Source organism: Streptomyces sp. 4N509B (assembly GCF_052245655.1).
Classification (GTDB): Bacteria; Actinomycetota; Actinomycetes; order Streptomycetales; family Streptomycetaceae; genus Streptomyces.
Genome location: NZ_JBQQBZ010000025.1, coordinates 1 through 115,343, shown reverse-complemented (window position 1 = coordinate 115,343; position 115,343 = coordinate 1). Strand labels below are relative to the sequence as shown.

Sequence of the window (115,343 nt, the reverse complement as noted above, 5' to 3'; positions counted from 1 at the left end):
ATCGCGTCGTTGACGCTGGCGCAGATGACGGCGGGGAAGGGGGTCGGGGCGAAGGACGGGTGGTAGCCGAGGAAGGCGGGCGTGGCGCCCGCGTCGCGGATGACGCGGGCGGCCACCTCGTCCAGCTCCCGCAGCGACACCCCGGGCCGCACCGCGGCGCGCACGGCGGCGAGGGCCCGGCCCACGACGCGGCCCGCCTCGCGCATCGCGGCGAGGGCCGCGTCGTTCTTGATCTCCACCATGGGGCGCTCCGTTCTTCCAATTCTTATACCGGTTTGGGTCGCGATTACTATACCGGTCGGGGAGCGTTACTAGAATCACGGTCATGGTGCGGCAACCTCTCACCCCCGTGGAACGCGAACGCGGCCGGCAGCTCGGCCTCCTGCTGCGGCGGGCCCGTGGGGCGCGCAGCATGGTGCAGGTCGCCGCCGCGGCCGGGATCTCCGCCGAGACGCTGCGCAAGATCGAGACCGGCCGGGCGCCGACACCCGCCTTCTTCACGGTCGCCGCCCTCGCGGCGGCCCTCGACCTGTCGCTGGACGAGGTGGCCACCGCGTGCGGCCCCCCGCCGGAGGCGGCGGGAACGGCGACGACGGCGACGGGGATGGCGACGGGGATGGCGACGGCGGAGGACCGGGCCGACGCCGCCTGAGCCCCACGGTCCCTCGTGGCCGGCGAGGCGGCGTCGGGCGGTCCCGCCGTCGTCGCGTGACTCAGCCGTCGAGGCGGCGGAAGAGCGCCAGCCACTGCTCCGGGCTGACCAGGCCGACCGGCGCCCCCTCCGGGACCCCCGCCGCCCGCAGCGCCGCCCGGACGCGAGACGCCCGCCGCGGCCCCCGGGCGAGCGTGGCGGCCAGACAGCCGCCGACGCCCGTGAAGCCCTCCTCGACGACCGCGCGGTACGCGGCGAGCCGCCCGCGCGGCAGCAGCGGCGTCGGGCGACGCGCGAGCCGCAGCACGGCCGAGTCGCAGCGCGGCACGGGCGTGAACAGCTCGCGCCGCACGCGCGGCCCGAGCCGCCACTCCCACTCCGGCCAGTGCCGCACGGTCTGGAGCGTCCAGCGCCCGTAGTCGCCGGTCTGCCGGCGCGCGTACTCCCACTGCGTCAGCAGCGTCGCCGAGGTCAGCCCCGGTGCGGTCAGACACCAGCGCACGATGGCGGAGGTGCGGGCGTAGGGGATGTTGCCGACGACGGCGAACGCCGCGCCGCCGCCCGGTGCCCGCGCCCGCAGGAAGTCGCCGGCGACGACGCGGACGTTGCGCGTCGGGCCCAGGCGGCGCGGCAGGCGGGCGGCGAGCGCCGGATCGAGCTCGTAGGCGACGACGTGGCGGGCGCTGCGCGCCAGCACCCGGGTCAGCGTGCCCTCGCCGGCGCCCGGCTCCAGCACCAGGTCGGCGGGGCCGACCCCGGAGGCGCGCACGAGGGCGCGCAGCGCGGCGGGGTCACGGAGGAAGTTCTGGGAGAGGGTCTTGCGGCGGCGTGCCACGGTGGGGTCCTCGACTCTCGTACGAGGACAGGCCGGCCAGCGGTAGGGGTGGTCCGGGCCCGTCCGGTCGGAAACGACACGGACCGGCCCCGGTACGCGGGGTCGCCGAGCGAGGGCCCCGGGCAGGCCGGCGAGGGACGCGCGGAGGAGTCCGTCGACGGCCGGGAAACGTCCGGCCACGGAGTACGCGGCCGGGGACGACCCGGGGAGAAGGGGCGCCTGGGCGGGTCCTAGCGGACCGGAGCCGGGCGCCGAACGCGCGGGCGGTACGTCTGGAGCGGAGCCCAGACGGCGACCGGCCGCGCGTCGACGCGCGCGCCCAGGTCAGTCATCGTCGCCGTGCATGCCACGGGTCGAGACCCTACGAACGGGGCCGGGGCGACCACAAGCCGTTTTCCGCGCGCCCCGCGCCCCGGCCCGCGCCCCTGCCCACGGCCGTGTCCCGGCCGGCGGCCCGCCGCCACCCGACGGGATGAAAACCGAAGGCCCGAGCGTTACGGACACGGCATGCTGAGAAGCGGCGCGAGCCCCCGCGCGGGAGCCGCACGGCAGCGGCTCGGGCACGGGCGCGGAGGTTCGGGCGTCGCAGCTCTCAGGGGACGCGGACGGCGGGAGGCACGTTGGTGGCGGCATCGGGCACCGGGACGGGGCGCGGGACGGGGACCGGTTCCGGCGACGGGACCGGGAGCGGGACCGAGAGCGGGACGACGGCCGGGACGGCGGCGGAGACACGGGCCGACGCCGGCTGGGTGCGGCGGCTCGCCGCGTACTGCTGGCGCTACCGCCGCGACGTCGTGCTCTCGCTCGGCGCCTCACTCCTCGGCATGGGCGTGATGGCCCTGATACCGCTGATCATCAAGGTCGTCATCGACGACGTGATCATCGGCGAGGAGGGCGGGCTCCCGCTGTGGATCGGCCTGCTCGTCGCCGCCGCGGTCGTCGTCTACGTCCTGACGTACATCCGCCGGTACTACGGCGGGCGCCTCGGCATCGACGTCCAACACGACCTGCGCACCGAGATGTTCCGCAGCATCACCCGGCTGGACGGCCGCCGCCAGGACCAGCTCTCCACGGGACAGGTCGTCGGCCGCGCCACCAGCGACCTCCAGTTCGTGCAGGGCCTGCTGTTCATGATGCCGATGACCATCGGCAACCTCATGCTCTTCGCGGTCTCCCTCGTCGTGATGGTGACCCTCTCCCCGCCGCTGACCCTCGTCGCGCTCGCCGTCGCGCCCGCCCTCTGGCTGATCGCCCGCCGCAGCCGCACCCGCCTCTTCCCCGCCACCTGGTACGCGCAGGGGCAGGCCGGCGCCGTCGCCGGGGTCGTCGACGGGGCCGTCAGCGGGGTGCGCGTCGTCAAGGGCTTCGGGCAGGAGGAGCAGGAGACGGCGAAGCTCCGCGCCGTCAGCCGCACCCTCTTCGGCGCCCGCATGCGGACCGTCCGCCTCAACGCGCTCTACACTCCGGCGCTCCAGGCCGTGCCCTCCCTCGGGCAGGTCGCGATGCTGGCGCTCGGCGGCTGGATGGCGACCCGGGGCGAGATCACGCTGGGCACCTTCGTGGCGTTCTCCACCTACCTCGCGCAGCTCGTGGGCCCGGTGCGGATGCTCACCATGATCCTCACGATGGGCCAGCAGGCGCGCGCCAGCGTCGAGCGGGTGCTGGAGCTGATCGACACCAGGCCGGAGATCAGCGAGGCGCCCGGCGCGTACGAGCTGCCGGCCGACGCCGCCGCGACCGTCGAGTTCGACCGCGTCAGCTTCGGCTACGGCGAGGGCAGGGCGCGCCACAGGGGCGGCGGAGCCGGGGACGGACTCGTGCTGCGGGAGCTGTCCCTGCGGATCGAACAGGGCGAGACCCTGGCCGTCGTCGGCCCCTCGGGCAGTGGCAAGTCCACGGTCTCGCTGCTGCTGCCGCGCTTCTACGACCCCGACGCCGGCACGATACGCGTCGGCGGCCACGACATCAGGGAGCTGAGCTACGGCTCGCTCCGCAGCGCCATCGGCCTCGTCCCCGAGGACAGCTTCCTCTTCTCCGACACCATCCGCGCCAACCTCGCCTACGGCCACCCCGAGGCCACGGACGAGCAGGTCAGGGCGGCGGCGCGAGCCGCGCAGGCGGATCGTTTCATCGAGGAGCTGCCCGACGGCTACGACACGGTCATCGGCGAACAGGGGCTGACGCTCTCCGGCGGCCAGCGGCAGCGCGTCGCCCTGGCCCGCGCGATCCTCACCAACCCCCGGCTGCTCGTGCTGGACGACGCCACCTCGGCCGTGGACGCCCGCGTCGAGCACGAGATCCACGGCGCGCTCCGCTCGGTGATGGCCGAGCGGACCACGCTGCTGATCGCCCACCGCCTCTCGACCCTCCAGCTGGCCGACCGCATCGCCGTGCTGGAGGCCGGGCGGCTGGTGGACACCGGCACCCACGAGGAGCTGGTGGCGCGCTGCCCGCTCTACCGCAGGCTGCTGGCGGACCCGGAGGAGCTCGGCGGCGTCGAGCGCGACCCGGCCGGGCTCGTGGTGGGGGAGGGCGGTGCCGGAGGCGAGGACCGGAACGGGAGCCGGGGTGAGGACCGGGGCGGGAGCCGGAACGGGAGCCGAGGCGAGGGCCGGGGTGGGGGCGCCCGAACGGACGCCCGAACGAACGCCCTCGGCGGCGGCCACGCCGTCGCCGGCCGTTCCGCCCGCCTTCCGGCCGACGGCCCCGCCCGCGTCGACGGCGTCACCCCCGAGCTGTGGGTGCGCGAGACGAGCGAGGAGGACGACCCGGCGACGGGCACGCCGCGCGTCCCCGCGGCCGCCGCCGTCGGGCCCACGTTCTCCGCCGTCGGCACCGCCGCCCCCACGCCCGAGCTGCTGGCCCAGGTCGCCGCCCTGCCGCCGGCCACCGACACCCCCGACATCGACGAGGAGGCCGCCGCCCGCCCGGAGCGCGAGTTCGGCCTGCGCCGCCTGCTGGCGGGCCTCGGTGTCCCTCTCGCGCTCGCGCTGCTGCTCGTCGTCGCCGACGCCGCCGCCTCCCTCCTCCTGCCGATCCTGATCCGGCACGGCATCGACGAGGGCGTGCAACAGGCCGCGCTCGGCGCCGTCCTCACGGCCGCCGGGCTCGCGCTGCTCGTGGTCCTCACCCAGTGGGTGGCGCAGTGGGGCGCCACCCGGGCCGTGGGCCGCACCGGCGAACGCGCCCTGTACACGCTGCGCGTGAAGATCTTCGCCCACCTCCAGCGGCTCGGCCTCGACTACTACGAACGCGAGCTCGCCGGCCGCGTCATGACCCGCATGACCACCGACGTGGACGCGCTCACCACCTTCCTCCAGACCGGCCTCGTGCAGGCCCTGGTGGCGCTGCTGACGTTCTTCGGGATCATGGTCGTGCTGCTGGTGATCGACCTGGCGATGGCCCTGGTGGTGCTCGCGACCCTGGTGCCGCTGGTCCTCGGCACGGTCGTCTTCCGCCGCCACAGCGTCCGCGCCTACGAGCTGGCGCGCGAGCGCGTCGGCGGCGTCAACGCCCACCTCCAGGAGTCGGTCGCCGGCCTGCGGATGGTGCAGGCCTTCCGGCGGGAGGCCGACGGCTACGAGCGCTTCGCCGCCCGCTCCGACGGCTACCGCCAGGCCCGTGTCCACGGCCAGTGGCTGATCTCGGTCTACTTCCCCTTCGTGCAGCTGCTGGCGAGCCTCGCCACGGCGGGCGTGCTGGTCCTCGGCGCCGGACGCGTCGGCGACGGCACCCTGACGGCGGGCGCGCTGGTGGCGTACCTGCTGTACATCGAGCTGTTCTTCGCGCCCGTGCAGCAGCTGTCGCAGGTCTTCGACGGCTACCAGCAGGCGGTGGTGTCGCTGCGCCGCGTGCAGGAGCTGCTGCGCGAGCCCACGACGACGCCGCCGGCCGCCGACCCGGTGCCGGTGAAGGGCCCGCTGCGCGGCGAGCTCACCTTCGACGAGGTCCACTTCTCCTACGGCGCGGACGGCGACAGCGTCAACGGCGACGGCGACAGCAAGGGCGACGGCGGCGGGAGGAGCGGTGGCGAGAAGGAGGCCGCGCTCGCGGGCGTGAGCCTCACCATCCCCGCCGGCCAGACCGTGGCGTTCGTCGGCGAGACCGGCGCGGGCAAGTCCACACTCGTCAAGCTCGTCGCCCGGTTCCACGACCCCACCTCGGGCGCGGTGCGGGTGGACGGCACCGACCTGCGCGCGCTCGACCTGGCCGGGTACCGGCACCGGCTCGGCGTCGTGCCGCAGGAGGCGTACCTCTTCCCCGGCACCGTCCGCGACGCCATCGCCTACGGCCGGCCGGACGCGAGCGACGCCGAGGTGGAGGCCGCCGCCCGAGCCGTCGGGGCGCACCCGATGATCGCCGCGCTGCCCGGCGGCTACCTCGCGCCCGTCGCGGAGCGGGGCCGGAACCTCTCGGCCGGACAGCGGCAGCTGATCGCGCTGGCGCGGGCGGAGCTGGTCCAGCCCGACATCCTGCTGCTGGACGAGGCGACCGCCGCCCTCGACCTGGCCACGGAGGCGCTGGTCAACCAGGCCACCGACCGCCTCGCCGTGCGCCGCACCACCCTCGTCGTCGCGCACCGCCTCACCACCGCGGCCCGCGCCGACCGCATCGTGGTCCTCGACCACGGCCGGGTCGTGGAGGACGGCACGCACGAGGAGCTGGTGGCGGCGGGCGGGACCTACGCGGAGCTGTGGCGGACCTACGCGGGCGAGCCCGTCGGGGTCTGAGCCAGCACCGCCCGGGGCTCGGGCGGTGCCGCGGGGGAGGGCCCGTGGGCGGGCCCGGGTGGGGCGCCGGGCCGCGGGCCGTCGGTGACGGCGCCCCGCTCGGTGCCACGGCCGGCGCCGTGCGCCCGCATGTCCCCCTGCCCGTCCCCGCGCCCGGCGCCGTGCTCCCGCAGGTGCGAGGGACGCGGGTGGGCCGCGAGGTCCCGCAGCCACGCCTCCGTGCTCAGCGCGCACTCCAGCTCCGTCACCCCGCCGCCGTAGAGCCCGGGGTTCTCCAGGGTGCGGCGGAACTCGTCCGCGTCGGCGATCCCGGCCGCCACCAGGTGGGAGTCCTCGGCCCACGCCGCGAGCCGCCGCCGCTGCGCCAGCAGGCCGCCGAGCCACTCCTCGCCGGGATGGTCGCGCGAGCGGCGGTGCAGGACCGTCGGGGGAACGACGCCGCGCAGGGCGGCGACCAGCAGCGGCTGGTGGGCGTCGGGCCTGGCCGCCTCGTGGGGGCGCGCCCGCAGCGCCGCGTCGATCACCGCGTCGTCGCAGAACGGCGCCTCGGCCCTCCGCGCGAGCAGCTCCCCGGCGGCCGTGCCGACCCGCCGGACCTGCTGGACCCAGGCCGGCGCGCGCTCGGCGGCGGAAGCGTCGCCGCCGGTGCCGCCGGTGCCGCCGGTGCCGCCGGTGCCGGTGGTGTCGCGGGTGTCGTGCGTGGGGGCGTCCGCCACCTCGCGCAGCAGCGCGGCGAGCAGCTCCTGCGCCTGGGCGCTGGCCCACGGCGGCAGCCACCGCCCCCGCCCGTCACCTCCGTCCCCGGCCGCCTCGAAGGACGCCGTCACGGGCGTCTCGCGCCCCAGCAGGGCGGCGGCCGTGACGCGCAACGGCCGCCGGTCGCGGCGTCCGACCGGAGCGCTGGGGCGTGGCCGCGGGCGCGGCTGGCGCAGCAACGACGCCGGGAGTCCGCTGGGCGGCGGCGTGGCCACCTGGTACCCGCCGTGGCCCGCGAGCCGGCGCCCTCCGGCGCCGTGGTGGCGCAGCTCCCGGTCGACCCGCGCCTGGAGCGCCCGGTCGCGCAGCGCGGTGGCGGGCTGGTCGCCCGGCTCCCGGCGCCGCTCGATGCCGGCGAAGTAGGAGGGAAGGGCGGCGGGCGGGAAGGTCAGGTGGACGAGGAACGCGCTGCCCGGCAGCAACTCGGCGGCCATCTCCGCGTAGTGGGCGTCCTCGTTGCCGGCGGCGGACCAGCTCAGGGTGGCCGCCACCAGCCGGGCGCCGGCCTCGGCGGCGAGGAAACACAGCGCGGTGGAGGCCAGGCCGCCGGAGAGGTCCGCGCCCCAGGTCTCGCCCGCGCTCACGCGCGCGGCGACCGCGCCGCGCAGCGCCCGACGCAGCGGGCCCGCCGCCGTCTCGACGGGCAGCTCGGCGGGCGGTGGCCGCCACCACGGCGTGACCAGGCCCTCGCCGTCGCGCCCGAGCCGCAGGGCGTGCCCCGGCGGCACGGCCGAGACCTCCCGCCACATCGCCGCGCCGCGCAGCGCGTGGGGGAGGGCGGGGCTCAGCCGGGCGGCGAGCCGGGCCGGGTCGGGGCGCGCGCCGGTCAGCCAGGCGAGGGTGCGGGCGCGGTCGGCCGCCACGGCGACGCCGTCGACGCGGGCGTGGTACAGGCGCCGGTCCCCGGCGTTGGTGCCACGGGCGTAGACCTCGCCGTCGACCGAGGCCAGCAGGTGGAAGCTGCCGGCCACGCCCTCGGCGACGGCCTCGACGTCGGTGGCCGACCGCACCGAGCGGGCGCGGAGCGCCAGCAGCGGGGAGGTCAGCGCGTGGTGCCCGACCAGCACGAGCCGGGGGCCGGGGGCCTCGTCCCGCGGGGCCGTCGCGGCCCGCTCGCCGCTCTCGCCGCCCGCCCAGCAGCCGAGCAGCCACGGGCGTCCCGAGAGGTGGCGGACGGTGTGGCAGGCGTAGGGCGCCAGGCGCTCCGCGAGGGCGGGCGCCGCCTCGTGGTCGGGCAGGACCACGAACCAACGCCCGCCACAGGGCAGGGAGGTCACCGGCTGATCACCGGAAGGAGGTGGGCGGGGTCCGACGGCGTCGCGTGCGTGTCGTGACCCATCCCGACCCCCTCAAGGGTGTGCTGATCAACGTGCACTGGCACGAGGACGCTACTCCTGGACCGGAAGGTTTTCGGGGCGATGAATCGTATCAACGCCCGTGGCGTGACGCGACGTTGACCGGAAATTCCTGAAAGCTTCAACGCCAGGGGGGTTGTGGGGCGCGCGGCGGCTCAACTGACCAGGACGCCACCGCCGTTGGCGGCATCGGCCCGCCCGGCCCACCAGCCCGCGACCGACGCATTCCGGTCGTCGTGCCGCCCCCGTCAGCGGCGCCTCACCGTGGGCGCGTCAGGCGGGCGAGATGGGTGTCGACCGTCTGGAGCCGGCCGCCCGGCGGGGACTCGTCCCCGTCCCACCAGTGGATCGCGGCGATCTCCTCGTTCGGCGCGAAGGGGCTGACCTCCGCCATCTCCACGTCGTACACCGCGCCGTGGAGGACGCGCCGGTTCGGCAGCGCCGTCAGCGCGTACCCGGCGAAGCCCAGCGCCTCCGGGCCGACGCGCTGCCCCGCCTCCTCCCACAACTCCCGCGCCGCCGCCTCGCGCGGCGTCTCCCCGGGCTCGATCCCGCCCCCCGGCAGCTCCCAGCAGTCCCGGCCCCGCACCCGCACGAGCAGCAGCCGCCCCGCTCGCCACGCCACCACCAGCGCGTAGCCCACGGGGGCGCCGGCGGGGCGCGTCCCCTCCGGCAGCCGCTCGAACGCCAGCAGCTCCATGCCCAACGGCCCGGTGGCCAGCGGGGGCCGCGCCTGCGCTTCCGTCATGCCCCCGAGGCTAACGGGACCAGCGCCGTGGCACCCGGCGGCCTGGCGGCCCTACGAGGCCCCGGCGGCGTCCGACGACGCCCGCCACCACAGCGCCGTGGCCAGCACGGCCACCACGCCGCAGGCCAGGAACGGCGCGTCGAGCCCGCCGCCGCGCGCCAGCAGCCCGCCGGCCAGCGCGCCCAGCGCCGTGGCGCCGAGCGTCAGGGTCCGCGCGGCGGCCGTCACCCGGCCCAACAGCGCGTCGGGCACGGCCCGCTGCCGCAGCGAGACGGCGCAGACGTTGAGCACGGCGAACGAGCCGCTGGTGACGACGGTGACCGCCACCGCCACCCCGAGGTGCGCGGCGGGCACCAGCAGCGCCGGGACGCCGGCCGTGATCCCGAGCGCCCACGCCAGCACCGCGCGGTGACGCCGCCCGGCGACCAGCCGGTCCGCCAGCAGTGAGCCGAGGACGCCGCCCACCGCGCCGCAGGCCAGCAGCGCGCCGAAGCCGCCCGCGCCGAGACCCAGCTCCTCCCGCGCGTAGAGCACGAAGATCGCGAACCACGCGGCGTCGGCCGCCGCCACGGCCGCGACCGAGGCCACCAGCGCCCGCAGCATCCGCTGCCCGCCGAGCCAGCGCAGACCCGCGCGGACCCCGTCGCCGACAGGCGAGGTCGCCGCGAGGGCCCCGGCCGGACGGGCCAGGCTCAGCGGCAGCGAGAGCACGAGCATCGCCGCGAGCGCCAGCGCGGCGCCGTTGGCGGCGAACGGGAGGGCGGCGCCCGCCGCGAACAGCGCCGCGCCGACGGGCGGGCCCACGAACTCGTTGCCCACCACCTCGCCCGCCACCAGCCGGCCGTTGGCCCGCTCCAGCCGCTCGGGCGTGCCCAGCAGGCGCGGCAGGGCGGCCTGCGCGGCGGTGTCGCGCACGGTCTCCGCGATCCCGAGGAGGAACGCGCAGCCGGCCACGACCCACACGCCCGAGCCGGCCCCAGGACCGCCGCTCGCGTCGAGCCAGCCGAGCGCCAGCGCCGCCACCAGCAGCCCCAGCACCACCGCCCGGCCCGCGTCGGCCCCGACGATCAACGCCCGCGCGCCGCGCCGGTCGGCGAGCGCGCCCGCCCACAGGCCCGTCACCAGCCACGGCAGCGTCTGCGCCGCCGCCACCGCCCCCACCGCCAGCGCGTCGTCCGTCAGCGCCGCCGCCAGCAGCGGGAACGCGGCGGCCCTGATGCCGTCGCCGACGTTCGCCAGCACCGCCGCGCCCCAGAACCGCCAGAAGGGGCCGCCGAGTCGTCGTTCCTCCGTCACGGGGTCAGCGTGCCACGCCCGCCACCTCGAAGGTGTGCAGGGACGTCGCCCCGAGCTGGGTCGTGAAGCGGCCCCCCGACAACTGGACGTCGGTGCGCGGGGCGTAGCGGGCGTCACCGGTGTCGGTGACCCGGTGCGCCACCCCGCTGCCGTCCGACGGCAGCGTGCCGAAGGCCGACAGGTCCACCGTCAGCTCCTGCGTGCCGCTGCCGAGGTTGGCCGCGACCACCACCAGTCGCCGCCCCGCCTCGTCGTGCGCCGCGACGACCCCGTCCACGCCGGTGTCGATCATCCGCATGCCCGGCCTGATGTGGCGGGTGAACTGTGCGAGGAAGGAGAACTTCCGCTGGACCTGGAGCAGCCGCCCGGCGCCCGGGTCGAAGGAGATCGCCGCCCAGCCGGGGCTCTCGTCGAGCACCTGCCAGAACTGCCAGGCGTCGGGCCGCAGCAGGCGCAGGTCGAGCAGGAGGTTGCGCACCATCGACACGCCGGTGCCGTCGCTGTCGCCGTACTCCGAGTTCCACAGGCCCTTGCCGGCCGCGCGGACCTCCTGGCGCAGCGTGTCGCGCGGGCCGCTGGAGCCCTGGTACCCGTGGACGTTGACGCGGTCGACGCGGTCGCGGCTGGCCTGGGAGTAGGCGCGCCAGGTGCTCAACGCCGCGTCGTAGCTGGTCTCGTCGGAGGCGGCGATCGCCGTGCCGGAAAGCCCCCGGCGGTCGAGTTCGGTGCGGAGGTGGGCGAGGACCTCCTCCTGCGTGGAGACGTCGAAGTGGCAGCCCTCCTGGCGGCCGGTCGCGCCCCAGTAGTCGGAGGTGCCCTCGTTGAACGCCTCGACGGAGACGAACGGCACGCCCCAGCGCTCGGGGGACTGGCGGGCCACCTCGGCGAGGTAGACGGCGAACTGGCGGTAGTTCCAGGGCTGGAGGTTGTCCTCGGCGGAGTTGTTCGCGCCGGCCGGGTTGTGGTTCAGGCACATCCACCACATCGGCGAGTTCGAGAACAGCTCGATCCTGGCGCCGCGTTCGTGGGCCATCGTCATCATCGCCCGCTGGCGCGCGTCGGCCGACCAGACCCAGGAGCTGGAGGTGGGGTCCTCGCTGGCCCAGTCCTGCCAGTAGCCCTCGATCTGCTTGAACGGCTGCATGTTCGGCGAGACCACCATCGACTCGCCGTTGTAGGTGTTCCAGCTGCACGCGCCCAGGTTGTAGCGGGCGAGGTTCATGCCGAGGCCGGGCAGTGGGGTGCCGAGGACGGTGACGGTGTCCGTGGTGAAGAACAGGTCGGCCAGGCTCTCGTCCTCACCCATCACGTTGGCCCACCAGGCCAGCGAGGTGCCCCAGCCCTCCCACGTCCCCCAGGCCGCGCCGGGCTGGACCGTCACGGTGGTGGCCCGCGCGGTGCCCGGCAGCAGCGGCACCAGGAGCCCGGAGGCGGCGGCGGTCCCGGTGGCGGCGAGCAGTGTCCTGCGTTTCATCAGGTCCTCCCAGGCCGGTCGTCCACCGGCTGTAGGCATCGACTTGAAACGTTCAAGCGCAGCAGTGCCGCCAAGCTCCCACTCCGCGCCGACACGGGTCAAGGCCGCCTCGGGACCCGCGTCGGTCACCAGCCGACACCGCTCGGAGGACCCGGGCGCCGAGACCGGGCCGCCCCCGGAGGAGTGCCCGGCTCGCGCACTGGCAGGGGGCCGTCAGCAGGCTGACGACCCCCTCGTGGTGAACGGGGCAGGTGAGGCGGACCTCAGGCCGGGGTCACCGCGGGTGCCGTGCGCGGGTCACCCGATGATGGGGAAGTTGTTGAGCTGCCTGAGGGACCAGCTCTGGTTCGCGGTGTTCCACTCGTCGTCCCGGGAGATGCAGGTCCACTGCTGCAGGACGCCCTGCTGGCCGGGTCTGCCGGACGGAGCGGCCACGTCCAGGCACATGCCGGTGTACCGGTTCCTGATGATCATGGTCGTGGGGAAGCACTGGGTGCAGTCCGGCCGTGCCCAGTCGATCGACCACTCGGCCGGCTCGTAGCCGGCGCCGCAGGCGGGGTACTGGATGATCTGCGTGCCGTTGTCGTAGTACCCCGCACGCCAGTCGAGCATGAGGCACTGGCCGGAGTGGCGAGCCTTGATACGGAAGAACCCGTTGCCGCTGTCGAGGAGTTCGTACTCCTGCGAGGTGCTGGTGTTGTCCGGCCACAGGAAGACACCGGTGTGGGCTTCGGTCGACGCCCACATGACGTCGGCGCGCAGCCCGGTGTGGGTGTTCACGAGCTCGAAGCGGGTGGGTTCGGCCGCCTGGGCGGGGGTGGGGGCGATCGTCGCGACGACGGCGAACGCCAGGGCCAGCGCCGTCGCCGCCGAGAGGAGTCGCGGACGTCTGCGCTTGGCCGGCATCGGCGGTGGGGCCGATGCCGTGGTCCTGTCGGGGCGCTTGCGCCGTGAGGTGAATGCTGGCCGCATGTTGTTTCCTCCGTGAGTTTCCCTGAATCGGCGTCCCGCCGTCGTCGGGTCACCGGCTCGATGGACCGTCGGTTCTGTTGGTTCGTCGGTTCTGTTGGTTCGTCGGTTCTGTTGGTTCGTCGGTTTCGTTGGTTCGTCGGTTTCGTTGGTTCGTCGGTTTCGTTGGTTCGTCGGTTTCGTTGGGTCGTCTGTTTCGTCTCCCGCCGGACGTTCCGTTTCCGTGAAACGCCGGCGGCGCCGACGCCGACGCGATCGTGCGAAGGCGAGCCACCTCTCACGAGGTCACCCGGTCGGTCCGCCCGGGTGTCGTCACCATGGCATCGCCGCCTGTTCAACGACCTTGCGGCGACCTTGCGGACCAGCCAGCATGAGGACTCGCGACGCGTTCACGCGCTGCCGATCGCTTGGAGGCGTAGGGAATGTCGTCCGTTGGGTGAGATGGAAGTGCGGTCGGCGGGCCGGTCGCTGGCCGCCGTGGCCGTGGTCGTCCTGCCCGTGGTGACGGGGTCGGTCCACCTCTCCCCGGCGCGACGGGGGCGACGGGGGCGACGTGTCACCGGAGACGTCGGTCGAACGGGCGCGGGAACTCCTCGCCGCCGCCGAGGAGTACGACCGGGAGGGGCGCGTCCGGGACGCGCGGGCGAGGGTCGTCGACGCGGTGCGCCTGTGGGGCGAGCTCATCGCGCTGGACCCGGAACGGAACGCTCCGCCGCTCGCCTTCGACGTCATCCGGGCACTGGGCAGAGCCGGCGTGGACTTCAGTGTCCCCGCGTGCCGCGTTACGCGGCTGGCTCGCCAATCCGGTCCCCACGCCCTACCCGGCGATATCCCAGGTGATTCCGCTGCGGGACCGGCAGTTCAGGGCGCCGGTCTTCCTCGACGTCGTCGTCTGGAACTACGAGCACACGCCGAACGTCACCTCTCCCCGTGACGTCGGGGACGCGAATCTCGAGGTGTTGCGGGAAGCCGTTCTCGAGAACACGAGAAAGCGTTACGGAACGGGGGAGACGAGTTTCGATCCGCTCCTCACGCCGTGATTCCTCTGAGCGCCGAGTTACCGAAGTCCCGGAAGTTTCCCGAGCCGCCGAGCGCCCGACCTCCGATTCCCGGGTGCGTGGCGCCGTCGAGGAGAAAACGCGTCATCGCCGCTCGCCGTCGCGTGGCCGCTCACGGCACCGGGCGGGCGTGCGTCTCACTCGCGCGTGAAGCTGTCCACCATGCCGCCCCACGCCTCCCCGTCCCAGGAGATCACCAGGTGTGAGCCGTCCTCGGACAGCTCGACGTCACCGGCCGAACGGGCCGGGTCCTCGGGGTCGCAGGCGAGCTCGACGCGGGTCGTGCCGCCCGCCTCGGAGAGCGTCCCCGGGCAGCTCAGCGGGCCGGTCGTGGAGACCTCCCCGCCCGTGACGGTGATCGTCTCGATGTCGTTCCCGTCCACGATCGACACCCAGCTGCCGTCCATGCCCGAGGCCGCCGCCTCCTGCTCCTCCCCGGCGCCGGTGTCCTCGCCGGCCCCGGCGGCCTCGTCCTCCTCCGGCTGGTCTCCGGCCGCGTCCCCGGCGGGATCCTCGTCCGCCGCCTCGGGCGACTGCCGCGCCGCCTCGCTCGTGCCGCCGTCGCCCCCCTCACCGCCGTCGCCGCCGTCGTCGCTCCCGCATCCGGTGAGCCCGGTCAACGCCACGGCGGCGACCGCCGCCACCCCCAGAACCCGAGCGGCCAGTGCCCTACGCATCGTGTGCGTTCCCCTCCTCGACGTGCCTTCCAAGATCAACGGCCGGAGGTTATCGCACGTGCCCGGACACCTCTCCGGGGGCCGCGTCCCAGGGGAGGCGCCCCACGGGTCCACCGAGGAGGAGTTCCACCGCGGCGTCCGGTCCGCACGGTCACACGCGGCGCACGCCGCGGGAGGAACTCGTCACCGGACCCCCCCGGACGGCTGGGCCCGTCCCGTGCCCACGCCGTCGCCCCGTGCCCGCGCTCGGTCAGCCCGCGGCCGGCGGCGGGGCCGTGGAGGCGCGGGCGATGAGGGAGCCGGTGCAGGTCGCGACGCCGCCGGACGGCGCCTCGTCGCGGCCGAGGGCCAGGCGCGCGGCCCGGGTGCCGGCCTCCGTCAGCGGCAGCCGCACCGTCGTCAACGCGGGGGCGGCGTCCGCCGCGAACGGCAGGTCGTCGAAGCCCGTCACCGAGACGTCCTGCGGAATGCGCACGCCCCGCTCCCGCAGCGCCGCGCAGACGCCGAGCGCCACCGTGTCGTTGGCGGCGACGATCGCGGTCAGGTCCGGCTCGCGGCGCAGCAGTTCCAGCGCGCCGTCGTACCCGGAGGCCCGGTCGTAGTGGCCGTGGACGGTGAGCCGTTCCGCGTCGCCGGCCAGGCCGGCCTCGGCGAGGGCGGCGCGGTGGCCCTCCAGGCGGTGGCGGGTGGTGGTGCGGGCGGCGGGCCCGCCCAGGTACCCCAGGCGGCGGTGGCCGAGGGTCAGCAGGTGCGCGGTGAGCTGTCGGGCGCCGCCGCGGTTGTCGAACGTGACGGCGACCGGGCCCGGTTCCGGCTCGCCCTGCTGCCGGTCGGCCGCCTGCTCGGGGCCCGTCTCCCGCAGCGGCGGCCTGCCGCACAGCACGACCCGCCCGCCGGCCGCCTCGAGGCGTCGGATGCGGGTGGCGAGGGCGGCGATGTGGTGGGGGTCCTCCGTGGTGCCGCCGGTGAGGACGACGGCGGCGGCGCGTTGGCGCTGGAGGAGCGTGAGATAGGTGAGCTCGCGCTCCGGGGAGCCTCCCGTGTTACAGACCACGGCGAGTTTCTGTTGGGCGCGGCCGCCCGGTGCGTCGGTGGGGCCGAGCTCGGTCTGGACGGCGGAGGCGATGATCCCGAAGAACGGGTCGGCCACGTCGTTGACCAGCACGCCCACGAGGTCGGAGGTGGCGGCGGCCAGGGCGCTGGCAGGGCCGTTGACCACGTACTCCAGCTCCTCGACGGCCTGTAGAACGCGGCGGCGGGTGGGCCCGGCCACGGGGTAGTTTCCGTTCAGTACACGCGACACGGTCGCCGCGGAGACCCCCGCTCGGGCCGCCACATCGGCAAGCGTTACTGACATGCTCAGCTCCCACACTTGTCCCAGCCAGTGGGGAGAGGTTAGCTTCTCTCTGTCTAGAAAGCGCTTACTACGGCTATGCCGAGCGCAGCCCGAGCCAGAAGGGGAACGCGCGCATGACGCACGCCCAGCGCAGAACCGTCCGTATCGCCATGAACGGCGTCACCGGTCGGATGGGTTACCGCCAGCACCTGGTCCGCTCCATCCTCGCCATCCGCGAGGAGGGCGGCCTCGACCTCGGCGACGGGACGGTCATCTGGCCGGAGCCCGTGCTGGTGGGGAGGCGCGAGCACGCCCTGAAGGCGATCGCCGACCAGCACGACCTCGACTCCACGGCCATCACCACCGACCTCGACGCCGTCCTCGCCGACGACAGCATCGACATCTACTTCGACTCCCAGGTCACCCTCGCCCGCGAGGAGGCCATCGCCAGGGCGATCGCCGCGGGCAAGCACATCTACACCGAGAAGCCGACCGCCACCGGCCTGGAGGGCGCGCTGCGCCTGGCCCGCCTCGCCAAGGACGCCGGCATCCGGCACGGCGTGGTGCAGGACAAGCTCTTCCTCCCCGGGCTGCTGAAGCTCAAGCGGCTCGTGGACGGCGGTTTCTTCGGCCGCGTCCTCTCCGTCCGCGGCGAGTTCGGCTACTGGGTCTTCGAGGGCGACTGGCAGCCGGCCCAGCGCCCCTCCTGGAACTACCGCAGCGAGGACGGCGGCGGCATCGTCGTCGACATGTTCCCGCACTGGGAGTACGTCCTGCACGAGCTCTTCGGCAGGGTGGAGAGCGTGCAGGCGCTTGCCACCACGCACATCCCGCAGCGCTGGGACGAGCAGGGCAAGCCCTACGAGGCAACGGCCGACGACGCCGCGTACGGCATCTTCGAGCTGGCCGGCGGCGTCGTCGCGCAGATCAACTCCTCCTGGGCGGTGCGGGTGGGCCGCGACGAGCTCGTGGAGTTCCAGGTCGACGGCACCGAGGGTTCGGCCGTCGCCGGCCTGCGCACCTGCCGGGTGCAGCACCGCTCCAGCACCCCGAAGCCGGTCTGGAACCCGGACCTGCCGGCCACGCACCGCTTCCGCGAGCAGTGGCAGGAGGTCCCGGACAACGCCGACTTCGACAACGGCTTCAAGGCGCAGTGGGAGCTCTTCCTGCGCCACGTCGTCCTCGGCGAGCCGTACACCTGGGACCTGCTGGCCGGCGCGCGCGGCGTGCAGCTCGCCGAGCTCGGCCTGCTGTCGTCGACGTCGGGCCGGCGCGTCACCGTTCCCGAGCTGACCCTCTGAGCCCGGGCGCCTCCCGGTGACCTCCGCGAGCCCCGCGGGCCCCGCGACCCTCCGCGCGGCTCGCGCGTCCCGCGAGCCCGCCCGCGAGCCGACACCCGAGCCGACCTCCGAGCCCATCCCCGAGCCGACCCACGAGCCGTTCCGCGAGCATCGAGCAACGGAGACTGCTGCCCCATGATCCGCCTCCCCGACGCCTCCGGCGCGCTGCGCCCCCACGAGCCCCGCAGCGAGCCGGCCCTTCCCACCCCCCAGGGCTCCCCACCCACCTCCCGCATCGTCTTCTCCGCCGCCCACGTCGTCGCCGACCCGTTCGCCGACACCACCCCCGACGGCCCCGCGGCCGTCGACTGGGACGCCACGCTGGCCTTCCGCCGCCACCTGTGGTCCCACGGCCTGGGCGTCGCCGAGGCCATGGACACCGCGCAGCGCGGCATGGGCCTGGACTGGGCCGGCGCCGCCGAGCTGATCCGGCGCTCGGGCGCCGAGGCGCGGTCCGTCGGCGGACGCGTCGCCTGCGGCGTCGGCACCGACCAGCTCCACGCGCCCCCGGGCCTGGAGGGCGTCCTCACCCTCGACGCGGTCAGGAAGGCGTACGAGGAGCAGCTGGCCGTCGTCGAGGAGACCGGCTCCCAGGCGATCCTCATGGCCTCCCGCGCCCTGGCCGCGACCGCGCGTGGCCCCGAGGACTACGCCGAGCTCTACGGCCACCTGCTGCGGCAGGCGACGGAGCCGGTGATCCTGCACTGGCTGGGCCCGATGTTCGACCCGGCGCTGCGGGGCTACTGGGGGAGCGAGGACCTGGACCGGGCGACCCACACCTTCCTCGACATCATCGCCGCCCACCCCGACAAGGTGGACGGCGTGAAGGTCTCCCTCCTCGACGCCGAGCGCGAGGTCGCGCTGCGCCGGCGCCTCCCCGAGGGCGTGCGCTGCTACACGGGCGACGACTTCCACTACCCCGAGCTGATCGCCGGCGACGACCAGGGCTTCAGCCACGCGCTGCTCGGCATCTTCGACCCGCTCGGCCCGGTGGCCGCCGACGCGGTCCGCACCCTCGACACGGGCGACGTGGCCGGCTTCCGCGCCCGCCTCGACCCGACCGTCCCGCTCTCGCGTCACCTCTTCCAGGCGCCGACCCGCTTCTACAAGACGGGCGTGGTCTTCCTGGCGTGGCTCGCGGGCCACCAGGCGCACTTCACGATGGTCGGCGGCCTCCAGTCCGCCCGTTCGCTGCCGCACCTCGCCCGCGCCTACGAGCTCGCCGACGGCCTCGGGCTCTTCCCCGACCCGGGGTTGGCGGAGTCCCGGATGCGGCAGCTGCTGGCCACCTACGGAGTGGAGGCGTGACGAGGATGACGGACACGAACACGAACACGAATGCGGGCACGGACGAGGGCACCCGGGGGGAGCTGACGGGCTTCTCCGTCAACCAGATGACGGTCAAGCAGCTCCCCCTCCCCGAGCTGGTCAAGGGTCTGGTGGGCCTCGGCGTTCCCGGCGTCGGCCTGTGGCGGGAGCCGGTGGCCGAGTTCGGGCTCGAGGCCACGGCCCGCCTCGTGCGCGACGCCGGCCTCGCGGTCACCTCCCTGTGCCGCGGGGGCTTCTTCACCGCCGCCGACGCGGCGGGACGCGCCCGCGCGATCGACGACAACCGCGCCGCCATCGACGAGGCGGCCGTCCTCGGCACCGACTCCCTCGTCCTGGTCTCCGGTGGCCTGCCGCCCGGCAGCCGCGACCTGGTGGGCGCGCGGGAGCAGGTCGCGGAGGCGCTGGCCGAGCTGTGGCCCTACGGCGCCGAGCGCGGCGTGCGGCTGCTGGTCGAGCCGTTGCACCCGATGTACGCGGCCGACCGGTGCGTGGTCTCCACGCTCGGCCAGGCCCTGGACCTGGCCGGGTGGTTCCCCGCGGAGTGGGTCGGCGTCTGCGTGGACACCTACCACCTGTGGTGGGACGACCAGATCGCCGTCCAGCTCGACCGGGCGGGCAGGGAGGGCCGCCTGCACCGGTACCAGCTGGCCGACTGGGTCACCCCGCTTCCCGAGGGCGTCCTCACCGGGAGGGGGCAGCTGGGCGACGGCGCGGTGGACTTCCGCTGGTTCGGCGCGGTGGTGGAGCGCGCCGGGTACACGGGCCCGGTCGAGGTGGAGATCTTCAACGACGGCATGTGGGCGCGCGACGGGCAGGAGGTGCTGAGCGAGACCGTCGCCCGCTACCGCGAGCACGCGCTGTAGCGGTACAGCGGTACAGCGGTACGCGGTACAGCGGGAGCGCGTCGCGCCGCCGCTCAGCCTCGGGCCGTCGGCGCCCGCCCCCGTTCCCGCTCGCTTTCCCGTCCCCGTTCCCGTTCCCGCGCCGCCGGAGCGGGGACGGGCGCGAGGCGGGCCCGCACGGCGACGCCCGCGCTGGCGACGACGGCGACGCCGCCGAGGACGGTGGCCCAGGCCAGCTCCTCGCCCAGGAACAGCACCGCCCAGCTGACGGTCATCACCGGCTGGACGAGCTGCACCTGGCTGACCCGCGCCATCGGGCCGATCGCCAGGCCCCGGTACCAGGCGAGGAAGCCGAGGAACATGCTGACGACGCCGAGGTAGGCGAACGCGGCCCACTCCGCGGCGCTGCCGCTCGGGCGCCGCTCCGCCGCCGCGACCGCGGTGAGGAGGAGCATCGGCGGCGCGGAGAGCACCAGGGCCCAGGAGATGGTCTGCCAGGCGCCGAGCTCGCGGGCCAGCAGCCCGCCCTCCGCGTAGCCGACCGCCGCCGCGAGGACCGCGCCGAACAGCAGCAGGTCGAACGCGCGCGGCCCGCCGAGCCCGCCGCCGTGCGCCGCGGCGAACGCCACCGCGGCCACCGCGCCCACACCCGCCGCGACCCAGAAGGCGCGCACGGGCCGTTCCCGCCCGCGCAGCGCCGCCAGCACGGCGGTGGCGGCGGGCAGCAGGGCGATCACGACGGCGCTGTGGCTGGCCGACGTCCTGGTGAGGGCGTAGGACGTCAGGAAGGGGAAACCGACGACGACGCCCCCGGCGACGAGGGCCAGGCGCCCCCACTGGCCGCCCCGGGGCAGGCGCTGCCGCGTCAGGGCCAGCGCCGCGGCGGCGAGCACCGCCGCGACGACCGCGCGGGCGGAGCCGACGAACAGCGGCGACATCCCGCCGTCGTCGACGACGGCGCGGGTGCAGGGGACGGTGAAGGAGAACGCCGCCACCCCGAGCACGCCCCAGCCGAGGCCGGCACGGGCGGCCGGTGGGGATAGCGCCGGCGCCGTCGGAAGAGTAGCGCTACTGTTGTTTCTCATGTCGAACGATAGCAGTACGCGGATCGTCGCGGACCTCGACGCGTGGGTCGCGACGGCCCCGCCGGGCGCGCGGCTCCCCTCGACACGGGAGCTGGTGCGGCGGTACGGCGCGAGCCCGGTCACGGTGCAGAAGGCGCTGCGGGCGCTGGCGGCGCGCGGGCTGGTGGAGAGCCGGCCCGGCGTCGGCACCTTCGTGCGCGTCCGGCCCGTCGCCCGCCCGAACGACTACGGGTGGCAGACCGCCGCGCTCGGGTCGCCGCGCGGCCTGGGCCCGTGGCGGTCCACCGCGCTGCGGACGCTGCCGAACGACGTGATCGCGCTGCACTCCGGGTACCCGGACCGGGAGCTGCTGCCCGAGCGCCTGGTGCGCGCCGCGTTCACGCGGGCCGCGCGCGGCGACGCCGCCGTCAGCAGGCCACCGGCCGCGGGCCTCCCCGAGCTCCAGACGTGGTTCGCCACCGAACTCGGCCACGCCACGCCCGCCGGGGTCGCCCCACCGACCCCGAGCGACGTGGTCATCCTCCCGGGCAGCCAGAGCGGGCTCGGCGTCGCCTTCCGCGCCCTGGTCGGCGCGGGCCGGCCGCTGCTGATGGAGTCGCCCACCTACTGGGGCGCGATCCTCGCCGCCGCGCAGGCGGGCGTGCGGGTCGTCCCCGTGCCCAGCGGCAGCCACGGACCCGACCCGGACGAGCTGGCGCGCGCCTTCGAGCGCACGGGAGCACGCGCTCTCTACGCGCAGCCGAGCTTCGCCAACCCCACGGGGGCGCACTGGTCGCCCGCCCTGGCCGGGCGGGTGCTGGAGACGGTCCGGCGCCACGGCGCGTTCCTGGTCGAGGACGACTGGGCGCACGACCTCGGCATCACGGCCGACCCGACGCCCGTGGCCGCGCTCGACGACGCCGGGCACGTCGTCTACCTCAGGTCGCTGACCAAGACCGTCTCCCCGGCCGTCCGGATCGCCGCGGTCATCGCCCGCGGCCCGGCCCGCGAGCGCGTCCTCGCCGACACCCAGGCCGAGTCCATGTACGTCAGCGGCCTGCTCCAGGCCGTCGCGCTCGACGTCGTCACCCAGCCCGCCTGGCGCGGCCACCTGCGGGGCCTGCGCCACCAGCTGGCCGCCCGCAGAAACCTGCTTGTGGCGGCCCTGCGCGACCACGTCCCGGCCGCCCACCTGACGGCCGTGCCCCGGGGCGGGTTCAACCTCTGGGTGCGGCTGCCGGACACCACCGACCTCCCGCGGCTGGTCCGGGAGTGCGAGGCCGACGGCGTCGTCGTCGCCCCGGGCGACGAGTGGTTCCCCGCCGAGCCCACCGGGCCCCACCTGCGGCTGAACTACGCCGGGCCGAACCCCGGCGCCTTCGCCGACGGCGCGCGCGTCATCGGGCGGGCCCTGGCGCGGCAGTGACGGGCGTCGCGGCGGCGTGTGCGGCACGCGTGGCGCGGTGTCCGGGAACACGCGGCTCGCCGGTGGGCAACCAGCCGCGTCGCGTTCCGCGTCTTGGCGGGTGACAGCAAGCGGGGGAAGGATGCGGACATGCACAGCGATCTGTTCCACAGCCGGTTCACGGCGACGCAGGCCACGCAGCCGGGCATGTCGTTGCAGAACTCGAAGTCGATCAAGTACGCCGTCAACGGCGAGTGCCTGGCGCGGCAGGGCGCGATGGTCGCCTACCGGGGGAACCTCCAGTTCGAGCGGAAGGGCCAGGGGGTCGGGAACTACCTCAAGCGGCGCGTCACCGGCGAGGGCCTGGCGCTGATGGCCGTGCGCGGCCAGGGCGAGGCGTGGTTCGCGCACGAGGCGCAGAGCTGCTTCGTCGTCCGGATCGACCCGGGGGACAGCCTGTCGATCAACGGCAACAACGTGCTGGTCTTCGACGCGTCCCTCTCCTACGACATCCGCATGGTCAAGGGCGCGGGCATGACCGGCGGCGGGCTGTTCAACTGCGTCTTCAGCGGCCAGGGCGACCTGGGCCTGGTCTGTGACGGCGAGCCCCTCGTCATACCCGTCTCGCCGCAGGCGCCCGTCTTCGTCGACACCGACGCCGTCGTCGGGTGGTCCGCCCAGCTGCGGACCTCCCTCCAGCGCTCGCAGAGCCTCGGTTCGATGCTGCGCGGCGGCTCGGGCGAGGCCGTCCAGCTGCGCCTGGACGGCGAGGGCTTCGTCGTGGTCCGCCCCAGCGAGCTCCAGCCCGACGCGAAGCAGGGCTGACCCGAGGCCGCCGCCTCCGGGGACGGGCCCCGGGCGCGGCGGCGTGTAACCCGCGGGAAAAGTGGCGGCAAGGCGGCGGCAAAGCCCGCCTCGTAGCGTCCGCCGCGGACCGGTTCCCCGTTGGCCTCTCGCCAAGGCCGGCCCGCAGGTTCGTCGCGTTCGCTGGCGGCCTCGGCCAGGGGGCGTGACGGCGGCAGCGGGCGTGACGGCGGGCGGGCCGTGGCTAGTCGGTGTCGCCCGCCGGCACCCTCCCGTCGTCCGTTCCCGTGTCGCCCGTCCCGGCCTCGGCGACCGGGGTGACGCCGCTGGTGCCGATGACGTGGAGCTGGACGCGGTCGATGGTGGCGTCCTGGAGGCAGCCCAGCAGCCGCGTCTCGTCGTGCTCGCTGAGCGAGGGGTGGATCGTCGCGGCGTAGAGGTTGTCGTCGAGCACCGTCATCCCGGCCTGGGCCAGCGGGATCGACGTGGCGTCCCGGCAGCGCTCCCACTGCTGACGGGCCGCCAGCTCGGCCTGGCCGGCCGGCAGTCCCCGGCTGTCCAGCGTGAACAGGACGGTCGTCGCGGTGTGGTCGCCGCCGCGCCGCGGGGGAGCGGTCTGAGTGAGCCCGGCGAGGCCGACGACGAGGCCGACGCAGGCCAGGCCCAGCGCCAGCCAGCCCACGGCCGTCAGCCAGCCGCGTCGCCCGCCCCGGCCGGGCGCCGGGCCCAGCGCCGGACGGTCCGGCAGATCGGGGGCCCCCTCGGCGACGCCGCCCGGCGGGGCGGCCAGCGGCGCCAGCCGCGCCGCGAGGCGGCGGGTCGCGGACGGGCGCACGGTGCGGCGGGCGACACGTTCCACCAGCCAGGCCAGTCCCGACAGCGCGGCGCCCGCCGCCATCAGCACCGGCACGAAGACGAAGGTGTGACGCTCCCGCTCCACCGCCTGGTCGAGCCAGGCGAAGCGGGCGGCGGCCCGGCCGTCGCCGTGGTCGGTGGCATCGCGCGTCTGGTCGGCCGCGCGCAGCTGGGCGAGGATCTCCTCCTGCCGGCGGTCGCCGTCGGCCAGCCGCCGCTCCAGGCGGGTCAGCCGACCGAGGACGACGAGGCCGAGCAGCAGCACCTCGGCCACGAGCAGCAGGACGCCGCTGAGGATGGCGCGCTGCCACTGCCAGCGGTAGAGGTAGACCACCACGTACGTGGCCGCGCCGAGCGCCACCAGCCCCGCCGTGAGGTACGCGACGAGCCGCGCCGGGCCCGGCCTCACCGCCCGGCCTCCCCCGCCACCAGGGCCGTGCCGTTCGCCGACTCCGTCGGGGCCAGGTCGCCGTCCGCGCCAGCGGTCCCCGGCAGGGCCAGGACCTCACCGGTCGAGCCGTCCACGGTCACGCGCGTGCCCGGCGGGAAGCGGTCCACCGCGCCCGTCACGCCGGTCACGGTCGGCAGCCGCAGCTCCCGCGCCAGCACCGCCAGGTGCGACAGCGGGCTGCCGGTCTGCGCCACGAGGCCCGCCAGCCGAGGCAGCAGCGGGGCGAGCGCCGGGTCGAGGACGCGCACCACGAGCACCGGGTAGGCCGGCGGAGGGCCGGTGCCGTCCCAGACGACGCCGGTGACCCGGCCGCCCGACACGCCGAGGGCCCCGTCGCCCGCGCCCTCGCGCGGCCCCGGCAGCCGGTCGGCGACGACGAGGCCGCCGTCGGCCAGCCGGAACGCGTCGGGCAGCGGCGCGCCCGCGGCGCGGGGGCGGCGTTCGGCCAGGTCGGAGGGGAGCGGGCGGCCCTCCGCGGCGGCCGTCAGCTCGGGCCAGCGCAGCAGCGCGACGCGTTCGCCGAGGCCGTCGACGCGCCGGGCGAGCTCCCCCACCAGCCGGACCTGGAACTCCTGCACCCACCGGATCCGGAGCCGCAGCGCCTCACGCGGGGACAGCCGCGCCGTCGCGGCGGGGGTGGCGGCGCCCTGGGCGGGAAGCCGCAGCGGCCGGGTGAGGCTGGGCGGCACCAGCGCGAGCACCTCGGGGTGGGCGGCGACGAGGGCGGCGTCGTCCATCCCCTCGGCCCGGCCGTGGTGGAGCGCCGCCAGTGCCCGCCCCGCCGCCGTGCCCTCGCCGGTGCGGGCGTCGGCGGTCGCGGCGTCGGCGAGCAGCGCGCCGGCCAGGGCCTCCTGGGCGTGGAGCGAGCGCAACGCGCTCCGCGACCAGCGCAACGCGGCGAGCAGCCCGTGCGCGCTCGACCCGGCCAGCGGCGGGGCGTGCGTCAACTCCCGGTCCACCTCGGCCGTGAGCGCCGCCGCCAGCTCGGGCAGGGTGCCGCGCAGCCTGCCGACGCGCCACGCGGCGGCGAGCCGGCGCAGCGCGGGCAGCGGGTTCAGGGCGGCGAGCAGGGCGAGCGAGCGGCGCCGTCGCGGGGCCACGCCCAGCAGCCGCAGGTCGGCGACGGCGCGGCCCTCGACCGTGAAGACGACCGGGTCGCGGCGGAGCCGGGAGCGGGGCGCCGCGCCGCCGACGTCGAGCGCCGTGGCCAGGCCGTGGGCCATGGGCACGACCCACAGGTCCTCCTCCAGCGGCTGGAGCACGTCGGGCAGCGTCTCGGCGACCGGCCCCGGGCCCAGCAGCCGGGCGTGGCGCGCGGGGCGGGCGGCCATGGCGGTGATGGGCCGGCTCTGGAAGAGCCGCAGCGTGCCGGTGTGTTCCTCGAAACCGAACTCGATGTCCTGGGGTCCGCCGTGGAGGTGGGCGGCGCGGCGGGCCAGCGCCGCGAGGCGACGGGTCTCGGCGGGGGTCAGCAGCCGCCTGGCCTCCCGGGCGCTGTCGGGCGGGGCGTCGGCGGTCAGGCGGCCGTGCGGGCTGAGCGGGACGGTGACGCCGGGACGGGCGCCGCTGACGAGGCTGTCGGGGCCGCCGGGCACCACGCTGACGAGGAGGCGGTCGGTGCGGCCGGTCACCGGGTCGGCGCCGAAGAGGACGCCGCCGACGCGGCAGCGCACCATCGGCTGCACCAGCACGGCCATCGGCGCCTCACCGTCGGTGGCCCCCTCGGCCAGCGCCCCACCGTCGGCCGGCGCCCCACCGTTGGCCGGGGACGTGGCGGCGACCGGGGACGTGGCGGCCTGGCGGGCCGACGCCCGGACGGCGCGCACCGCGTCGAGGAAGCCCTCCCAGCCACGCACGTCGAGCACCGAGACGAACCGACCCGCCATGGAGGAGACGGCGGTGTCCTCGGCGGCCGAGGAGGAGCGCACCACCAGCGCCACCCGCCCCGCGCCGCTGAGCCGCCGCCAGGCGCGCCGCAGGGACGGGTCGTCGTCGGTGACGGGCGGGGGTATGACGAAGCCCGGCAGCACGGGGAGCCCGGCCCCGGCGGCGCGGGCGAGGGCGGCGGCCTTGCCCCCCACGGCCTCGGCGCTCCGGGCGCGGGGGTCGCCCAGGTCGAGCACCGTGCCGGGTGAGGCGCCGACACCCCGGGACTCGTGACCGCTGACGATGCCGATGTCCACCATCCGTCTCCTCCCGGTCCGCCCCGCCCTGGGGGTAGACGCCGGGAGAACCCGGGGTACCTGACAGCAAACCGGGATGTGTCGGAGATCCCGCCACCGGGTAACGCTCGTTGAGAACGCAACGATTGCGGCCGCGTCGCGGACCCCGCGACGCGCGGGGACGATGCGGGAGGACCCAGCCGGCAGGCACCGGGGAGGGCTGGGCAGGAGGGGAGCGAAGGGCCCGGCCCGGGTGGCGGGGGCCTGGGCCGGACCCTTCGCCTGCCGCCTGCCCGTCCGCCGCCCCTCGCGTCACCGTTCGCCCCCCCGTTCGTGCCACCGTCCGCGTCGCCGGTCGCCGGCCGCGGGCCCCTTCCGACCACGGCGTCACGCCGCGTAGTCGCTCCCTGTCAGTGGCCGGGGATACCGTTCGACACATGACGACGGTGGTTGAGGGCGTCCTGGAGCGCATCACGTACGCCAACGAGGAGAACGGGTACACCGTCGCCCGGGTCGACACCGGGCGGGGTGGCGATCTGCTGACGGTCGTCGGCTCGCTGCTGGGTGCCCAGGTGGGCGAGTCGCTGCGGATGACGGGCCGCTGGGGCTCCCACCCGCAGTACGGCCGTCAGTTCACCGTGGAGAACTACACGACGGTCCTGCCGGCCACGGTCCAGGGCATCCGGCGGTACCTGGGGTCCGGCCTGATCAAGGGCATCGGCCCGAAGACCGCCGAGCGCATCGTGGACCACTTCGGTGTGCGGACGCTGGAGGTCATCGAGGACGACCCGAAGCAGCTGATCGCGGTCCCGGGCCTCGGCCCCAAGCGGACGGCGCGGATCGCCGCCGCGTGGGAGGAGCAGAAGGCCATCAAGGAGGTGATGGTCTTCCTCCAGGGCGTGGAGGTCTCCACCTCCATCGCCGTGCGGATCTACAAGAAGTACGGCGACGCCTCGATCTCCGTGGTGAGGAACCAGCCGTACCGGCTGGCGGCGGACGTGTGGGGCATCGGCTTCCTCACCGCCGACCGCATCGCCCGCGCCGTCGGCATACCCCACGACAGCCCCGACCGCGTCCGCGCCGGCCTCCAGTTCGCCCTCTCCCAGGCCAGCGACTCCGGGCACTGCTATCTGCCGGAGGAGCGGCTGATCGCCGACGCGGTGAAGCTGCTCCAGGTGGACACGGGCCTGGTGATCGAGTGCCTGGGGCAGCTGGCGGCCGAGCCCGAGGGAGTGGTGCGGGAGGCGGTGCCCGACCCCGAGCACCCGGAGGGCACGGTCACCGCCGTGTACCTGGTGCCCTTCCACCGGGCGGAGCTGTCGGTGGCGGGGCAGCTGCGCCGGCTGCTGCGGTGCGAGGAGGACCGGCTGGCGGCGTTCCAGGACGTGGACTGGGAGAAGGCGCTCGGGTGGCTGGCCGCGCGGACGGGCGCGGAGCTGGCGCCCGAGCAGCGGGACGCGGTGCGTCTGGCGCTCACCGAGCGGGTCGCGGTGCTGACGGGTGGCCCCGGCTGCGGCAAGTCGTTCACCGTGCGGTCCGTGGTGGAGCTGGCGCGGGCCAAGCGGGCGCGGGTGATCCTCGCGGCGCCGACGGGCCGGGCGGCCAAGCGCCTGGCGGAGCTGACGGGCGCCGAGGCGTCCACGGTCCACCGGCTGCTGGAGCTCAAGCCGGGGGGCGACGCGGCGTATGACAGGGACCGTCCGCTCGACGCGGACCTGGTGGTCGTCGACGAGGCGTCGATGCTCGATCTGCTGCTGGCGAACAAGCTGGTCAAGGCGGTGCCGCCGGGCGCGCACCTGCTGCTGGTGGGGGACGTGGACCAGCTGCCCTCGGTGGGTGCGGGGGAGGTGCTGCGGGACCTGCTGGCCGAGGGCGGCCCGGTGCCGGCGGTGCGGCTGACGCGGATCTTCCGGCAGGCGCAGCAGTCCGGCGTGGTGACCAACGCGCACCGGATCAACGCGGGCACCCCGCCCGTCACCCAGGGGCTGGAGGACTTCTTCCTCTTCGTCGAGGACGACGCCGAGGAGGCCGGGAAGCTGGCGGTGGACGTGGCGTCCCGCCGCATCCCGGCGCGGTTCGGCCTGGACCCGCGGCGGGACGTGCAGGTGCTCACGCCCATGCACCGGGGCCCGGCGGGCGCGGGCGCGCTGAACGGGCTCCTCCAGCAGGCCGTCACCCCGGCCCGTCCGGGCCTGCCGGAGAAACGGGTCGGCGGTCGCGTCTTCCGTGTGGGCGACAAAGTCACTCAGATCCGAAATAATTATGAGAAGGGCGCGAACGGCGTCTTCAACGGCACGGTCGGGGTCGTGACCGGCCTGGACCTGGACGAGCAGCGGCTGACCGTGCTCACCGACGAGGACGAGGAGGTGGGTTACGACTTCACGGAGCTGGACGAGCTGGCCCACGCCTACGCCGTCACGATCCATCGCTCGCAGGGCAGCGAGTACCCCTGCGTGGTGATCCCGGTGACGACGAGTGCCTGGATGATGCTCCAGCGGAACCTCCTGTATACGGCCGTCACCCGGGCCAAGCGGCTGGTGGTGCTGGTCGGCTCGCGGCGGGCGATCGCCCAGGCCGTGCGCACGGTCTCGGCGGGGCGCCGGTGCACGGCGCTCGACGCGAGGCTCGCGGGCAGGGTGGCCGCCGCGCCCGGCTCCCGGTCCGACCCCGAGGAGGGGTACGAGCCCGAGCCCGATCCCGAGGTGGAGCCCGTGGGGCCCTGAATGATCCGTTTCGTCGATGTTTGGCGGTCACGAGAGCGGCACCCCGTGCCAGAAAGTGGAGCAATTTCCGACCCCGAGTGCACGATTCGGCGTCGGATGGGGGACAGTGGAGGAAGTCAGGGCACCTCGAAGAACCCTCGAAGAAGAGGCACAAACGTCGGTGAGGGATGACGTGAGCGAAAACCGCTACGACGACACGACAGACAACGCGGTACTCCTGCGGTACGGCAACGACGAGTACCGCTATCCGGTGGTGGAGAGCTCGGTGGGCGACCGGGGCTTCGACATCGGCAAGCTGCGCGCCCAGACCGGTCTGGTGACCCTGGACTCCGGTTACGGCAACACTTCGGCGTGCACATCGGCGATTACGTACCTCGACGGCGAGCGCGGGATCCTTCGTTACCGTGGGTATCCGATCGAGCAGCTGGCGGAGCGCGGCTCCTTCCTGGAGACGGCGTACCTCCTGATCCACGGCGAGCTGCCCACGGTGGACGAGATGGCCGCCTTCCGGAACGAGATCACGCAGCACACGCTGCTGCACGAGGACGTCAAACGGTTCTACGACGGCTTCCCCAGGGACGCCCACCCGATGGCGATGCTGACCTCCGTGGTCAGCGCCCTCTCGACCTTCTACCAGGACAGCCACAACCCCCTGGACCCCCAGCAGCGGCACATCTCCACGATCCGGCTGCTGGCGAAGCTGCCGACGATCGCCGCGTACGCGTACAAGAAGGCGATCGGCCACCCCCCGGTCTACCCGCGCAACGACCTGGGGTACGTCGAGAACTTCCTGCGGATGACCTTCTCGGTCCCGGCCGAGGAGTACCACCCGGACCCGGTGGTGGCCAGCGCGCTGGACAAGCTCCTGATCCTCCACGCCGACCACGAGCAGAACTGCTCCACCTCCACGGTCCGCATCGTCGGCTCCTCCCAGGCCAACCTCTTCGTCTCGATCTCCGCCGGCATCAACGCCCTCTGGGGCCCGCTGCACGGCGGCGCCAACGCGGCGGTGCTGGACATGCTGGAGACCATCCAGGCCGAGGGCGGCGACGTGGACTCCTTCATCCGCCGGGTGAAGAACAAGGAGCAGGGCGTCAAGCTCATGGGCTTCGGCCACCGCGTCTACAAGAACTTCGACCCCCGGGCGAAGATCATCAAGGTGGCGGCGCACGAGGTGCTCGGCGCGCTGGGCAAGTCCGACGAGCTGCTGGACATCGCCCTGCGCCTGGAGGAGCGCGCGCTCAGCGACGACTACTTCGTCTCCCGCAAGCTCTACCCGAACGTCGACTTCTACACCGGCCTGATCTACCGGGCCATGGGCTTCCCCACCAGCATGTTCACGGTGCTCTTCGCGCTGGGGCGGCTGCCGGGCTGGATCGCCCAGTGGCACGAGATGATCACCGACCCCACCACCCGCATCGGCCGCCCGCGCCAGGTCTACACCGGCGCCGTCGAGCGGAACTACGTGCCGGTCGAACAGCGGTGAGACCCGCCACGGCGCGGTGAGGAGTGGGGCCTCGGAGGGCGGTGCGACCGCCGTCCTCCGATGTGACGCAGGTCACACCAATCTCCTTGCAACCTTTCCGTGAGTCGTGGGTCTAACCGGTCAACGTTGGCGCGGATTCGGCTGGATCCACGCCAACCGCCGTCCAGCCGGGGTCCCGTGGGGGGACGCTCTGAGCGGACGGCAGTAAGCGCCCCGCGCCGGGCCCTGTGGGGGGACCCGTAGCGGGGCGCTTTTCATGCCCTGGTCGGCCGCGTGGGTGGCTGCCCTACGCCCTGCCGACCAGCTCGTACCCGGCCTCGTCGACGGCGGCGCGCACCGCGTCGTCGGCCAGCGGGCCCTCCGACACGACGGTGACCAGACCGCTGGCGGCGGTGGCCGTGACCTCCGTGACCCCCGACAGGGCCGAGACCTCCGTCCGCACCGCGCCCTCGCAGTGCCCGCAGGTCATGCCGGAGACCTTGTACGTCGTGGTGGTCATGGGCGTACCTCGCTTCCTGGTGCTTCCTCGGTGCTCTCTCGTGGCTCCCCCGGCCCGTGCTCCCGGACCGTCTGGCGCCCTGGGCTCAGTATACCCCCAAGGGGTATCACCCTATGGTGTCGGGGTCGCCCCTAGGGGAGACTGGACGAGGCCCGGGTAAGTCCCGGGTTTCGGCCCGGTGTTGTTCCGGCCGTGGGTGTCATCTGTCAGCTTTGCTTTACAGGTTCGACGAGCGGGATCCGCGGCGAGAAACGGATGGGGCATGGACGGCGCTTTGTGGACGTACATCCTGCTGGCCCTCACCACCGCGCCACCCCTCGTCCCGAACGCCGCCCTCATCGCCACCGCGGGCGCCCTGGCCGCCGCCGGCGAGCTGAGCCTGATCGTCGTGCTCCTGGTGGTGGCGGGCAGCGCGATCGCCGGTGACGCCGCCGTCTACGGCATCGGGCGGCTGGCCAGTGCCCCCGCCCTCCGCTGGCTCGCGCGAACCTCCCGTCGCCGCACGGCGCTGGAGTGGACGGCCACCCGCATCCACGCCCACGGCGTGCCGTTCGTCGTCGCCGTGCGCTTCCTGCCCAGCGGCCGGCTGGTCGGCGGGCTCGTCGCCGCCGTCGTGCGGTATCCCGCACGCCGTTACCTGCTGGGGGCGGGGATCGCCGAGGTCGTGTGGGCCTCCTACTCGGTCGCCATCGGGTACTGGGGCGGCTCCGCGCTGAACAACGTGTGGTCGGCGCTGGCCGTCGGCACCGCCGTCTCCCTGCTGGTCGCGGTCCTCGCGCAGCTGCTCGCCCGCCGCTCGCACCAGCCGACGGCGGGCGAGTCGCACGGCCGCAGCCGGATCTGTGCCCGCGGTGGGCCGCTCGCGCCCCGCGAGGACACGGGTGGCGCGGGTAGCGCGGGCGGTGCCGGCGACACCGGCGGCACCGGCGGCACGGCCGGCATGGCCCAGCGCGTGCGCTGGTGCGCGCGCTAGCCCGGGTCGTCCCCGGGGCGGCCGGGGCGGCCGGCGTGACGTCAGGGGCGCGCCCTGGGCCCTCAGCCACCGCGGTAGCCGGGTCGGCGGGTGACCCACTCGCGGATCGCCTCCGGGTCCCAGTACGGCCGGCCGTTCTCGACGGTCTCCGGCGGCGGAAGCAAGCCGTGCTTGCGGTAGGACCGCACGGTGTCCGGCTGAACCCGGATGTACGCGGCGATCTCCCGGTACGACCACAGCCCACGATCCGTCATGTCTCTCCGTACCTCCAAGGGCAGCATCTGATGATCCGTCAGTGATCCGTCAGGCTGTATTCCTCGGAACGGGGCCGGTGCACGCCGGGTCCTGGCCCGTCACGCGCCTGTGGCGGGTCCAGAACGCGGCGGTGACAGCGGTGACAGGACGGTGACACAGCGATCACCAACGGTCGCCGCTGGGGGTCGCCATGCTCGGGCGCCGGCCGCGCTTCCTGTGATCACCGAGCCCTCGCGGCCCGTCTCCCCGACGCTTGTGGGACGGCCTTCAGTGGTTGCTGGGAAAGCCGAGGTTGATGCCGCCCTCCGCCGTGGCGGGGTCGGGCCACCGGGAGGTGATGACCTTGCCCCGCGTGTAGAAGCGGACGCCCTCGGGCCCGTACACGTGGTGGTCCCCGAAGAGGGACTCCTTCCAGCCACCGAAGGAGTGGTAGCCGACCGGCACCGGGATCGGCACGTTGACCCCGACCATGCCGGCCTCGACCTCCAGCTGGAAGCGGCGGGCCGCGCCGCCGTCCCGCGTGAAGACGGCCGTGCCGTTGCCCCAGCGCGAGCCGTTGATCAAGGCCAGCGCCTCGTCGTAGCTCGCGACGCGCGCCACGCACAGCACCGGGCCGAAGATCTCGTCCCGGTAGGCGTCCATCTCCGGCGTCACCCGGTCCAGCAGCGAGACGCCGAGGAAGAAGCCGCCCTCGTGCCCCGGCACGACGAGCCCCGTGCCGTCCACCACCACCTCCGCGCCCTGCTCCCGCGCCGCCGGCACGTACGCGGCGACCCGTGCCCGGTGCTCGGCGGTGATCAGCGGGCCCATCTCCGAGGACGGGTCGTCGCCGGGGCCGATCCGCAGCCCCTTCGCCCGCCGGGCCAGCCGCGCCACCAGCGCGTCGCCCGTGGCCTCGCCCACCGCCACCACCACCGAGACGGCCATGCACCGCTCACCCGCCGAGCCGTAGGCGGCGTTGATCGCGTTGTCGGCGGCGACGTCGAGGTCGGCGTCGGGCAGGACCAGCATGTGGTTCTTGGCGCCGCCCAGGGCCTGCACCCGCTTGCCGTGCTCCCACGCGCCCCGCTGGACGGCCCGCGCCACGGGCGTGGAGCCGACGAAGCTGACGGCCGCCACGTCCGGATGGGCCAGCAGCCGCTCCACGGCGGGCCGGTCCCCCTGCACGACGTTCAGCACGCCCGGCGGGAAGCCCGCGTCCCGGGCCAGCGCCGCCAGCAGCAGGGAGGCGGAGGGGTCCTTCTCGCTGGGCTTGAGGACGAAGGTGTTGCCGCAGGCGATCGCCACGGGGAACATCCACAGCGGCACCATCGCGGGGAAGTTGAACGGCGTGACGCCCGCGACCACGCCGAGCGGCTGCCGGATCGAGGCCACGTCGACGCCGTTGGAGACCTGGGTGGACAGCTCGCCCTTGAGCAGCGTCGGGATCGAGCAGGCCAGCTCCACGATCTCCAGGCCGCGCGCCACCTCGCCGAGCGCGTCCGCGTGGACCTTGCCGTGCTCGGCGGTGATCAGCCGCGCCAGCTCCTCGCGGTGGGCGTGCAGCAGTTCGCGGTAGCGGAACAGCAGCGCGGTGCGGTGGGCGAGGGAGGCGCCGCGCCAGGAGCGGAACGCCTCGTGGGCCGCCGCCACCGCGCGGTCCACCTCGGCCGGTGAGGCGAGGTCGACCTCGGCCGTCTGCCGGCCCGTGGCCGGGTCGTACACCGGTCCGGAGCGGCCCGAGGAGCCGGACAGGGTCTCGTTGCCGACGAAGTGCGAGATGGTGCGCATGACAGCTCCCTTGCATCCCTTGCGTCCCTTGCGTCCCTTGCGGTGGTCACAGGTGGCGGCGGCGGGTGGCGGCGTGGCGGTCGTACTCCACGCGGGCGGCGCGGGCCGCCTCGCGGGTGGCGGTGGCCGCGACCGGCACGTCCCACCAGGCCTGCGCCTCGGGGGCCGTGGCCGCCGGGTCGGTCTCCACGTACACGCAGGTGGGGCGGTCCGAGGCGCGGGCGGCGGCGAGGGCGGCGCGCAGCTCGCCGTAGCTGTCGGCGCGCAGCACCGCCATGCCCAGCGAGGCCGCGTTGGCGGCCAGGTCCACCGGCAGCGGGGCGCCGGTGTATCCGCCGTCGGCGTCGCGGTAGCGGTAGGCGGTGCCGAAGCGTTCGGCGCCCGTCGCCTCCGACAGGCCGCCGATCGAGGCGTAGCCATGGTTCTGGACGATGACGACGTTGATGTTCACGCCCTCCTGCACGGCGGTGACGATCTCGGTCGGCATCATCAGGTACGTGCCGTCCCCGACCAGGGCCCACACCGGGCGGTCGGGGGCCGCGAGGCGCACGCCGATCGCGGCCGGGATCTCGTATCCCATGCAGGAGTAGCCGTACTCCAGGTGGTACTGGCGCGGCGAGCGGGCCCGCCACAGCTTGTGCAGGTCGCCGGGGAGGGAGCCGGCCGCGTTGATGACGACGTCCTCGTCGCCGACGACCGACTCCAGGGCGCCGATCACGTGCGTCTGCGTGGGGCGGTCGGCCTCGGAGGTGGGCGTGAGGGCGGCCGTGGTGACCTTCTCCCACCGCTCCCGGCCCGCCGCGTACGCCGCCTCGTACTCCGGCGGGACGCGGTACCCGCCGCCGTCGGGGGCGGCAAGGGCCAGGCGGAGCGCCACGAGCCCCTCGCGGGCGTCCGCGACCAGCGGCAGCCCGCCCATCTTGTGCGCGTCGAACGGGGAGATCGTCAGGTTCAGAAACCGCACCGCCGGGTGGGCGAAGAGGGTGCCGGAGGCCGTGGTGAAGTCCGTGTACCGGGTGCCGACGCCGATCACCAGGTCGGCGGAGCGGGCCAGTTCGTCCGCCACGGCCGTGCCGGTGTGCCCGATGCCTCCCACCTCGCAGGGGTGGTCGTAACGCAGTGCGCCCTTGCCGGACTGCGTCGTGGCCACGGGGATGCCGGTGGCGTCGGCCAGCGCCGCGAGGGCCTCCTCCGCCCGGCTGTGGTGGACCCCGCCGCCGGCCACCAGCAACGGGCGCCGCGCCGCGCGCACCGCCCGCGCCGCCTCGGCCAGGGCGTCCGCCTCGGGCGCTGGCCTGGCGACCCGCCAGACCCGCTCGGCGAAGAACTCCTCCGGCCAGTCGTGGCTCTCCGCCTGCACGTCCTGCGGCAGCGCCAGCGTCACCGCGCCCGTCTCGACCGGGTCGGCCAGGACCCGCATCGCCGCGAGCGCGGCCGGGACGAGGGCCTCGGGGCGGGTGACGCGGTCGAAGTACCGGGAGACGGGGCGCAGCGCGTCGTTGACGGAGACGTCGCCGGCGGCCGGATGCTCCAGCTGCTGGAGGACGGGGTCGGCGGGGCGGGTGGCGAAGGTGTCGCCCGGCAGCAGCAGCACCGGGAGCCGGTTGATGGTGGCGAGGGCGGCTCCGGTGACGAGGTTGGTGGCGCCGGGGCCGATGGAGGTGGTGACGGCCTGGGCCGACAGGCGGTCCTTCTGCCGCGCGTACGCGACGGCGGCGTGCACCATGGCCTGCTCGTTGCGGCCCTGGTGGAACGGCAGCGGCGCGCCCGGGCCCTGGCCCGCCTCGACCAGCGCCTGCCCGAGGCCGGCGACGTTGCCGTGGCCGAAGATGCCCCAGCAGGACTCCACCAGCCGCTCGCGGTGGCCGTCCCGCTCGGTGTACTGCGCCGCGAGGAAGCGCACCAGGGCCTGGGCGACGGTGAGGTGACGGGTGGCGGGCTCGGGCCCTTCGCGTTCGGGCCGCTCGGGCGTGTGGTGCTGGGGCCTGTGGTGCTCGGGCCTGTCGTGCTCTGACCTGTTCGCTACGGACGGGCTCACGGGGCATCAGCCTTTCGGGGCGTCGTAGAGGGGCAGGCGCGCGTCCACGGCCTGCCGCTCCCAGCTGCCGCGGATCCAGGCGTGGTCGGGGTGGTCGCTGATCAGCCACCGCCGCTCGGGGTCGGGGCCGGCCATGACGTTGAGGTAGTACATGTGGTGTCCGGGGGCGGCGATGGAGGGGCCGTGCCAGCCGTCGGGGATCAGCACGACGTCCCCGGTGCGGACCTCGGCCAGCACCTCGGTGCCGCTGCCGTGCCCGGAGGGCGTGACCCGCTGGTACCCGACGCCCTCGGCGGCCGGGTTGCCCTCGGCCGGGGCGATCTCGAAGTAGTAGATCTCCTCCAGGCGGGACTCGTGCCCCGGCCGGTGCTCGTCGTGCTTGTGCGGCGGGTAGGAGGACCAGTTGCCGCCGGGGGTGAGGACCTCGACGACGATGAGCTTCTCGGCGTCGAAGGTGTCGGCGGCGGCGAGGTTGTTGACCTGCCGCGAACAGGGGCCGGCGCCGCGCAGCTCGATCGGCACGCCGGCGGCGGGCCGGTGGCGGGCGGGGAACGCGGGCCGCGCCGGGCCCGCGGGCGCGTCGTCGTCGGCGGCGTCGGCGTCGGCGTCGAGGCGCGCCCCGGCGAGCGCGAAGCGCCCGCCGCCGCGGGAGGCGACCGTGACCTCGCTGCCCGGCGGCGCGTAGGCGAAGTCGCTCACCCCCGCGAAGACGCTGGCGCGCCCGCGGAGTTCGAAGGTGAGCGGGCGGGCGAGGGTCTGCCCCGCCACCGTGACGGCGCAGGACCCGGCCAGCGGCAGCACGATCCACTCGCTGCGGCCGGCGACGAAGGTGTGCTCACCGCCGGGGGCCAACGTCAGCACGCGGAGCGCGGCGTGGTCCAACGGCCCGCGCCCGGGGGAGACGTCCAGCGCGTAGGGGCCGGCGGGGGAGGACCCGGCCCGCAGGTGGTGGGCGGTCGGGTCGACGGCGGCGGTGGTCGGGTCAGCGGTGGTCGGGCTGGTCGTCCGGGTGTGCTGGCGGTCGGTGGTCACGGGTACGGCCCCCTCGTCGCGGCTCGTCTCGTCGGATGGGTCGGGCGGTGGGCGTCACAGCAGCCCCACGGCGGTGTCGACGGCGGCGGCCACGTCGCCGTCGGGCGGGTACAGCAGCGCGCGGCCCACGACCAGGCCCCGCACGGTGGGCAGCCGCAGGGCGGCCCGCCACCGCTCGAAGACGGCGTCCTGGTCGGCGGAGACGTCGCCGCCGAGCAGCACGGCCGGGAGCGTCGAGGCCGCCATGACCCGCGCCATCTCCTCGGCGTGCTCGGTCACGGGCACCTTCAGCCAGGTGTAGGCCGAGGTGCCGCCGAGCCCCGAGGCGATCGCGAGGGAGGTGGCGATCGCCGCCGGGCTCAGGTCGTTGGTGAGCCGGCCGCCGACGCGCCGGGAGAGGAACGGCTCGACGAAGACGGGCAGCCGGGCGTGGGCCATGGCGTCGATCGCGCGGGCGGCGGCGTACATCGTGGCGGCGGAGCCCGCGTCGGAGTGGTCGATGCGCAGCAGCAGCTTGCCGGCGTCGAAGCCGAGACGGGTGAGGTCCTCGGCGCGGTATCCCGTGAAGCGGTCGTCGAGTTCGAACGTGGCGCCCGCCAGGCCGCCGCGGTTCATCGAGCCCATGGCGACCTTGCCCTCCAGCGCGCCGAGGAGCAGCAGGTCCTCCAGGACGTCGGCGGTGGCGAGAACGCCGTCGACGCCGGGACGGGAGAGGGCGACCAGCAGGCGCTCCAGCAGCCGGGGGCGGTCGGCCATGGCGAGGGGGTCGCCGCCCACCGCCAGGGCGCCGCGGGCCGGGTGGTCGGCGGCGATGATCATCAGCCGGCCGCCGTCGCCGACCAGGCCGCGCCGCGCGCGCCGGGCGGCGGCCTCGGCGATCGCCTCCGGGTGGTGGGCGCGCACCGCCGCGAGCTCGGAGATGGTGACGCTCACGGCCGGCTCTCCCCACGGCCGTCCGGGACCGCCGCGTCCGCCGCCTGGGGGGCGGGCGCCTCGGCGCCCGCGAGGAGGGCCTCGACCTCGGAGGTGTACGGCATGGCGGAGGAGCAGGCGAGACGGGAGGCGACGAGGGCGCCCGCCGCGTTGCAGAAGCGGACCAGCCGCTCCGGCTCCCAGCCCGCCAGCAGGCCGTGGCAGAGCGCGCCGCCGAAGGCGTCGCCCGCGCCGAGGCCGTTGACCACCTCGACGGGGTGGGGCGGCGCCTCGGCGACGCGGCCGTCGCGGTGGAGCGCGAGCACCCCGTCGGGGCCGCGCTTGACGACGGCGAGGTCGACGCCGGCGGCGATGAGCGCCTCGGCGCAGGCACGCGGCTCCCGTTCGCCCGTGGCGACCTCGCACTCGGCGACGTTGCCCACGGCGACGGTGGCGTGGGCCAGGGCCTCTCGGTAGTGGGGGCGTGCGGCCCAGGCGTCGCCGCCGCGCCAGAACATCGGCCGCCAGTCGAGGTCGAAGACCGTGGCGACCTGGCCGTGACCGTGGCCGTCGCCGCGCCGCCGCTCCGCGAGCGCGGTCAGCGTGGCGGCGCGGCTGGGCTCCTCGCACAGCCCGGTGCCGGTCACCCAGAAGACGCGGGCGCTCCTGACGGCGGCGAGGTCCAGCTCGTGCGGGTGGATCTCCAGGTCGGGGGCCTTGGGCAGCCGGTAGAAGTAGAGCGGGAAGTCGTCGGGCGGGAAGATCTCGCAGAACGTCACCGGCGTGGGCAGGCCGTCCACCGCCGTCACCCAGCGGTCGTCCACGCCGAACTCCGTGAGCGCCTGGTGGCAGTAGTCGCCGAACGGGTCGCGTCCGGTGCGCGAGATCACGGCCGTGGCCCGGCCGTGGCGGGCGGCGGCCACGGCGACGTTGGTCGCCGAGCCGCCGAGGAACTTGCCGAAGGTCTCGACCTTCGGGAGCGGTACGCCGGTCTGGAGCGGGTAGATGTCGACCCCGATGCGGCCCATCGTGATCACGTCGAGTGCTGGCATGCCCACGCTCGCTCCCTCGCTTCGCTCGCGGATTCCCTCAAGCCTCAGTCCGGCGTCGACGGCCTGTCAATACTTTGTCATTACATATGGACGTGCGCCGCCGCCGTGCGCGCCGTTATGGCCTCGTTACGTCAGGACGACGTATTGTCCGGACAAACTATTGACAGTGCCGCCCCGGAGCGGTTTGCTCCCGTTCTGCAACGGCCCCGCCACGGGCCGACCCCACCCGAAGTGAGGTACCAGGACGATGACCCGTATCCCGCGTTCCCGCCGATCACGCAGGATGTCCATGCTCGCCGCGCTCGGCGCGGCCGGCGCGCTGCTGCTCGCCGGCTGCTCCAGCGACTCCGGCGGCAGGGAGTCGGAGGAGGAGGCGGGCGAGGCGGGCGTCGGCGAGTCCGGCACCGAGCGCCTCACCATCGCCCTGGTCACCCACCAGGCGCCCGGCGACACCTTCTGGGACATCGTCCGCGAGGGTGCCGAGATGGCCGCCAGGAAGAGCAACGTCGAGCTGATCTACTCGGCCGACCCCGAGGTGGCCCGGCAGGCCACCCTCATCCAGAACGCCATCGACCAGGACGTCGACGGCATCGCCGTCTCCCTCGCCAACCCCGAGGGGCTGCGGGACGCGCTCGCCGCCGCCACCGACGCCGGCATCCCCGTCGTCAGCCTCAACTCCGGCCTCGACTCCTGGCAGGACGTGGGCGCCCTCGCCCACTTCGGCCAGGACGAGTCCGTCGCGGGCGAGGCGCTCGGCGAGCGGCTCAACGAGGACGGCGCCGAGCGCGCCGTCTGCGTCATCCACGAGCAGGGCAACATCGGCCTCGAACAGCGCTGCGAGGGCGTCGCGGAGACCTTCGAGGGCGAGATCGAGAACCTCTACGTCGAGGGCACCGACATGCCGGGCGTGAAGGCCACGATCGAGGCCAAGCTCCGCCAGGACGAGGCGGTCGACCACGTGATCGCCCTCGGCGCGCCGTTCGCGCTCACCGCCGTGACCTCCGTCGCCGACGCCGGCAGCGAGGCCGAGGTCGCCACCTTCGACCTCAACAGCGAGCTCGCCCAGTCCATCCAGGACGGCGACATCGCCTTCGCCGTCGACCAGCAGCCCTACCTCCAGGGGTACATGGCGGTCGACACCCTGTGGGCGTACAACACCAACGGCAACTTCCCCGGCGGCGGCCAGGAGCCGGTGCTGACGGGCCCCGCCTTCGTCGACGAGTCGAACATCGAGGAAGTCGCCGCGTTCGCGGCCAACGGCACCAGGTGACGGGAACCCGATGAGCCCCACGACATCCGACACCGCCGACCCCTCCGGGCCGACCGGCACGTCCCCCACCGCCAAGGCGGCGGGGGACGTCCCCGGCTCCCCGCCCGGGGGGGACGGCCGCACCACCCGGCGCTCCCTGCCGCGCCGCGTGCTGGCCAGGCCGGAGATGGGCGCCCTGATCGGCGCCGTCGCCGTCTACCTCGTCTTCTACGCGGTCGCCGAGCCGTTCCGCGACGTCGACTCCTTCGTCACCACGATCCTCTACCAGGCCTCGACGCTCGGCATCATGGCCGTGCCCGTGGCCCTGCTGATGATCGGCGGCGAGTTCGACCTCTCGGCGGGCGTCGCCGTCGTCAGCTCGGCGCTCACCGCGAGCATGTTCGCCTACGAGCTGACGTTGAACGTCTGGATGGGCGTGCTCGCCGCCCTCGCCCTCTCCCTCGCGGTGGGCGCGTTCAACGGCATTCTGCTGGTGAAGACAGGCCTGCCCAGCTTCCTGGTGACGCTGGGCACCTTCATGATGCTCCAGGGCCTGAACCTCGCCCTCACCAAGGCCGTCAGCGGCACCGTCAGCACCGACTCCATCAGCGACATGGAGGGCTTCGAGCAGGCGCGCGACGTCTTCGCCTCCACCGTCACCATCCTCGGCACCGACGTCCGCGTCACGGTGCTGTACTGGCTCGCCTTCGCGGCGGTGGCCACCTGGGTCCTCTTCCGCACCCGCTACGGCAACTGGGTGTTCGCCGTCGGCGGGAACCAGGACAGCGCCCGCGCCATGGGCGTCCCCGTCACCTTCGTGAAGATAAGCCTCTTCATGACCGTCGGGTTCGGGGCCTGGTTCGCCGGCATGCACCAGCTCTTCGCCTTCAACACCATCCAGTCCAGCGGCGGCGTCGGCAACGAGCTCCTCTACATCGCCGCCGCGGTCATCGGCGGCGTGCTCCTGACCGGCGGCTACGGCTCCATCTTCGGCCCGGTCATCGGCGCGCTGCTGTTCGGCATGGTCTACCAGGGCGTCGTCTACGCCAACTGGAACCCCGACTGGTTCATGTTCTTCCTCGGCGCGCTGCTGCTGCTCGCCGTGTTGGTGAATCTGTACGTCCGCAAACAGGCCACCCGGAGGTGACCGACGTGACCGCCACGAAGACCGCGGGGACCGCCGCCGGCACCCCCCTCGTCGAGCTCACCGGCGTCGGCAAGTCCTACGGCAACATCCGGGCCCTGCACGGCGTCGACCTCAGCGTCCGCGCCGGGCAGGTCTCCTGCGTGCTCGGCGACAACGGCGCCGGCAAGTCCACCCTCATCAAGATCATCTCCGGGCTCCACCGCCACAGCGAGGGCGCCTTCCACATCGACGGCGCCCCCGTGCGCCTCGGCGGCCCACGCGAGGCCCTCGACCGCGGCATCGCCGCCGTCTACCAGGACCTCGCCACCGTGACGCTCATGCCGGTGTGGCGGAACTTCTTCCTCGGCTCGGAGATCACCAGGGGCCGCTGGCCCCTGCGGTGGCTCGACATCCCGGCGATGAAGCGGATCGCCGACGCCGAGCTGCGGCAGATGGGCATCGTCCTCGACGACCTCGACCAGCCCGTCGGCTCCCTTTCCGGCGGCCAGCGCCAGTCCGTGGCGATCGCCCGCGCCGTGTACTTCGGCGCGCGCGTGCTCATCCTCGACGAGCCCACGGCCGCCCTCGGCGTCAAGCAGTCCGGCGTGGTGCTGAAGTACATCGCCGCCGCCCGCGAGCGCGGCCTCGGCGTCGTCTTCATCACCCACAACCCCCACCACGCCTACATGGTCGGCGACCACTTCACGGTGCTGCGCCTCGGCACCGTCGAACTGAGCGCCCCCCGCGACCGGGTCAGCGTGGACCAGCTCACCCACCACATGGCGGGCGGCGTCGAGCTCACCGCGCTGCGGCACGAACTCGCCCAGGTCAGGGGCGTGGACGTGGCCGAGCTCCCCACGGCGGGCGACGTCCCGGGAGAGACCGGGGAGAAGCGGGTAAACGAGGAGAGCGGCGTGAAGACCGCGACGAAAGCGGATGAGACAGGCGAGACGAACGACACGAACGACACGAGCGAGACGAGCGAGAGAAGCGACACGAACGAGGTGAACGACGCCTGACGGCACCGGCCGGGCCCCGCGGGCGAGCACCCACGGGCCCGGCCCACAGGCAGGTAGCCGCCGGCGACGATGCCGGCCGGCCCGTCAGAAGGAGACCCACCATGCCCGTGCTGGACCGCATCCGCGTCGGCTCGGCCCCCGACTCCTGGGGGGTCTGGTTCCCCGACGACCCCCGACAGGTGCCGTGGCGGCGCTTCCTCGACGAGGTCGCCGAGGCCGGCTACCGCTGGATCGAGCTCGGACCCTACGGATACCTGCCCACCGACCCCGCCCGGCTGCGCGACGAGCTCGCCCACCGCGAGCTGTCCGTCTCCGCCGGCACCGTCTTCACCGCGCTCCACCGCGGCCCCGAGGTGTGGGACGCCACCTGGCGGCACGTCCGCGAGGTCGCCGCCCTCACCCAGGCCATGGGCGCGCGCCACCTCGTCGTCATCCCCGAGTTCTGGCGCGACCCGGCCACCGGCGAGCGCACCGAGAGCCCGACCCTGACCCCCGCCCAGTTCGCGGACCTCGCCCGCGGCCTCGAGCGCCTGGGCCGCGAGGTCCGCGACGCCTTCGGCCTCGACATCGTCGTCCACCCCCACGCCGACACCCACGTCGACACGGAGGAGAACGTCGTCCGCCTGCTGGACGCCACCGACGCCGACGCCGTCCGCCTCTGCCTCGACACCGGCCACTACGCCTACTGCGGCGGCGACAGCCTCCGCCTCATCGAGACCTACGGCGAGCGCCTCGGATACCTCCACCTCAAGCAGGTGGACCCCGCCGTCCTCGCCGAGGTCGTCCGCGACGCGACGCCGTTCGGCGAGGCCGTGCGCCGCGGCGTCTTCCTCGAACCCCCACGCGGCCTACCGGAGATGCCGCCCGTGCTGCACGCCGCGCAGGCCCTGGGCGTCGACCTCTTCGCCATCGTCGAGCAGGACATGTACCCCTGCCCGCCCGAGCGCCCCTTCCCGGTCGCCCGGCGCACCCGTCGTTTCCTCGCCGCGTGCGGGGCCTGACCCACCGTAAGGCACCTCATGAACCACCCCTCCACACGCCGGGCGCCCCTCGGCGTGGCCGTCGTCGGCACGGGCGCCATGGGCGCCGACCACGTGCGCCGCCTCACCGAGGTGACCAGCGGCGCGCGCGTCGTCGCCGTCGCCGACGTCGACGCCGACCGCGTCGCCGCCGTGGCCGCGGCCGTCGACGACTGCACCGCCCACACCGACCCCGTCGCCGCACTCGACGCGCCGGGCGTCGAGGCCGTCCTCGTCGCCTCGCCGGGGCCCGCCCACGAGGCCATCCTGCTCGCCGCCCTCGAACGCGACCTGCCCGTGCTGTGCGAGAAGCCCCTGACCCCCGACCCCGCGAGCGCACTGCGCGTCCTCGCGGCGGAGCAGCGCCTGGGCCACCGCCGCATCCAGGTCGGCTTCATGCGCCGCTACGACGCCGAGTACCTCCGGCTGCGGGCCCTGCTGGCCGCCGGCACCCTCGGCCGCCCCCTGATGTTCCACTGCCGCCACCGCAACGCCGCGCCGCACCCGTCCTTCGTCGACGCGATGCTGATCAACGACTCCGTCGCACACGAGATCGACGCCACGCGCTGGCTGCTCGGCCAGGAGGTCACCGCGGTCACCGTGCACCGCCCGACCCCCTCCGCCCACGCGCCCACCGGGCTCGGCGACCCCCAGCTCGTGATCCTGCGGACCGCCGACGGCGCCCTCGTCGACGTGGAGATCTTCGTCAGCTGCGGCTTCGGCTACCAGGTGCAGGCCGAGGTGGTCTGCGAGCGCGGCACGGCGCGGATCGGCGAGGCCCACGGGCTGATGACGAACACCGCCGCCGGCTGGGGCGGCGCCATCGCCCCCGACTTCGTCGAGCGCTTCGCCGACGCCTACGACCGCGAGGTGCAGGCGTGGGTCGACGCCACCCGACGGGGCGAGACCACCGGAGCCAGCGCCTGGGACGGCTACGCCAGCGCGGCCGTCTGCGCGGCCGGGGTGGCCGCCCAGCGCACCCCGGGGGAGAGCGTCCCCGTCGCCCTCGGGGACCGCCCGCCGTTCTACGACGACCCGCCGTCCCACGACGGCCCGCCGAGCGGAGGCTGACCGCCGTGACCCACCCCGCCAGCCGCCCGCCGGGCACGCTCTTACCCACGGCACCGCCACGACATGATCATCAACCGCCCCGCGCGGATAGGCTCCTGACGACGACGCACCCGGCGAGGACCGAGGAAGGAGGGCCCAGGTGCCAGCGGCCGACCTGAACCTCACCATCGACCGCACCAGCCCCGTCCCGCTGTACTTCCAGCTCTCGCGCCAGCTCCAGGACGCCATAGAACGGGGCCAGCTGCCGCCGGGCACCCTCCTGGGCAACGAGATCGAGCTCGCCGGCCGGCTCGGCCTCTCCCGCCCCACCGTCCGCCAGGCCATCCAGGCCCTGGTCGACAAGGGCCTGCTGGTGCGCCGTCGCGGCGTGGGCACCCAGGTCGTCCACAGCCAGGTACGCCGGCCGCTGGAGCTCTCCAGCCTCTACGAGGACCTCCAGACCGCCGGCGCCCGCCCCGCCACCCGGGTCCTCGACCTCGCCGTCGTCCCGGCCCCGGCGGAGGCCGCCGCCGCCCTCGACCTCGCCGAGGGGACCGAGGTCCGCCTGATCGACCGGCTGCGCCTCACCCACGGCGAACCCATCGCCCACCTGCGCAACTACCTGCCGCTGGCGCTGCTGTCGCCCACCCCGGAGGAGCTGGAGTCCACCGGCCTCTACCGCCTCATGCGCGCCGCGGGCACCACGCTCCACTCGGCCGGCCAGTCGATCGGCGCCCGCGCCGCGACCGCCGCCGAGGCGGGCCTGCTCGCCGAGCCGGAGGGCGCCCCGTTGCTGACGATGAGCCGCACCGCGTACGACGACACCGGCCGGCCCGTCGAGTACGCCACCCACCTCTACCGCGCCTCGCGGTACCGCTTCGAGCTCCAGCTCCTCATCAGGAACTGACCACCGGGAACGGGCCACCGGGCAACGGTCCGTCAGGAACCGACGCGGCGGACCCACGACGCGGTCCTCGGGCCGGTGCCCGAGTGTGCCCATGTCGTGTCAGATGGGTCGTCCGGGAGGAGAGTTCGTGTCGAACGCGTTTACAGAGTGAAGCTCTGACGGTACCGTCAGCTTGGGAGCGCTCCCATTCGCCATGGTTCCCCCACCGGGAGAGATGCGGAGCAGTGACATGAGCCGAAACCCGACCCTCGCACTCCGAAGACGGCTGGCCGTCGTGGCCGGCGGCGTGGCCGCCGTGGTGGCCGCCGCGTTGACGCTGGTCCTGCCGTCGAGCGCCTCGGCGGACCTGCCCTCGGGCTCCACCTTCTACAAGGACCCGGGCTCCCAGGTGGCCCGCTGGGTCGCCGCCAACCAGCAGGACTCCCGACAGCCCCTGATCAACCAGGTGATCGCCCAGCGCCCGCAGGGCATCTGGTTCGCCGTCTACGAGCCCTCGACGGTGACCTCGGACGTCCGGACCATCACCCAGGCCGCCGCCGGCGCGGGACAGATCCCCGTGCTGGTGGTCTACACCCTGCCGGACCGCGACTGCGGCGGCCCCTCGGCGGGCGGCGCGCCCAGCCACAGCGCCTACCGCTCCTGGGTCGACTCCTTCGCCGCCGGCCTCGGCAGCCAGCCCGTCGTCGTCGTCCTGGAGCCGGACTCCCTCGCGCTGACCACCTGCCTGAGCCCGCAGCAGCTCGCGGACCGCAACGCCTCGCTCTCCTACGCGGGCTCCGCGATCCACGCCGCGAACCCGCAGGCCCGGGTCTACTACGACGCCGGACACTCCGCCTGGCACGAGCCGGCGGAGATGGCCGACCGCCTGCGCGCGGCGGGCGCCGCCACCAACGGCGACGGCATCGCCAGCAACGTCTCCAACTACCGCCACACCAGCGACGAGATCGCCTACACCAAGGCGGTCCTGAACCAGCTGGGCGGCTCCGGCCTCGGCGCGGTGATCGACACCAGCCGCAACGGCCAGGGCCCGGCGCCCGACAGCGAGTGGTGCGACCCGGCCGGTCGCGGCGTGGGCCCGGCGCCGACCACAGCGACCGGGGACGGGCAGATCGACGCCTTCCTGTGGATCAAGCCGCCGGGTGAGGCCGACGGCTGCATCGGCCCGGCGGGCCGCTTCTCGCCCGACGCCGCCTACCAGCTCGCGCTCAACGCCGACGACGGCGGCTACGGCGACGGCGGGACCTCCGAGGGCACCTCGGACGGCACCTCCGACGGCACCTCGGAGGGCGGTACCAACGAGGGCACCTCCGGCGGCAACGGCGACGGCTGCGAGGCGAGCTACCGGGTGATCAACGAGTGGTCGGGCGGCTTCACCGGCGAGGTCACGATCTCCTGCGTCGGCGCCTCCCTGAACGGCTGGACCGTCAGCTGGACCTGGCCGGGCTCCCAGCGGCTCACCAACGCCTGGAACTCCAGCTGCACCCAGTCCGGCGCCGTGGTGACCTGCCGGGACTCGGGCTGGAACGGCTCGGTGCCCAGCGGCGGCTCGACCACCTTCGGCTTCAACGCCAGCTTCACCGGCAGCAACCCGCCGCCCAGCGAGGTCACCGTCAGCTGACCCACCCCGGCCGTGTCACCCGGCCACCCCCCACCCCGTCCCACCCGGGCGCCGACGTGCCCGGGTGGGACGGGGCCTCGCGTCCTAGCCCACGGCGTCGTACGTCACGGCGTCGAACGCGCCGCTACGCCGTGACCAGCTCGCCGTCCCGGTAGACCAGCACCCGGTCGGTGCGCGGCACGGCGTGGGCGCCCGACCCCGGCGTGGCCTCGGTGTCCTCGTCGACGACGAGCTGCACGGAGCCGGCCGGCCCGTCGAGCGTGACGAGTTGCGCGCTGCCGAGGTTCTCCACGACGCGGATCTCGCCGGCCAGCGAGCCGGGAACGGCCGTGGCGGAGTGGCCGAGGTACTCGGGGCGCACCCCGTAGGTCACCGCCTCGCCGTCCGTGAGCCGGCCCGCCAGCGCCGGCGGGACCGGGAGGACGGCGCCGCCGACCTCGACGCCGGTCTCCTCGCCGGCGGCGCGGACGGTGCCGGGCAGCAGGTTCATCGGGGTGGAGCCGATGAACGAGGCCACGAAGGTGTTCGCGGGCCGGCGGAAGACCTCCGTGGGGGTGCCGAGCTGCCGGATGCGGCCGGCCTCCATGACCGCGATCCGGTCGGCGAGGGCGAGCGCCTCCGCCTGGTCGTGGGTGACGAAGACCGTGGTGACGCCGAGCTCCGCCTGGAGCCGCTTCAGGAAGGTGCGGGCCTCCAGCCGCAGCCGGGCGTCGAGGTTGGACAGCGGCTCGTCGAAGAGGAAGACCCGGGGGTGGCAGGCCATCGCGCGGGCGAGCGCGGCCCGTTGCTGCTGCCCGCCGGAGAGCTGCGCCGGGCGGCGCTCCAGCAGCTCGGCGAGGCCGAGCTCCCGCGCGGTGGCGGCGGCCTTGGCGCGGCGCTCGTCCCGTGGCACCTTCTGGATGCGCAGCGGGTAGGCGATGTTGTCGGAGACGGTCATGTGGGGGAAGAGCGCGTAGTCCTGGAAGACCATGGCCACGTCGCGGCGGCCCGGGGGCAGCGCGGTGACGTCCTCCTCGCCGATGCGGACGGTGCCGCCGGTGGCGGTCTCGAGGCCGGCGAGGGTGCGCAGCAGCGTCGTCTTGCCGCAGCCCGAGGGGCCGAGCAGTGCGAAGAACTCCCCGGCGTGGATGGTCAGGTCGACGGCGTCCAGGGCGCGGACGCCCCCCGGGTAGGTCTTGGAGAGCCCGGTGAGGGTGATCCCCGCCGGGGCCGCCGCGCCTGAGGTGGCCCTCGCGGCCCTCGCGCCCCTCGTGGTCCTCGTGGTCCTCGCGGTCTTCGCTGGGGTGGTGCCGGCGCCGTTCCCGGCGTCGTTCTGGGTGGTCGTCAACGCTTGATTCCTCCGTGGAAACGGAAGCCGTAGCGGGAGCTGACGAAGAGGAACATCAGCACCACGGGCAGGGAGTACAGGAGGGAGAAGGAGGAGATGAGGGCCAGGTTCGGCTGGCCGCCCTCGGTGTAGAAGGTGTACATGACCACGGCGGCGGGCGACTTGTCCGGGTCCCGCAGCAGCAGGAACGGGATCAGGAAGTTCCCCCAGACCTGCGCCACCGACCAGACCGCGATCGTCGCGAGCCCGGGACGCACCATCGGCACCACGAGGTGGCGCACGATCTGGAGCGGCGAGGCGCCGAAGACCCGCGCCGACTCCTCGTAGGAGCGGGGCGTGCCGTCCATGAAGTCCTTGAGGATGAAGATGGCGCTGGGCAGCAGCCCGCCGGAGAGGACCAGGACGACGCCGAGCTGGGAGTCGATGAGGTTCAGCTCGTGGGCGAGGTTGAAGATCGGGACCATGGCCGCCGTGCCCGTCACGATCGAGGACAGCAGCAGCAGCGCGTACAGCAGCGCGTCCCTGCCGGGGATGCGGACGCGGGAGAGGGCGTAGGCGGCGAGCGCGGCCAGCGTCACGACGACGGCGCCCGTGCCGGCGGCCAGCACCACGGAGTTGCCGAGGGACCGCATGGCGTACGGGTTGTCCAGCAGCGTCTCGAAGTTCGTCAGCGTGAACTCGGGGAGCGACGCGCCGACGCCGGGGGCGCGGTCGAAGGGCGCGAACGCCAGCCACAGCAGGGGGACGGAGAAGAAGGCCAGCAGGAGGCAGCAGGCGGTGTAGTACCCGATGCGCCGGACGGTCTGGCGGGCGGCCTGGCGCGCCGCGACGGCGTCGGGGCCCGCCCCGGCGCCCGCCCCGGCGCCCGCCCCGCGGCCCGTGCCGGCGCCCGTGCCCGTGCCCGTGTTCGCTTCGGTGGTGGCTTCGGTGCTCATGCCTCGGCCCTCCCGCGCCGCCGCAGCAGGCGGACGTAGAAGAGCGCGATGACGAGGTTCGCCAGCAGCATCAGCACGGAGATCGCCGCCCCGTAGCCCAGCTCGCCGCCGAAGACGGCGGAGCGGTAGATGAAGACCGGCATGATCTCGGTCGCGTCCTCGGGACCGCCGCCCGTCAGCAGGAACGGGGTGAAGTCGTTGAACGTCCACAGGCTGATGAGCAGGAGGTTGGTCAGGATGTGGCCCCGGATGCGGGGGAAGACCACGTCCCGCAGCTGCTGCCAGTTCGAGGCGCCCGCCAGCCGCGCCGTCTCCAGGTGGGAGGGCGGCACGTTCTGGAGCGCGGCGGCGTAGAGCATCATCGAGAACGCCGTGCCCCGCCAGATGTTGAAGACGATGATCGACAGCATGGGGTGCTCCAGCAGCCACGCCGTCCCCGGGGTGCCGAGCAGGGCGTTGAGCGTGCCGTCGTCCCGGTCCAGCAGCGCGATCCACAGGAACGCGATCACCGAGCTGGGCAGGATCCACGCCAGCAGCACCATCGCCTCCACGAGGCGGCGCAGCACCCCGCGCCGCTCGCGCATCAGCCAGGCGATGGCGAAGCCCAGCACCGCCTGGCCGAGGACGGCGGAGCCCAGCACGAACTGGAGGGTCAGGACGAGGGAGTGGGTGAACTCCTCCTCGTCGAGGGCGCGCTCGAAGTTGTCGAGGCCGACGACCTCGGGCTCGGCGGCGGCCAGGCCGGTGAGCTGGTAGTCGGTCGCGCCCAGGTAGATCGTCCACAGGGCGGGGAAGACGAGGAAGGCCGCGACGAGGAGCACGGCCGGCGCGACGAACACCGTCGCGCGCAGCCGGCCGAGCCCCGCCGCGTCGCCGTCCGTGGCCGCGGCCTCCACCGCGACCACGGCGTCGTCGCCGCGGGGAGGCGCCTCCCCGCCGGGCTTACCGGGAGACGGTGCCGTCGTCACCGACGAGCTCCTGGAGGTCCTCCTCGTACGCCGCCGCCGCGTCGTTTGGACTGTCCCCGTCGACCACGGCGGCCGTGGCCTCCTGGAGCAGCACCGACACCTGCGGGTAGATCGAGCTGGCGGGCCGGAAGGAGGTCAGCGGCAGCACCTCGTCCGAGAGGTAGGACAGGAACGGGTCGTCGGCAAGCATCGCGTCGTTGACGTCGGTGCGGGCGGTGATCCTCGGGCCGCTCGGCATCGACTCCCTGAACGCCTCGGGCGAGTGCATGAACTCCAGCAGCTCGTAGGCGAGCTCGGCGTTGTCGCTGGCGGGGTTCACGACGCGGACGGCGCCGCCCGACATGCTGACGAAGTCCTGCCCGCGCACGCCCGCGCCCGGCTCGACGGCCGGGATCATGGCGTAGCCGACGGTCTCGTCCCGGCCCTCCATCGGGGCCACGCCGTCGGCCGGGTCGAGGACGTCGCGCCAGAAGTAGTCGCCCTCGGCGAGGATGCCGACGCTGCCCTCGGCGAACTGCTGGAACGACTTGTCCCGGCCCTGGGTCTCCTGCTGGAGCTGCGGGTCGCCGAGGCCGCCGCCGTAGATGTCCTCGTAGAGGCCGAGGGCCTGGACCAGGCCGTCGCTGGCGCCGGTCCAGCTGTCGTCCGCGTCGGAGTGGATCTCCTCGCCGGTGCCGGCGAGCAGCGGCAGCAGGCCCTGCATCGTGGTGGCCTCGCCCATGGCGGTGCCGGCGTTGAGCTGGATCGGGGTGACGTCCTCCAGCGCGGACAGGGCCTCGGCGGCGTCGATGATCTCCGCCCAGCTGGTGGGCTGCCACTCCTCCGGCAGCCCGGCCTCGCGGAACAGCTCCTTGTTGTAGAACAGCACGCGCGCGTCGGTGCCCGCCGGGATGCCGTAGCGCTCGCCGTCGAACGTGGCCAGCTCCTGCACGGCCTCGGGGATCTGCTGCCAGCCGTCCCACTCGGCGGTGGCGGGGGAGGCCTCGCTCAGCGGGGCGATGTACCCGGCCTCGGCGAACTCGCCGAGCCATATGCCGTCCAGCGCGAACACGTCGGGTCCGGAGCCGGACTGGAGGTCGAGCGCGAGGCGCGACTTGTACTGCTCGTCGTCGACGCCGCTGGGCTCGAAGGTGACCTCGACCTCGACGCCCGCGTCGGCCTGGGCGCGCTCGAAGTTCGGGATCACCCAGTTCTCGACCCACGCGGCGTCCTCGGCGTTCTTGCCGCCGGCGATCGCGTTGAGACTGATCGTCAGCCGGCCCGCGCCGCCCGACCCGCCGTCAGAGTCGCCGCCACAGGCGGCGAGTGAGAGCGTGAGGCCGGCCACCCCCGCGATGGCCGCCGCGCGCCCGGCCGCCCGGCTGGTGCGTGATCTCATGAGACCTCTCCCTCGCTGATTCTCCGTTGAATCCCTCGCGGAAAGCGTTCCCCGTCGCAGTTGACCATGCGCGCTGCGGTCGTCAGTGGCAAGAGGCGTGCAACGAGTGGGACGTGGGGGAGGCGTGAGGTGGCGCTCGGTGATCGGGGGGTTACCGCGGGGTGGGTCGCTCGCGCTGGTCGACGTGGTCACCGCCGTCGCGCTCACCGCCGCCGCCGTCGCCGCCGTGCTCGCGGTCGTCGTCGCCGTCGCGCTCGCGGTCCTCGTGCCCATGGTCGTCGCGGCGGCGCCGGTGACGCCGGCCCCGTGCCAGCAGGATCACGGTCGCGCACAGCGCCGCGACGGTCGAGCCGAGCAGCACCGCCACCTTCACGGCCGCCGCCAGCGCGGGTTGGTCCTCGAACGCCAGCTCGGTGATGAGGAGGGAGACGGTGAAGCCGATGCCCGCCAGCATCGCGCCGCCCGCCATGTCGGGCCAGCTCAGCGACGGGTTGAGCCGGGCGGGGGTCAGGCGGACGGCGAGGTAGGTCGCGCCGAGGATGCCGACGAACTTCCCCGCCACCAGACCCAGGGCCACCCCCGTCGCCGCCGGCTCGCCCGCCATCTTCTCCAACGCGTCGGGCGAGATCTCGACACCGGCGGCGAAGAGCGCGAAGAGCGGCACGGCGACGGCGGCGGAGTAGGGGTGGACCCGGTGCGCGATCCGGTCGGCCGGGGACTCCTCCTCGTCCGGGCGGCTGGTGACGCGCAGCAGCATGCCGAGAGCGACACCCGCGATCGTCGCGTGGACGCCGCTGTTGTACATCAGGACCCAGACGGCCAACGCCAGCGGCACGTACAGGTACCAGCCGCGGACGTTTCGGCGGTGGAGCACGTAGAAGACGGCGAGGACGGCCAGGGCGCCGGCGAGCGCGAGGAGGTTCAGGGTGGCGGTGAAGAAGACCGCGATGATCAGGATCGCGATCAGGTCGTCGACGATCGCGAGCGTCAGCAGGAAGGTGCGCAACGCCGCCGGCAGCTGCCGGCCGACCAACGCCAGCACGCCCAGGACGAACGCGATGTCGGTGGCCATCGGCACGGCCCAGCCGTCCATGGGCCCACCGCCCGCCCCGGCGACCGCCACGTAGATCAGCGCCGGCAGCACCACGCCGCCGCATGCCGCGACCACGGGCAGCACGGCCTCCGCGGGGCGGCGCAGCTCGCCGACGACCAGCTCACGCTTGAGTTCGATGCCGGCGACGAAGAAGAAGAGCGCGAGCAGCCCGTCCGAGGCCCAGTGGCCGACGGACAGCTCCAGGCCGAGCGCCGGGATGTCGAGGTGGTGGTCACGCAGCGAGGTGTACGCGTCACTGAGGGCGGAGTTGGCCAGGACGAGCGCGAGGATGGTGGCGACCAGCAGCGACAGCCCGCCGAAGACCTCCGTGCGGAAGAAGTCCGCCACCGCCTTCCGCTTGGGGACGGTGGTCATGAGGGCGTCGCGGCGGGAGGCGGTGTGCGGGGACTGGGCGGGGGGCTGCGTCACGGGGCGGACCTTTCGGGCGTCGGTCGAGCACGTCACCGGCACGGAACACCATGGTTCCGCGCCTGTCGCCGACCAGACTTCCCGGCTCGCCCTGTCTGTCGTCCCTTGTCGCCTCCCGGTGTCGCCGTCTCGCACTCTTTCGTGGAGGGTACACGGAAGGCGTGGCGACAGGCTGCTCTAGCTCAGGTCCGCGAACGCCTCCACCGCCGGCGTCTTCCCGGTCACGATGATCACGTCACCCGGCTCGACGACGGTCTCCGCCGTCGCGTACGTGAAGTCCTGCCCCGGCCGCTTGATGCCGACGACGGTGACGCCGTGCTTGGTCCGCACCGCGCTCTCCCGCAGCGGCACGCCCGTGGCGATGTCCGGCGCGACCGTCTTCGCCAGCGCGTAGTCGTCGTCGAACTCGATGAAGTCCAGCATCCGGCCGGTCACCAGGTGGGCCACCCGCTCGCCCATCTCGTGCTCCGGCAGCACCACGTGGTGGGCGCCCAGCCGCTCCAGGATCTTCCCGTGCTGGCGACTGATGGCCTTGGCCCAGATGTTCGCCACGCCCTCCTCCAGCAGGTTGGAGGTGGTCAGGATGCTCGCCTCGATGTCCGTGCCGATGGCGACGACCGCGGACGTGAACTCGTGCACGCCCAGCTGCCGCAGCACCTCCGGGTCGGTGCAGTCGGCCACGGCCGCGTGCGTGAGGTAGTCGCTGTGGCGCTGGATCAGCCGCTCGTCCTCGTCGATGCCGAGCACGTCCCAGCCGCGCCGCGCCAGCTCCTCCGCCAGCGAGCTGCCGAACCGGCCCAGGCCGATCACCGCGATCCGCTGGTCGCCCACGTCCTGCCGGGCGTAGGAGCGCGCCAGCTGCTCGCGCCGCCGCCGGCGCATCGAGTGCAGGTAGTTCCCCATCGTCTCCTCCTGGGACCCCGGGCACCACGACCAGGGGACCTAGCCAATGATCGGCCTTTCCTCGGGCAGCTGGTACCGCCTGCGCCGCTCGCGCAGCGCCAGCGCCGACACCAGGGTGATCGGTCCGACACGGCCGACGAACATCAGCACCGTGACGATGACCTGACCCGCCCCCGGCAACTCCGGTGTGAGCCCGGCCGACAGGCCCACGGTGCAGGCCGCGGAGACCGCCTCGAAGAGCACCACCTCGAAGGGCGCGTCCACGATCGCCAGGAGCGCGATCGTGGACATGATCACGAGGCCGATCCCCAGCAGCGCCACCGTCAGGGCCTGCCGCAGCACGTGCGGAGCGAGCTGTCGCCGGAAGACCCCGGAGGTGGGCTCGCCGCGCACCTCGGCGATGATCGCGGCACCCAGCACGGCGAAGGTGGTGACCTTGATGCCGCCCGCGGTGCTGGCGCTGCCGCCGCCGATGAACATCAGCACGCACGTGACCAGCAACGTCGCCGACTCCATGGCCGTGACGTCCGCCGCGTTGTACCCCGCCGAGCGGCTCATTACGGAGTGGAAGAACGAGCCGAGCGCCTTCTCGCCCACGGCCAGGGGCCCCAGCGTGTTCGGGTTCTCCCACTCCAGCCACAGCGTCAGCACCATGCCGGCCACCAGCAGGATGGCCGTGGTCACCACGGTGAGCTTCAGGTGCAGCGACCAGCCCCGCCGGCCTCTCCGCCGCCGGGAGCGGTGGCGCAGCACCTCGATGATGACGGGGAAGCCGATGCCGCCGAGGATCACCGACAGCGCCACCGGCAGCGTCACCCACGGGTCGGTGGCGTAGGAGGTGAGGCTGTCGGTGTACAGACCGAACCCGGCGTTGTTGAACGCCGACACCGCGTGGAAGACGCCCTCGTACACCGCGCGGCCGAAGGGTAGACCGTGGCCCAGGGAGAAGCGCAGCGTCAGGATCGTCGCCGTCACCAGCTCGACGACGAGGATGATCGCGGCCACCCGCACCAGCACGCGGCGCACCTCGCCGATACCGGCCCTCGTCTCGGCCTGTACGTTCAGGGCCATCCGCAGCCGCAGCTTGCCCGCGATCAGCAGCGCGAGCAGCGAGGCCATCGCCATGATGCCGAAGCCGCCGACCTGGATCATCGCGAGGATGACGCCCTCGCCGAAGCCGCTCCAGTACGTGCCGGTGTCCACCACCACCAGCCCCGTCACGCAGATCGCGGACGTGGCCGTGAACAGGGCGGTCAGCAGCGGCGGCGTCGTGCCGTCCTCGGTGGCGAGCGGCAGCGCGAGCAGCGTGGTGCCGGCGAGCACCGCCAGGGCGAACGCGATCACCACCATGCGGGCCGGGTGGATCGTGACGAGCGTCCGGCGCAAGGACGTCACCCACTGCGCCACGTCGATCCCGTCCTCGTCACTCGGGTCTCCTCAGTCTGGAGGGGGCCCCACCGCACCGCCTCACGATAACGTGGCCCCGCCCGGGCGCCCCGGCCCCGCCACTCGGGTTCTCCCGGACGCGTCGCGCGTCCCTTCCCCCTCGCCCACCCTCGTCGGCCTCCCGTCAAGAGGACGACCGTGACAAGACGGACACAGTCATGGACACGACGGCATCGGCCGCCGTGGGGGCGGATAGTCTGAGGATTGACTGTTGACTATCGAGTATCTCGCGCGCCAACTGCCAGTCCGGTGTGTGCCAGGGGGAGAGGAAGCGTCGTGCGGCTGTTCCTGACCGTCGTCGATCCGTACACCAACAACCGCGCCGACGTCGTGATCGAGGCCGATGCCCAGACGACCGTCGGAGCCATCACCCCCGAGCTACGGCAACACGTCGGCGGCCAGCCCCCCGCGGCCCAGGGGCAGGCCGGGTACGGACAGGCCGGATACGGGCAGCAGGCCGGGTACGGGCAGGCGGGATACGGCCAGGCCGGGTACGGGCAGCAGGCCGGGTACGGACAGGGCGGCTGGGCCGCCCAGGCGCAGGCCCAGGACCAGATATACGTCGACGGCGCGCTCGTCGACCCCCGGCTCACCCTCGCCGACTCCCCCCTGCGCGAGGGCGCCATCGTCAGCCTCAACCACCCCTCCGGCTGCCTGCCGCCCGAGCCGCACGGCACCGTCGAGGTCCGCGTCATCAGCGGCCACGGCGCCGGCGCGGTGCACCGCCTCGGGGTCGGCCGCACCGAGGTCGGCAACAGCCAGGGCGTCGGCATCCGGCTGGAGGACCCGAAGGTTCCCGAACGCGCCCTCCTGCTCGTGGTGAAGGCCAGCGGCGACTGCACCGTCACCGCCCAGCCCGGCGTCGAGATCAAGCTCGACGGCGTGCCGCAGCCGGCCGCCGAACTGCCCTGGGCCTACGGCAGCCAGCTCACCCTCGGCGACACCCTGCTGGAGCTCACCCCGTACTTCCCGCCCGACGCCGCGCTGCGCCGCTCCGAGGACGGCACCGGCTTCGACTACAACCGGCCGCCGCGGCTGCTGCCGCCCGAACGCCCCACGCAGTTCCGCCTCCCCAGGGAGCCCTCCGAGCGGGAGAAGCGCCCGATCCCGTGGCTGATGGCGCTGCTGCCCATCGTCGGCGCCGTGTTGATGGCCGCCATCCGCGACCGCTGGATCTTCCTGCTGATCGCCTTCCTCAGCCCGCTGATGATCCTCGGCAACTACCTGAACGACAAGAAGAAGGGCCGCAAGAGCTACGCCAAGCAGATGGCGGAGTGGCGCGAGACGAAGGCCCGCATCGAGAAGGACGCCGGGGACGCGCTGCGCGTGGAGAGCTTCGCCCGCCGCCACGCCGCGCCCGACCCGGCCACCGTCCTCAACGCGGCCAGCGGCCCGCGCACCCGCCTGTGGGAGCGCCGCCGCACCGACGACGACCACCTGCTGCTGCGGGTGGGCACCCTCGACATCGACTCCGACGTCACGGTCCACGACCCCGACCAGGACGAGCACAAGCGCGCGGTGATCTGGAAGGTCCCCGACGCGCCCGTCACCATCTCGCTCAGCACCCACGGCGTCGTCGGCTACGCCGGGCCGGGCGGCGCCGCGCGGGCCATGGGCCGGTGGGCCGTGGGCCAGATCGTCGGCCTGCACAGCCCCGTCGACGTCCAGATGTACCTCCTGACGGACGCCTCCGGCCAGGAGCACTGGGAGTGGGTGCGCTGGCTGCCGCACATGCGGCCCAACTCCGGCCAGGACAGCTCGATCATGGTCGGCACCGAGGCCGAGACCGTCGGCACCCGCGTCGCCGAGCTGATCGCCATGCTCGACGCCCGCCAGGAGTCGCAGAAGCGCGGGGCGTCGCGCACCACCTTCGCCAACGAGCCCGACGTCGTCATCGTCTTCGACGGCTCGCGCCGCATGCGGTCCCTGCCCGGCGTCATCCGGCTGCTGCGCGAGGGCCCCGCGGTCTCGATGTTCTCCATCTGCCTCGACGAGGAGGACCGCTTCCTCCCCGAGGAGTGCCGCGCGGTCGTCGCGGCGGAGTCCACCGCCGGCGACGCCGGCGCCTGGCCCGGGTACTCGGCCCCGAGCGCGCCCGCGTTCGGCCCGCCCACCGGCTTCCTCCTCGGCGACCCCCGCCACCAGGCGGCCGTCGGCTTCCAGGCGCCGCAGGCGCGCCGCTCGCGCGGTGGCGAGGTCAAGCTGCCCGAGACGCTGCGGGTGCACCAGGCCGGCGCCGACCGGCTGCGCGGCGTGCGGCCCGACTGGGTCGGCACCGGCTGGTGCGAGCTCGTGGCCCGCTCGATATCGGCGCTGCGGGACATCAGCGGCGAGTCCGAGGACGCGGCGCTGCCGAGCTCCAGCCGCCTGCTGGACGTGCTCGAACTGGAGCCGCCCACCCGCGACGCCGTCGCCGGCCGCTGGCAGATGCGCCCTGAGTCCACGATGGCGATGATCGGCCAGTCCTACGACGGGAACTTCGGCATCGACCTGCGCCGCGACGGCCCGCACGGCCTGATCGCCGGCACCACGGGCGCCGGCAAGTCGGAGCTGCTCCAGACGATCGTCGCCTCCCTCGCCGTCGCGAACACGCCGGAGAACATGACGTTCGTCCTCGTCGACTACAAGGGCGGCGCGGCGTTCAAGGACTGCGTCGACCTGCCGCACACCGTCGGCATGGTCACCGACCTCGACAACCACCTCGTGGAGCGCGCCCTGCGCTCGCTGGGCGCCGAGCTCACCCGCCGCGAGCACATCCTCGCCGCCGTCGGCACCAAGGACATCGAGGACTACCAGGACCTGCGACGCCGTGAGCCGGGCCGCCACTCGGCCATGCCCCGCCTGCTGATCGTCATCGACGAGTTCGCCTCGCTCGCCCGCGAGCTGCCCGACTTCGTCAAGGGCCTGGTGAACATCGCGCAGCGAGGCCGTTCGCTCGGCATCCACCTGCTGCTGGCCACCCAGCGCCCCGGCGGCGTCGTCTCCCCGGAGATCCGCGCCAACACCAACCTCCGGATCGCGCTGCGCGTCACCGACAGCAGCGAGTCCACCGACGTCATCAACTCGCCCGACTCCGCCCACATCCCGAAGTCCGCCCCCGGACGGGCCTACGCCCGCCTCGGCGCCGCCTCACTGGTGCCGTTCCAGTCGGGACGCGTCGGTGGCCGCAGGCCCGGCACGTCCACGCAGACGGCGGCGCCGCCGTGGTCGCAGCGGCTGGACTGGACGGGACTTGGCCGCAGCCGCCCCAAGCCGCCGAAGCGCGACGACTCCAGCGAGGAGGAGATCACCGACCTGAAGGTGCTGGTCGGCGCCATCTCCGAGGCCAACCGCGCGCTGCGCATCCCGCAGCAGCACAGCCCCTGGCTGCCGCCGCTGGCGGAGCGGGTGCTGCTGGGCGAGCTGCCCCCGGCCTCCGCCGCCGGCACCCTGCCCGCGGTGCCGTTCGCGCTGGAGGACCTGCCCGACACCCAGAGCCGCCGGCCGCTCGCCATCGACCTGCGCGTCTTCAGCCACCTGATCATCGGCGGCTCGCCGCGCACCGGCCGCTCCCAGGTGCTGCGCACCATCGCCGCCTCGCTGGCCAGCATGCTGCGGACTGAGGACGCCCACCTCTACGGCATCGACTGCGGCAACGGCGCGCTGAACATCCTCAGCCGCCTGCCGCACTGCGGCGCCGTCGTCAGCCGCAACGAGGTGGACCGCGTCAAGCGGCTGATCAAGCGGCTGGTCGAGGAGGTGGGCCGCCGTCAGGAACTGCTCGCCGCGGGGGCGCTCGCGGACATCAGCGAGCAGCGGGCCGCCGCCGCGCCCGAGGACCGGCTGCCGCACATCGTCGTGCTGCTCGACCGCTGGGAGGGCTGGGCGAACTCCCTCGGCCAGATCGACACCGGCGCGCTGACCGACGACGTGTACCAGCTGATGCGGGAGGGCGCGAGCGTCGGCGTGCACTTCGTCATCACCGGCGACCGGTCCGTGCTGACCGGCCGGATCAGCTCCCTGAGCGAGGAGAAGTTCACCTTCCGGCTCTCGGAGCGCGTGGACTACGGCGCGATCGGCCTCAACGGCCGCAAGATGCCGGAGGAGATCCCCTCGGGCCGCATGTACCGGGCCATCGCCGGAACCGAGGCGCAGGTCGCGGTCCTCGCCGAGGACCTCACGGGACAGGCGCAGGCGGCGGCCATCGCGCAGATCGCGGAGGCCGCGACCCGGCGCGACGAGGCGGTGCCGCGCTCCCGCCGCCCGTTCCGGGTCGACGTGCTCCCCAGCCGCCTCACGCTGGCCGACGCCTGGCAGATGCGGGACCCGGCCAGCGACCAGGTGCGGCTGTGGGCGCTGATCGGCGTCGGCGGCGACGAGCTCGTCGGCATGGGCCCCGACCTGGCCGAGGGCATCCGGGCGTTCATGATCGCTGGCCAGCCGAAGTCCGGCCGCAGCACGCTGCTGTTGAACATCGCCGACACCCTCCTCGCCCGCAGCGTGCGGCTCGTCGTCGCCACCCCGCGGGAGTCGCCGCTGCGCGGCCTGGAGGGCCGCGAGGGCGTGCTGAAGGTCTTCACGGGCAACAAGCTGACCGCCGACGAGGTCCGCGAGGCCACCGCCACCGCCTCCCCCGAGCACCCGGTCGTGGTGATGGTGGACGACGCGGAGGAGCTGCGGCGCTGTGACGCGAGCGACGAGCTGAAGGCCGTGATCACCCGGGGCGCCGAGCGCGGCACCGCGGTCGTGCTCGCGGGCGATGGCGAGGAGGTCGGCGGCGGCGTCAGCGGCTGGCAGCCGGAGGCGAAGAAGGCGCGCCGCGGCGTGCTCCTCTCGCCGCGCAACCACCGCCAGGGCGACCTGATCGGAGCGAAGCTGCCGCGCAGCGCGGCTGTTGACAAGGTGCAGCCGGGCAGCGGCATCCTGCACCTGGGAGACGGCACGCCGGTCGCGGTGAAGATCCCCGAACGGTGACCGGACCCGGCCGTTCGACACAGGAGCGGGACGAGAGTGGGACAGGACTGCTACACGTGTGCACGGGCCTTTTTGACAGCCCGTGTGGCTAAGATCTTCATGGTATTTCCGGCGGCCTTGGGGGCCGCTACGTGGACGGGGAGGCCCTCAGGTGTGTGACCTGTACATCGACTACGACATGCTGGAGCGCACGCGCAGCAACCTGACGAACATCACCGAGATCCTGGAGAGCCCGACCGACGAGATCTCCTCCTGGGGGACCCAGAGCGCGGGTGTCGAGGAGCTCTCCAACCGGCTCGGCGAGTTCGACGACGAGTGGGACTACGGCATCGGGAAGATCCGCGAGTTCGCGACCAACGCGGGCGAGATGCTGGCGGGCCTCATCCAGGCGTGGCAGCAGTACGACCTCGACCTGGCCAAGGCGCTCCGCGAGAACAACCAGTGACGACGGGGGATCGCTGACATGACCGCACCAACACTGAGTGACTTTCCCGCCCTGGGCTTCATACCGTGCCCGGGTGATCCGGACGCGATGGATGCCATCGTCTCGGCTTTCTCGGACACCTCGAACCGTTTGGAGGAGGTGTGTTCCGTTCTGACGGGGGCGGACGAGGGGGAGTGGCGTGGGCTGACGGCGATTGCTTTCCGTGAGGTTCTGGATGGTGATCTGAGGCCGAAGGTGGATGACGCGCATCAGTCGTTCAGTGATGCGCATCGTGCGTTGGCGAACTGGTTGGACCGGATGCGGGAGGACCAGGCGACGGCGGACAGTATCGAGGCGGACGCGGCGGCGGCGAAGGCGGACATGGAGGCGGCGCAGACGCTTCTGGACGGGATGCCGCCGGACACGCGGAACGAGGACCCGCCGGAGGACGAGTCGGACGAGGACCGGCAGCAGCGGGAGGACGACGAGCAGGCCCGTGGGGACGCGGAGTCGGACTTCCGGGTGGCCGAGGCGGCGTTGCAGGAGTTCCGCGACCGCGCGACGACGCTCAAGGAGAACTACGAGGACTACGCGGGGGACGTCGCCGACCAGTTGCGGGACGCGATGGACATCGCGCCCAACGAGCCGGGCTTCTTCGGCCGGATGGCGGAGGCGGTCGCCGGCTTCGTCGACTCGATGATGGACTTCATCGCCGACCTCGGCGACATGATCATCGCCGCCCTCGGTCAGCTGGCCCCGATCCTGTCGGTCATCAACAACATCCTCGGCATCGTCATGATGGTGCTGAGCATCGTGGCGCTCTTCATCCCCGGCTTCGGTCTCGCGCTGTTCATCCTCGCCGTCGTCTCCCTCGCCCTGACCTACGCGCAGAAGGTCGGCGAGACCGGCAGCTTCACCGAGGCCCTGAAGAGCCCGAGCGTCTGGGTCTCCGCCGCCGGTGTCCTCTTCGGAGGCGCGGGCCTCGCGATGGCGCGGTACGCCGGGCCGGCGATGCAGACGGCGGGCTCGATGAGCTCGTTGCGCACCATGGGCTTCTCCATCCGCCCCGCGGGCACGTACCTCTCCCAGGGCGTCACCAACGCCCAGTACGTCCACAACGCCTCGGCCGGCTTCACCTACGCGGCGGAGACGTACAACGCCTTCTTCAACCCCGAGGGCAACCACTTCGGCAACCTGACGGGCATCGGCGTCAACGGGTCCTTCGGCCCCTTCGCGATCGGTGACTCCTCCGGCGGTGGCCCCTCCGGCTCCGACGTCGTGGACAACTTCACGGCCGACGACCAGGAGCAGGCGGCCGGACTCCTCGGGACGAACGCGGACACCTACAGCACGAGGTAGCCTCCCGGCGGCCCGGGGTCGGGCCGCGTAGCACGGGCGGGACAGACGGGACAGAACAGGAACAACAGCCATGGACTCTGCCACAACGGCGCCGAAGCCCGAGGAGCGGACGCCCGACGAGATCCCGCCGGCCGCGCTGCTCCAGCTTCCCAGTGACTGGTTCAACTTCCTCCAGGAGCCGACGGACGACGAGGCGTCCCGGCGGCACTTCGCCACCTTCATCGAGCGCCTCTTCCCCGAGATGGAGCCGAAGGCGAGGGGGGAGGCCATCGAGGGGCTGATGGCCTGGCGGGATCAGCTGTGGGCCTCCGGCCTTCTCGCCCACGGCATGGTGGTCGCCCCGCCGTCCGACGAGGGCGGGGCGGTGTTCTGGCAGATCATGGTCACCCTCGTGAAGGTTCCCGAGCTCAGCGAGGACATCGACCCCGGTGCCCTGCTCTCGCGCTTCTTCGAGCAGGGCATCGAGGGCGACGCGTTCGTCGAGCAGTTCGAGACGGCGCTCGGCCTCGGCGCGGGCTACGTGGCGCAGACCCCGGTGCCCGCGGAGCACAGGGCGCCGGGCAGTCCGATGACGCACGGCGGCACGGCCGCCGCGATCTCCTGCCCGCGCGGGGGCGGCTGGAGCATCCTCGTCATGGGCGCGTCCCAGGACCCCACGCAGTGCGCGCAGCTCGGATGGCTGGTGGGCCAGATCGCCGGTCACTCGACGCTCCAGGAGGTTGGTGAGAACGCGGAGGGGCAGGTGCCCGCGCCCCAGAGCGCCGCCACGGCGCCGCCGGCCGCCGCCACCGCCACGGTCGCGTCCCCGACGGTCTTCCCGCCGGGCGCGCCCCCGGCAGCGCCGCCGGCCGCGCCCTGGCAGTGACACCACCACCGTCGCGTGGGGTCGCCCCCCTGACCCCACGCCCGGCTCCTCACGCGCCCCGTTGATCACTCCGGGTGGTCGGATTCCGGCCACACTGTGACGAAGGCCGGGACAGGGCGCCACGGTCGCTCATAGTGTTTTCCCACACACCGGTTCGCGAAGGACGAGCGGCGGTGGGCGCCGCGCGTCGACGACGGGGGGACGTGGGATGACGGCACCGACTCTGAGTGACTTTCCGGCGTTGGGGTTCATCCCGTGTCCGGGTGATCCGGACGCGATGGATGCCATCGTCTCGGCCTTCTCGGACACCTCGAACCGTCTGGAGGAGGTGTGTTCCGTTCTGACGGGGGCGGACGAGGGGGAGTGGCGTGGGCTGACGGCGATTGCTTTCCGTGAGGTTCTGGATGGTGATCTGAGGCCGAAGGTGGATGACGCGCATCAGTCGTTCAGTGATGCGCATCGTGCGTTGGCGAACTGGTTGGACCGGATGCGGGAGGACCAGGCGACGGCGGACAGTATCGAGGCGGACGCGGCGGCGGCGAAGGCGGACATGGAGGCGGCGCAGACGCTTCTGGACGGGATGCCGCCGGACACGCGGAACGAGGACCCGCCGGAGGACGAGTCGGACGAGGACCGGCAGCAGCGGGAGGACGACGAGCAGGCCCGTGGGGACGCGGAGTCGGACTTCCGGGTGGCCGAGGCGGCGTTGCAGGAGTTCCGCGACCGCGCGACGACGCTCAAGGAGAACTACGAGGACTACGCGGGGGACGTCGCCGACCAGTTGCGGGACGCGATGGACATCGCGCCCAACGAGCCGGGCTTCTTCGGCCGGATGGCGGAGGCGGTCGCCGGCTTCGTCGACTCGATGATGGACTTCATCGCCGACCTCGGCGACGCGATCATCGCCGTCCTCGGTCAGCTGGCCCCGATCCTGTCGGTCATCAACAACATCCTCGGCCTCGTCATGATGGTGCTGAGCATCGCGTCGATCCTCGCGGGCGGTTTCCTCCTCACCCTGTTCGTCCTCGCCCTCATCACCCTCGTCCTGACCTACACGCAGAAGGTCGGCGAGACCGGCAGCTTCACCGAGGCCCTGAAGAGCCCGAGCGTCTGGATCTCGGTCGTCGGCGTCATCACCGGTGGGACGGCTCTCGCGATGGCGCGGTACGCCGCACCGGCCATGCGGACGGTGGAGTCGATGAGCTCCTGGCGCACCCTGGGCTTCTCCATCCGCCCCGCGGACACCTACCTCTCCCAGGGCGTCAGAAACGCCCAGTACGTCCACAACACCCTCACCGGCACCAGTTGGGCGTCGGAGGCGTACAACTCCTTCTTCAACCCCGAGGGCAACCACCTCGGCAACCTCACGGGCATCGGCGTCAACGGGACCTTCGGTCCCTTCGCGATCGGTGACCCCAACGGCGGCGGCCTCTCAGGATCCGACCACGTGGACAACTTCACGGCCGACGACCAGGAGCAGGCGGCCGGACTCCTCGGAACCAACCCGGACACCTACGGGACGCGGTAGCGCCCCGGCGGCCGGGAGTCCGGACGGAGGGCCGGGTCGACGGCGGGCCGCAGGACGAGGCCGTGGTTAGGCTGCCATCACGGTCCCTGCCACCCGCCCGTGCCGTCCCCACCCGCCCGCACCACCGACGTCGGAGCCGTGATGAAGCAGCCGCTGCCCCCGTACCCTCCCGAGCCGGGTGCGCCGGTTTCCGACTGGGCGGCGGTGCTGGCCGCGCGTGCCGAGGCGTTGGACGTGGTCCTCGCGCGCGACCTCTCGCTGGGGCGGCTGCTGTGGCGGACCGCCCAGACCGTGCTGCTGGCGCTGGCCGTCTTCGTCGCGGCCGTCGCCTGGGACGAGACCAGGCGTGAGGGCGGCGAGGACGGCGTCGGGTACGGGTTCCTCGCGCTCGGCGTCCTGGTGTTCGCGGGGACGGCGGCGACGGTGGTGCGGGGCTGGTCGGCGCAGCGGAGGCTGACGCGGCTGCTGCGCGCGTGGTGCCGGGTCGTCGACCGGCAGGCGACGGGCACGGACCCCCGACCGCCCGGCCCGCCCGCACCGCCCGGCGGCCAGGAGGCGCCGGGGGAGTGGGAGACGGTGGCCCTGGTCCTTCGGGGCCAGCGGGCGGCCGGGGGCGGCGGCCCCCGGCGTCGGAGCTACGGGCCCGGCGAGGACACGCCGTCGTCGTTCACCGTCTCCCGCACGGCGTGGGCCTCCGTCGGCGGGACCGCGCTGGTCGTGGGCCTGGTCAACCTGCTGGCCTGGGCGAGTGGCGACGCCGACGTCTCCGGCGTCGAGCACGACGCGGCCGGCACGCTGATCGTCGCGGGCGTGGGCGGGGTGTTCGCGGCCTCCGGCCTGCTGGCGGTGTGGAAGGCGTTCCGCCTGGCGGGGAGCGCGCGGCGGGTCGCGCCCCGTTGGCGTCCAAGCCCCGGCAAGCAGGGCGTGATCGTGCGGTCGTGGACGCGGCACCGCAGCGGTCGCAGCATGCCGGACCTGGACCCCGACGGCAGGATGCTGCTGCCCGACCTGCTGGCCCGGGTGACGCCGGGCGGCGCCTTCGACCGGCGGCACCGGGCCGCGTCCGGGGTGGTGCTGGCGCTGGGCGCGGGCGTGGTGGCCGCGGTGCCGATCCTCGTCACGGGTGGGCTGCTCGGTCAGGTGGCGGTGCTGGTGTCGATCCCGTTCACCCTCGCCGTGGTCGTCGCGCTGGGCGGGTACCGCCGCCGCCCGCTGTGGCCGCTGCTCGCGCTCCTGCTCGCGGTCGGCGTGCTCGTCCCCGGCCTCCGGCTGGAGCAGCAGCGGGTCCTCGCCGAGCGGGGTGTCCGGGTCGAGGCCACGGTGGTCGACGTCGAGGAGCTGCCGGAGTACCAGCGGTGTGAGCTGGAGTTCGACGGCGGGCGGCCGGCGGAGCGGCTGCGGTGTCCCGACACCCTCGGCGTCGGGGAGCGGACCGAGGTCGTCGTCGATCCGGAGGGGGAGGTCAGGACCGGGTTCAGCGAGCCCTCGCCGACCGGGTACCTCCAGATCATTCTCGGCCTGAGCGCGGCCTTCGTCCTCACGGTCGCCGTGGGCACCCACGCCGGCCACCGGTTCCGTCGTTCGCTGGCCGGCACCGTCACGGTGCGGCTTCCCGCGCAGCCGCCGCCTCCCGCGCCCGCTCCCCACGACCCGCCCACGGGCCCGCACGGCGCCTGACCGGGCCGCCGCAACGCCCGCGACGGACCCGGACACGACGTCAGCCGCGGGAGACGACACAGCTGCGGGGCGCGAGCCCGAAGGCCCGCGCCCCGCAGCCGGGTGCCGCCTCGTGTCGAGGCGAACGACGTGGGATACCCGCGAGGGTCAGCCACCACGGATGGCGGCGGCGCGCTCCTCGTCCTGCTCCTGGAGGCTGTCAGCGGTGTCGTGCAGGAACTGGGCCATGCCGGTCATGCCCTCGAGCGTCTGCTTGGCACCGTTGGTGAAGTCCTCGTAGGCCTCGTTGAACGCGCCCGACGAGGCCGACGTGACGTAGCCGTTCTCGGTCAGGTCCCGGATGTAGTTCTTCAGCTCTTCGAGCTTCTCATCCAGCGTGGTGTGCTCCTCGGTGAGGTGGTCACCCGCGTCGTGCATGTCTTGATAAGTGACATCCATATCTGCCATGGATGCCTCCCTTCCAGTCGTGCGGAGGTCGGATCCCCCGCTGAATCCGATGGTCCCCTCCGGCCGTTGAGGCCTTCGAGGCTAACCATAAGGCTCATCCGCACGGTGAGCGACGGAGGGGCGTCCGTCCCAGAGGTCCCGCGCGTATCCGGTAGCAGAGACGGTCAAACGGCAGATGCGGTTGCGGTCGTTGTTGGCGAAATCCCGTGCGTTTCCGGTGGCGGTCGCCGGGAGCCCCGATCAGCCCGTTCCCGCGACCGGTTCGCCGGCCTGGACGACCTGGCGGGGGCGGCGCTCGTCCCACAGCACGGAGGGGTCGGCGAACGGGTCGCCGTCGAGCAGCAGCAGGTCGGCGCGGGCGCCGACCGCGACGCGGCCGAGGTCGTCCCGGCCCAGCAGGCGGGCGTTGACGGAGGTGGCGGAGCGCAGGCAGGCCAGGACGCCGGCCGCCTCGGTCTGGAGGCGCAAACCCGCCAGCTGGTCGTTCTCCAACGCGCCCATCAGGTCGGTGCCGAAGCCGACCGGCACGCCCGCGGCGTGCGCGAGCGCCACCGCCCGCTGGCCGGCGTCGAGCACCTCCTGGTTCTTGGCGCGGGCGAAGTCCGGCAGCCCCACCTCGGCGCCGCGCCGCCTCATCGCGTCGTACGTGGCGAGCGTCGGGACGAGGAAGGCGCCGTGCTCGGCCATCAGCGCCGCCGTCGGCTCGTCCAGCAGGTTGCCGTGCTCGATGGAGCGCACGCCGTTGAGGACGGAGTGGCGGACGGCCTCGGGCGAGTAGGCGTGTGCCGCCACGTAGGAGCCGCGCCGCGTGGCCTCGGCGGTGACGGCGGCGACCTCCTCCGGCGTGTACTGCGGCGGGCGGATCGGGTCGGCGGGGGAGATGACGCCGCCGGAGGTCATCAGCTTGATCGCGTGCGCGCCCTGCCGGAACCGCTCGCGGACCGCGACGCGGAGGTTCTCCACCCCGTCGACCACCTCGCACATGTGGGAGCCGTGGAGGCACAGGCCCGTCTGCTCGGGGGAGCGGGCGTCGCCGTGGCCGCCGGTCTGGCTGAGGGCGGGGCCGGTGTGGAGGTACCGGGGTGAGGGGATCAGGCCGTCGGCGACGGCGCGGGCCAGCCCCGCGTCGCCGCCGGCCACGTCCCGCACGGTGGTGAAGCCGCGGGCCAGCGCGCGCCGAAGCCGCCGCGCCCCCGCCAGCGCGAGGTACGACAGCGGGCTCGTCTCGATCGCCAGGCTGTCCAGCGAGACGCCGTAGGCGTGGAAGTGGGCGTCGATCAGGCCCGGCAGGACGGTGCGCCCGGCCGCGTCGACGACGCGCTCGGCGCGGGTGACGCGGGGGTCGATCTCGGCGATGACGCCGTCGCGCAGGTACAGGGAGGTCTCGGTCAGCTGCTCGGAGACGCCGTCGAAAACCAGGGCGTTGGTGATGGTCAGCTCGCTCACGGCCACACCGTACGTCGCCGGGCGATGTCCGGATACGGGTGGGGCGCCGATGCCCATCAGTAATATGTCACATGTAGCATGCGAGAGGGTGGGAGGTGCGCGCGCCCACCCGCGCACACCGATCGCCCGTGCCGCGCGCCCGTGCGCACCGCACGAGACCGAGAACGAGGAGACCTCCATGACCGCAGCCCCCGCCTCAGACGCCGACGCCCGTCGGCCCTGGCACGGCGTCAACGTCGCCACCTCCCTGCCCTACGACGACGGCCTGCGCGTGGACCACGACGGCTTCGCCGAGCACGTCGCCTGGCTCGCCGAGCAGGGCTGCGACGGCGTCTGCCCCAACGGCTCCCTGGGCGAGTACCAGAGCCTCAGCGACGAGGAGCGGGCCCGCGTCGTCGCCACCGCCGTCGCCGCCGCGCCCGAGGGCTTCACCGTGATGCCGGGCGTCGCCGCCTACGGCGCCCTCCAGGCCCGCCGCTGGGCCGAGCAGGCCGCCGAGGCCGGCGCCCAGTGCGTGCTGCTGCTGCCGCCCAACGCCTACCGCGCGGACGAGCGCACCGTCGTCGAGCACTACCGCGAGGTCGCCAAGGCCGGGCTGCCCGTCGTCGCGTACAACAACCCCCACGACACCCGCGTGGACCTCAGCCCGTCGCTGCTGGCCCGCCTGCACGCCGAGGGACTCATCGTCGCGGTCAAGGAGTTCAGCGGCGACGTGCGCCGGGCGTACCAGATCCGCGAGGCCGCGCCCGACCTCGACCTGCTGATCGGCGCCGACGACGTCCTGCTGGAGCTCGCGATCGCCGGCGCCGTCGGCTGGATCGCCGGCTACCCCAACGCCCTCCCCGCCGCCAGCGTCGAGCTCTACCGGCTGGCCACCTCGGGCGACGCCGCCGACCTCGCCCGCGCCGTTCCCCTCTACCGCGACCTCCACCCGCTGCTGCGCTGGGACTCCCAGCCGGTGTTCGTCCAGGCCATCAAGCTGTCCATGGACCTCGCGGGCCGCCGCGGCGGTGCCTGCCGCCCGCCGCGTTCGCCGCTCAGCGAGGAGGACGCCGCCGCGGTCCGTGCCGCGACCGAGGCCGCCCTGGCCGCCGGGTACCGGTGAGGCGGGCGCGGCGCGCCGCCGGCCCGGCGTGACGGCCGGGGAGAGTGCGGGGAGGTCCGGGAGAGTCCGGGCCGTCGAGGAGTGAAGAGGAACGAAGAGGAGTGAAGAGGAGTGAAGGGGTGAGGAGCTAGCGATGCGGTCACGACGTGTCTTCCACACCGTCGAGAGTCACACCGAGGGCATGCCCACGCGCGTCGTCACCGGCGGCGTCGGCACCCTTCCCGGCGCCACCATGGCCGAACGCCGGGAGTGGTTCGCGCGCCACAGCGACGACGTCCGCACCCTGCTGATGTACGAGCCACGCGGCCACGCCGCGATGAGCGGCGCGATCCTCCAGCCCCCGACCCGCCCCGACGCCGACGTCGGCGTGCTGTTCATCGAGGTCTCCGGGCTGCTGCCGATGTGCGGCCACGGCACCATCGGCGTCGCCACGGTGCTGGTGGAGACCGGCATGGTGGAGGTCACCGAGCCGGTCACCACCATCCGGCTCGACGTGCCCGCCGGCCTGGTCACGGCCGAGGTCGCCGTGGAGGACGGCGCCGCCCGCTCCGTCACGATCAGGAACGTCCCCTCCTACGCCGTCGGCCTCGACCAGCGCGTCGAGGTCCCCGGCCTCGGCGAGGTCCGCTACGACATGGCGTTCGGCGGCAACTTCTACGCCATCGTCGAGCTGGCCGAACTGGGCCTGCCCTTCGACCGGGCCGCGAAGGACGAACTCCTCACGGCCGGCCTCGCCATCATGCGGGCCATCAACGCCACCGAGCCGCCCCGCCACCCCGAGCGGCCCGACATCCACGGCTGCCACCACGTGTACCTGGCCGCGCCCGGCTCCACCGCCGCGCACTCGCGGCACGCCATGGCCATCCACCCCGGCTGGTTCGACCGTTCGCCCTGCGGCACCGGCACCTCCGCGCGCATGGCGCAGCTCCACGCCCGTGGCGAGCTGGGGCTGCACCAGGACTTCGTCAACGAGTCGTTCATCGGCAGCCGCTTCACCGGGCGCCTCGTCGAGACGACGACCGTCGGCGGAACGGGCGCGGCCGGCGGCGCGGGGCGGGCGATCCCCGCCGTGGTGCCGACCATCACCGGGCGCGCCTGGGTCACCGGCACCGCCCAGTACCACCTCGACCCGACCGACCCGTTCCCCGCCGGATTCCTGCTGTGACCCCCGCCCTGCCCACGATCGGACGACGCGAGAGCCTGCGGGAGGCGGTCTCGGGCGCGTTGCGCGCCGCGATCGTCTCCGGCGAGATGGAGCCCGGCGTCGTCTACTCCGCGACGGCGCTCTCCACCCGCTTCGGCGTGTCCGCGACGCCCGTGCGCGAGGCGATGCTCGACCTGGCCCGCGAGGGCATGGTGACCGCCGTGCCGAACAAGGGGTACCGCGTCACCGAGGTCTCGGAGGCCGACCTCGACGCCATCACCGAGCTGCGCCTGCTGATCGAGCCGCCGACCGTGCGGCGCGTGGTGCCGCTGATCCCCGAGGCCGACCTGCCGGGGCTGCGGCGGCTGGCCGAGGAGATCGTCGCCCGCGCCGAGGCCCGCGACCTCGTCGGGTACACGGCCGCCGACCGCCGCTTCCACCTCGCGCTGCTGGACTACAGCGGCAACCCCCGGCTGGTGGACACGATCGCGAGCCTGCGGGCGCAGACCCGGCTGCTGGGCCTGGCCTCGCTCTCCGAGGAGGAGCTGACGGACTCGGCCGCCGAACACCTGACGCTGATGGACCTGGTCGCCGCCCGCGACGAGCGGGGCGCGTTCGAGCTCATGAACCGGCACATCGGCCACGTCAGGGGGAAGTGGGCCGGGCACGGAGCCGGACAGGGCGCCGCGGGGCAGGAAGCCGCCGGGCAGGGGGCCGGGCGGTGAGTCGGGGCGGAGCGGCGCCGGCCGGGGCCGCGGCCGGGGCGGCCGACGTCCTCGTCGTGGGCGCCGGGGTGGTGGGCGCGGCCGTCGCCCACTTCGCCGCGCGCGCCGGCCTGCGCGTCACGGTCGTGGACCGCGGCCCCGTGGCCGGCGGCACCTCCGGCCGCGGCGAGGGCAACCTGCTGGTCTCCGACAAGGAGCCGGGACCCGAACTCGACCTCGCCCTCCACTCGCTGCGGATCTGGCGCGAGGAACTCGCCGCGCACGCCTCGCTGTGGGAGTACGAGGCCAAGGGCGGCCTGATCGTCGCCGCGACCGCGCCGGGCGCCGCCACGCTCGCCGAGCTGACGCGACGGCAACGGGCCGAGGGCGTCGAGGCCGTCGACGTGCCCGCCGCCGAGCTGTCCTCCTACGAGCCGAACCTCGCGCCGGGTCTGCGGGCCGGCGCCTACTACCCTCAGGACGCCCAGCTCCAGCCCATGCTGGCGGCGGCCCAGCTGCTGCGGCTCGCGCGGGAGGCGGGCGCGACCGTGATGACCGGCACCGAGGTGACCGGCTTCCTCCGTGACGGCGAGCGCGTCACCGGCGTCCGCACGCGCCGCGGCGACCGGCTGTTCGCCGGAGCCGTCGTCAACGCGGCGGGCCCGTGGGCCGGCGCCCTCGCCGCGCTGGCCGGGGTGCGGCTGCCCGTCGCGCCCCGGCGCGGCTTCGTCCTGGTGACCGAGCCGCTGCCGCCTGGCGTGCGGGTGCGTCACAAGGTCTACGCGGCCGAGTACGTCGGCGACGTGGCCAGCTCGGCGGCGTCGATGGCGACCTCGCCCGTGGTCGAGTCGACCCCCTCGGGCACCGTCCTGATCGGTTCCACCCGCGAACGCGTCGGCTTCGACGAGCGGCTGTCCCCGCCCGCCCTGCGCGCGTTGGCCACGGGCGCGATCGGCCTCTTCCCGGCGCTGGCCTGGGCACGCGCGATGCGGACCTACAGCGGCTTCCGCCCGTACTGCCCCGACCACCTGCCCGTCATCGGACCCGACCCGCGCGCGCCCGGCCTGTGGCACGCCGGCGGGCACGAGGGCGCGGGCATCGGGCTGGCCGCCGGCACGGGGCACCTGCTGGCCCAGGCCCTCAGCGGCGCCCGCACCGACCTCGACCTTTCGCCGTTCGCCCCGGAACGCTTCGACGCCCCCGCCCGCGAGACCCGCGAGACCGGGGAGACCCGGGAGACCGGCGAGGCCCGGGAGACCCGGGAGACCCTCCCCGACAGCACAGGGAGTCAGGACACGTGATCATCACCTTCGACGGCACGCCGCTGACCGCCCGCCCCGGGCAGAGCGTCGGCGCCGCCCTCACCGAGGCCGGCGTCAGGTCCTGGCGGACCACGCGCCACGAGGGCGCGCCACGCGGCCTGTTCTGCGGCATCGGCGTCTGCCACGACTGCCTGATCACGGTGGACGGCGAGCCGGGCCACCGCGCCTGCCTCGTGCTCGCCCGCGACGGGATGGAGCTGAGCAGCGAGTGAACGCGACGGACGGGACGCGCGAGGAGCCGTGGGACGTGGCCGTGGTCGGAGCGGGGCCCGCCGGCCTGGCAGCGGCGGCGGCCGCCGCCGGCGCCGGGCTGCGCGTCGCACTGGTCGACGCGGGCGCCCGCCCCGGCGGTCAGTTCTGGCGCCACGCCGAGGGCGACGACGGCACGGGGCACCACGACTGGGGCACCTTCACGCGCCTTCGCCGCGCGGTCGGGGACCACGAGGCCGCCGGCCGCCTGCGGTACCTGCCGGGACACGAGGTGTGGACGGTCACGCGGAACGAGCCGGTGGCGGCACGGACGCCGGACGCCGGAGCGGCGGGCCCCGGCTCGTCGGACGGGAAGCCGACGGGCGAGCGGCCCGGCTTCGTGCTGCGGCTGACGGGCGGGCCCGCCCGCGCGCTGGCCGCCCGCGCCGTCATCCTCTGCCCCGGCGGCTACGACCGGCAGCTGCCCGTCCCGGGCTGGACGCTGCCCGGCACGATGGCGGCCGGCGGCGCACAGGCGCTGCTCAAGGGGCACCACACGCTGGCCGGCCGGCGCGTCGTCGTCGCCGGCACCGGCCCGTTCCTGCTGCCGGTCGCCACGGGCCTGGCCGGCGCCGGGGCGAGGGTCCTCGCCGTCTGCGAGGCAGCCCACCCGGCGCGCTGGCTGCGTCACCCGCTGGCCTCGGCGGCCACCCCGGGGAAGGCCGCCGAGGCCGCCGGCTACGCCGCCGCGCTGCTGCGCCACCGCGTGCCGTACCTGCCCCGCACCGTGGTGACCCGCATCCACGGCACGAGCGAGGTCACCGGCGTCACGCTGCGCCGGGTGGACGCCGCCGGGCGGGCCGTGCCCGGCGGGCACGAGCGGCACCTGGCGGTCGACCTCGTGGCGCTGGGCTGGGGGTTCACGCCCTCCCTCGAACTGGTCCTCGCCACCGGAGCCGCCACCACGACCGGCGCCGACGGCTCGCTCGTCGCGGTCGTCGACCGGGCTCGCCGCGCCACCGTCCCCGGCGTCTACGTCGCGGGGGAGGCGACCGGCGTGGGCGGCGCCGCCAAGGCCGTGGCCGAGGGCGAACTCGCCGGGCTGGCCGCCGCCGTCGACGCGGGCCGCCTCCTTTCGGGGGCGGGGCGGGCTCGGGCGCGGCGGCTGGCGGCGCGCGTCGCCCGCGCCGAGACGTTCGCCACCGCCATGCACCGCGCCCACCCGGTGCCGGAGGCGTGGACCGGGTGGCTCACGCCGGACACCGTGCTGTGCCGTTGCGAGGAGGTCGAGGTCGCGGCGGTCGACGCGGCGCGGGAACGGCTCGGCGCGAGCGACCCGCGCACCGTGAAGCTGCTGGCGCGGCCCGGCATGGGCCGCTGCCAGGGCCGCGTCTGCGGCTTCGCCACGGCGGCGCTGCTCGCGGCACGGGAGGGACGGCGGGTTCGTCCCGAGGACCTCCGCCCCCTCGCGAAACGGCCGTTGGCCGTCCCCGTCCCGCTGAGCGAGCTGGCCGAACTGGCCGAGCCGAGCGCTTCCGACGACGCGAACGAGTCGAACGAGTCGAACGAGTCGAACGAGCCGAACGAGCCGAACGAGCCGAACGGAGCGGGCTAGCCGGGAGCGCCGGACGGCCCGCCCCGCGTGGCGGGGCCCGTCGTCCGGATCGTCGCGGGGCCCGCGCCGCCCGGCACTCCGGACGACGCGGGCCGATCCACGAGGGTCGGGACGCGGATCCCCCCAGCGGGGTCGGGCCGTCGACGGGACGGGGGCGGTCAGTTCAGCGCCCAGGTCAGCTCGTAGCCGCCCTCGCTCCACAGGATGTCGGTGGGCTCGCCGCCCTCGGGCACCAGCACCGAGGCACACATCTGGACGGTGTCGCCGACCGCGATGTCCTTGCTGTCGCTCTCCTCGTCGGTGCACCCGCCGGGGATCTCCATGCCGATGAGGACCAGGGGCGTGCCGTAGGACCCGTCGGCGTTGACGGTCGTGGCCTTGGAGACCGGGTCGACGAACTCCAGGTCCTCGCCGCCCACGCTCGTGAAGCTCAGGTAGAGGTGGGCCGGGACCATGCCCTCGTACTCGGAGGGTTCCAGGAGCCCTTCGAGGTCGGCCGCCTCCCCGGTCTCGAGCCGCTCGGCGGTGATCTCCAGCACCCCCGCCGTGCTGTCCTCGAACGCGACGGGGTCGCTGGCCTCGCCGAGCCCGTAGGCGTAGGCGCCCGGTTCCACCGCCTGCACGTCGCTTTCCGCCGCGGCGTCGTCCTCGGCGGGCTCCGACTCCTCCTCGGCCGGCGGCTCCTCCTCCGCCAGGGGCTCCTCGGTCTGCTCGCCGCTCGCGCCGCCGTTGGCCGACGCGTCCGTGCCGTCCGAGTCGTCGTCGGAACCGCAGGCGGTGAGCGCCAGGGCGAGGACCGCCGTGGGAACGACGGACCTGAGCCAGGCGGACTTCCGCTGTGACACGTGCATCTCCCGTTCTGAAAGGGCTGTTCGTGGCCCCAAGCCAACAGGAGTGCCGCCGGGAAAGGCGGCGAAACGGCCCCCGACGTCGTAAAGCCGCCACGTGCGGTGCGTGTGGACGGCCCGACGGCCGGACAGCCGGGCAGCCGCCGGCAGAGGGGCTCAGCCGCGGGCGGTCGTCACGGTGAAGAGCCCGACCCGCTCGTGCTCGCTTCCGACCTCGGTGAAGCCGGCCTCCCTGGCCCAGCCCTCCGTCACCGCCACCGGCCGGCACACCATCCGCCACGGCTCGCCCTCGCGGTTGGGCAGCACGTTGGCGATGAACTCCAGCTGCGGGTGGCGGGTCTGGGTCGTGAAGACGAGGGTGCCGCCGGGCGCCAGCAGGCCGCGCAGCCGGGCCATCGAGGAGCGGATCGGAGTGTCCTCCAGCAGCAGTTCGTACAGCCCGGAGACGACGATCACGTCCGGCTCCTCGCCGGGCGGTGGCGGCGCGGGGTCGAACGCGTTGCCGCGCTCGTAGCGCACGACGTCGGCCAGGCCACGCTCCCGCGCCATCGCCCGGCCCTGCGCGAGGCCGGGCGCGGCCAGGTCGCGGCAGACGACCCGCACGCGGCCGTCGGGGCAGGCGGCGGCGAGGTCCAGCAGGTAACGGCCGGGTCCGGCGGCCAGGTCGAGGACGCGGACGGGGCGGGTGTCCGGGCGACGGTCGATCTCGGCACGGAGCGTGCGGCGCAGCAGCTCGCCGCGGGCGCGGATGGCGCGCCAGCCGACCGCGTTGAGGTAGGCGCGGTCGACCAGCCGTCCCACGCCGAGGGAGCCGTGGGCGCGGTTGGCGTAGACGTAGTCGAGCATCGAGCCGCTGTCGAAGCCGTGCTCGTAGCCGATGCGGATGCCGGTGCTGGTGCGTCCCACCGTGTGCATCAGGCTCCGCATCGCCGCCCACTTCAGCCGGGCGAGGCCGCCGCTCGCCGCGGGGCCGGCCGGTGCCGTCTCACCCGCGCGCGAACGTCCGGCGTCCGCCGCGTGGTTTGCGTGCCCGGTGGGCGTCGCGGTCTTCGGACGTCCCGGTCGCTTCCGGCTTCTCGGACTGTTCGAGGTCGTGTTCATGGCTTCGCGTCATCTCCGTCGTCTTTGTCGTCGTTGCCGTTGTTGTCGTCGTTGTCGTGGGGGACGTGGGGGTCGTCGTCGGCCCCCGGCCGTCGTCCGTCCCGGCCAGGCGGCGGACCTGCCGGTGTGCCGCCGCCGGGTCGCGCGTCGGTGTCCCGAAGCGCACCGTCACGCGCGCGCGGCGCAACCGCCCGCCGTCGGCCGGCAGCAGCCGGTCGGTGCCCACGAGGCCGACCGGCACCAGCGGCACGTCCGCCAGTTCCGCCAGCCGCGTCGCCCCCGAGCGGAAGGGCCCCAGCGAGCCGTCGCGCGAGCGCGTCCCCTCGGGGAAGACCACCACCGTGTGTCCGCGCGCCAGCAGCCGCGCCGCCCGCGCCAGGTCGTCGAAGCCGCGCCCGCCGCGGCGCACGGGGAAGCCGGCGGCCAGCCGCCGGCAGACGGCCGCCCGCAGCGGGCCCGCGAACCAGTAGTCGGCCGCGGCCGCCACCAGCGGGCGCCGCCGTGCCGGCAGCGCGGCGAGCAGCGCGGCGGTGTCGGCGTGCGAGGCGTGGTTGGCCACGACGACACACGGGCCGCTCGGCGGCGGGCCCTCGACGCGCAGGCCCCCGACGGCGCGCAGCACGTTCCTCCACAACGCCCTGCGCACCAGTGCGCCAAGCAGCGTGCCGCCGGCCCGTTCGCCGGCCCGTTCGCCTCGTCCCCCTGGTCCGGTCACGGCCACACCACCGCCACGGCCAGCGCCACCAGCAGCGAGTCGACACGGTCGAGCAGCCCGCCGAAGCCCGGCAGCCAGCCCCCCGCGTCCTTCACGCCCGCGCCGCGCTTGAGCATCGACTCCAGCAGGTCGCCCAGGGGCGCCCCGACCGCGACGGCCAGCAGCAGGCCGGGCGTCGCCGCGTCGAACAGCCACAGCACACCCGCCCCACCGGCCGCGCCCCCGACGACCCCGCCCCACCGCTTCGCCGGGCTCAGCGGCGACAGCGCCGGGCCGCGCAGCAGCCGCCCGCCGCACCACGCGCAGACGTCGGCGGCGGCGATCGCGGCGCACAGCGGCAGCGCCTCGTCACCGAGCAGCACCAGGCCCGTCAGCGGCAGCAGCCACACCACCCCGAACACGGCACCCCTCGCCCGGTCCGCGCCGCCCGCCGCGTCGCCCGCGAGCACCGGCAGCAGCGCCACGGCGATCAGCACCACGAACAGCAGCCGCGTCACGTGCCCCGGCGCGAGCCAGGAGGCCAGCGGCAACGCGACCACCGCCGCGCCCATCACCGCGCGGTCCGCGACCCCCAGCCCTGCGAGCCGGCCGTACTCGGCCGCCGCGACGAGCCCGACCACGGCCGCCACGGCCGCCGGCCCCGGCCCGCCGAGCGCCAACGGCCCTCCGACGAGCGGCACGATGACCAGCCAGCTCAGCCAGCGCTCCCGCAACTCCCGCCGCCCGGACCGCCACACCGCGAACCCGCTGACGGCGAACGCCGAGCCGACGACCGCGAGCGCCGTCACCGCAGCCCCCCGAGCCGGCCCAACGGACCCCACAGCCGCGCGAACCGCACCACCGCGGTCACCACGGAGCCGGCCGCGACCACCGCCAGCACCGGCGTCGCCCACCCGGTGAACGCCACGACCACCAGCGCCAGGCAGCGCTCGGTCTTGCCGACGGGCCCGCCCTGCACCCGCCCCGCCCCCGCCGCGGCCCCGGCCAGCGCGACCCACGACGGGAGGGTGGCCGCGAGCGCGGTGACGGCGACGAGCCAGGCGTCGGCCAGGGCCAGGCAGCCGGCGAACGCGGCGAGTTCGGCGGCGCGGTCGCTGACCTCGTTGACCAGCGCGCCGCGTCGGCTCGCCAGGCCGGTCTGGCGGGCGAGCGCCCCGTCGAGGTTGGCGCAGGCCAGACGTGCCGCCAGCAGCGCCGCGACGAGGAGCCCCGCCGCCACCCCCGGGGCCGGTCCGGCCAACGCCAGCCCGGCGCCCGCCCCCGCGGCCACGCCCGCCGCGCTCACCGCGCCCGGAGCGACGTCGCGCTCCGCCAGCCACGCCCGCACCCCGGTCAGCCGCTGGGAATACCAGGGCTTGAGGGCGTACAACCCGCTCGTTCTGCTCATGCCCCCACGGTCGCGGCCGGCCCGGGCCGCCACATCCGCGAAGCTACTCAGCCAGGGCACTCAGACCGGGCTGGGTACCCCGGGGCGCGGCACGGGGCGGAGCCGGACGTGTCGCGGGGTCGGGCCGGGGGCGCCGGTCAGGGCCGGGGGGCGCGGGGCGCGTCGTCCGCCAGCACCTGCCGGACCGCGTTCGTCGCCTGCCGCACGATCCCCGGGTTGGTCTCCCAGTAGTAGGGGAGCGCGATGACGGCCTGGGCCAACGCCCAGCCGCGCCCCCGCAGCCACGCGGCGTCGTCCACGGCGAGTTCGGCGCGGAAGCGGGCGCGGCTCGTGCCGGTGAAGAGGTTCCAGGCGGCCATCAGGTCGCAGGCGGGGTCGCCGACGGTCAGGCCCCCGAAGTCGATGACGGCCGTCAGCCGGTCGTCGACGCACAGGAGGTTGCCCGGCAGCAGGTCGCTGTGGATCCAGACGTCCTCGCCGTCGAAGGCCGGTACGTCGAGCGACGCCTCCCAGGCGCGCAGCGTCGCCGCGCCGTCGACGCGGTCACCCAGGCGCGCGACCGCCTCCCGCACGCCCTGGTCGTGCTCCGCGAGCGGCCCGCCCCGACCGCCCGGCCGCCGCGGTGGCGCCCCCGCCGTGTCGAGGTCGCGGAGCGCGCGCACGAAGGCGGCGAGGTCGACCGCCGCCCGGTCGAGGTCCAGGTCCCCGACCGCGGCGTTGGCGTCCCGCCCCGGCAGCCACGCGTAGACCGACCAGGCGTACGGGTACCCCTCGGCCGGGAGGCCGCGCTCCAGTTGGACGGGCAGCCTGAGCGGCACGTGCGGCGCGAGGCGGGGGAGCCAGGTGGCCTCCTTGTCCGCCTGCCCCGTCGCCCAGGAGATGCGCGGCAGCCGCACGACGAGCTCGTCGCCGAGCCGGTAGACCGTGTGGTCCGTGCCGGCGGAGACGACCTGCCGGATCGGCAGGTCGGCCCAGTGGGGGAACTGGCCGGCGAGCAGCCGGCCCACGAGCGCGGCGTCCGTCGAGGGCTCGTCGGCGTGCATCCTGGTCGTCCTGTTCGTCCTGGCCGTCATGCCGCCATCCTCGGAACGCGCCGCGCCCGCGGGCAAACGGATTACGCCGCCGGCGGCACCACCGCGATGTTGAACGTGTAGCTGCCGATGGCCTCCGCGATGCCGATGAAGAGCCGGGCGTACTGCTCCTGGGCGACGGCGGTGGAGATGTCGCCGATGTCGAGCAGGGAGGACGCGGGCCAGCCGAGGTCGGTCAGCAGCGCGGCGGTGGTCCGCTTCGCGTCGGCGTCGTCGCCGGAGAGGAAGACGCTGCTCGGGCCGGCGACGGAGCCGGGGGCGACCATCACCGCGGCGTCCATGGTGCACAGCGTCTTGACCACGTGCGTGTCGGGGAGGGCGCGTTGGACGCGCTGGCCGACGGAGTCGGTGGGGAAGGAGAGGTCGACGGCGACGTCGACGAGCACCTTTCCGGCCAGGGCCGGGGCGATCGCGGTGAGGAAGCCGACGGAGCTCTCGCCCGGCGTCGCGTTGACCAGGACGTCGCTCGCGCGCGCCGTCTCCTCGACGCCGGCGACGCGCAGGCCGGGAACGTCACGCGAGGCGGGCTCGCGGGAGCCGAGGAGAACGTCGTGGCCGGCCGCCGTCCAGCCCGTGGCGAGGGCGCGACCGACGTAGCCGGTGCCGAAAAGTCCGATTCTCATACCGCGACGCTAACGGGTGGCCCGCGGCGCGCGGATCGGCCGGAGGAACCAGCCGGGTCCCGGACGTGCCCTAGGCCGAAAGGCTCACGCGCGGCCGGGCGGCGGCCGGCCGGCGTGTCGCCTCGGCGTGACGGTCTCGTCGTTGTAGGGCCAACGACGTGGCTGATACCGTTCCTGCGGGCTTGCCGGGGTCGTCACACCACTTTCTTTCCGCAGGCCCCTTCCAGTCGTAGCGGGGTTGGTGTTTCGCGTCATGAAGACTGAGGACAGGGCGTCTGCGGCTGCGAGGCGGCCGGTGACCGTCGGACCCGTCGCGGGTGACCGACTTCCCACTCCCCCTCGCGAGCGCAAGCCCGCGCTGGCCGCGTTGGCGGCCCTGCTCGTCCTCCTCGGCGCGCTCGGCGCCACGATGCTCGTGCTGCGGGCCGGTGACCGGATCGAGGCGATCATGATCACCGAGCGCGTGCCGGCGGGCCAGCCGATCCCCGAGGAGGCGATCACCTCCGTCATGGTCGCCGACAACACCGACGTGGCGTACGTCGAGTGGAGCCAGCGCGGCCAGCTGGACCGGTACCGGGCGGAGACGGACCTCGTGCCCGGCGCCGTGCTCGTCGGCCCCATGCTCACCGAGGAGGCGAGCCTCGACGAGGGACAGGCGATCGTCGGCGTCACCCTGGAGCCGGGCCAGTACCCCCCGGGACTGGAGGCCGGCGACACCATCGCCGCCTACCTCGTGGGCGACGGTGCCACCGAGACCGACGAGGAGACCGAGACCACGCCGAACCCCCTCCTCGTCGAGCGCGCGAAGATCACGGAGATCCACGGCGAGGAGGAGCCCGACGGCAGCACCGCGGTGTCGGTGCGGATGCGCGTCGGCACCGCCGTCGTGCCGGCGCTGACCCAGGCGGCGTCCGACGGCAACGTGTCGGTGGTCATCGTCGGATCGTCCAACTCCAACTGAGGCAGCGGAAGCGACGACGGCACGACGCGGCGCGAGGGCCGGGCCGGGCCGGACGGTCGGGAAGGTCAGAGGGGGCAGAACGCACATGGCGCTGATCGCACTGGCGGCTGACAAGGGCGCACCGGGTGTCACGACCACCGCCGTCGCCTTGGCCGCGCTGTGGCCGCGCCGCGTGCTCCTCGCCGAGGCCGACCCGGCCGGCGGTGACCTCGTCTACCGCTCGGTCGGCGCGAACGGCCGCCCCCTGGACCCCAGCACCGGCATCCTCTCGCTGGCCGCCACGGCCCGCCGCGGCATCGCCGCCGAGCAGCTGTGGGACCACGCCCAGCGCCTCTCGGGCGGTCTCGACGTGCTCGTGGGCCTAGCCGGCTCCGACCAGGCCGCGGGGCTGACGGGTCAGTGGAGCGCGCTGGGCAGGGCGTTCGCCGAGCTCTCCCAGTCACCGCACCCGGAGGCCGCCGCCGACGTGCTCGCCGACCTCGGCCGCCTCGACGCGCAGTCGCCCGCCAACGCGCTGCTGCCGCACGCCGCGTTGCTGCTGCTGGTCACGCGCGCCCAGCCGGAGAACCTCGCCCACGTCCGCGACCGCGCCGCCGCCCTCCACACCAAGCTCCACGGCACGCAGCGCGGCGCCGCGACCCTGGCCCAGCCGCAGATCGGGGTCGTCCTCGTCGCCGACCCGCAGCAGGGCGGGAAGGTCGCCTCGCAGGTCAACGAGATGCTGGTGGCCTCGCAGAGCGGCGCCCGCGTCGTGGGGCTCATAGCCGAGGACGTGGCGGGCGCCGAGCAGCTCGCCGGACGGCGCCGCGGCCGGCTGGACAGGTCGCTGCTGGTCCGCTCCGCCCGCCAGCTCGTGGCGGACCTCCTACAGAACTTCCGCGCCGAGCTCAACCCCACGAGCGGCGGCCACACCGGCGAGCACCGCGTCCCGCCGCCCGCTCCGCAGCCCCAGCCGCACGCCCAGGCCGCCGCCCAGCAGGCCGCGGCGACCGCGCCGCCGCCCCCGCCCGCCGGGTACGGCCAGCCGGGTCCCGGGTACGGGCAGCCCGCCTACGGCCACCAGGGATACCAGGGCCAGGGCTACGGCTACCCCGCCCAACCCACGGCCCAGCCGGCCCAGCCCGCGGCCCAGCCCGCAGCCCAGCCCTCCCAGCCCGCGGGCGGCCAGGGCTGGCCGCGGCACCCCGGCGCCCCCGGCGCGGGCGCCACCCCGGGAGGGGCCGGATGAGCGAGGTCAACCACCAGCTCGTCAAGCGCTTCCGCCAGGAGGCGGGCGACCGCATCGCCGAGCAGCGCCGCATCGACGCCGCCAGCGGCGTCCGCCCGATGACCTCCGAGGACGAGCGCCACTACGCCCGCGCCGTCATCGCCGGCGTGCTGGAGGAGTACGCCCGCGCCGAGATAGCCGAGGGCCGCCCGCCGCTCGACGCCCAGTCCGAGGAGGCGTACGCCGCCGCCGTCCACGCCGCGCTCTTCGGCGTGGGCCGCCTCCAGCCCCTCCTCGACGACCCCGAGGTCGAGAACATCGACATCAACGGCTTCGACCAGGTTTTCATCGGCTACGCCGACGGCCGCGAGGTCCGCGGGGAGCCCGTCGCCGAGAGCGACGAGGAGCTGATCGAGCTCATCCAGATCCTCGGCGCCTACTCGGGCCTGTCCTCCCGCCCGTTCGACTCCGCCAACCCCCAGCTCGACCTCCGCCTCCCCGACGGCTCCCGCCTGTCGGCCGTGATGGACGTGACCAGGCGGCCCGCGCTCTCCATCCGCCGCGCCCGCCTCGGCAAGGTCTTCCTCGCCGACCTCGTGGGCAACGGCACCCTCACTCCCGAGCTCGGCAGCTTCCTGACCGCCGCCGTCCGCGCCCGCAAGAACATCATGATCGCCGGCTCCACCAACGCCGGGAAGACGACGCTGCTGCGGGCCCTGGCCAACGAGATCCCGGCCGACGAGCGCCTGATCACCGTCGAGCGCGCCCTGGAACTCGGCCTCGACCAGTTCGCCGACCTCCACCCCAACGTGGTGGCGTTCGAGGAGCGGCTGCCCAACTCCGAGGGCCAGGGCGCGATCAGCATGGCCGAGCTCGTCCGCCGCTCGCTGCGCATGAACCCCTCGCGCGTCATCGTCGGCGAGGTCCTCGGCGACGAGATCGTCACGATGCTCAACGCCATGACGCAGGGCAACGACGGCTCGCTCTCCACGATCCACGCCAACAGCTCGCAGGAAGTCTTCAACCGCATCTCGACCTACGCGCTCCAGGCGTCCGAGCGGCTGCCGATCGAGGCCAGCCAGATGCTGATCGCCGGCGCCGTCAACTTCGTGGTCTTCATCGAGCGGCGCAACACCTACGCCCAGGGCGGCGGCCTGCGCCGCTTCGTCAGCTCCGTCCGCGAGGTCAACGGCGTGGACGGCCGCGTGCTCTCCAGCGAGGTCTTCGCCGAGGGGCCCGACGGCCTGGTGCGCCCGCACGCCGCGATCAGCGCGGCGGAGGAGCTCGCCCAGTTCGGCTACCGGGGCAGTTGGGGGTGACGTGGACGTGGACGTGGACGTGACCACCACGGTGACGACGTCGAGGGCCACCTCGGGCGCGACTTCGGGGGTGATGAGGACACCATGAACGGCACGACCGGCCTGTTCTCGATCGAGACCGTGTACGCCCTGCTCTGCGGCGTCGCCGTCGGCGGCGGACTGGCCCTGCTGATCGCCGCGATCCGCGGCCTGCCGCCGAAGACCGCCGAGGAGCGCCTGCGGGCACAGCGCCGCTCCGCCGAGCTCGCCGGCTTCCTCAGCCGCCGCGGCACCTACGCGGCGGCGGCGGCCGTGCTCGTGCTGCTGGTGACGCGCTGGCCGGTCGCGGCGGCCGCCGCCGCGCTGCTGGCGTTCGTGTGGAACCAGCTCTTCGGCGGCGCGGCCGAGGAGCGCGCCAGCATCCGCCGCGTCGAGGCGCTGGCGGGCTGGACCGAGTCGCTGCGCGACACGATCGCGGGCGCGGTCGGCCTGGAGCAGGCCATCCCCGCCTCCGCCCGCGCCGCCGCGCCCGCGCTGCGCGAACCCCTGAACAACCTGGTGGACCGGCTCCGCTCGCGCACCCCGATGCCGGAGGCGTTGCAGGAGTTCGCCGACGAGCTCGACGACTCCTCCGCCGACCTGATCATCGCCTCCCTGATCCTCAACGCGAGGCTGCGCGGCCCCGGCCTGCGGGAGGTGCTGGGCGCGCTCGCCAAGTCGGCCCGCGAGGAGGTCGACATGCGGCAGCGGGTGTTCGCCCAGCGCGCCTCCACGCGCCGCAGCGTGCAGATCGTGGTCGGGGTCAGCGTCGCCTTCCCGCTGGGCTTGGCCGTCTTCAGCCGCGGCTTCGTCGAGCCCTACGGCGACTCGCTGGGGCAGGCGGTGCTGGCGCTCGTGGCCGCGCTGTTCGGCCTCGGCTTCTGGTGGATGCGGCAGCTCGCGCGGATCGAGGTGCCCGAGCGCTTCCTGGTCAGGCCCGAGCCGGCGGCGATGCTGCGGCCGCGCCACCCCGAGCCCGGCTCCCAGGAGCTGCCGCTCGGACTCCGCGAGGGCGTGGGCGAGGGCGCGCGGGACGGCTCCGCGCGGAACCGCGTCGCCACCGACGCGCGTGACACCCCGGGGGGCGCCGGGGTCGCGGCGGGCGCGGCCGGCGGCACGGGCTGGACGCCGCGCGGCGCGGAGGAGATCCTCGCCGCCGCGCGGGACGACGCGGGCGAGCGGCCGGGCGGCTCCCGCCGCGGCCGGTGGGGGAGAGGAGGATCACGGCGATGAACAACGAGATCACGCTGGCGGTGCTCGCCGGGGCCGTCGTCGGCCTCGGCCTGTACGCGCTGGTGCGGGCGCTGGTGCCGACGCACCGCAGCCCCGTCTCCACCGTCGCGCGGATCGACGCGCTGCGGATGCGCGGCACCAGCGGCCCGATCTACGCCCCCGGCCCCCCGCACGCGGCCGACCAGGCCCGGCGGAAGGGCCGCCGCGACGAGCTCCAGGCCCGCATCGGGGAGCGGCTGGCCGACCTGTACCTCCAGCGCGGCTGGGAGATGCGCTCCCTCAGGGCCGACCTGGCGCTGCTGGACCGTGGCTGGGAGGGGTTCCTGGCGCAGAAGGTGGTGCTGGCGGCGACGGGCATGTTCTTCGGGCCCTTCCTCATCGCCGCCGCGTGGGCGGTCGGCTTCGGCGTCAGCCCGGCCATCCCGGTGTGGCTGGCGCTGGCGTTCGCCGTCGGCTTCTTCTTCCTTCCCGACCTGGAGGTGCGGCGGGACGCCAAGGAGAAGCGGCGCGACTTCCGGCGCGTCGTCGGCGCCTACCTCGACCTGGTGGCGATGAGCCTGGCCGGCGGGCGCGGCCTGCCCGAGGCGCTGAAGGCGGCGGCCGAGGTCAGCGACGGCTGGGCGCTGAAGCGCATCCAGACGGCCCTGGCCGACGCGCGGATCACCGGGCTCACGCAGTGGCAGGCGCTCGGCCGGCTCGGGGACGAGGTCGGCGTGGAGGAGCTGAAGGACCTGTCGGTGTCACTGGCGCTGGTGGCCGACGACGGCGCGAAGGTGCGCTCGTCGCTGTCGGCGCGGGCGGAGACGATGCGTCACCGGGAGCTCGCGGAGATCGAGGGGGGAGCGGGGGAGAAGTCGCAGTCGATGCTCATCGCGCAGCTGCTGCTGTGCGTCGGGTTCCTGGTCTTCCTCATCTTCCCCGCGGGGATGAGGGTCTTCTCCGCCTCCTGACCGCCAGGCCCGGCCACCGGACACCGACCACCGGCCACCACCGGCCACCGCCGGGCCCCGACCACCATGACCGACCGTGAAGACAGCTCGTGAAGACAGCTGGAGAGGAACCACAGACATGTTGCGCAGACTTCGCCATCCGGCGACGGACCTCCTGATCGCCCACCTGCGGGGACGGCTCGACCGCGCGCGGGCCGCCGAGGACCGCGGCGCCTCCGCCATCGAGTGGGTCGTGATCGCGGCCGTCGTGGTCACGGTGGTCGCCGCCGTCGGCTTCGTCATCTCCGAGGCGCTCGAGGGACGGGCCGACCAGGTCGGCGACTGCATCGAGGGCATCGACGGAAACGCCGAAAACTGCTGATGGCCGGCCGGCTGTCACGGTTCGTGCGCCACCGGATCGCCCAGGGGGCGGATCGGGGCGGCGCGGTGCTGCGCACGAACCGGGCGGGCCGGGCGGACCGGGCGGACCGGGGTGCCACGGCGATCGAGTTCGTCTTCCTGACGCCGGTGCTCTTCTTCATGATCTTCGGCGCGGTGCAGTTCGCCATGTACTCCTTCGGCGAGACCGTGGCGAAGGCCGCCGCCCAGGCCGGGGCCCGCACGGCGCGGGCCGAGTTCACCCCCAACCCCGACGGGTGGGCGGAGCAGGCCGAGACCAAGACCTTCGACTACCTCGACGAGCTCGGGCGTGGCCTGTTCGAGGGCGAGAGGCACGTCCGGGTGAACCAGACGGGCGAGTTCACCGTCCGGGTCGAGGTGGAGGCCGACGTGCCCTCGATCCTCGGCTTCATCGACCTCACGGTTCAGGCGTCCTCCGAGGGCCCGGTCGAGCGCTTCGACGAGGACGACGGCGCATGACGGGCCACGGCATCGGACGCCGGGCGGCCGGGGAACGCGGGCTGTCCACCGTCGAGGTGGTCTTCATCGCCCCCCTGATCATGCTGTTCATCCTGGTCCTGGTCTCCCTCGGCCAGACCGTCTCCGGCCGCAGCGCCGTCTACGGCGCGGCCCGCGACGCCGCCCGCGCCGCCTCCCTGGAGCGCGGTGTGGGCGCGGCGATGGACGCCGCCAGGGACGTGGTGGGTGAGCAGCTGGAGGACGTCTGCGCCGACGACCCGGTCGTCACCCAGGTCGACGACGCCGACGGGCGCGGCTTCGCGCGGGGGGAGCTCTTCACGATCGAGGTCTCCTGCCGGGTGCGGGGCCTGGACCTGGTGGGTGTGGGTCTGGAGACGACCATGACCGGCCGGTCCAGTTCGCCCGTGGACGAGCTGCGGAGGATCGACGAGTGAGAGGCGTGCCGCGGCCGCTGCCGCCGAAAGGAGAACGCGTGCGGGAGGGTGTCCTCGAACGCGTGCGGGAACGAGCCCGGGGTCAGGGCCAGGGCCGGGACCGGGGCTCGGGTGCCGTCGCGGTGGTGCTCTTCTCCCTCGTCGTGCTGGCGCTGGCCGCGTTCGTCGTGGACAGCGGCATGGCGATCTCCCAGCGGGAGCGCGCCATGGACCTCGCCGAGCAGGCCGCCCGGTACGCCGCGCAGGACATCGACCTCGACGCGTTGCACGCCCACGGCCCGCCCGCGCCCATCAACTTCGGCAACTGCGAGGCCAACGTGGCCGAGTACGCTGCCTCCGTGGACCTGTCCGAGGCCGACGCCGCTGCCTCGGAATGCGTCAACGAGGGCGGCAACGAGGTCACGGTTCGGATCAGGCTGACCTACGAGCCCGTCTTCACCGGCATCCTCTACGACGACGCGCTGGAGGTCTGGGGCGAGGCGACGGCCCAGGCCCAGACCGGCTGAGCTGACCGTCGCCCGAGAACGACCCACCCGCACTCGTCACGGACAGATCACCACCAACGGGAGCAGGAGCAGACGCCATGGCCCGCACGACCCCCTCCAACCGCGGGAACCGCTCACCCGTGAACGTCAGGGTAGGGCGCAGCTTCGGCGACGTGATGAAGGCGTTGTTCGCCTTCCTCGCCCTGGCGTCGCTCGTCGTCGGGGTGCCGCTGTCGCTGGCCCTCTTCATCGGCTGGCCGCTGCCCGAGTCCATGCCGGACGCGGACACGCTCACCCAGGAGATCGACACCGACGCGTTCCTCGGCTTCCTCGGCGTGCTGGTCTGGCTGGCGTGGGCGCAGTTCACCGCCTGTGTGCTGGTGGAGGTGCGGGCGGCGGTGACGGGCGTCGGCATCCCGCGGCGCGTCCCCGGCGCCGGGCCCAGCCAGATGCTGGCCCGCCAGCTCGTCAGCGCCCTGCTGCTGCTGACGTCCGCGACGGCGGCGATCACGCCGGGCCTGAGCAGCATCCCGAGCTTCCTCGACGGCTCCGGCGGCGGCACGCCCGTGGCGGAGGCGGAACGGACGCCCGGCCAGCACGCGGGCGGCCCTGGCGGCGGCGCCACGCACGTCGAGCCGGCGGTCGTCCTGCCGGACGGCGCGGGGGACCGGGCCGGCGAGGAGGCCGAGGACCCGACGAAGTACTACCGCATCCAGCCGCCGGAGGGCCGCCACCACGACACGCTGTGGGGCATCGCCGAGCGGCACCTCGGCGACGGCCTGCGGTACAAGGAGATCTTCCAGCTCAACAAGGACCGGGTGCAGCCCGACGGATCCCGGCTGTCGGAGGCCAGCCTCATCCGGCCGGGCTGGATCCTTCAGATGCCGGCGGACGCGACCGGCGGCGAACTCGTCGAGGCCCCCTACGAGCTGGAGGAGGTCAGCGCCGAGGAAGCCGAGGAGATCTCGGAGTACGCGCAGAGCGGCGACACCGGCCCCGGGCCCGGGCCCTCCGGCGACGGCCCCGAGCCGACCGACCCGCCGGAGCGGGACGGGGAACGGGGCGCGGGATCGGGCGGGCCCGACGCCGAGCAGGCCGACCTGACCGGCCCCGCCGGCGGCGGGAGCGGCACCGCGGACCTCACGTTCGACACGGGCGACGGCGGCGCGACGACGGAGGCCGCGCAGGAGGCGGACGAGGGCGGCTTCGGCCTGCCCGAGGCGTTGATGACGGCGCCGCTGCTCGCCGCGGGTCTCCTCGTCGCCCTCGGCCGGACGCGCCGCAACGCGCTGTGGCAGTCGGCCGCCGGCGTCCTCGGCCGCACCGTCGGCGACGGCCTCACCCCCGGCTCGGCGAACGCGTTCAACGCCCGCGACGCGCTGCTCGTCGGCGCCGACCCGCAGGCCGTGGCCTTCCTCGACCGCGCGCTGCGCCAGCTGTCGGCCGGGCTCGACGCGAGCGGCAGGGTGCTGCCGTCGGTCTACGCCGCCTGGCTGAGCGAGACCGAGCTCCACCTCCAGCTCTCCGCCCCCGCCGGCTCCCCGCCGTCGCCCTGGCAGCTCGGGCAGGCCGACACGTACTGGACGCTGGAGCGTTCCCAGCTGCCGCCCCCGCCGCCCGGCGACGACGAGGCGCCGCCCGAGGCCGAGGCCCCCTACCCGGGCCTGGTGAGCCTCGGCACCCGCGAGGACCTGCGGCTGCTGCTGAACCTCGAAGCCGTGCCGGGCCTGGTGGCCGTCACCGGCGCGCGCGCCGACCGCGAGGCGGTACTGACCTCCATCGCCGCCGAACTCGCCACCAGCGGCTGGTCGGACCGGATGACGGTGACGCTCGTCGGCTTCGGCGAGGACCTGACGGTGCTGGCGCCGACCCGGGTGCGGCACCTGGCCGACATCGCCGGCCTGCTGGAGGTCATGGAGACCGAGACCACCCTGCGCCGCAGCGCGCTGCGCCACACCGGCCAGGAGTCGATCCTCACCGGCCGCACCGGGCCCGCCCGCCACCAGCAGTGGGCGCCGCACCTGGTCGTCGTCGGCGCGCCGCCCACCGAGGAGGAGGCCGAGCGCCTCGCGGGCCTGGCCACGATCTCCGCGCCGCTCGGCATCGGGTACCTCGTCAGCGCCGACCGCACCGACCTGCCGGGCACGGCGTGGGAGTTCGACGTCGCGGCGGACGGCACGCTGCGGGAGCCCGTGATGGGCCTCGAACTGGCCGCGCAGCGGCTGCCGGCCGCCCACCGGGCCGCCGTCGTCGAGCTGTTCACCGAGCTGGCGCGCGGCGCGCGGGGCGCCGACGAGGGCGAGCTGCCCAGCGGCATGGCGTTCCTGGTCGACCTGAGCGAGCGCGGCAAGCCCGAGGTCTACGCCCAGCTGATGGGCGGGTACGACGTCAGCGGCCTCAGCGACCCCGAGCCGGCGCGGGCCGGGCAGCTGCGCGAGGCGCTGGCCATGCTGCTGCTGCACCGGGAGGGCGTCCACCCGAGGGTGCTGGCCGCGTCGCTGTGGCCGCGGGGTGTCTCCGACGACGTGCGCGACGCCCTGATCGAGCGGCTGCGGCAGTGGCTTGGCGACTGTGAGGACGGGACGCCGCGGCTGGTGGTCACCGAGGACGGCCGACTGACGTTGGCGCGGCGCGTCGTCTCCGACTGGGACGTGCTGCGCACCCTCCACTTCCAGGCGGTGGCGCGGGCCGCGAGCACGCCGGCCCCGGCGCGCAAGCGGCAGCTGGCCGACGCGCTCAGCCTGGCGCGGGGAGCGCTGCTCGAGGGGCAGCGGGCCGAGGGCCGGTTCGCCTGGCTGGAGCACGAGATCGTCGACGCGCAGTACCCGCTGCTCGTCGCGGACATCGCGCTGACGCTGGCGCAGGAGCAGCTGGGTTCGGGCGAGGCCGAGCAGGCGTACACGGCGGTGCGCACGGCGCTGGCGGCGGCTCCGATGGACGAGCGGCTGTGGAACGAGCTGCTGCGGGCGGCGCACGGCACCGGCCGCGAGGAGTGGCTGACGGGCGCCGCCGACTGGCTGGTCTCCCACCACCGGCAGCTCTTCGGCGAGAACCAGGCGCTGCCGGCCCAGACGGAGGCGCTGTTGGACGAGCTCCTGCCGAACTGGCGGGTCACGAGCTGACGCGACGCGCCCGCGGGGCCGGGCCCCGCGGGCGCGGGGCGTGCTCGGGCTCCGGCGGGGCCGAGGGCTCCCGGGGGTCCGGTGGCGCCAGCGGGTCCGGTGGCGCCGGAGAGGCGAGCCGGGGGAGGAGCGCGCGGAGCGCGTCGCGGGTCCTGGTCAGTTCGAGGATGCGGTCGTCGATGCGGCGCAGCTGGCTGGTCAGCAGGCGTGCCGCCGCGGGGTCGTGCTCCGTGCCCTCGTCACGGACGCGCAGCAGCAGCCGGATCTCCGCGAGGCTCAGCCCGGCGGACTGCGCGCCGCGGATGAACTCCAGCCGCTCGGCGCTCTCCGGCGGGTAGTCGCGGTACCCGGAGGGTGTGCGTGGCGGCTCCGGAAGCAGGCCGGAGCGCTCGTAGAAGCGGATCGTCTTCGTCGTCACCCCTGCCGCGTGAGCAAGCGTCCCGATGCGCATGCCACCAGCATAGGCAAGGGGAATGCCCAGCTCCGCTTCCCGCGCTCCGCGGTCAGCGGACCTCCGCGTCGGCGCACGCCGTGTCAGTGCACCTCCGCGAGGAACTGCGTGGCGGCGAGCTCGGCGTAGAGCGGGCTGAGGCCGACCAGTTCCGCGTGCGTGCCGACGGCCTCCACCCGGCCGGCGTCCATCACCACGATGCGGTCGGCCGCGGTGACCGTGGAGAGCCGGTGGGCGACCACCAGCACCGTCGTGTCGCGGGCCGCGTCGGCGACGGTGTCGCGCAACGCCGCCTCGTTGACCGCGTCGAGCTGGGAGGTGGCCTCGTCCAGCAGCAGCAGGCGCGGCCGGCGCAGCAGGGCGCGGGCGATCGCGACGCGCTGCCGCTCGCCGCCGGAGAGCTTGGTGCCGCGGTGGCCCACGACGGTGTCGACGCCCTCCGGCAGCCGGGCCACCAGGTCGTCGAGCCGGGTGGTGCGCAGCGCCTCGGCCAGCGCCTCCTCGCTCGCCTCCGGGGCGCCGAACAGGAGGTTCTCCCGCAGGGTGCCCGAGAGGACGGGCGCGTCCTGCTCCACGTACCCGATGGCGGCGCGCAGCTCGGGCAGCTCCCAGTCGTGGACCTCCCGGCCGTCGACCAGCACCCGGCCGGCGTCCGGGTCGTAGAACCGTTCGATCAACGAGAAGATCGTCGTCTTGCCCGCGCCGGAGGGGCCGACGAACGCGGTCAGGCCGCGCGGCGGCACGGTGAACGTCACCCCGTGGTGGACGTACGGGAGTTCGGGCCCGTAGCGGAAACGGACGTCCTCGAAGGTGACGGAGGCGGGCGCCGTGGCGTTGGCGACGACACGCGCCGGGGCGCGTGCGAGGGCGGGTTCGACGGACTCCGTCGGCATCCGGCGCACCTGGAGGATGCGGCCGATGGCCGCCGCGCCCACCTGGTACTGCGAGACGGCCTCCGCCACCTGGGCGATCGGGGAGATGAGGTAGAAGACGTACAGCAGGAACGCCACCAGCGCTCCCACCTCGATGGAGCCGGTGGCCACCCGCGCGCCGCCCACGGCGAGGACCGTGATGAACGCGGCCTGGATCGACAGGCCCGCGGTGTTCCCCGCCAGCGCCTGCCACTTCGCGGCCCGCAGGCTCTGCCGCCAGGACTCCCGCGCGGCCTCGTGCACCGCGCGCTCCTCGCGGGCCTCGGCACCGGACGCCTTCACGGTGCGCATCGCGCCGAGCACCCGCTCCAGCGCGGCGCCCATCTGGCCCATGGACTCCTGCGCGCTGCGGCTGGCGCGCTGGATGGCCGGCACGATGACGCCGATGATCACGGCCGCCACCACCAGCACGAGCAGCGTGACGCCGAGCAGCGGCAGGTCCACCGTGCCCATCGCGACGAGCGTCGCGACCATCGCGAGGCCGCCCGTGCTCATGCCGACCAGGGAGTTCGTCGTCATGGCGCGCAGCAGGGTGGTGTCCGAGGTGGCGCGGGCGAGCAGGTCGCCGGGCTCGCTGGCGTCCATGGCGGAGATCCGCAGCCGCAGCATGGTGGAGGTCAGGGAGCGGCGGGCGGTGAGGACCACGGACTCCGCGGCGCGTTGCAGGGTGTAGGAGCCGAGCGCCCCGAGCACCGCGTTGGCCGCCACGAGGAAGGTCATCAGGACCAGGGCCGAGGAGATGGCGCGGTCCTCGGAGAGGTCGCTGATCAGGCGCTGCGCGACGAGGGGGAGCGCGAGACCGGTGGCGGTGGTGGCGAGGGAGAGGAGCGCCCCGAGCGCCAGTGCGCCCCGGTGCGGGCGCACGTATCCCAGGAGCACCCGCCAGGCCGGCGGGTCTGGCTCCTGCTCGTTCGCCTCGACTGTCACGTCGTGCCCCCTTGGTGTGGCCGTGCTGGTGGAACGTGGTGGACCGACGCGGTGCGTGTGGGTGCGGCGTGCGTCGGTGTGAGTGACGCCGTGTGCCGTCGTGAAGTTGAGCGCACACACGTGCCCATGGGGCCGCCTTGCGCCGGACCGCCCTGACTGCTTGACTGCGGGCCGGCTGTCCGCCACGGAAGACAAAACCGTTCTTTCCGCATCGAACAGCTCGTCAGACCGGCAGCTCGCCAGCTCGCGTGTGCCGGACCCGGACCGGGTCCGCGACTGGCGTCCGGCGCCCACCGCGCCGAGGGTCTGCGCATCCTTCAGGCCGAAGCGTCCGCCGTCTCCTCTCCCCGTCCCGACCCTGACCTCCGCTCGCCTCGTGACCGTTACTCTCTGGAGCTAATGAGATGCAGATAGCGACTACGCTGGACGTGCTGCTGGCGTCGGGGTGCGCGGCGGCCGTGCTGCTGCTGGCTGCGGAGCGGCGTCGTCACCGCCGTCGGCTGGCCGACGCGCGGCACCGCGCGGACGTGTTGCGACGGCGGGTCGAGCGGGCCCAGTGCCGGGAGCGTGAGCTGGTGGAGGAGGTGCGGCACCTCGCGGCGGAGCGGCTGCCCGCCCTGCTCGCGTCCGCCTCGGACCCCGGCGCGCGGGTGCCCGCCCCGCGCCACGCCCGGCTGGCCACGACCGAGGCGGGCGCGGCCCTGACCTCGGTGCTGGCGCAGGCCGGCGCCGGCCTGGTCGCCGAGGGCCGCCGGGTCGACGAGGCGGCGCGGGCGGTGCTGCGCGGCGCCACCAACCGCCTCCAGGCGATGTGCTACCAGATCCAGACCACGGTCGACGACATGCTCCACCGGTACGACGACCCGGAGCTCGCCGAGCAGCTCGCCGGCCTCGACCACCTCAACGAGCAGATGCTGCGCCGCCTCCAGGTCACCGGCGTGGTCTGCGGGGCCGGCGCCGGTCTGGTCCGGCGCCGCACGCCGCTGCGGGCGCTGGTGATGGGCGCCAGCTCCCGCATCGCCGACTACGACCGGGTGCGCATCGTCGACCACCTGTCGGAGCCGGTGGCGGTCGTCGACAGCGCGGCGGAGCCGGTGGCCGTCGTGGTGGCGGAGCTGCTGGCCAACGCGGTGCACCACTCCCCGGGCACCCTGCCGGTGGAGGCGGGCCTGCACCAGGCGCCCGGCGGCGCGGTGGTGGTGATCAGCGACGCCGGGATCGGGATGAGCGCGGAGGAGTTCGCGCACGCGAAGACGCTGCTGTCGGGCTCGGAGCGGGTCACCCTCGCCGAACTGGGGGACCCGCCGCGTTCCGGCCTGGCGGCCGTGGGCTGGCTCTGCCACCGGCACGGGATCTCGGTCACGCTGGAGCCGTCCCCGTACGCGGGGGTCAGGGCCGTGGTGTTGGTGCCGACGGGGCTGCTGACGACGCTGCCGCCCGAGGAGACCCCGCCCATCCCGTTGCCCGTGTACACGCCGCACGCCGGTGCGCGCCTCGGCGGGGGGGCGGGGTCGCTGGCGGGGGTGTGCTGCGGCGCGACGGCCTGCGTGTTCGGCACGCTCGCCGTCGACGGACGCGACGGCGAGCGTGGGCGGGAGCGCGAGCGGGGCGGGGAGCGTGGCGCGGACGCCGGTGCCGAGGGTGGCGCGGGTGAGGGTCCGCCGCCGCTGCCACGGCGACGGCGGAGCGGCGGTGGCGGTGCCGTGGTGCGGCCGGCCGCCCCCGGCCGCGAGGCCGCGAGGCCGAAGGGTGTCGCGGCGCCGCTCGTTCCGCGCGACCCGGAGGAGGTCGCCGCCCGCATCGGCGCCCTGCAACGCGGCACCGCGCGCGGGCGCGCCCATCTCGACCCGCCGCGCGCGGACTCCGCCGTCGCGCCGGGGCAGCCTCTCCAGGCCCCCCAGCCTCTCCAGAGCTCCCAGCCCTTCCAGGCCCCTCGGCCCTACCAGTCCCAGCCCCACGGGCCCCACCCGGCCCTCGACGTCGACCCACCTGACGAGAAAGGAAGCTGACTCCCCCATGGACCGGCGGCTGATTCCGCCCTACGTCTGGACCGGCGGTCGCACCCGCCCCAGTCGCAACGTGCTGGACCGTATGACGGTCCTGCGCGCCGCCACCGACCACGTGCCGGTGGGCGTCTCCCCGGCCGGGCAGCAGGTGTTGGCCCGCGTGCTGCGGGCCGGCGCGCTCCCGCTGGCCGAGCTCGCCGCGGACCTCTCGCTGCCCGTGAGCTTCGTGAAGGTCCTCGCCTGCGACCTGTTCGACGCGGGGTGGCTCGTGGTGCGCACGCCGGCCTCCTCCTGCGAGCAGGCGTGGTACGAGGACGAGGGCCCGCCCGACACGCACCTGCTGGAACGGGTGATCGACGGCCTGAAGGCGCTGCCGTGACCGACCTTCTGACGGCCGACCACCCGGAGCGTCGCCGCGGGCGCGCTTCCGGGGCACGAGATGTCCTGTAATCATGGACATGCCACCGGAACGGGGCTGCGCGCGGCCGGACGGGACGCGCCGCGTGACCGGCGGACCCCCCGCGTATCGGGAGCACCTCGCATGAGAAGAACTCGTCGGCTCGCGGCGGCGTTCGTCGCCGTCGCCGCGCTGTGTCTGAGCCCTGGCCTGACGCAGGTCTCACAGGCGTCGCCACCGTCACGAACGACGGAGACGCCACAGGCGTCGCAGGCGCCGCGGGCAGCACAAGCACCACAGGCGTCGCAGGCATCGCAGGCAGGGCAGGCGTCCCCCGCCTCCTCCCCCTCCGCACGTGCCGCCCAGGACCCGGTCCGCATCATGCCGTTGGGCGACTCGATCACCGGCTCGCCCGGCTGCTGGCGCGCCCTGCTCTGGCAGGACCTCGTCGCCGCGGGCCACACCGCCGTCGACTTCGTCGGCACGCTGCCGGGCCAGGGCTGCGGCTTCGCCTACGACGGCGAGAACGAGGGCCACGGCGGCATCCTCGCCACCAACATGGCCGACCAGAACCAGCTGCCGCCCTGGCTGTCGGCCACCAACCCCGACGTCGTGCTGATGCACCTGGGCACCAACGACGCCTGGAGCGGCCGGCCCACCGACACCATCCTCGACGCCTTCACCACGCTCGTGACGCAGATGCGGGCCAACAACCCCGCCATGGAGATCCTCGTCGCCCAGATCATCCCCATGGACTCCGCGCGCTCGTGCGCGGAGTGCGGCCAGCGCGTCGCCGACCTCAACGCCGCGATCCCCGGCTGGGCCGCCTCCCTCAGCACGGCCGGCTCCCCGATCACCGTCGTCGACCAGTGGACCGGCTTCGACACCGACACCGACACCTACGACGGCGTCCACCCCAACGACGCCGGCAACCGCAAGCTCGCCGACGGCTGGTTCGCCCCGCTGACCGAGGCCGTCACCACCGCCGCCACCTCCTGATCCCGCCGATCCCGGCCGGGCGCCGCCCCCCGTGGCGGCGACGGCCGGGGCCGCCGCCCCACCCCGGCCCCGCCCGCCCCACCCCCCAGACGGGTGGGGCCGGGCGCGTTCCCCCCTGGCGTGTCCCGAGCCGGCACGCGCCGTTCATCCGCCGCTCGTCGCCCCGCAGGACGCGTCTGCTTGCATCACGTCTCGTTTGCCAGCACATGGCGCCGCGTATCACCACCTGGAACCAATGGTCCACTGGGAGGCCTCGTGCGTAGTTCGGGATTGAGTCGTCGTCGGTTCCTCACCTACTCCGGGGGTGGCCTGGCCGCCACCCTGCCGCTGGCCGCCGTCGCGGCTCCGCCCGTGTGGGCGCAACCCCGCTTCTCCAGCGACCCCTTCACCCTCGGGGTCGCCTCGGGCGACCCGCTGCCCGACGGCGTCGTGCTCTGGACGCGCCTCGCCCCCGACCCGCTGGCCGAGGACGGCCTCGGCGGACTCGGCACCCGGTGGACCGTGCCCGTCCGCTGGCAGGTGGCCGAGGACGAGCGCTTCCGCCGCGTGGTCCGCTCCGGCCTCGAACTCGCCACGCCCGACCTCGCCTACGCCGTCCACGCCGAGGTGGACGGCCTGCGCCCGGGACGCGACTACTACTACCGCTTCCGCGTCGGGAACGCCTACAGCGAGACCGGCCGCACCCGCACCGCGACCGACACCTCCGAGAGCCTGACCGCCAGCTCCTCGCTGTCCTTCGCCTTCGTCAGCTGCAACAACTACTCCGACGGCTACTTCACGGCCTTCCGGCACCTGGCCGACGAGGACGTCTCCCTCGTCGTCCACCTCGGCGACTACATCTACGAGGGCGCCGGCAACGACACCATCGGCCGCGGCCACCTGCCGGCGACGGAGATCTTCTCCCTGACGGACTACCGCATCCGCTACGGCCAGTACAAGAGCGACCCGGACCTGAAGGCCGCCCACGCCGCGTTCCCGTGGATCGTGATCCTCGACGACCACGAGGTGGACAACAACTGGGCGAACGACCTCGACGGGCAGGACAGCGGCGGCGAGGCGTTCCTGGCCCGCCGCGCGGCGGCGTTCCAGGCGTACTACGAGCACATGCCGCTGCGGCGCGACGCCCTGCCCTCGGGGCCGAACGCGCGGCTGTACCGGCGGCTCGACTACGGGCGGCTCGCGGAGTTCCACGTGGTCGACACCCGTCAGTACCGGGACAACCAGGCGTGCGGCGACGGCCGGCAGTTCGACTGCGAGGAGCGGCTGGACCCGGCGCGCACCATGCTCGGCGCGGAGCAGGAGCGCTGGCTGCTGGACGGGCTCGGCGACTCCGACGCGACGTGGAAGGTGATGGCGAACCAGATCTTCATGTTCCAGGGCGACTCCGCCGAGGGCGAGCTCCGGGCGTTCGGCATGGACACCTGGGACGGCTACGCCGCCGCGAGGCAGCGCGTCTTCGACGGCGTCCAGGCCCGTGGGGTGGAGAACTTCGTCGTCATCACCGGCGACGCCCACCGCAGCGTCGCGGCCGACCTCAAGGCGAACTTCGACGACCCCGACTCGGCCACGCTGGGCGCCGAGTTCCTCGGCACCTCCATCAGCTCCAGCGGCGACGGCTCCGACCAGGACGAGTGGGGCCGCGTCTGGCTGGCGGAGAACCCCCACCTGCGGTTCCACAACCGGCAGCGCGGCTACGCCGTGTGCGAGCTGACGCCGGACGCGTGGCGCACGGACTACCGCGTCGTGGAGTACGTGAGCCGGCCTGGCGCGCCGATCGGCACGCGGGCCCGCGTGCACGTGACCGCGGGGGTGCCGGGGATCGCGGGCGTCGAGCAGTAGCCTCACCAGCCGGCTGGCCAGCCGGCCGAACGTCCTGATCCGCCGCCTGCCGCATCACCCGTTCGAGCGAATCACGGGCCCGGCCCTCCCGCCGACAGCCGACCATCCGTCACACTGAGTGACGAATGGTCGGCTGTGTAAACGGAGGGTGAGGGCCGTGCCGCTGCGTGGGGACGGGGACGGGGACGAGGGCGGGGACGGACGTGAGGGAGCGGCCGGAGCCCCGCGGCGGGGTCAGACGTGGCGGCGGCCCGTGAGCGTGCTGAGACTCCTTCTGCTGACGTGCGTCGTCGCGGTCATCGCCGCGACGGCGCCCGCGGCCGAGCCGCGGCGCGCCGGCCCCTCGGAGGAGCGGACCGCCGCCCCGGAGTGGCTGTCGCGCGACACCGAGGCCGTGGTGCGTGAGGCGGGCGCGGTCGGCGTGCTGGTGACGGCGCGGGACGGGCAGCGGCGGGCCCGTGCGCGCGCCGGCGTCGCCGAGCTCGGCACCGGTCGGCCCGTCCCGTGGCGGTCCTCCGTCCGTATCGGCAGCTCCACCAAGGCGTTCACGGCGACGGTGGTGCTGCAGCTGGTGGGGGAGGGCCGGCTGGCGTTGGAGGACTCCGTGGAGCGATGGCTGCCGGGCGTGGTCACGGGGCACGGGAACGACGGCCGCGCCATCTCCGTCCGTCAGCTGCTCCAGCACACCAGCGGCCTGCCGGCGGCCTGGCCCGTCCCCGGCGGGGAGAGCGCGGAGTCCTTCGAGGAGCACCGGTACGACGCCATGACGTTCGCCGAGATCGTCGAGGCGGCGATGGAGCTGCCCCCGAGCAGCGCGCCCGGCACCCGCTTCACGTACTCGAACACGAACTACGTCCTCGCCGCGATGATCGTCGAGGCGGTCACCGGGAACAGCTGGGCGGAGGAGGTCACCTCACGGATCATCGTGCCCCTGGAGCTGACCCGCACCCTGGTCCCCGGCCACCAGCCGTACCTGCCCGAGCCGCACCCCCACACGTACTGGAAGTTCGCGGAGGGCGAGCCCTGGTTCGACACCACGGTCCTCAACGTCAGCGAGATGGACGGCGAGGGGTCCCTCGTCAGCACGCCGCGCGATCTCGAACGCTTCCTCACGGCGCTGACGCGCGGCGAGCTGCTGGGGCCGGAGCAGCTCGCCGCGATGCGGACCACCGTCCCGGTCCCCGAGTACGAGCGGTGGGGTCTGCGGTACGGGCTCGGACTGATGTGGTTCCCCCTCAGCTGCGGCGGCGGGTACTGGACGCACTGGGGCGACACCTTCGGGGCCTCCACGCGCGGCGGGGTCACCGAGGACGGCGGCCGGGCCGTCGTGGTCTCCACCACGGGGAACGCCGACCACCTGAAAGTCGAGGCGGAGGAGAAGGCTCTGGGGCCGCTCACCGACCACGTGCTGTGCCGGGGCCTCACGTGACGGCGCCGCCAGCCGGCCCTGCGCGGGCCGACCGGCGGCGGTGCTCCGTCCTTCAGTGCGCTCCGTCCTTCGGCGGTGCCGGGGCCACCAGCGCCCCCGCGCCACGGGCGCGCCGCGCCCTACGGCGCGAGGGTGGAGTCCAGGGTGCCCGCCGGGAGGCGGGCGAAGGTGATGCGCTCGAAGTACGGCGGGGTGGGATCCTCCGCCGTGGGCACGCCGTTCTCGTACAGCACGCCGATGCCCACGCCGCGGCCGTGGCCGTCGCTGCCGGGCCGGATCTGCACGAGGTCGGAGTATCCGGCGGGCCCCTCGTGGATGACGAGCCCGCTGTGCCAGGTCCGCGCGTCGTCGAGGCTGAAGGAGAGCGTCAGGTCGCGCCGCGCGTCGGCCTGTCCCGGAGCGGAGAAGACGAGGAAGCCGCCTGGCCTGCCGCCGACCGTGAGGGAGACGACCGAGCCCTGCACCACGGGGGAGACCAGGTCGGGCACCTCCTGGTAGGGCTGGTCGAACGTGGCGCCGCCGTCGCTGCTGGTCGTCGCCGCCCGGCTGCCGGCGCTCGTGCCGTGCTGGTCGCGGGCGTTGAAGTACACCCGGCCGTCGCTGAGCTCGGCGGCGATCGACTCGTTGGGGTTGATCGTCCCCGCCAGCGGGGTGTCGACGCCGCCGAGGTGCCAGGTGAGGCCGTGGTCGTCGCTGTAGAGGGAGTGGGCGCCGTAGAGGCGGTTGTCGAGGCAGTCGATGCCGCTGCCCTCGGGCGGCGCCACCGAGTGGTTGCCCGGGATCACGAGGCGGCCCGCGTGCTCACCCCGCGTCAGCTGGATGGCGTGCCCGGGGCCGCCCACGAAGTGCCGCCAGTTGTCCGGCCGCACGTCGGCGGTGATCTCCACCGGGTCGGTCCAGCTCTCGCCGTGGTCCTCGCTGAAGAGGACGAACGAGCGGCGTGTCTGCGTGGTGTCGGCGAGCCCGCATCGGATGTCGTCGCCGTCGACCTCGCCCCCGGTGCGCGTCACGTTCAGCACGATCTGTCCCGTCCACCGGTCGAGGACCGGCACCGGGTTGCCGAACTTGTTGGCGCCGTCGTCGATCACGACCTCCAGCGGCCCCCACGAGGCGCCGCCGTCCCGCGACCGCTTCATCACCAGGTCGATGTTGCCGTTGTCGCTGGACCCGCGCACCCGCCCCTCGGCGAACGCCAGCAGCGTCCCGTCGGCCGCCTGCACCACCGCGGGGACGCGGAAGGTGTGGTACCCGTCCTGGCCCTGCTGGAAGACGGTGCTGTACCGCACCGCGGGAGAGGCGGAGGCCGCGGGGGTGGCCGCGGAGAGGTTTATGGGCACGAGGACGGCGGCGAGGGCGATCCCGGCCGTCGTCAGGCGCACGGCCCCGCGTCTGCCCGGTCTGCGTCCGCGTCTGTCGTCACGGTGCTGTCGTCTGCTCATCGTGTTCTTCGCTCCCTGCTCGTCGGGCCCGCCGGACGCGGGCGGTGAACCAGGCCCGGTGCTCGGCGCGCCGGGCGGCGTCGTTGGTCGGCACGTTGGCCCCGTCGATGCGGGGCGCGTCCTCGTCGAGGTGGGTCGGCACCGGCGTGTCGAAGAGAGCCCACTGGGTCAGGGCGGCACGCAGCTCCGCGAGGGGACGCGCGCCGTCGGGTCGGTCGATGAGATTGGTGAGTTCGTGCGGGTCCGCCTCAAGGTCGAACAGGGCGTCACCCGCTCGGTCCTGGTCCCCGCTCACCAGCAGCTTGTGGCGGCGGGTACGGGCCATCGCCACGGGCCCGAAGGTGCGGTTCTCCGCGAAGACGTGGGTGCGGGCGGCCGCCGCCTCCGCGTCCGCGGCCAGGTCCAGCCCCGGCCACGGCGCGTCGCTGTCGGCGTCCCGGCACGCGCCGACGATCGTCGGGGCGAGGTCGGTCAACGAGACCAGCGCGTCGCAGCGCTCGCCGCGCCGCGCGCCACCGACACCGCCGACCGGGAACTTCACCAGCAGCGGGACCCGCACCAGGGGGTCGTACATGGGCCCATTTTTCAGTAGCAGATGGTGAAAACCCAGATACTCGCCGTGGTCGGAGGTGAAGAGGATGAGCGTGTCGTCGTAGAGGCCCGCCTGGCGCAGGTGGTCGAGCAGCCGCCCGACGTGGTGGTCGAGCTGCGTGATGCTCGCGTAGTAGTGGGCCATGACGCGGCGCAGCACCGGCTCCGTCAGCGCGTCCTCGTCGTAGGCGAAGTACCCGCGCAGATGGGGCAGGTCGGCCGCCGGCACCCGCTCGCACCAGCCCGGCGGCACCGTCAGCGCGTCCGGGTCGTACAGCTCGTCCCAGGGGGCCGGCGGGTCGAACGGGTGGTGCGGCTTCACGAAGGACACGTGCAGCAGCCCGCCGCCCTCCGCCGACCAGCCGGCCAGCTCCGACAGCGCCCGCTCGCCGATCCACGTCGTCGAGTGCCACTCCTCCGGCAGGTCCGAGCGGCCGGTGCCGAAGTCACCCCAGTAGGAGGCGGGGGCCAGCGGCCGCAGGTGCTCCTCCTGGTCGAGCAGGTCGAGCACCGGCGCGAGCCCGGCCTCGCGCAGCTCGCGGTGGTAGTCGTCGTCGTAGCGGCCGGGGCCGTGCTGCTCGGCGAGCACCATCCGGTCGTACCCGGCGTCGAGGTACGTCGGGGTGAAGTGCATCTTGCCCACGGCCGCCGTGCGGTAGCCGGCGCGGCGCAGCGCCCTGGGGAAGGTGTCGAGGGAGGGGGAGAGCGTGCAGTGGTTGGTCCAGCCGCCGTGCTGGTGCGGGTAGAGCCCGCTCAGGAGCGAGTACCGGGACGGCGTGCAGATCGGCAGCGGGCAGAACGCCTCCGGGTAGAGCACCCCGTCGGCGGCCAGGCGGTCGAGGTGGGGCGTCTGCACGTCGGGATGGCCCGCGGCCCCCAAGCAGTCCCAGCGGAACTGGTCGGCCTGGATCAGCAGGACGTTGGGACGCGGGTGAGCGCGCGGAGCCGGGCCGGAGGCCGAGCCCGACACCGGGCCCGACACCGGGCCCGACACCGGGGCCGGCGGCCGTCGCGTCACCGCTGCCCCTCCGGACCGCCCGCCCCGACCGCCGCGAGGAAGCCGAGACGTCCCAGCTCCTCGCGGAGCGCGGCGCGCTGGGCCGCGTCCAGCGAGGCCAGCGGCGGCCGGCACGGCCCGCAGTCGGGGCCGACGAGGGCGCTGGCCGCCTTGAAGCCGGCGAGCTCCCCCGCGTATCCGGCGACCGCGTCGATCGCGTCCTGTGCCAGCAGCTGACAGTCCCGCGCCTCCCGCGCCTCGCCAGCCGCCACGTGCTCCAGCATCCGCAGGTAGACCGGGGCGGCGAAGTTGTACGCCGAGCCGATGGCGGCGCGCGCGCCCATGGTGATGGAGGTGAGCAGCAGGCGGGCGTTGGCCATGTACACCTCGACACCGTCCCCGCCTCCGGTCCCGCCCCCGCCAGAGCCCTCGTCCCCGGCGTGGCCGTCGGGCCCGTTCCGCCGCCCGCCGTCGGGACGCTCGGCGGCCAGCCGCAGGCACCGTTGGAGGTCGGCCATGTCCCCGTGGGCGAACTTCACGCCCGCGAAGCCCGGCACCCTCTCCCGTGCCTCCGCCATCACCTGGCTCGCCGGGATGGTGACCCCGGTGACGGAGGGGATGTGGTAGTAGAGGAACGGCAGGCCAGGGGCCGCCTCGGCCACCCGGGCCAGGAAGTCGGCGAGCCCCGCGGCCCCGGTCGGCCGGTGGAAGTAGGGCGGGACGGCGGAGACGGCGCGCGCCCCCACCCGCTGCGCGTGTTCCGCCATCGCCCGCGCCTCACCGAGGCTCGTGTGCCCCACGTGCGCGATGACGTCGAGCCGCCCGTCGGCGACCTCGCACCACCGCTCCAGCAGCAGCATCCGCTCGGCGGTCGTCAACGAGGCGCCCTCGCCGGCCGTGCCGCCGACGTAGGCGCCGGGGCAGCCCCAGGCGAGCAGCGTCTCGGCCTGCTTCTCCACGAGCTCGTACGCCACGCGGCCGTCCTCGTCGAACGGCGTGAACACGGCCGTGAGCAGGGCCATCACCGGATGGGAGCCGCCGTAGTCGAGCGGGCCTCCCGGCGCCGGCCGGCTCGCCTCGTCGGGACGCTGCCCGTCGGGACGCTGCCCGTCGGGGCGGGACTCGTTCAGCTGGTCGTGTCGGTTCACCGACGCCCCCTCACTCGACACGGATGTCGGCCAACACCAGGAAGTCACGCTGGTCCACGGCGAGGCCCGTCACGGACTGGTCCAGCCCGTGGAGCGACGGGCGGGTCGCGATCCCGACCGCCCACGCCTCGTCCACCAGGACCTCGTTCAGCCGCTGCCACGCCGCCCGTTGCGCCTCGGGCGTGACGGCGGTCCTCGCCTCCTCGACGGCCGTCACGTACGCCTCGGGCAGGTTCTCGCCCAGCATCACGTTGTCGGTCGTCGGCAGCATCTGCCGGCCGCGCGCGATCAGCGACGGCGACTGGAGGTTGTTCGGCTGTGCCGCGACGCAGCACTCGAGGTTGCTGGAGAACAGTTCCTCCAGGAAGGTCGTCTGCTCCATCGGCTCGATGCTGAGCGTGAAGCCGATCTCCTCGAAGTCCGCCTGGATGATCTGGAGGATGTCGATCGCGCCCGGCTCGTCCCCGACGCCGGCCGTGGCCTCGCGCGCCGCGCCCTCGTCGACGGCCCTCCCCAGCAGCCGCTCCGCCTCCGCGAGGTCGAAGCCGTGCGAGTCGAGGTAGGTGCTGTCGAAGGCGGGCGAGGACGGCATGAACGCCGTGTAGATCGGCTCGCCGATGCCGAAGCGGACCTGCTCGATGATCCGCTCCCGGTTCACGGCGCGCGCCAGGGCCTGCCGCAGCGCCCGGTTGTCGAACGGGGGCCGCGAGGCGTTCATGAAGAACAGGTCCATCCGCCCGCCGCCCTGCACCAGGGAGAAGCGGTCGCGCAGCCGCTCGTCGTGGCGCGGCGCCAGATAGATCGCGCCGTCCACGTCGCCCGACTCCAGCGCCGAGACCAGGGACTCCTCGTCACGGAAGAAGCGGAACTCGACCTCGTCCAGGCGGGGCAGCTCGCTGTCCCAGTAGTCCGGGTTGCGGCGCACGACGAGCCGCCGGTCGCGGGTGAAGCTGTCCACCAGGAACGGGCCCGAGCCGGCCGGCTCGGTCTCCATCGCCGCCGCGTTGTTGCGGTCGGCGCGGACGAGGGGGAAGGCGAACATCCAGTCGAGCACCAGGGACTCGGGGGTCTCGGTCACGAAGTCGAGCCGGACCGTGCGCCGGTCCACCGCCGTGGCCGACTCGATGAACGCCGAGGGCTCGGCGAGGGTGAAGCCGGCCTCCGGGTCCTTGGCCCGCTCCACGCCCACCACCACGTCGGTCGCGGTGACCTGGCCGCCCCCGTGGAACGTCTGCTCCCGCAGCGTGATCGTCACCGAGCGGTGGTCGTCGGCGAACTCCCACCGCGCGGCGCCGGCCGGCCGGGTGTCGTAGTTCTCCGTGTAGTCCAGGAGGTAGGTGTAGAAGGTGTGGATGTGGATCGCGGAGTTCGTCTGGTAGGGGTCGAACTGCATGATCTGCGTCGTGCCGAGCGTGAGGCGCCCGGTGGAGGCCGTGGAGCCGCCGCCGCAGGCCGCCAGCAGCGGCAGACCCAGCAGCGAACTCGCCCCGGCGAGCCCTCCGGCCTTGAGCACGGAGCGGCGGGACGGGCGGAGGACGGCGCGGTGTGCCATGGAAGGCTCCCTCGTCAGGGGCAGGGTGGTCGTCGGAGGACAGGGGACAGGGGACAGGGGGCACGGAGCAGGGGACAGGGAACAGGGAGAGGCGGCGACAGCGGCGGCGGACGAGCCCACGAGCCGACGTGCCGACGAGCCGAGGAGGCGAGGAGGCGGGATGACAGCGGGTCAGAGGAAAGGTCAGGACAGGCGGATGCGCGGATCGAGGTAGGCGTAGACGATGTCGACCAGCAGGTTCAGACAGAGGAACGCGGCGACGACGAAGAGCACGCCGCCCTGCACCACGGCGTAGTCCCGCTCGCCGATCGAGGTGTAGAGCAGCCGCCCGAGACCGGGATAGTTGAAGACGGCCTCGATCACGACCGTGCCGCCGAGGAAGCCGCCGAGCTGGATGCCGACGACCGTGACCGTCGGCAGGGCCGCGTTCCGCAGCGCGTGCCTGCCGATCACCCGCCGCTCCGGCACGCCCTTGGCCCGCGCCGTACGGATGAAGTCCCGCCCCATCACCTCCCGGATGGAGGAGGTCAGGAAGCGCGCCACGACGCTGGAGGCGTGGACCGCGATCGCCAGCGCCGGCAGGATCGTGGCCCGCAGCGCCTCGCCGGGAGCCGTGAAGAACGGCACGTAGTCGCTGGTCGCCGGCAGGGAGTCCAGCTGCACCGCGAAGGCGATGATCAGCAGCAGACCCAGCCAGAACGCCGGGATCGACAGCCCGAGCGTCAGGTACGCCTGCACCGCCCTCCCGGCCAGCGAACGCGGCCACAACGCGGCCGTCAGCCCCGCCGGCACCGCGATCAGCAGCGTCAGCGTCATCGCGAACACCGCGAGCTGCGCCGTGGCCGGCACCGTGTCCAGCAACGTGGACCAGACCGACTCGGTCGAGAAGTACGAGGTGCCCAGGTCGCCGGTGAGGGCGTTGCCGAGCCAGATGCCGTACTGCTCGACGGCCGAACGGTCCAGGCCGAGCCGCTCCCGCGTGGCCGCCAGCTCCGCGTCGGTGGCGTCGGGGCCGGTCAGCACCGTGGCCGGGTCGCCGGGCAGCGCGAACGCGAACAGCCACACCGCGATCGACCCGAGGAAGAGCACGACCACGAACTGCAACAGGCGGCGCACCAGGTAGGCGTACATCAGAGCGTCCCCTCCCGCGCGCCGCTGGACACCTCGGTGCCCACCGCCCGTTGCAGTCCGCGTCCCACCCGGTCCAGGCAGAAGACGGTGAAGGCCAGACAGAGCCCGGGGAACACCCCGTACCAGGGGCTCTGGTAGAGATACGACCTCGCCTGCTGGAGCATCGCGCCCCACGACGGCGCCGGCGGCGGCGTCCCGAGACCCAGCAGGCTCAGGCCCGCCTCGACCACGACCGCGAGGGACGCGGTCACGACGAGCTGCACCAGGATCGGGCCGAGCACGTTCGGCAGCACCGTGCGGAACATGGTGTCCGGAGTCGACGCGCCCATGCCGCGCGAGGCCACGACGAAGTCGCGTTCGCGGATCGCGAGGGTGGCCGCGCGCGTCAGCCGCCCGAACTCGGGCACGGCGCCGACGCCGATGGCGAGGATGAGGTTGCCCCGGCTCGCGCCGAGCACGGCGATGAGGACCAGCGCGAGCAGGATTCCCGGCACGGCCAGCAGCAGGTCGAGCAGGCGCATCGTCACCGAGTCCACCCACCGGCCCAGGTACCCGGCGGCCAGCCCCAGCGGCACGCCGACCAGCGCGCCGAGCGCGGCGGCGCCGAAGCCGACGAGGAGGGAGGCGCGGGCGCCGTAGATCAGTCGGGAGGCGATGTCGCGGCCGAGCTCGTCCGTGCCGAGGAGGTGGGAGGCGGAGGGGCCCAGGAGGTTCTCCGCGCCCTGCTCGTTCGGGTCGAACGGGGCGATCAGCGGGGCGAACACGGCCATGAGGAGGAGCGCGGCCAGCCCGCACGCGCCCACGACGGCCGCCCGGGAGCGGGCGAAGCGCCGCAGCGTGACGCGCCAGCGGGCACTCTCGACCGGCGCGGCGGGCGCGCCCGCCGCGACCGTCGCGTCCGGTGGCTCCGTCGCGTCCGGAGGTTCCGTCGCGTCCGGTGGCTCGGGACCGTCCCGCCGTTCCGCCGCGTCGAACGAGGCGGACGAGGCGGACGAGGCGGACGCGTCGGCCGAGCGGTGCCCGCCCACCCCACGTACCTTCCGCAGGGAGGCGTCGCCCCCGCCCTCCAGACCCGTCACGCCGGCACCCCCCGGTGGGCCCGACGCGCGCGGGCTCCGGCCCGCCCGCTCCGGCTCCTCCGGATCGTCCCTGACGGGAAGCCGTTTGTCGCTCACGGCAGCTCCTCCCGCACGGTCTCCGCGAAGTGGCAGGCCGTCCGCCCGCCGTCGAACGGCCGCAGCGGCGGCTCCTCCACCGCGCACCGCTCCTGTGCCAGCGGGCAGCGCGTGCGGAACGTGCAGCCCGAGGGCGGATCGGCGGGGCTCGGCACGTCCCCGCCCAGGGGCGCGCGCCGCCGTGTCTCCCGCCCGACGGGGTCGGGGATCGGCACCGAGGCGAGCAGCAGCCGCGTGTACGGGTGGGCGGCGCGGCGGTAGATCCGTTCCACGTCGCCCACCTCGACGATCCTGCCGAGGTACATCACCGCCACCTCGTCCGCCACCTGCCGCACCACCGACAGGTCGTGGCTGACGAACAGGTACGCCATCCCCGACTCCTCCTGGAGCTCCGCCAGCAGGTTCAGCACCTGCGCCTGCACCGAGACGTCGAGGGCGGAGACCGGCTCGTCGAGGATCAGCAGGCGTGGCTGGAGCGCCAGCGCCCGCGCGATGGCGACACGCTGCCGCTGCCCGCCGGAGAACTCCGCCGGATACCGGTCGACGTGCTCGGGACGCAGCCCGACCCGCTCGAAGAGGTCCAGCACCCGCCTTCGCCGCCGCTCCCGGGTGAACCCGCCGGCCAGGCGCAGCGGCTCGGCGACGTTGTCCCCGACGCTGAGGCGGGGGTTGAGGGAGGCGAACGGGTCCTGGTACACCATCTGGACCCGGCGTCGTATGTCGCGCAGCTCGTGCCGCCCCGCCGCCGCCAGCTCGCGGCCCTCCACGGCGATCGTGCCGTCGCTGGCCTCGATCAGCCGCAGCATCATGCGGGCCAGCGTGGACTTGCCGCAGCCGGACTCGCCGACCAGGCCCAGCGTGTGGCCGGGCGGGATGGTGAAGGAGACGCCGTCGACGGCGCGGACCCAGCCGGAGACGCGGGAGAAGACGCCACGGCGGATGGGGAAGCGCTTCTGCGCGTCGCGCACGGCCAGCACCGCACCGCCGTCGCCGTCCGTTCCGGGGGCCGCGCCGGCCCTGCCGGTCTGGCCCACACCGCCGGTCTGGCCGGCTCCGCCGGCACCGATACTCGCGTCGATCGCACCGTCACCCCCGGCGTCACCCCCGGCGCCGCCGTCGGCCTCGACCTCGGCCCCGGCCCCGAGATCGGCCCTGATCCCGGCCTCGGCCCCGACCTCGACAGCCCCGTCGCCGTCGACGCTCCCCTCGACACCGCCCGCGTCGATGATCGTCCGCCCGGCCGACCCCCGCGCCCCGTCGGCCCGCGCCCGTGCGAGCAGCGGGGCCGCCTCCTCGGGGAAGTGGCACGCGCTCAGCCCCGGCTCGGCCGGCTCCAGCGCCGGCCGCTCCTCGTGGCACACCGCGCGGTCGCGCCCCACCGGGCAGCGCGGCGCGAACGGGCAGCCCGCCGGCAGGTTGATCGGGTCCGGCGGCTGACCCGGGATCGGGATCAGGCGACGCACCGGCCCGTCGAGCCTCGGCAGCGAGGTCAGCAGCGACGCCGTGTACGGGTGGCGCGGCCGGGTGAACGCGTCGTGGACCGTGCCGGTCTCCACGACCCGTCCGCCGTACATCACGCACACCCGGTCGGCCGTCTCCGCGACCACGCCCAGGTCGTGCGTGATGAGCACCGTGGCGGCGCCGGTCTCCTCGGCCGCGACGCGCAGCACGTCGAGGATCTGCGCCTGCACGCTCACGTCGAGCGCGGTGGTCGGCTCGTCGGCGATCAGGACGCGGGGCTGGTTCGCGATCGCCATGGCGATCACCGCCCGCTGACACATGCCGCCGGAGAACTGGTGCGGATAGGCGTCGTAGCGGCCGGCGGGGTGGGGCACGCCGACGAGCCGCAGCAGCTCCACGACGCGGGCGCGCGCCGCCCGCGCGGACAGCGTCCGGTCGTGGACGCGCAACGTCTCGGCGATCTGGTCACCGACCCGCTGGACCGGGTTGAGCGCCGAGATGGGGTCCTGGAAGACCATCGCCACCTCGCGGCCCAGCACCCGCCGCAGCTCGGCCTCGGGCAACGAGAGCAGGTCCGTGTCGTCCAGCAGGGCCTGCCCCGAGACGCGCCGCACGTTCCCCGCCGTCAGCAGTCCGAGGGCGGCGAGCACCGTGACGCTCTTGCCGGAGCCGGTCTCGCCAACCACGCCGAGCGTCTCGCCGGCCTCGACCTCGTAGCTCACGCCGTCCACGGCCCGGACCACGCCGGCGGGCGTGGCGAACTCGACCGTGAGGTCCCTCAGGCTCAGCACTGGGCTCCCGACCGAGCTTCGAACCGATGTCCGCACCGACGCTGCCCTCCCGGGACCTGCTGGATATCCTACAAGTTGATAGGACCGTAGGATCATGACACAACCCCGTCAAGGGGGCGGTAAAAATTGGGCGACACAGGGCGGAAGAAACCCGTGCGGCGGACAATCCAGCGGCTCGACAGCCCGCCACCCCTGCACAAGACCGTGCAGGACGAGATACGGCACTACATCACCGCACACGAGCTGCGGCCCGGCGACCCCCTCATGCCGGAGGCCGAGCTCGCCCGCCTCTTCGGCGTGAGCCGCAACTCGGTCCGCGAGGCGGTCAAGGCACTGGAGTCCACCGGCGTCCTGGAGACCCGGCGCGGCAGCGGCGTCTTCGTCAAGGACTTCTCCTTCGCGCCGCTGCTGGAGAACCTCCCCTACGGCCTGATGCGCGGCCCGCGCGCCCTCGCCGACCTCGTCGCCCTCCGCAAGGCGCTGGAGTCCGCGATGATCGGCGACGCCATGCGCGCCCTGACCCCCGCCAGCATCGCCGAACTGCGCGCGGCGCTGGAGACGATGCGGGAGCACGCCGAACGCGGCGAGAGCTCCGCCGAGGCCGACCGCGAGTTCCACCGGCTGCTCTTCGCCGACCTCGGCAACGAGATGCTGCTGACCCTCTTCGACCTCTTCTGGGTCGCCTACCACCGCGCGGCCCCGGCCGTGCCCCACCGCGACCCGGCGGACATCCACCACAGCCACGCGGCGATCCTCGACGCCGTCCTCAGCGGCGACCCCGACCGAGCCAGGGACGCGGTGCACCAGCACTACCTCGGCATCGAGGAACGTGTGAGCGAGGCGACGGACTGACGGTTCGCCACCACCCCGCGCGCGTCGGGTCGCCGGGGAGGTGGGGGTTCGAGGGCCTCGGCAGGCGTGCGCCCCCGGTGTCACCCGGACGCGGGATCACCGGATGAGGGCCGGGAGAGCGCGGAGCAGGGTGGACTCATGACTCAGCCATCCACGTCACCCGGGCCCCGCGGCTCCTCCGACAACGTCCTGTCCCTGTGGTCGCAACACTCCACGCTGTCCATCGGCTCGGTCGGCTCCGTGCTGTCCATCGGGTCCGTGGGATCGGTGCTCTCCATCGGCTCGGTCGGGTGCGCCCTGGCGATCGGTTCGATCGGCTCGGCGCTGGCGGTGCTCTCCTTCGGCTCATGGCTGAGCAAGGGGTCGCTGCTGTCCGCGCAGTCGTGCTGGTCGGTGCTGTCCTGGCGGGCCACGGGCGGCTTCCTGAGCGCGAGGCGCTGAACCCCTCCGACGAGACCGGGGCGACCGGGCAGGCAACGGCCGCCTCGCCACCGCCAGCCGGACACGACCGGAGGCGGCCGGAGGCGGCCGGAGCCGATCACCCGGAGTGGGAGAGGCGCCTCCTACGCGGTGACGAAGGTCGTCACGCTCCGGGCGGGCAGTTGGGCCGTGAAGGAGCCGCCCGAGACGGTCGCCCCGCTCTGGGGCGCGAGGTTCCTGCTGGCGTCCGTCAGCCAGGACGACACGCGCGAGGCCGTGGAGTTCTGGATCGTGAACTGCTGACTCACCGACCCCGTCCCCTTGTTGATCGCGACGATGACGATCTGGGAGCCGCCGGAGCCGCCCCGGTACGCCGAGGTGTAGACGTTCGCCTGCGGGTTGGCGGTAGCGTCGACCCGCACGTGCCCCGGGCGGACGAACTTCGAGAAGTGCGCCATGTTCGCGCCGCGCTTGCTGATCTGCCCGTCCTCCCGCATGGGACCGTAGCTGCGCCGGATGTACCACCACACGTACGCCTGGAACCCGCCGTCGACCAGGGCGCGGTGGATGTGCTCCCCGACGTCGAGCGCCTGGGGCCAGAGGTCCGCCGAGTCGCTGCTGTTGGGGTGGTAGACCTCGGTCATCCACAGCTCCTTGCCCTGACCCTTCTGCTGGAAGAGGGGGTAGGAGAAGTCGCCGAACGGCGTGCCGTAGAGGTGTGCCCCGAGGATGTCCATGTTCGCGAGGGCGGAGGGGTCGTTGAGGATCGGGTCGGAGAAGCTCTTCACGTACTGGAAGGACTCCGGCGCGATGACCCGGGTGCTGATCGAGCCGGCGTTCTCCCGCAGGAAGCGCACCATCTCGGTGGGCGTCCACGCGGTCCAGTCGTGCGCGTAGTCGGGCTCGTTCTGCACCGAGACGGCGTACAGGTTCACGCCGTTGTCCCGCATGAACGTGGTGAAGTCGTTGAGGTGCTGGGCGTAGGCGCCGTACTGGTCGTAGCGCAGCCGCCTGCCGCCGCCGAAGTTCTCGATCATCGAGGCCGGGGGGTTCCACGGCGACGCGATGACGGTCGCCCCGTGCTCGATGGCGCGCCGGGCCGTTGCCACCTCGCGGCTCCAGTTCGCCCGGTCCTCGTGGACGGGGATCCGCAGGACGGAGAAGCCGAGCTGGCCGTCCCCGTTGCCGAACGCCGCGTCCCGCTGGGCGGCCGTCAGGTCGCTGATCCAGACGGTGTGGTTCATGCCGCCGAAGCCTCTGATCGTCTGCCGTGTGGCGGACGGGTTGACGACGACTCCGGCCTGCGCGGTGGACGGTTCCCCGGAGGCCCTGGCCGTGCCCCCGGCCGTCGTCGCGGCCAGGGCGGCGACGGGAAGGGCGCCCATCGTCGTCAGGACGGTCCTGCGGCTCGGGGTCCCGGGGTGCCGGGTGGTGCGGGGCTCGTTCTCGCGTGACGTCATGGTTCCTCCTCGGAACGTGGCGGTGACGTGCGCTGTCCCAGCCCCCACGCCTCGACGGACGTCCTCGTCTCTCTGCGCCGCGAAGCGACTGGGAGCGCTCCCAGTCGCCTGCGCGACTCGCTCGCGACGGTGGCCGCGCGAGGTGTTTGTTGTGCGATATCACGAACGGCATACACGATGTCGGACGCTCGCACGCTAACGGCCGGCCTCCCCACCGTCAACCGTCCGCGAGCGCTTTCCCGCCCGCCCGACGGGGCCGACCGTCGCGGTCAGTCGGCGTCGATCTCGCGCACGCAGCGGAAGCCGATGTTGCCGCCGGAGCTGTCGGGCGTGTTGCTGCTGCGGGCCGCCACCCGGTAGCGGTTGCAGTAGGAGGCGTGGCACATGTACGAGCCGCCGCGCATGACGCGTGCGGCACCGTCGGGCGGTCCGACGGGGTCGCGGCGCGGGCCCGTGAGGTGCCAGTCGGGGCTGAAGAAGTCGCCGCACCACTCCCAGACGTTGCCCGCCACGTTGTACAGGCCGAAGCCGTTGGGCTCGTAGGCGTCCACGGGAGCGGTGCCGAGGTACCCGTCCTCGCCCGTGTTCCTGAACGGGAAGCTGCCCTGCCAGATGTTGCAGCGGTGCTTCCCGTCCGGGGTGAGCTCGTCGCCCCACGGGTAACGGGCGCCGGTCAGGCCGCCGCGCGCCGCGTACTCCCACTCGGCCTCCGTGGGCAGGCGCAGTCCCGCCCACGCGCAGAACGCCGCCGCGTCGGCCCACGAGACGTGCACCACCGGGTGGTCCCACCGGTCACCCTCGCCGCTCTCGCCGTCCTCCCCGCGCTCGCTGTCCCCGACCGTCGAGCCGGGGCCCTCGGGCCGGCGCCAGTCCGCGCCGGGCACCCCGCACCACCACGGCGTCTCGGCCGGCCGCCGGGCCTGGCGGCGCAGCGCGGCCGGCAGGAAGCCCGCGTAGACGTAGGACCAGCCGAAGCGTTCGGCGTCCGTGACGTACCCGGTGGCGTCGACGAACGCGGCGAAGCGGCGGTTGGTCACGGCGTGCGCGTCGATAGCGAACGGCCGCAGCCGCACCTCGCGGATTGGGCCCTCCCCGTCGGCCGGGAAGCCGGCGTCGTCCTCCGCTCCCATCAGGAACGTTCCGCCCGGCAGCTCCACCATCGGGCCGAGGCCCGCTGAGCCGTTCCCGGAGCCGTTCCCGGAACCGTTCCCGGAGCCGGGAGCGGCGAGCGGTACCGCGCCCGTCCGCCCGGCGTCGCCCCCACGCGGCGCACAGCACGCACCCGCCACTACAACCACCCGTTCCGTCGGAAGCCGCGATACATCAGCGAGCAGAACACAACGATCACCACCAGCACGGTCGGATACGCGTACCTCCATCCGAGCTCCGGCATGTGGTCGAAGTTCATGCCGTACAGCCCGCACACCATCGTGGGCACCGCCAGGATCGCCACCCACGCGCTGATCCTGCGCATGTCCTCGTTCTGCGCCACCGTGACCTGCGCGAGGTTGGCCTGGAGGATGGAGTCGATCAGCGCGTCGTACTCCGCCAGGTGCTCACAGCAGCGGTTCAGCAGGTCGGCCGCGTCCCCGAAGTACCGCCGCGTCTCGTCGTCGACGCTCGACAGCGGCTCCCGCGCCAGGCGTGACATCGGTCCGCCCAACGGCACCACGGCCCGCCGCAGCTCCAACAGCTCCCGTTTGAGCTGGTAGATGTTGCCGGAGTCGGCGCCGCGGCGGTGGTCGGCGAAGACTGCCGTCTCCACCGCCTCGATGTCGTCCTGCACGGCGTCGGTGACCGTCGCGTACGTCTCCACCACGTGGTCGGCTATCGCGTGCAGCACGGCGGCCGGGCCCCGCGCCAGGTGCTGTGGCCTGCTCTCCAGCTCCTCCCGGATCGGGCCGAGGGAGCCGTGCCGGCCGTGTCGGACGGTGACGACGAAGTCCGGGCCGGTGAAGACCATGATCTCGCCCGTCTCCACGACCTCGCTCGTCGCGGTGAGCCGGTCGTTGGCGATGTACCGCACGGTCTTGAAGACGGTGAACAACGTGTCGTCGTAGACCTCCAGCTTGGGGCGTTGGTGGGCCTCGACCGCGTCCTCCACGGCCAGCGGGTGCAGGCCGAACAGCTCCGCGATGTCCGCGAACTCCCGTTGGGAGGGCTCGTGCAGCCCGATCCAGACGAACGCGCGGCCGGGCGTGGCACGGGCCTGGGCGATCGCCTCTCGCGGCGTGCTCCCGGCCCCGTCGCCGGCATCGGTCCCGGCCTCGGCGCCGTCACCCGCGCCGGCGCCGTCGCCGGCATCGTCCCGGGTCCCGGCGACGGGCTGCCGCTCGCCGTCGAGGTACACCACGCAGTTCACGACGGAGGAGCCGAGGGGGGAGCGCGCCGGGTGGGAGAGGTCGACGCGCGGCGTTCTCGGCCGACGGACCGTCCGGCTGACCGCCTTGCGCAGCGACGGAATCCTCGACGGCATCATCGACAAGGTGCTCCTCCTCGCGAACGGGAACGGCAGCAGCCAGTATGCGACGTCGAAAGCGGTCCCGACCGTTGGGAAACCGCTTCGCAACCCCGACGATGGCAGTTCGAAGGCCACGCGTCCGCGACGCGGGTGGCAGAGGTGACGGCAGAGAGGGCACACCATGACGCAGGGCAACGGCGACGGCGACGGCACGGGCGCGGGCACGAACAGCGCCCGGCGTAGTGGGGCGTGGTTTGGGGCGGAGGGGCGTAACGGTTTCATTCATCGTTCGTGGATGCGGAATCAGGGTTTTGGTCCGGAGGTGTTCGATGGTCGTCCGGTGATCGGGATCGCGAACAGCTTCTCGGAGTTGACGCCGTGCAACGCTCACCTGCGGGAACTCGCGGAGG

General features: G+C 74.2%; 91 protein-coding genes and 4 pseudogenes (1 of these 95 running past the window's edge). 48 read left to right on the top strand and 47 right to left on the bottom strand.

The features are described 5' to 3' along the window. Positions 1–242, bottom strand: partial view of a type I methionyl aminopeptidase gene (gene map, locus ACTWP5_RS22030; RefSeq protein WP_443222781.1) — the 5' end (the start) only. 526 nt of this gene lie to the left of the window's left edge; the window shows 242 of its 768 coding nt (coding positions 1–242); the start codon lies at positions 240–242; the stop codon falls past the left edge of the window. 83 nt (positions 243–325) lie between these two features. On the opposite strand from map, the gene ACTWP5_RS22025 reads away from it, so the two are divergent. After that, positions 326–652 carry a helix-turn-helix domain-containing protein gene (locus ACTWP5_RS22025; RefSeq protein WP_443222780.1) on the top strand — a complete coding sequence of 109 codons (327 nt, stop codon included), beginning with the start codon at positions 326–328 and terminating at the stop codon, positions 650–652. 61 nt (positions 653–713) lie between these two features. Here ACTWP5_RS22025 and erm read toward each other — a convergent pair whose 3' ends face one another. Next, positions 714–1,487: a 23S ribosomal RNA methyltransferase Erm gene (gene erm, locus ACTWP5_RS22020; RefSeq protein WP_443222779.1), complete on the bottom strand. Its 774-nt coding sequence runs from the start codon at positions 1,485–1,487 to the stop codon at positions 714–716. A 749-nt stretch (positions 1,488–2,236) separates the two neighbouring features. Between erm and ACTWP5_RS22015 the strand changes: the two genes are divergently transcribed. After that, the gene (locus tag ACTWP5_RS22015) at positions 2,237–6,217 is read left to right on the top strand and encodes an ABC transporter ATP-binding protein (RefSeq protein WP_443222785.1); all 3,981 of its coding nucleotides are present in this window, start codon (positions 2,237–2,239) and stop codon (positions 6,215–6,217) included. On the opposite strand, the gene ACTWP5_RS22010 is transcribed toward ACTWP5_RS22015, so the two are convergent. The 5 genes from ACTWP5_RS22010 to ACTWP5_RS21990 form a co-directional block, all read right to left on the bottom strand. After that, entirely contained in the window at positions 6,190–8,250 is a 2,061-nt protein-coding gene (locus ACTWP5_RS22010) for an asparagine synthase-related protein (RefSeq protein WP_443222778.1), read from the bottom strand. The two genes, ACTWP5_RS22015 and ACTWP5_RS22010, sit on opposite strands and share 28 nt — an antisense overlap. A gap of 337 nt (positions 8,251–8,587) precedes the next feature. After that, positions 8,588–9,076: an NUDIX domain-containing protein gene (locus ACTWP5_RS22005; RefSeq protein ID WP_443222777.1), complete on the bottom strand. Its 489-nt coding sequence runs from the start codon at positions 9,074–9,076 to the stop codon at positions 8,588–8,590. Positions 9,077–9,127: 51 nt separating this feature from the next. Then, the gene (locus tag ACTWP5_RS22000; protein WP_443222776.1) at positions 9,128–10,372 is read right to left on the bottom strand and encodes an MFS transporter; all 1,245 of its coding nucleotides are present in this window, start codon (positions 10,370–10,372) and stop codon (positions 9,128–9,130) included. A 4-nt stretch (positions 10,373–10,376) separates the two neighbouring features. After that, positions 10,377–11,846, bottom strand: coding sequence for a glycoside hydrolase (locus ACTWP5_RS21995; RefSeq protein WP_443222775.1), 1,470 nt, complete (start codon positions 11,844–11,846; stop codon positions 10,377–10,379). A gap of 297 nt (positions 11,847–12,143) precedes the next feature. Then, positions 12,144–12,818: an RICIN domain-containing protein gene (locus ACTWP5_RS21990; protein WP_443222774.1), complete on the bottom strand. Its 675-nt coding sequence runs from the start codon at positions 12,816–12,818 to the stop codon at positions 12,144–12,146. Positions 12,819–13,651: 833 nt separating this feature from the next. Between ACTWP5_RS21990 and ACTWP5_RS21985 the strand changes: the two genes are divergently transcribed. After that, a complete protein-coding gene (locus tag ACTWP5_RS21985) occupies positions 13,652–13,855 on the top strand; it encodes a hypothetical protein (RefSeq protein WP_443222773.1) in 204 nt (67 codons plus the stop codon). Between the two features lie 155 nt (positions 13,856–14,010). On the opposite strand, the gene ACTWP5_RS21980 is transcribed toward ACTWP5_RS21985, so the two are convergent. Both ACTWP5_RS21980 and ACTWP5_RS21975 read right to left on the bottom strand, forming a co-directional pair. Continuing rightward, positions 14,011–14,550 carry a hypothetical protein gene (locus ACTWP5_RS21980; protein WP_443222772.1) on the bottom strand — a complete coding sequence of 180 codons (540 nt, stop codon included), beginning with the start codon at positions 14,548–14,550 and terminating at the stop codon, positions 14,011–14,013. A gap of 250 nt (positions 14,551–14,800) precedes the next feature. Next, complete coding sequence (locus ACTWP5_RS21975) at positions 14,801–15,907, bottom strand: LacI family DNA-binding transcriptional regulator (protein ID WP_443222771.1); 1,107 nt, start codon at positions 15,905–15,907, stop codon at positions 14,801–14,803. Positions 15,908–16,020: 113 nt separating this feature from the next. Here ACTWP5_RS21975 and ACTWP5_RS21970 point away from each other — a divergent pair, with 113 nt between their 5' ends. The 3 genes from ACTWP5_RS21970 (at position 16,021) to ACTWP5_RS21960 (ending at position 19,418) form a co-directional block, all read left to right on the top strand. Continuing rightward, positions 16,021–17,187, top strand: a complete 1,167-nt coding sequence (locus ACTWP5_RS21970) for a Gfo/Idh/MocA family protein (RefSeq protein WP_443222770.1) — start codon at positions 16,021–16,023, stop codon at positions 17,185–17,187. A 174-nt stretch (positions 17,188–17,361) separates the two neighbouring features. Continuing rightward, a complete protein-coding gene (locus tag ACTWP5_RS21965) occupies positions 17,362–18,534 on the top strand; it encodes a dihydrodipicolinate synthase family protein (RefSeq protein WP_443222769.1) in 1,173 nt (390 codons plus the stop codon). A 5-nt stretch (positions 18,535–18,539) separates the two neighbouring features. Beyond that, positions 18,540–19,418 carry a sugar phosphate isomerase/epimerase family protein gene (locus tag ACTWP5_RS21960; RefSeq protein WP_443222768.1) on the top strand — a complete coding sequence of 293 codons (879 nt, stop codon included), beginning with the start codon at positions 18,540–18,542 and terminating at the stop codon, positions 19,416–19,418. Positions 19,419–19,471: 53 nt separating this feature from the next. Here ACTWP5_RS21960 and ACTWP5_RS21955 read toward each other — a convergent pair whose 3' ends face one another. Then, positions 19,472–20,482, bottom strand: a complete 1,011-nt coding sequence (locus tag ACTWP5_RS21955; RefSeq protein WP_443222767.1) for a DMT family transporter — start codon at positions 20,480–20,482, stop codon at positions 19,472–19,474. Here ACTWP5_RS21955 and ACTWP5_RS21950 point away from each other — a divergent pair. Both ACTWP5_RS21950 and ACTWP5_RS21945 read left to right on the top strand, forming a co-directional pair. Beyond that, a complete protein-coding gene (locus ACTWP5_RS21950; protein ID WP_443222766.1) occupies positions 20,481–21,887 on the top strand; it encodes an aminotransferase-like domain-containing protein in 1,407 nt (468 codons plus the stop codon). The genes ACTWP5_RS21955 and ACTWP5_RS21950 overlap by 2 nt on opposite strands. A gap of 129 nt (positions 21,888–22,016) precedes the next feature. Next, positions 22,017–22,691: an AIM24 family protein gene (locus tag ACTWP5_RS21945; protein WP_443222765.1), complete on the top strand. Its 675-nt coding sequence runs from the start codon at positions 22,017–22,019 to the stop codon at positions 22,689–22,691. A gap of 223 nt (positions 22,692–22,914) precedes the next feature. Here the strand turns inward: ACTWP5_RS21945 and ACTWP5_RS21940 are convergent, their stop codons facing one another. Next, positions 22,915–23,934, bottom strand: a complete 1,020-nt coding sequence (locus ACTWP5_RS21940; protein WP_443222764.1) for a hypothetical protein — start codon at positions 23,932–23,934, stop codon at positions 22,915–22,917. Beyond that, positions 23,931–26,162: a PEP/pyruvate-binding domain-containing protein gene (locus tag ACTWP5_RS21935; protein ID WP_443222763.1), complete on the bottom strand. Its 2,232-nt coding sequence runs from the start codon at positions 26,160–26,162 to the stop codon at positions 23,931–23,933. The genes ACTWP5_RS21940 and ACTWP5_RS21935 overlap by 4 nt, the downstream gene beginning before the upstream one ends. 413 nt (positions 26,163–26,575) lie before the next feature. Here ACTWP5_RS21935 and recD2 point away from each other — a divergent pair, with 413 nt between their 5' ends. Beyond that, a complete protein-coding gene (recD2, locus tag ACTWP5_RS21930; RefSeq protein WP_443222762.1) occupies positions 26,576–28,861 on the top strand; it encodes an SF1B family DNA helicase RecD2 in 2,286 nt (761 codons plus the stop codon). 160 nt (positions 28,862–29,021) lie between these two features. Beyond that, the gene (locus tag ACTWP5_RS21925; protein WP_443222761.1) at positions 29,022–30,347 is read left to right on the top strand and encodes a citrate synthase; all 1,326 of its coding nucleotides are present in this window, start codon (positions 29,022–29,024) and stop codon (positions 30,345–30,347) included. A 286-nt stretch (positions 30,348–30,633) separates the two neighbouring features. On the opposite strand, the pseudogene ACTWP5_RS21920 reads toward ACTWP5_RS21925, so the two are convergent. Continuing rightward, positions 30,634–30,843, bottom strand: a pseudogene (locus tag ACTWP5_RS21920) (heavy-metal-associated domain-containing protein); the annotation flags it as partial. 265 nt (positions 30,844–31,108) lie between these two features. Between ACTWP5_RS21920 and ACTWP5_RS21915 the strand changes: the two are divergent. Further along, complete coding sequence (locus tag ACTWP5_RS21915; RefSeq protein WP_443222760.1) at positions 31,109–31,819, top strand: DedA family protein; 711 nt, start codon at positions 31,109–31,111, stop codon at positions 31,817–31,819. 62 nt (positions 31,820–31,881) lie between these two features. Here the strand turns inward: ACTWP5_RS21915 and ACTWP5_RS21910 are convergent, their stop codons facing one another. From ACTWP5_RS21910 to iolC, 6 genes are all read right to left on the bottom strand, one after another. After that, entirely contained in the window at positions 31,882–32,073 is a 192-nt protein-coding gene (locus ACTWP5_RS21910) for a helix-turn-helix transcriptional regulator (RefSeq protein ID WP_443222759.1), read from the bottom strand. Positions 32,074–32,341: 268 nt separating this feature from the next. Beyond that, positions 32,342–33,844, bottom strand: a complete 1,503-nt coding sequence (locus ACTWP5_RS21905) for a CoA-acylating methylmalonate-semialdehyde dehydrogenase (RefSeq protein ID WP_443222758.1) — start codon at positions 33,842–33,844, stop codon at positions 32,342–32,344. A gap of 46 nt (positions 33,845–33,890) precedes the next feature. After that, a complete protein-coding gene (gene iolD, locus ACTWP5_RS21900; RefSeq protein WP_443222784.1) occupies positions 33,891–35,747 on the bottom strand; it encodes a 3D-(3,5/4)-trihydroxycyclohexane-1,2-dione acylhydrolase (decyclizing) in 1,857 nt (618 codons plus the stop codon). A 141-nt stretch (positions 35,748–35,888) separates the two neighbouring features. Next, on the bottom strand, positions 35,889–36,827 hold the full coding sequence (iolB, locus tag ACTWP5_RS21895; protein WP_443222783.1) for a 5-deoxy-glucuronate isomerase: 939 nt from the start codon (positions 36,825–36,827) through the stop codon (positions 35,889–35,891). A gap of 141 nt (positions 36,828–36,968) precedes the next feature. After that, positions 36,969–37,847 carry a Cgl0159 family (beta/alpha)8-fold protein gene (locus tag ACTWP5_RS21890; protein ID WP_443222757.1) on the bottom strand — a complete coding sequence of 293 codons (879 nt, stop codon included), beginning with the start codon at positions 37,845–37,847 and terminating at the stop codon, positions 36,969–36,971. After that, positions 37,844–38,878, bottom strand: a complete 1,035-nt coding sequence (gene iolC / locus ACTWP5_RS21885) for a 5-dehydro-2-deoxygluconokinase (RefSeq protein ID WP_443222756.1) — start codon at positions 38,876–38,878, stop codon at positions 37,844–37,846. Before iolC ends, ACTWP5_RS21890 begins: the two co-directional genes overlap by 4 nt. A gap of 289 nt (positions 38,879–39,167) precedes the next feature. On the opposite strand from iolC, the gene ACTWP5_RS21880 reads away from it, so the two are divergent. The 7 genes from ACTWP5_RS21880 (at position 39,168) to ACTWP5_RS21850 (ending at position 46,866) form a co-directional block, all read left to right on the top strand. Then, positions 39,168–40,148, top strand: a complete 981-nt coding sequence (locus tag ACTWP5_RS21880; RefSeq protein ID WP_443222755.1) for a sugar ABC transporter substrate-binding protein — start codon at positions 39,168–39,170, stop codon at positions 40,146–40,148. Between the two features lie 10 nt (positions 40,149–40,158). After that, a complete protein-coding gene (locus tag ACTWP5_RS21875; protein ID WP_443222754.1) occupies positions 40,159–41,274 on the top strand; it encodes an ABC transporter permease in 1,116 nt (371 codons plus the stop codon). 5 nt (positions 41,275–41,279) lie between these two features. Beyond that, the gene (locus ACTWP5_RS21870) at positions 41,280–42,272 is read left to right on the top strand and encodes an ATP-binding cassette domain-containing protein (protein ID WP_443222753.1); all 993 of its coding nucleotides are present in this window, start codon (positions 41,280–41,282) and stop codon (positions 42,270–42,272) included. Between the two features lie 101 nt (positions 42,273–42,373). Then, positions 42,374–43,273: a sugar phosphate isomerase/epimerase family protein gene (locus tag ACTWP5_RS21865; RefSeq protein ID WP_443222752.1), complete on the top strand. Its 900-nt coding sequence runs from the start codon at positions 42,374–42,376 to the stop codon at positions 43,271–43,273. A gap of 18 nt (positions 43,274–43,291) precedes the next feature. Beyond that, positions 43,292–44,362 carry a Gfo/Idh/MocA family protein gene (locus ACTWP5_RS21860; protein WP_443222751.1) on the top strand — a complete coding sequence of 357 codons (1,071 nt, stop codon included), beginning with the start codon at positions 43,292–43,294 and terminating at the stop codon, positions 44,360–44,362. A 139-nt stretch (positions 44,363–44,501) separates the two neighbouring features. Next, positions 44,502–45,248 (top strand): GntR family transcriptional regulator, encoded by a 747-nt coding sequence (locus tag ACTWP5_RS21855; RefSeq protein ID WP_443222750.1) that lies wholly within the window; start codon positions 44,502–44,504, stop codon positions 45,246–45,248. 229 nt (positions 45,249–45,477) lie between these two features. Further along, positions 45,478–46,866, top strand: a complete 1,389-nt coding sequence (locus ACTWP5_RS21850; RefSeq protein ID WP_443222749.1) for a glycoside hydrolase family 6 protein — start codon at positions 45,478–45,480, stop codon at positions 46,864–46,866. 124 nt (positions 46,867–46,990) lie between these two features. Here the strand turns inward: ACTWP5_RS21850 and ACTWP5_RS21845 are convergent, their stop codons facing one another. The 7 genes from ACTWP5_RS21845 to ACTWP5_RS21815 form a co-directional block, all read right to left on the bottom strand. Beyond that, positions 46,991–48,193 carry an ABC transporter ATP-binding protein gene (locus ACTWP5_RS21845; protein ID WP_443222748.1) on the bottom strand — a complete coding sequence of 401 codons (1,203 nt, stop codon included), beginning with the start codon at positions 48,191–48,193 and terminating at the stop codon, positions 46,991–46,993. Next, positions 48,190–49,128: a carbohydrate ABC transporter permease gene (locus ACTWP5_RS21840; protein ID WP_443222747.1), complete on the bottom strand. Its 939-nt coding sequence runs from the start codon at positions 49,126–49,128 to the stop codon at positions 48,190–48,192. The genes ACTWP5_RS21845 and ACTWP5_RS21840 overlap by 4 nt, the downstream gene beginning before the upstream one ends. Further along, a complete protein-coding gene (locus ACTWP5_RS21835) occupies positions 49,125–50,096 on the bottom strand; it encodes a carbohydrate ABC transporter permease (RefSeq protein WP_443222746.1) in 972 nt (323 codons plus the stop codon). The genes ACTWP5_RS21840 and ACTWP5_RS21835 overlap by 4 nt, the downstream gene beginning before the upstream one ends. After that, entirely contained in the window at positions 50,071–51,474 is a 1,404-nt protein-coding gene (locus ACTWP5_RS21830) for an extracellular solute-binding protein (RefSeq protein ID WP_443222745.1), read from the bottom strand. The genes ACTWP5_RS21835 and ACTWP5_RS21830 overlap by 26 nt, the downstream gene beginning before the upstream one ends. A gap of 151 nt (positions 51,475–51,625) precedes the next feature. Beyond that, the gene (gene nhaA, locus ACTWP5_RS21825; RefSeq protein ID WP_443222744.1) at positions 51,626–52,996 is read right to left on the bottom strand and encodes a Na+/H+ antiporter NhaA; all 1,371 of its coding nucleotides are present in this window, start codon (positions 52,994–52,996) and stop codon (positions 51,626–51,628) included. Positions 52,997–53,173: 177 nt separating this feature from the next. After that, positions 53,174–53,899: a potassium channel family protein gene (locus ACTWP5_RS21820; protein WP_443222743.1), complete on the bottom strand. Its 726-nt coding sequence runs from the start codon at positions 53,897–53,899 to the stop codon at positions 53,174–53,176. A 39-nt stretch (positions 53,900–53,938) separates the two neighbouring features. Then, positions 53,939–55,294: a TrkH family potassium uptake protein gene (locus ACTWP5_RS21815; RefSeq protein ID WP_443222742.1), complete on the bottom strand. Its 1,356-nt coding sequence runs from the start codon at positions 55,292–55,294 to the stop codon at positions 53,939–53,941. Positions 55,295–55,621: 327 nt separating this feature from the next. Between ACTWP5_RS21815 and ACTWP5_RS21810 the strand changes: the two genes are divergently transcribed. The 6 genes from ACTWP5_RS21810 to ACTWP5_RS21785 all read left to right on the top strand — a co-directional run bounded on the left by ACTWP5_RS21810 (position 55,622) and on the right by ACTWP5_RS21785 (position 66,151). Beyond that, positions 55,622–60,298 carry an FtsK/SpoIIIE domain-containing protein gene (locus tag ACTWP5_RS21810; protein WP_443222741.1) on the top strand — a complete coding sequence of 1,559 codons (4,677 nt, stop codon included), beginning with the start codon at positions 55,622–55,624 and terminating at the stop codon, positions 60,296–60,298. Between the two features lie 151 nt (positions 60,299–60,449). Continuing rightward, positions 60,450–60,743, top strand: a complete 294-nt coding sequence (locus ACTWP5_RS21805) for a hypothetical protein (RefSeq protein WP_443222740.1) — start codon at positions 60,450–60,452, stop codon at positions 60,741–60,743. An 18-nt stretch (positions 60,744–60,761) separates the two neighbouring features. Beyond that, the gene (locus tag ACTWP5_RS21800; protein WP_443222739.1) at positions 60,762–62,081 is read left to right on the top strand and encodes a putative T7SS-secreted protein; all 1,320 of its coding nucleotides are present in this window, start codon (positions 60,762–60,764) and stop codon (positions 62,079–62,081) included. A 70-nt stretch (positions 62,082–62,151) separates the two neighbouring features. Further along, entirely contained in the window at positions 62,152–62,946 is a 795-nt protein-coding gene (locus ACTWP5_RS21795) for a hypothetical protein (protein WP_443222738.1), read from the top strand. A 208-nt stretch (positions 62,947–63,154) separates the two neighbouring features. After that, positions 63,155–64,474, top strand: coding sequence for a WXG100 family type VII secretion target (locus ACTWP5_RS21790; RefSeq protein ID WP_443222737.1), 1,320 nt, complete (start codon positions 63,155–63,157; stop codon positions 64,472–64,474). 99 nt (positions 64,475–64,573) lie between these two features. Then, positions 64,574–66,151, top strand: coding sequence for a hypothetical protein (locus tag ACTWP5_RS21785; RefSeq protein ID WP_443222736.1), 1,578 nt, complete (start codon positions 64,574–64,576; stop codon positions 66,149–66,151). Between the two features lie 147 nt (positions 66,152–66,298). On the opposite strand, the gene ACTWP5_RS21780 is transcribed toward ACTWP5_RS21785, so the two are convergent. Together ACTWP5_RS21780 and ACTWP5_RS21775 are read right to left on the bottom strand one after the other, a co-directional pair. Beyond that, a complete protein-coding gene (locus ACTWP5_RS21780) occupies positions 66,299–66,598 on the bottom strand; it encodes a WXG100 family type VII secretion target (RefSeq protein WP_443222735.1) in 300 nt (99 codons plus the stop codon). Between the two features lie 240 nt (positions 66,599–66,838). Next, the gene (locus ACTWP5_RS21775) at positions 66,839–68,044 is read right to left on the bottom strand and encodes an amidohydrolase family protein (RefSeq protein WP_443222734.1); all 1,206 of its coding nucleotides are present in this window, start codon (positions 68,042–68,044) and stop codon (positions 66,839–66,841) included. Positions 68,045–68,222: 178 nt separating this feature from the next. On the opposite strand from ACTWP5_RS21775, the gene ACTWP5_RS21770 reads away from it, so the two are divergent. From ACTWP5_RS21770 to ACTWP5_RS21745, 6 genes are all read left to right on the top strand, one after another. Beyond that, positions 68,223–69,149 (top strand): dihydrodipicolinate synthase family protein, encoded by a 927-nt coding sequence (locus ACTWP5_RS21770; protein WP_443222733.1) that lies wholly within the window; start codon positions 68,223–68,225, stop codon positions 69,147–69,149. Between the two features lie 133 nt (positions 69,150–69,282). Further along, on the top strand, positions 69,283–70,314 hold the full coding sequence (locus ACTWP5_RS21765; protein WP_443222732.1) for a proline racemase family protein: 1,032 nt from the start codon (positions 69,283–69,285) through the stop codon (positions 70,312–70,314). Further along, positions 70,311–71,018 carry a GntR family transcriptional regulator gene (locus ACTWP5_RS21760; protein ID WP_443222731.1) on the top strand — a complete coding sequence of 236 codons (708 nt, stop codon included), beginning with the start codon at positions 70,311–70,313 and terminating at the stop codon, positions 71,016–71,018. Before ACTWP5_RS21765 ends, ACTWP5_RS21760 begins: the two co-directional genes overlap by 4 nt. Then, positions 71,015–72,298, top strand: a complete 1,284-nt coding sequence (locus tag ACTWP5_RS21755; RefSeq protein WP_443222730.1) for an NAD(P)/FAD-dependent oxidoreductase — start codon at positions 71,015–71,017, stop codon at positions 72,296–72,298. The genes ACTWP5_RS21760 and ACTWP5_RS21755 overlap by 4 nt, the downstream gene beginning before the upstream one ends. Further along, positions 72,295–72,531 (top strand): (2Fe-2S)-binding protein, encoded by a 237-nt coding sequence (locus ACTWP5_RS21750; protein ID WP_443222729.1) that lies wholly within the window; start codon positions 72,295–72,297, stop codon positions 72,529–72,531. Before ACTWP5_RS21755 ends, ACTWP5_RS21750 begins: the two co-directional genes overlap by 4 nt. After that, entirely contained in the window at positions 72,528–74,123 is a 1,596-nt protein-coding gene (locus ACTWP5_RS21745; RefSeq protein ID WP_443222728.1) for an FAD-dependent oxidoreductase, read from the top strand. Before ACTWP5_RS21750 ends, ACTWP5_RS21745 begins: the two co-directional genes overlap by 4 nt. 158 nt (positions 74,124–74,281) lie before the next feature. On the opposite strand, the gene ACTWP5_RS21740 is transcribed toward ACTWP5_RS21745, so the two are convergent. From ACTWP5_RS21740 to ACTWP5_RS21710, 7 genes are all read right to left on the bottom strand, one after another. Further along, entirely contained in the window at positions 74,282–74,968 is a 687-nt protein-coding gene (locus tag ACTWP5_RS21740) for a hypothetical protein (protein ID WP_443222727.1), read from the bottom strand. Positions 74,969–75,127: 159 nt separating this feature from the next. Continuing rightward, positions 75,128–76,072, bottom strand: a complete 945-nt coding sequence (locus tag ACTWP5_RS21735; RefSeq protein ID WP_443222726.1) for a class I SAM-dependent methyltransferase family protein — start codon at positions 76,070–76,072, stop codon at positions 75,128–75,130. Continuing rightward, positions 75,957–76,787: a lysophospholipid acyltransferase family protein gene (locus ACTWP5_RS21730; protein ID WP_443222725.1), complete on the bottom strand. Its 831-nt coding sequence runs from the start codon at positions 76,785–76,787 to the stop codon at positions 75,957–75,959. Before ACTWP5_RS21730 ends, ACTWP5_RS21735 begins: the two co-directional genes overlap by 116 nt. Continuing rightward, the gene (locus ACTWP5_RS21725) at positions 76,784–77,575 is read right to left on the bottom strand and encodes a phosphatidate cytidylyltransferase (protein WP_443222724.1); all 792 of its coding nucleotides are present in this window, start codon (positions 77,573–77,575) and stop codon (positions 76,784–76,786) included. The genes ACTWP5_RS21730 and ACTWP5_RS21725 overlap by 4 nt, the downstream gene beginning before the upstream one ends. Then, positions 77,572–78,174: a CDP-alcohol phosphatidyltransferase family protein gene (locus tag ACTWP5_RS21720; RefSeq protein WP_443222723.1), complete on the bottom strand. Its 603-nt coding sequence runs from the start codon at positions 78,172–78,174 to the stop codon at positions 77,572–77,574. The genes ACTWP5_RS21725 and ACTWP5_RS21720 overlap by 4 nt, the downstream gene beginning before the upstream one ends. A 137-nt stretch (positions 78,175–78,311) precedes the next feature. Beyond that, positions 78,312–79,247, bottom strand: coding sequence for an aminoglycoside phosphotransferase family protein (locus ACTWP5_RS21715; RefSeq protein WP_443222722.1), 936 nt, complete (start codon positions 79,245–79,247; stop codon positions 78,312–78,314). A gap of 41 nt (positions 79,248–79,288) precedes the next feature. After that, positions 79,289–79,888, bottom strand: a complete 600-nt coding sequence (locus ACTWP5_RS21710) for an NADPH-dependent F420 reductase (protein WP_443222721.1) — start codon at positions 79,886–79,888, stop codon at positions 79,289–79,291. A 295-nt stretch (positions 79,889–80,183) separates the two neighbouring features. On the opposite strand from ACTWP5_RS21710, the gene ACTWP5_RS21705 reads away from it, so the two are divergent. The 10 genes and pseudogenes from ACTWP5_RS21705 (at position 80,184) to ACTWP5_RS21660 (ending at position 90,475) form a co-directional block, all read left to right on the top strand. Further along, entirely contained in the window at positions 80,184–80,849 is a 666-nt protein-coding gene (locus ACTWP5_RS21705; protein ID WP_443222720.1) for a hypothetical protein, read from the top strand. 85 nt (positions 80,850–80,934) lie between these two features. Further along, complete coding sequence (locus ACTWP5_RS21700) at positions 80,935–82,077, top strand: hypothetical protein (RefSeq protein WP_443222719.1); 1,143 nt, start codon at positions 80,935–80,937, stop codon at positions 82,075–82,077. Beyond that, positions 82,074–83,375, top strand: coding sequence for a CpaF family protein (locus ACTWP5_RS21695; RefSeq protein ID WP_443222718.1), 1,302 nt, complete (start codon positions 82,074–82,076; stop codon positions 83,373–83,375). Before ACTWP5_RS21700 ends, ACTWP5_RS21695 begins: the two co-directional genes overlap by 4 nt. A gap of 84 nt (positions 83,376–83,459) precedes the next feature. Then, positions 83,460–84,404 (top strand): annotated as a pseudogene (locus ACTWP5_RS21690) (type II secretion system F family protein); the annotation flags it as partial. 218 nt (positions 84,405–84,622) lie between these two features. Further along, positions 84,623–85,576, top strand: a complete 954-nt coding sequence (locus ACTWP5_RS21685; RefSeq protein ID WP_443222717.1) for a type II secretion system F family protein — start codon at positions 84,623–84,625, stop codon at positions 85,574–85,576. A 118-nt stretch (positions 85,577–85,694) separates the two neighbouring features. Next, on the top strand, positions 85,695–85,937 hold the full coding sequence (locus ACTWP5_RS21680; protein ID WP_443222716.1) for a hypothetical protein: 243 nt from the start codon (positions 85,695–85,697) through the stop codon (positions 85,935–85,937). Next, entirely contained in the window at positions 85,937–86,434 is a 498-nt protein-coding gene (locus tag ACTWP5_RS21675; protein ID WP_443222715.1) for a TadE/TadG family type IV pilus assembly protein, read from the top strand. Before ACTWP5_RS21680 ends, ACTWP5_RS21675 begins: the two co-directional genes overlap by 1 nt. Continuing rightward, on the top strand, positions 86,431–86,868 hold the full coding sequence (locus ACTWP5_RS21670) for a TadE/TadG family type IV pilus assembly protein (protein WP_443222714.1): 438 nt from the start codon (positions 86,431–86,433) through the stop codon (positions 86,866–86,868). The genes ACTWP5_RS21675 and ACTWP5_RS21670 overlap by 4 nt, the downstream gene beginning before the upstream one ends. A 38-nt stretch (positions 86,869–86,906) precedes the next feature. After that, positions 86,907–87,374, top strand: coding sequence for a TadE/TadG family type IV pilus assembly protein (locus ACTWP5_RS21665; protein WP_443222713.1), 468 nt, complete (start codon positions 86,907–86,909; stop codon positions 87,372–87,374). Between the two features lie 77 nt (positions 87,375–87,451). Then, entirely contained in the window at positions 87,452–90,475 is a 3,024-nt protein-coding gene (locus tag ACTWP5_RS21660) for a BTAD domain-containing putative transcriptional regulator (RefSeq protein WP_443222712.1), read from the top strand. Here ACTWP5_RS21660 and ACTWP5_RS21655 read toward each other — a convergent pair. Both ACTWP5_RS21655 and ACTWP5_RS21650 read right to left on the bottom strand, forming a co-directional pair. After that, positions 90,465–90,926, bottom strand: coding sequence for a heavy metal-responsive transcriptional regulator (locus ACTWP5_RS21655; RefSeq protein WP_443222711.1), 462 nt, complete (start codon positions 90,924–90,926; stop codon positions 90,465–90,467). The genes ACTWP5_RS21660 and ACTWP5_RS21655 overlap by 11 nt on opposite strands. A gap of 83 nt (positions 90,927–91,009) precedes the next feature. Next, positions 91,010–92,785: an ABC transporter ATP-binding protein gene (locus ACTWP5_RS21650; protein WP_443222710.1), complete on the bottom strand. Its 1,776-nt coding sequence runs from the start codon at positions 92,783–92,785 to the stop codon at positions 91,010–91,012. A gap of 404 nt (positions 92,786–93,189) precedes the next feature. Here ACTWP5_RS21650 and ACTWP5_RS21645 point away from each other — a divergent pair, with 404 nt between their 5' ends. The 5 genes from ACTWP5_RS21645 (at position 93,190) to ACTWP5_RS21625 (ending at position 99,455) form a co-directional block, all read left to right on the top strand. After that, positions 93,190–94,794 (top strand): ATP-binding protein, encoded by a 1,605-nt coding sequence (locus tag ACTWP5_RS21645; RefSeq protein ID WP_443222709.1) that lies wholly within the window; start codon positions 93,190–93,192, stop codon positions 94,792–94,794. Between the two features lie 7 nt (positions 94,795–94,801). Next, positions 94,802–95,170, top strand: coding sequence for a DUF742 domain-containing protein (locus tag ACTWP5_RS21640; RefSeq protein ID WP_443222708.1), 369 nt, complete (start codon positions 94,802–94,804; stop codon positions 95,168–95,170). 162 nt (positions 95,171–95,332) lie between these two features. Beyond that, positions 95,333–96,187 carry an SGNH/GDSL hydrolase family protein gene (locus ACTWP5_RS21635; RefSeq protein ID WP_443222707.1) on the top strand — a complete coding sequence of 285 codons (855 nt, stop codon included), beginning with the start codon at positions 95,333–95,335 and terminating at the stop codon, positions 96,185–96,187. A gap of 255 nt (positions 96,188–96,442) precedes the next feature. Continuing rightward, on the top strand, positions 96,443–98,026 hold the full coding sequence (locus tag ACTWP5_RS21630) for an alkaline phosphatase D family protein (RefSeq protein WP_443222706.1): 1,584 nt from the start codon (positions 96,443–96,445) through the stop codon (positions 98,024–98,026). Between the two features lie 253 nt (positions 98,027–98,279). Continuing rightward, the gene (locus ACTWP5_RS21625) at positions 98,280–99,455 is read left to right on the top strand and encodes a serine hydrolase domain-containing protein (protein WP_443222705.1); all 1,176 of its coding nucleotides are present in this window, start codon (positions 98,280–98,282) and stop codon (positions 99,453–99,455) included. Between the two features lie 119 nt (positions 99,456–99,574). Here ACTWP5_RS21625 and ACTWP5_RS21620 read toward each other — a convergent pair whose 3' ends face one another. The 7 genes from ACTWP5_RS21620 to ACTWP5_RS21590 all read right to left on the bottom strand — a co-directional run bounded on the left by ACTWP5_RS21620 (position 99,575) and on the right by ACTWP5_RS21590 (position 109,740). Beyond that, complete coding sequence (locus ACTWP5_RS21620) at positions 99,575–100,834, bottom strand: sialidase family protein (RefSeq protein ID WP_443222704.1); 1,260 nt, start codon at positions 100,832–100,834, stop codon at positions 99,575–99,577. Between the two features lie 37 nt (positions 100,835–100,871). Beyond that, the gene (locus tag ACTWP5_RS21615) at positions 100,872–102,503 is read right to left on the bottom strand and encodes a sulfatase-like hydrolase/transferase (protein ID WP_443222703.1); all 1,632 of its coding nucleotides are present in this window, start codon (positions 102,501–102,503) and stop codon (positions 100,872–100,874) included. Beyond that, on the bottom strand, positions 102,500–103,630 hold the full coding sequence (locus ACTWP5_RS21610; RefSeq protein ID WP_443222702.1) for a dihydrodipicolinate synthase family protein: 1,131 nt from the start codon (positions 103,628–103,630) through the stop codon (positions 102,500–102,502). The genes ACTWP5_RS21615 and ACTWP5_RS21610 overlap by 4 nt, the downstream gene beginning before the upstream one ends. Positions 103,631–103,640: 10 nt before the next feature. Beyond that, positions 103,641–105,182: an ABC transporter substrate-binding protein gene (locus tag ACTWP5_RS21605; protein ID WP_443222701.1), complete on the bottom strand. Its 1,542-nt coding sequence runs from the start codon at positions 105,180–105,182 to the stop codon at positions 103,641–103,643. A 183-nt stretch (positions 105,183–105,365) separates the two neighbouring features. Beyond that, positions 105,366–106,313 (bottom strand): ABC transporter permease, encoded by a 948-nt coding sequence (locus ACTWP5_RS21600; protein WP_443222700.1) that lies wholly within the window; start codon positions 106,311–106,313, stop codon positions 105,366–105,368. Further along, on the bottom strand, positions 106,313–107,488 hold the full coding sequence (locus ACTWP5_RS21595; RefSeq protein ID WP_443222699.1) for an ABC transporter permease: 1,176 nt from the start codon (positions 107,486–107,488) through the stop codon (positions 106,313–106,315). The genes ACTWP5_RS21600 and ACTWP5_RS21595 overlap by 1 nt, the downstream gene beginning before the upstream one ends. Next, positions 107,485–109,740 carry a dipeptide ABC transporter ATP-binding protein gene (locus ACTWP5_RS21590; RefSeq protein ID WP_443222698.1) on the bottom strand — a complete coding sequence of 752 codons (2,256 nt, stop codon included), beginning with the start codon at positions 109,738–109,740 and terminating at the stop codon, positions 107,485–107,487. The genes ACTWP5_RS21595 and ACTWP5_RS21590 overlap by 4 nt, the downstream gene beginning before the upstream one ends. Before the next feature lie 153 nt (positions 109,741–109,893). Between ACTWP5_RS21590 and ACTWP5_RS21585 the strand changes: the two genes are divergently transcribed. Together ACTWP5_RS21585 and ACTWP5_RS21580 are read left to right on the top strand one after the other, a co-directional pair. Further along, positions 109,894–110,592, top strand: coding sequence for a FadR/GntR family transcriptional regulator (locus tag ACTWP5_RS21585; RefSeq protein WP_443222697.1), 699 nt, complete (start codon positions 109,894–109,896; stop codon positions 110,590–110,592). A gap of 138 nt (positions 110,593–110,730) precedes the next feature. Then, positions 110,731–111,021: pseudogene (locus tag ACTWP5_RS21580) on the top strand (hypothetical protein); the annotation flags it as partial. A 134-nt stretch (positions 111,022–111,155) separates the two neighbouring features. On the opposite strand, the gene ACTWP5_RS21575 reads toward ACTWP5_RS21580, so the two are convergent. The 3 genes from ACTWP5_RS21575 to ACTWP5_RS21565 form a co-directional block, all read right to left on the bottom strand. Further along, positions 111,156–112,472, bottom strand: coding sequence for a glucuronoxylanase (locus ACTWP5_RS21575; protein WP_443222696.1), 1,317 nt, complete (start codon positions 112,470–112,472; stop codon positions 111,156–111,158). A gap of 269 nt (positions 112,473–112,741) precedes the next feature. Next, positions 112,742–113,632, bottom strand: coding sequence for a formylglycine-generating enzyme family protein (locus ACTWP5_RS21570; RefSeq protein WP_443222695.1), 891 nt, complete (start codon positions 113,630–113,632; stop codon positions 112,742–112,744). A 128-nt stretch (positions 113,633–113,760) separates the two neighbouring features. Then, on the bottom strand, positions 113,761–114,951 hold the full coding sequence (locus ACTWP5_RS21565) for a magnesium and cobalt transport protein CorA (RefSeq protein WP_443222694.1): 1,191 nt from the start codon (positions 114,949–114,951) through the stop codon (positions 113,761–113,763). A gap of 163 nt (positions 114,952–115,114) precedes the next feature. On the opposite strand from ACTWP5_RS21565, the pseudogene ACTWP5_RS21560 reads away from it, so the two are divergent. After that, a pseudogene (locus ACTWP5_RS21560) lies at positions 115,115–115,343 on the top strand (dihydroxy-acid dehydratase); the annotation flags it as partial.

Bases quoted from the DNA above. Each gene is read 5' to 3' on its own strand.
- ACTWP5_RS22025 (WP_443222780.1), top strand. From the start codon at position 326: ATGGTGCGGCAACCTCTCACCCCCGTGGAACGCGAACGCGGCCGGCAG.
- ACTWP5_RS22005 (WP_443222777.1), bottom strand. From the start codon at position 9,076: ATGACGGAAGCGCAGGCGCGGCCCCCGCTGGCCACCGGGCCGTTGGGC.
- ACTWP5_RS21995 (WP_443222775.1), bottom strand. From the start codon at position 11,846: ATGAAACGCAGGACACTGCTCGCCGCCACCGGGACCGCCGCCGCCTCC.
- ACTWP5_RS21990 (WP_443222774.1), bottom strand. From the start codon at position 12,818: ATGCGGCCAGCATTCACCTCACGGCGCAAGCGCCCCGACAGGACCACG.
- ACTWP5_RS21980 (WP_443222772.1), bottom strand. From the start codon at position 14,550: ATGCGTAGGGCACTGGCCGCTCGGGTTCTGGGGGTGGCGGCGGTCGCC.
- ACTWP5_RS21975 (WP_443222771.1), bottom strand. From the start codon at position 15,907: ATGTCAGTAACGCTTGCCGATGTGGCGGCCCGAGCGGGGGTCTCCGCG.
- ACTWP5_RS21970 (WP_443222770.1), top strand. From the start codon at position 16,021: ATGACGCACGCCCAGCGCAGAACCGTCCGTATCGCCATGAACGGCGTC.
- ACTWP5_RS21965 (WP_443222769.1), top strand. From the start codon at position 17,362: ATGATCCGCCTCCCCGACGCCTCCGGCGCGCTGCGCCCCCACGAGCCC.
- ACTWP5_RS21960 (WP_443222768.1), top strand. From the start codon at position 18,540: ATGACGGACACGAACACGAACACGAATGCGGGCACGGACGAGGGCACC.
- ACTWP5_RS21950 (WP_443222766.1), top strand. From the start codon at position 20,481: ATGTCGAACGATAGCAGTACGCGGATCGTCGCGGACCTCGACGCGTGG.
- ACTWP5_RS21955 (WP_443222767.1), bottom strand. From the start codon at position 20,482: ATGAGAAACAACAGTAGCGCTACTCTTCCGACGGCGCCGGCGCTATCC.
- ACTWP5_RS21945 (WP_443222765.1), top strand. From the start codon at position 22,017: ATGCACAGCGATCTGTTCCACAGCCGGTTCACGGCGACGCAGGCCACG.
- ACTWP5_RS21935 (WP_443222763.1), bottom strand. From the start codon at position 26,162: ATGGTGGACATCGGCATCGTCAGCGGTCACGAGTCCCGGGGTGTCGGC.
- recD2 (WP_443222762.1), top strand. From the start codon at position 26,576: ATGACGACGGTGGTTGAGGGCGTCCTGGAGCGCATCACGTACGCCAAC.
- ACTWP5_RS21915 (WP_443222760.1), top strand. From the start codon at position 31,109: ATGGACGGCGCTTTGTGGACGTACATCCTGCTGGCCCTCACCACCGCG.
- ACTWP5_RS21910 (WP_443222759.1), bottom strand. From the start codon at position 32,073: ATGACGGATCGTGGGCTGTGGTCGTACCGGGAGATCGCCGCGTACATC.
- ACTWP5_RS21905 (WP_443222758.1), bottom strand. From the start codon at position 33,844: ATGCGCACCATCTCGCACTTCGTCGGCAACGAGACCCTGTCCGGCTCC.
- iolC (WP_443222756.1), bottom strand. From the start codon at position 38,878: ATGCCAGCACTCGACGTGATCACGATGGGCCGCATCGGGGTCGACATC.
- ACTWP5_RS21880 (WP_443222755.1), top strand. From the start codon at position 39,168: ATGCTCGCCGCGCTCGGCGCGGCCGGCGCGCTGCTGCTCGCCGGCTGC.
- ACTWP5_RS21875 (WP_443222754.1), top strand. From the start codon at position 40,159: ATGAGCCCCACGACATCCGACACCGCCGACCCCTCCGGGCCGACCGGC.
- ACTWP5_RS21865 (WP_443222752.1), top strand. From the start codon at position 42,374: ATGCCCGTGCTGGACCGCATCCGCGTCGGCTCGGCCCCCGACTCCTGG.
- ACTWP5_RS21860 (WP_443222751.1), top strand. From the start codon at position 43,292: ATGAACCACCCCTCCACACGCCGGGCGCCCCTCGGCGTGGCCGTCGTC.
- ACTWP5_RS21850 (WP_443222749.1), top strand. From the start codon at position 45,478: ATGAGCCGAAACCCGACCCTCGCACTCCGAAGACGGCTGGCCGTCGTG.
- ACTWP5_RS21840 (WP_443222747.1), bottom strand. From the start codon at position 49,128: ATGAGCACCGAAGCCACCACCGAAGCGAACACGGGCACGGGCACGGGC.
- ACTWP5_RS21830 (WP_443222745.1), bottom strand. From the start codon at position 51,474: ATGAGATCACGCACCAGCCGGGCGGCCGGGCGCGCGGCGGCCATCGCG.
- ACTWP5_RS21820 (WP_443222743.1), bottom strand. From the start codon at position 53,899: ATGGGGAACTACCTGCACTCGATGCGCCGGCGGCGGCGCGAGCAGCTG.
- ACTWP5_RS21800 (WP_443222739.1), top strand. From the start codon at position 60,762: ATGACCGCACCAACACTGAGTGACTTTCCCGCCCTGGGCTTCATACCG.
- ACTWP5_RS21795 (WP_443222738.1), top strand. From the start codon at position 62,152: ATGGACTCTGCCACAACGGCGCCGAAGCCCGAGGAGCGGACGCCCGAC.
- ACTWP5_RS21790 (WP_443222737.1), top strand. From the start codon at position 63,155: ATGACGGCACCGACTCTGAGTGACTTTCCGGCGTTGGGGTTCATCCCG.
- ACTWP5_RS21780 (WP_443222735.1), bottom strand. From the start codon at position 66,598: ATGGCAGATATGGATGTCACTTATCAAGACATGCACGACGCGGGTGAC.
- ACTWP5_RS21770 (WP_443222733.1), top strand. From the start codon at position 68,223: ATGACCGCAGCCCCCGCCTCAGACGCCGACGCCCGTCGGCCCTGGCAC.
- ACTWP5_RS21765 (WP_443222732.1), top strand. From the start codon at position 69,283: ATGCGGTCACGACGTGTCTTCCACACCGTCGAGAGTCACACCGAGGGC.
- ACTWP5_RS21735 (WP_443222726.1), bottom strand. From the start codon at position 76,072: ATGAACACGACCTCGAACAGTCCGAGAAGCCGGAAGCGACCGGGACGT.
- ACTWP5_RS21720 (WP_443222723.1), bottom strand. From the start codon at position 78,174: ATGAGCAGAACGAGCGGGTTGTACGCCCTCAAGCCCTGGTATTCCCAG.
- ACTWP5_RS21715 (WP_443222722.1), bottom strand. From the start codon at position 79,247: ATGACGGCCAGGACGAACAGGACGACCAGGATGCACGCCGACGAGCCC.
- ACTWP5_RS21710 (WP_443222721.1), bottom strand. From the start codon at position 79,888: ATGAGAATCGGACTTTTCGGCACCGGCTACGTCGGTCGCGCCCTCGCC.
- ACTWP5_RS21700 (WP_443222719.1), top strand. From the start codon at position 80,935: ATGGCGCTGATCGCACTGGCGGCTGACAAGGGCGCACCGGGTGTCACG.
- ACTWP5_RS21695 (WP_443222718.1), top strand. From the start codon at position 82,074: ATGAGCGAGGTCAACCACCAGCTCGTCAAGCGCTTCCGCCAGGAGGCG.
- ACTWP5_RS21685 (WP_443222717.1), top strand. From the start codon at position 84,623: ATGAACAACGAGATCACGCTGGCGGTGCTCGCCGGGGCCGTCGTCGGC.
- ACTWP5_RS21680 (WP_443222716.1), top strand. From the start codon at position 85,695: ATGTTGCGCAGACTTCGCCATCCGGCGACGGACCTCCTGATCGCCCAC.
- ACTWP5_RS21675 (WP_443222715.1), top strand. From the start codon at position 85,937: ATGGCCGGCCGGCTGTCACGGTTCGTGCGCCACCGGATCGCCCAGGGG.
- ACTWP5_RS21670 (WP_443222714.1), top strand. From the start codon at position 86,431: ATGACGGGCCACGGCATCGGACGCCGGGCGGCCGGGGAACGCGGGCTG.
- ACTWP5_RS21660 (WP_443222712.1), top strand. From the start codon at position 87,452: ATGGCCCGCACGACCCCCTCCAACCGCGGGAACCGCTCACCCGTGAAC.
- ACTWP5_RS21655 (WP_443222711.1), bottom strand. From the start codon at position 90,926: ATGCGCATCGGGACGCTTGCTCACGCGGCAGGGGTGACGACGAAGACG.
- ACTWP5_RS21645 (WP_443222709.1), top strand. From the start codon at position 93,190: ATGCAGATAGCGACTACGCTGGACGTGCTGCTGGCGTCGGGGTGCGCG.
- ACTWP5_RS21640 (WP_443222708.1), top strand. From the start codon at position 94,802: ATGGACCGGCGGCTGATTCCGCCCTACGTCTGGACCGGCGGTCGCACC.
- ACTWP5_RS21635 (WP_443222707.1), top strand. From the start codon at position 95,333: ATGAGAAGAACTCGTCGGCTCGCGGCGGCGTTCGTCGCCGTCGCCGCG.
- ACTWP5_RS21605 (WP_443222701.1), bottom strand. From the start codon at position 105,182: ATGGCACACCGCGCCGTCCTCCGCCCGTCCCGCCGCTCCGTGCTCAAG.
- ACTWP5_RS21600 (WP_443222700.1), bottom strand. From the start codon at position 106,313: ATGTACGCCTACCTGGTGCGCCGCCTGTTGCAGTTCGTGGTCGTGCTC.
- ACTWP5_RS21575 (WP_443222696.1), bottom strand. From the start codon at position 112,472: ATGACGTCACGCGAGAACGAGCCCCGCACCACCCGGCACCCCGGGACC.
- ACTWP5_RS21570 (WP_443222695.1), bottom strand. From the start codon at position 113,632: ATGGTGGAGCTGCCGGGCGGAACGTTCCTGATGGGAGCGGAGGACGAC.
- ACTWP5_RS21565 (WP_443222694.1), bottom strand. From the start codon at position 114,951: ATGATGCCGTCGAGGATTCCGTCGCTGCGCAAGGCGGTCAGCCGGACG.